The sequence below is a fragment of the Pedobacter sp. 01N310 genome (assembly GCF_056399805.1).
The window spans coordinates 1-115,343 of record NZ_JBFTSB010000002.1; the positions used below are offsets into that span (position 1 = coordinate 1).

The window sequence follows — 115,343 nt, forward strand, 5'->3', positions numbered from 1 at the left end:
ATCGGTGGTGTCCACCTCTTCCCATTCCGAACAGAGAAGTTAAGCCCACCAGAGCCGATGGTACTGCGGTAACACGTGGGAGAGTAGGTCGGTGCCAGATCTTAAAAAGAAACCCTTTAACAGCAATGTTGAAGGGTTTTCTTCGTTTATAGCCTTTCTATTCCATGCCGTTCACTTTTCAAACATTAAGAAGTGAATAAAAGTTAAGGCACTGTTCCAATAAGATCTTCTTGATGCCCTTAAGCCCTTAATGGTGAAAGGAACTGTAACAGCGGTTATTTCTGCCATTAAGGAGTTTAAAAAGGGGTAAGGTTCTGTTCCCGCAGATTACGCTGATTTGCGCAAACCTGATCTCTCCTGAGTTTTACGCCTTCCGTCCCAGGTTAAATAGCCCTGATGGCAGCGGAAATCCCTTTTGGTTAAGGATGGTTTGTTTGACGGAACGGATATCCAAAAGGATTGCAGCGGACAGCAGGACGGAACCCAACCTACATGTTACTGTTACTGCGCTCCTGATCATCAAAAAATTAATCTTTAGATTATGCTTAACAAATAATATTGAATTTTAAATGAGGAGATTAAGCATTAGCTTCCTCTTTAACCGCTAACTGCCCGCAAGCAGCATCAATATCTTTACCACGGCTACGGCGGATGTTAGTGTTGATCCCCTGGCTTTTTAAATAATTGGAAAAAGCATCGATCTTATCGCCTTCCGCATTGGTGAAATCGGCGAAAGAAATAGGGTTATATTCAATGAGGTTTACCTTGCAAGGAATATGTTTGCAGAATTTAGCTAAATCCATAGCATCCGAAATTTCATCGTTAAAATGATTAAAAACAATGTATTCGTAAGTTACCGGATTTTTAGTTTTAGCGAAGTAGTATTTTAGCGCATCGGCTAATGCTTTTAACGAGTTGGCCTCATTGATCGGCATGATCTCATTACGCTTTTTATCATCAGCGGCATGAAGTGAAAGTGCCAGATTAAATTTAGCACCGTCATCGCCCAATTTTTTGATCATTTTAGCAATACCCGCTGTAGAAACTGTAATGCGCTTATAGCTCATGTTTAAGCCATCTGGTGCAGTGATACGCTCAATCGATTTCAATACATTGGCATAATTTAACAGCGGCTCTCCCATTCCCATATACACGATATTGGTAAGGGGATTGTTGTAATTCTGTTTAGCCTGCTTATCGATCAACACTACCTGATCATAAATCTCATCAGCGTTTAAATTACGCTTACGGTCCATGTAACCAGTTGCACAGAACTTACAGGTTAAACTGCAGCCTACCTGAGAGCTTACGCAAGCGGTCATACGGTCTTCTAAAGGAATTAAAACCCCCTCTACAATATTACCATCTGCTAACCTGAAAGTATTTTTAATGGTATGGTCGTTACTGAACTGAGAATTGTTAACCTGAACAGCATTAATGGCAAAAGCTTCGTCCAATGCTTTACGAAGATCTTTAGAAAGATTGCTCATCTGCTCGAAACTTGTAGCCGATTTCTCCCAAAGCCATTGGTAAATCTGCTTAGCCCTAAATGCAGGTTGTTGCATCGCTACAAGATGTTGTTGCAACTGAGGTAGATCTAATGCACGGATATCGGTTTTTTTTGCTGTTACCATTTGTTGCAAAGGTACTTAAAAAAGGTGTAAGGCAGAAAGGCAGAAGGTTGAGGGTGCCTGCAAGATGCTAAATTTTACAATTAATTAGCTTTATCTTCCTCTGCCTCTTGAGTTTGACTTGCTGATAGCCTTACCTTTGGCAGGTTTGGAATTTCTGTTTCCCGCATTGCTTTTACCTGTTGGTTTTGCTCCGGAATGACCTGCGCTCTTTTTTCCTGTTGACTTTGGGCCAGACGGCTTTGGTTTAAATGCCTTTTTTGGCTGTTCTTCTCTAAGTTCGGGGATTTCTTCCCACGTATTTGTTTTTTTCTTAGTGCCTTTGGGTTTTGTTTTGGCTTCGGATGATGAATTTTCAACACTTTTGGTGATGCTTTTCATCTCGTCTTCGGTAAGTTCTCTAAATTCTCCTGTAGGAATACCTTTTAGATTGATATTCATAATGCGGGTACGCTCGAGCTTGGTAACCTCATAACCAAAATGCTCGCACATTCTACGGATCTGCCTGTTTAAGCCTTGAATTAAGATAATATTGAATACAAATGTGCTGATCTGCCTTACCTTGCATTTACGCGTATTCACCCCTAAAATTGGAACACCATTGCTCATCTCGAAAATAAAATCTTCGGTAATCGGTTTGTTTACCGTTACCACATATTCCTTTTCGTGTTTATTCCCCGCCCTTAAAATTTTGTTAACGATATCGCCGTTATTGGTCAGGAAGATTAAACCTGAAGAATCTTTATCCAATCGGCCAATTGGAAATATTCTTTCGCTATGGTTCACGTAATCAACAATATTATCGCGTACGCTGCCTTCCGTTGTACTGGTAATGCCGACAGGTTTGTTAAAAGCCAAAAGGATGAAATTACTTTCTTCTTTAGGTTCGATATTATGACCGTTTACCATCACTTTATCGCCTGCAAAAACCTGATCGCCTACTTTAGCCCTTTTTCCATTGATGAAAACGGTACCCTTTTCAATATAACGGTCTGCTTCACGGCGTGAACATAATCCACTTTCACTGATGAATTTATTTAAACGGGTTGCAGAGTTATTGTTCATACTGCAATTTTACGGAAATAAATCGTGTTATCCATTCTCCACACTGGCAACAAATGAATCGATGGTGCTTTTGAGTGCGGTTAAAGTTTCCTTATCGGTAATCGCTCCTTCATTGTTGATCTTCGCTTTTGCAAATGAGATAAGCTGGGGCGATACCCTCGCTTCAATTACCGTTAAAATATCGATTATGGATTGATAGGCTTTTTCACCCTGGGTTGAAGCAACAAGTGCTAAAACGGATTTCCCCGAAAATGATGCTGTGCTTACGGTCCAATCGAGCAGGTTTTTTAGCGATCCTGGTAAACCCATCGCGTATTCTGGTGTAGAGATGATGATTCCATCTGCCTTTTTGATGATTGAACGAAGCGCCTCGATAACCTGTGGTGGATTTTCCTGATCTAAATCAGGATTGAAGTGTGGGATATCTGCAATAGACGGAAAGTTTGTTACCTCGAACTCTCTGCCTAAAAGCCTGGAGATGGCAGTTATGTAAAGTGCATTAGTTGATATTGTTTTTGTGCTTCCAGAGACTGCCAATATTTTTTTCATTGCTAAAAGTAGCAAAGCGTAAATGGAATATCAAGGTGGTCTGGTAATCGTGTTGTCATTTCAAAACGGGCCATCGAAACGCACCAGGTTTCGACAGCCTATTCTAAACATATTAACAACTAAAAGTTTTGATCATCTGCACTTGGGCCATAGCTGCCTGGGATCGGAATATCAAGTATTCTTAAGTAAACACCTAACTGCGCCCTGTGGTGAGTGGTTTGGCTAAGTGAATGGCGGATGGTTTCGTATTTAGAATAATCCGCCAAAACCTGTTTGCCCATGCTCAATACCCAACGACCATTTAGGTCTTCTTCCGTCGCTTTTTCTAATTCTGCTTTTCCAAGTGCATAATTTTCCTCTAAAATTTTAACCAGGTCATCGGCACTTTCTACAGGTTTTTCTACATAAGGTGCTGTTTCAAAATCCAGTCCATCAGTAGTTAATGCCAGTGAAACCCAACTCGGCAGATCAGCAATATGAACCGCAAGCGATTTCATTTTCATGCTTTTTTCGTGTGGTGCCCAGTCAAACTTATCTACAGGTACAATAGCCAGGAATTTTTTTGTCGTATTAAATTCGGCTTCTAACTCTTTCAATAATAATTTAATAATGTCCATATTTTTCTGTTTTGTTTTTTCTGCGGTGTTTAAATCCATTAGTAGTAAATCGGCTATACTCATGATTTTGGTGTTTAGTTACACAAAGAAAATACAGCCCACTGACAACCCTATGGCAGTGTGAAAAATATTTTTTTAATAATTAACAGGGAGCAGGTGCATGTATTCACTTAGCGGCATGTGCTGCGTTTTTTTGAAAGGAATACCTAGATTTTTAAGGCAGATAATCCGGGTGAGGTTAAAATCACGGTATTCATTCCGGTAATGGCACCAGGCAATTAAATGCCAGCTAAAAGCATAGAAAATCAATCCAATTGGCTCTACTTCTCTTTTGCTCACTTCCTCCTTATTGTTTTTATAATCGAGTTCGATCAGGTGTTTTTCTGCAATAGCGTGTTGAATAAGTGATAGGTATTCGAAGTTAAAATTTAACCTTTCCGGAATCTGCAATTTAATATGCTGGTTTAAGGTTTCGAGCTTTTCCTTTTGTCCCGATTTTAATACCGCCTTTACTTTTGTCAGTGCTGTGGAGTAATGGGCACGGATGGAATTATCCGCAAATCCGTTCACCAAACTTTCAACCAATAGCAGTGCATTGGCTTCGTCCATATTAAAAGAAACTGGTGGCAGGAAATAACCTTGAACCAGATAATAGCCTTTATGCTGCTCAAAACTTACCGGTATTCCTTGTTCGCCCAATGCTTTAATATCGCGATAAACCGTGCGTATGCTCATATCAAACCTTTCCGCAATTTTTTCTGCGGTAATGTATTTTCTGGATTGAAGCAGGGTTAAGATTCCGAAAAGTCGGTCGATACGGTTCATAGTTTGTTTTTTTAGGCATTTAAAATTAAAGTTTTTTAATCAATTTTTCTTGTGGTACGTTATTTGTAAAAGATAAATACATATCAATTCTATTGGTTGAACCGTTATAATTAGGGTTTATCATACATAATCTGAATTAAATGGCTGCTATTATCCAAAAGCGCTTCTTCCGGGCAATAAAAAGTAAAGTAATAATAGGTTTCCTGTTTGCCTGTTTTGCATTGCTATTGGCATGGGGCATCAGCAAATTTGCTTTTACGCGGATGCTGGATACTGTTGAAGAAATTTCGGCCCCGAACGACCGCTTAAGGATCGTAAATGATCTCTCACATAAGATTGCCAGGTTAGATCAGTTACAAAGGGATGAAGCTTTCAATAAACAAGGTACCTATAGTTTTCTTAAAGAGTCGCGTAAGTTAAGGGCTAGTTTAGATACCTTACGCAAATTGTATAAGGGCGATTCCGCCCAGTTGGCCAGAATAAAGTCGATCAAGAATCTGTTAACCGACCGGGATAAACAATTTATCAATTACTTAAAGGTGCGAGAAACATTGGTGAATACCAAATCGTTCTCTAATGAGGTTCAGAAATTAAACGAACTGGTTGCTACACGTACTAGGCAGACAGATAGCGCAGTACTGACCACCGAGACAACTACATCGACCACTACAGTGGCACCTGAAGAAGAACAGAAATCGAGGGGTTTTTTGAGTAAACTGTTTGGCAAGAAGAAATCTGATGTGTATAAAATCATTAATGAGGAATTTAAGGTAAAGCGCGATACGCTGAATGCTAAAGCTGAAGATAGCATTATGAAGAGCATGACGGGGGCCTTGAAAAATATCGAACTAGAGCAACGCCAGAAAAGCCAGAAATTTTTAAAACGCGAAGCAGACCTGTCAAATGCCAGTAATGCCCTGACCGCCCAGATGCTACAGATTTTAAGAGAAGTGGAGGGGGAGGCAGTGGCCCAGATAGATTTAAACGGTATACAGGCCAAAGAGGTGGTTAATGATGGGATTACGCAGATCACAACCATTATCATTATCTTTTTTCTCTTAACGGTTATTCTGCTGTATTTAATTTTAGCTGACATTACAAAAAGCAACAGGTACAGAAGGGCATTGGAGCTTGCCAAAGATGAGGCAGAATACCATGGTAAGGCTAAGCAACGGTTCCTATCGAACATGAGCCATGAGATCAGAACGCCACTGCAATCTATTTTAGGCTATGCCGAGCTGATTACCCAGCAGGATGTGCCGAATAAGAAAGATGTGGATGCCATTTATCAATCTTCCATTCACTTACTTCAAATTGTGAACGAGGTATTAGATTATAACCGGATTATTTCGGGCGAATTTAGTTTCAATAACCAGGTGTTCAACATCAAAAAAGCTTTAGATGAGGTAGTTTCGGTAATGCGGCCTTTGGCAGAACAGAAATCACTTCAGTTAAATACAGCACTTGATCTTGCCGATCTGGAATTTGTAAAGGGCGATGCTTTTAGGCTAAAGCAGATTTTATTTAACTTATTGGGTAACGCCGTAAAATTTACATTGAGAGGTGAAATTAAACTTTCTGTATCGTATAAAAAGCAAGGCGACGATCTGCATTTCCATTTTACGATAAAAGATACCGGAATCGGTTTTGAAGAAAAAGATATTCCCAAAATCTTTAATGAATTTGAGCAGATAGAATCTCCTGAAAAATATATTATCAACCAGGCTGGTACGGGGTTGGGACTGCCTATTGTTAAATCTTTGATCGAAACACAGGGAGGAAGAATTTATGTGAAAAGTAAACCGGGCATTGGTACCACGTTTAATATTTACATGAAATATGAAAATACTACCGAGCGTGTAAACGATACTCTAGATTTAGAACATTATGCGATTGTAAATCCAGGCACGGTTTGGGTAATTGATGATGATAAACTTATTCTAGATTTATGCGGAATGATTTTTCAGAAAAATAAAATCCCGTTTAGAAGCTTTACCCAGGTAGCCGATATCCTGCACGCAGCACCTGAGCCGGATTTAAAATATGTGCTGATTGATATGCGCATGCCCGAAATGACAGGATTCGAACTTTGTCATTTATTAAAGAAGAAACTCCCAGCGCACATTAAATTTTACGCTATTACTGCACAGGTTTTACCCGAAGAACGTGAAATGGTTTTGAGCGAGGGCTTTGATGGACTGATAATGAAACCATTTAGGGCAGTTGATATCCTATCTATATTTGATAGAACCGAAATTTTAACCCAGCAGCCTGAATTCGATTTTTCTTCCATTGAGAAAATGACCTTTGGCGACCAGCAAATGCTGGAGAAAATATTGAACCGTTTTAAACAGGATTCTATAGATGACGCTGCAGCGTTGAAAAAACATTTGATCGATAATGACTTAGATCAGGCCAGGTTACTGGTTCACCGCCTTGCAGGACGAACGGCGCAGATGGGTTCGAAGACTTTGGCAAACGCATTCCGCACCCTGGAATTAGAAATTGCCGAAAAAGGCCTAACCACCAATATTAAATCTGAAGTTTTACTACAGATCAGAAAACTGGATAGCTTAATTGCCTTTATGGAGGAAATCGACTACGCGAATGCCGGATAATTATTCTATGCCGTAACGCTCCATCTTGGCGTAAAGGGTTTTACGATCGATGTTTAAAATCTTGGCGGCTTTTGATTTGTTATGTCTCACTTTGATCAGCGTTTCAGTAATCAATGCTTTTTCATTCTGTTCGTTTACCGCTTTAAGGTCGGATGAATTACCTGGAGCTGACTGGTGATGGACAGAAATCATCATTTCATCAGGTAGTGCGCCAATCTGGGCAACATCGCCTGGGCTTAATAAAACCATACGTTTAATCACATTGCTAAGCTCGCGCAAATTTCCTGGCCAATCGTAACTAAGCAAAAGTGTTTTTGCCTCATTAGAAACACTTTTCACATTCCGTTCTAAATCACGGTTCGATAGCTGTATAAAGTGGTTGATAAACAGTTCTAAATCTCCACCTCTATCTCTCAATGGCGGAAGCTGGATTTTGAACTCATTTAAACGATGATATAAATCTTCTCTAAACTCACCCTGTTGCATGCTATTAGACAGATCATCGTTGGTAGCGGTAATGATGCGAACATTAACAGGGATTTGTTTGGTACTGCCCAAAGGCTGGATTACCCTTTCTTGTAAGGCCCTAAGTAATTTAATCTGCACTTCGTAACTTAGGTTACCCACTTCATCTAAAAATAATGTTCCGCCATTTGCAGCCTCAAACTGGCCTTTTTTGTCATTTAAAGCGCCTGTAAAAGCACCTTTTACATGGCCGAATAATTCGCTGGCAGCTAAATCTTTCGATAATGCACCGCAATCTATTGCTACGAAAGGTTTATCGGCACGCTTGCTCTGCTGGTGCAGGGTTCTGGCGGCAAATTCTTTTCCCGTACCGCTTTCACCCTGTATAATTACCGACATGTCGGTTGGGGCTACCAAACTGATGTGTTCATACAGTTTATCTGCAACGGCACTTTTCCCTTTTATAAAATCACTGTTTGTTTCTTTTGGTTCAACACTTTTTAAATCCTTTTTAGCTAAAGAATTTTTGATCACCATGAGTAACTCATCTGGATTAACCGGCTTGGTAATATAATCAAAAGCACCCAATTGGATAGATCTGACCGCAGTCCGAACATCATTAAAACTCGTCATGATGATTGCAGGTATGGATAGACCCAGATCACGGATGTGGCTAAGCACTTCAAGACCTGTCCCATCCGGAAGACGGTAATCGATTAAAAGTAAGTCGAATTCATTGTTTTCAACTTGCTTAAATGATTGCTTTACTTGGGTTACAAGGGTAATCTCATGACCGTTTTTTGTTAAAAAACCTTCAAGTAATTGAGCAAATGTAGTATCGTCTTCTAAGATCAGGATTCTCGCCATGTAACAAAAATAAGAAAAGCCGGACATAATCCGGCTTTCTTATAATAGGTAGATGTAATTATTTGGGTTTTATTGTACTGGCTTACCGTCTTTATCAATTTTAACCGAACCAGTTTCTGCTTCTTTTTTAACATTGATTAAGTAGTACTCCTTTGTTCCTTCTTTAACAGACCAAGCTTCAGTAGCAGTCCATCCTTTATAAGCATCAGATTTTAACGCTGTTGTAACTGGAGCAGGAAGTTCTTCCAATTTAACTGGAGTTTTAACTGCACTATCTTGAACTGCAACAATTGCAGCATTTTTGATTGTATTTACTTCACTTGCCTGAACTGCTGAGAATCCTGCAAAAGCTAAGAACGCAGCTGATAAAATTAATTTTTTCATCTGTTTAAAATTTTGTTTTATTTGTGATGAAACTGCCATGATTTTTCACTAGTGTTTTATTTCCCTTTTTTTGAGTTCAAGAACTCGCAAGCTCGGTTTAATCAATTACTTTGTGATTCTGAAAATCATGACGGTTTCGTAGTATGTATTTTTAGGTATGCGCAGCCCGAAGGCTACGCTTATGTTGATTATGCCTGTGTGGCGTATTTATTGAGATTATTGTACTGGCTTACCGTCTTTGTCGATTTTAACTGAACCAGTTTCTGCTTCTTTTTTAACATTAATTAAAAAATATTCTTTTGTACCTTCTTTAACAGAGAAAGCTTCAGTAGCAGTCCAGCCTTTGTATGCATCCGATTTTAATGCGGTAGTTACTGGTGCAGGAAGTTCTTCTAATTTAACTGGAGTTTTTACGGCACTATCTTGAACTGCAACAATTGCAGCGTTTTTAATTGTATTAACTTCACTTGCTTGAACTGCTGTGAATCCTGCGAATGCTAAAGTAGCGGCTAAAATGATCTTTTTCATGATATTATGTTTAAAATATGATTTGTAACTCGTGTTACGTTAAATACTCGTTAATTATGGAGCGCTAACCGGCCTTATTTATTGAACTGGTTTACCGTCTTTGTCAATTTTAACAGAATTGGTTTCTGCTTCTTTTTTAACGTTGATTAAGTAATACTCTTTTGCTCCTTCTTTCACCGACCAAGCTTCAGTAGCGGTCCATCCTTTGTAAGCATCAGATTTTAATGCTGTTGTTACTGGCTCAGGAAGTTCTTCCAATTTAACAGGAGTTTTTACTGCGCTATCTTGAACTGCAACAATTGCAGTAGTTTTAAAATCTTTTACCTCACTTGCCTGTACTGCTGAGAATCCTGCTAATGCTAATACTGTAGCTGCTAAAACGAACTTTTTCATAGTATATAATTAAAAATTTAATTTGTGTAACAATACTTGCTAATGTTTCACAATGGTGCCAAACCATTGATTTTGTTTAACTGTCTGTTTTTTAGGTATTTGTGTGTGTGCCAAGATTTTGGCATTGTGGAGCTTCTCCACACTTTGTGGTGAATGACTACAAGTTTTGGCGTTATTTTTTCATAATTGGAAATGCAGATTGCCCGTAGAGCGTTCTTGTACCGTCAGATGTTGCCATCTGACGGGTTTTAAAATTCCTTGGTGGAGTTAATTAGCTGTCAAATGGTAACATCTGACAGCACGCCAGAAAAAAATAATTTTCAATTTTTAAAAAAGAAGATTTTTTTCTATCATTGCAGCCCGATTGAAAGCCTCCTTAGCTCAGCTGGTAGAGCAACTGACTTGTAATCAGTAGGTCATTGGTTCGATTCCGATAGGAGGCTCTTTTTCTTTCCCCGTTTTCTAATTTAATTTCTTTTAGAAGCGTAATTTCAAAAATCATTTCATTATCAGAATAGGTCTGGCGTAGAAAAATATTTTATTTGCTCCGGTTATTCCGCTAATTTGCGGTATGTTAAAATACTTTTCAGCCGATTGGATATTTCCTGTTTCATCGCCTCCGCTTAAAAACGGAGTGGTAGCCGTAAATCCAGATGGTGAAATTAAAGAAGTGTTAACCCAGGAAGAGGCCGCAAGTCTTGGTTTAGCCATTACAAAACATAAAGGATCAATCGTTCCGGGTTTTATCAATACCCATTGCCATTTAGAACTGTCGCATATGCTGGGGCAAATTCCAGAGCAAACGGGTTTGGTAGAATTCGTCCAAAGTATTATCAAAAGCAGGCAGGGCGATATAGAAGAGATTAAAAAGGCTATGTATGTTGCTGATCAAAAAATGTTCAAAAACGGGATTGTAGCTGTTGGCGACATTTCCAACCAAATTTCATCAAAAGAAGTAAAAGAAAATAGCAAAATATATTATCACACCTTTATCGAGGCCATGGGTTTTAATCCTGAGCGAGCAGACGCTATAATGGATTTCGCTAAAGCGATTAAACAAGCCTTTGAACCTTTACCTGCATATATTGTACCACATGCACCGTATTCGGTATCGCCTGAATTATTTGGATTAATAATGGAGGAAGCTGAAAAAGATAATGCCTTTATTAGTGTTCATAACCAGGAAACTAAGGATGAAAATGCTTTCTTCGAAAATAAATCGGGTGGGTTTTTAGCGCTATACAAATTTCTAGGGCTCGATATTTCTTTCTTTATCCCCTCCAAAAAAACATCTTTACAAACTTGGCTTCCCTCTATTAAGGAGCAAAAAACTTTGTTGGTGCATAACACGGTTTCGAGTAAGGCTGATATCGCCTTTGCAAAAGAAAACAACAATAATTTATATTGGTGCCTTTGCCCGCAAGCCAATTTATATATCGAAAATGCTTTACCCGATCTTGATCTGTTAATTGAAGAAAATGTAAAGATTACTTTAGGAACAGATAGTTTAGCAAGTAACCATCAACTTAATATTCTATCAGAAATGATCACCTTACAGAAATACAAGCAGGTTACTTTTGAAAAACTTTTGAGTTGGGCAACTATAAATGGAGCCGAATTTTTGGAGCTTAATCAGCAAATTGGAACAATCGAGGTTGGTAAAAAGCCTGGATTGAATCTAATCCAGCTATCCCTTGATTTTAAGATAGAAAGCGATCAAGTAAAGCGGTTAATTTAATAGTATCTGGATATATACATTGGTTATTTCTTTTATCCGTCTTAAAAAATGCCTTTTTTAAGGCATGATATGATCTCATTGAAAACTTTAATGTCATTTAACTCTTGTACATTAAAAACTTAAATTTTTAATGTACAAGAGTTTCTGTTTCAAATTTTTTGATGTGATTTTTTCTTTTAACATTAAAAAATTAAAATTTTAAGGTTAAAATCCTATATTTGAATATGGCAAATATGATAAATCCGGATCGTACGAAACCCTGGAATTCACTTCCCGAGCTCCCAATTGATCCAAATATCTATCTTGATGTTGATATTCTGTTACAACTCGGTAATAGCAAAGCAGCCCTAGCACGTTTGCAGGGAAGAAGTATAGCGATTCCAAATCAAGGCCTGCTTATTAATTCGATAAGTTTGCAGGAGGCCAAGGCATCAAGTGCAATTGAAAATATTTTCACTACTGATGACGAACTTTATAAGGCATATAGTGAAGAAAATGTTGGACAAGTAAATGGGCCCGCGAAGGAAATTCTCTACTACAGGGAGGCATTATGGGAAGGCCATCAATATCTTCAGGAAGATGGGGCTATTGATATAGAATACTTTGTGAAGATGTACCGTATTGTTAGTCAATTCAACGATGGCATTCGGCCTCCAGTTGCTCAGGTTGTAATTAAAGAAGGTGGAAGTGGACCTAATGCAGGAAAAGTGTTTTATACCCCTCCAAGAGGCGCAGGGATAATTGAAGCCAAAATGAATAATTTGATTACATTTCTTAATGATGAGGTTAATTATCCATTAGATCCATTGCTTAAGATGGCCATTGGCCATTATCAGTTCGAAGCAATACATCCATTTAGGGATGGCAACGGTAGAACAGGAAGGATTTTTAATATAAATTATCTAACAAAAAAAGGGTTGCTTGACTATCCAATACTTTTTCTGAGTAAATATATTATGCAAAATAAAGAAGGGTATTATGCTGGTCTTGCAGGAATTACTCAGCGGGGAAGTTGGAAAAACTGGTTACTTTATATGCTTAAAGCAGTTGAAGTAACAGCAAATATTACCTATGATAAGATCAACGACATTATTGCAGCGAAAGAGGCAATTACAGAGGCAGTTATGGCGGATACAGATATTCAACGACCAGATTCATTAATAAGTTCAATTTTTACTCAACCTTTTACTCGGGTTCAGCATTTAGTTAAAGCTGGTATTTACGCAGAAAATACCGCAAGAAAATATCTAGATCTACTCACAGGGATGGGGGTTCTTGAAAAGAGGACCGTTGGTAAAGGGCATTATTTTCTTAATTTAGAATTGTACAGAATACTCTCAGAATAATAGATGCTTCTAATTTGCCATCCATTTATAAAGTAAATATTTCGATGAATCCAATCTGTAAACTTTTCAATATTAAATATCCAATTATTCAGGCCGGAATGGTTTGGTGCAGTGGGTGGAGATTGGCATCGGCAGTTTCTAATGCAGGAGGTCTTGGCATTATTGGAGCCGGTTCAATGTATCCTGATGTTTTAAGAACACATATTCAGAAGTGCAAATTAGCTACCCATCTGCCGTTTGGTGTTAATATTCCATTGCTGTATCCCAATATTCAGGAAATTATAGATGTGGTAATTGAAGAGAAAGTAAAAATTGTATTTTCTTCTGCTGGTAATCCTGCAACATGGACCAGTTTTTTAAAAGAAAAGGGTATTACTGTCGTTCATGTAATTGCCAATACAAAATTTGCCATAAAAGCCCAGGAAGCTGGCGTTGATGCCATCGTTGCTGAAGGTTTCGAAGCAGGCGGACATAACGGGAGAGAAGAAACCACCACCATGTGTTTAATTCCGATGATAAGGGATGCTGTTAAAATTCCTGTCATTGCAGCTGGCGGCATTGGGAGTGGAAAAGCCATGTTGGCTGCGTTTGCTTTAGGAGCAGATGCGGTTCAGATCGGTTCGGCCTTTGCTGTTGCCGAAGAATCATCTGCTCATCCGGCATTTAAAAATAAAATTATTGCTGCTGCTGAAGGCGACACTAGACTGGCCATGAAAAAACTGGTTCCGGTGCGGTTGCTGAAAAATGAATTTGCCGATGCAATATCGGTAGCAGAAGCTGAAGGCGCAGACCGAGGCCGCTTAATGGAGCTTTTGGGCAGAGCAAGGGCAAAAGCAGGAATGTTTGAGGGCGATATGGAAAACGGAGAACTCGAAATCGGTCAGGTTTCGGCTATGCTGGATGAAATTAAACCTGCAAAAGAAATCCTGAAAGAAATATGGTCAGATTTTAGGTCCGAATTGCAAAGATTTAACAGTTTACAAAGCGAATTGGACTTATAAACATATGGATACACAATTGCTTTACTAACTTTGCAACAATAAATTTTAGCATGAGCGAAAAAAATATAAAATCTCCACAAGGGAATTTAGGGGTGAAACACCTCAATATAACGATAACAGGTAAAGTACAGGGCGTTGGCTTCAGGGAAACCACAAAAATTATTGCCAACCAAATGATGGTAACCGGTTTTGTAAGGAACGAAAAAGACGGATCGGTTTATATCGAAGCGGAAGGCGACAATATTTTTCTGGAAGAATTTGTAAACTGGTGCCACGAAGGGCCAGACCGCTCGCGTGTAGAAAATGTGGCGGTAAGCGATGGTGAAGTAAAAAACTATCGTAATTTTGAAATCTTAAGAAAATAAATTGCTGAATTGTTGGATTGCTATATTGTTCCACTAAGGAGCCTATCTCAATACGCAGTACTCAAATCTCAATCATAAATGTCTGTATATAAAAAGTTTCTTGGGCAAACCATGGTTTATGGTATCAGTACCATCGCCTCGCGGTTACTCAATTTCATATTAACACCAATATTTACCCGGAGTTACGGTGCTAGTGCATTAGGTGTTTTTACCAAAATGTATGCTTATGCATCTATGACGAATGCTATACTGGCCTTTGGGATGGAAACTACTTTTTTTAGGTATCTCAATAAACATGAAGATAAAAAACAGCAGGTTTATAACAATTCTTTCCTGATCGTTGCCTTTATATCCATACTGTTTTTAATTACTGGGCTTGTTCTTACCGAACCGATCACCAAATGGTTGTTAAACAGTAATATGTCACATTATCAGGATCAAAAAAGATATGTACAGTATTTTCTTTGGCTCTTGTTTTCAGATGCCATCTGTGTAATTCCCTTTGCCAGGATCAGGGCTGATGGAAAGCCTTTTAGATATAGCATCATTAAATTTGTGAATATCTTGACTTATGTACTCTTAAGCTTATTTTTCATTTACGGTATCCCGCTAATCATTAAACATGATCTGCCCGGCGCAGCGTTCTTTCAAAGTTGGTTCCGTGATAAGTGGGTTGGGTATGTATTTATTGCCAATCTGGTAGCAAGTGCGCTTACCTTTTTACTTTTAGTGCCAGAATTTTTAAAGGTTCAGTTTAAATTTGACCGTGATCTTTTTAAAAAAATGCTTTCTTACAGCTGGCCTGTCCTGATCGCAAATTTATCTTTCATCGTTAATGAAAATCTGGATAAAATACTTTTGGATAGATACACAACCGAAGCAGAAGTAGGTATTTATGGTGCTGTTTGTAAGCTGGCTATATTCCTGAGTATTTTCAATATGGCTTTTAGACTGGGTGCCGAACCGTTTTTCTTCAGCTATGCCAAAAATGAAAACGCAAAGATTACTTATGCCAAAATTCTGGAATATTTTGTAATAGCACTTTCCATTCTTTTTGTGGCCCTCACTGCGAATATCGAAATCCTGAAATACTTTATCAGCCGGGATGCAAAACACCTGGCCGAATATTGGGTAGGTTTGCCCGCAGTTCCTTATTTACTTGTGGGCTACGTATGTTTAGGTATTTATATGAACCTTTCTATTTGGTATAGATTGTCTGATCAAACCAGATTTGGATTGTATATTTCTTTAATTGGAGCCTTTATTACCATTGTATTCAATATCATATTGATTCCGAAGTTTAGTTATATGGGTTCTGCCTGGGTTTCGATGGCAACCTATGGAACGATGATGATTATTTCGTATATCCTCGGACAGAAATATTACCCAATCCCCTATAATCTTAAAAAGATTTTATCTTACTTAATCATTTCGATCATACTGGTATTCTCTTCGTTTTTCGTATTCCATAGAAACATTTATATTGGCAATGCCATGTTGATTGTTTTTGTTGCGGGTATTGCCTATTTTGAAAAGAATGATTTAATGAAAATACTAAAAAGAGGTTAGTTAGAGACTTTTGTATTAGGTTCATCGTTAATGGTCAATGGCAATCAAACCATGATCTATAAGCCATTAACCTAAAGTACCCAACAATAAAAAAATGGAAATAAAAATTATCAATACATCCGAACATGCACTTCCACAATATGAAACTGCACATGCGGCTGGTATGGATCTGCGGGCATCAATAATAGAAGAAATGATATTGAAACCTTTGCAGCGCTTATTGGTGCCAACAGGTTTGTTTATTGAATTACCGATTGGTTACGAAGCACAGATCAGACCCAGAAGCGGCTTGGCCTATAAACACGGTATTAGCATTGTAAATGCTCCTGGTACAATTGACGCCGATTACCGTGGTGAAATAAAAGTTTTATTGGTAAATTTATCAGATACAGATTTTAAAATCGTTAATGGCGATAGAATTGCACAAATGGTTGTGGCAAAACACGAAACCGTTAGCTGGCAAACCGTAGAACAATTAGGGGAAACTGTACGCGGCGAAGGTGGCTACGGACATACGGGGAAATAGTCCACAGTCCTAAGTCAAAAGTCCTTAGTCTGGAGTAAATTATTTGGATTGATAAATGATATGAAATACAAAGTACATTTTCTTGTTGGAGCCACTTTAGTGAGCATCCAGGCTTTTGGGCAGGGAACGGTTACGCCAAGTGCCAATCGCGATAGCAATATGGTAAAACAATTGTTTTTTGCGGGCTTACGGGAGAAAATGTCTGAAAATTATGTTGTTGCCTCTACCAATTTCAATAAAATTGTTGGTTTAGATCCGAATAACCATGCAGCCTATTTCGAGCTGGCCAATGCAAACCTGCGTTTAGATAAACTTTCGGAAGCTGAACAGCATATAAAACAGGCAATTAAATTAAACGCCGGCAATTTATGGTACTGGCGCTTACTTGGTGAGGTATACAAGCGCACCAATAACATGCCCGAACTAATCGAAGTGTTTAATCAGTTGATCCGTCTCGATGCTGAAAACGATGCCTATTATTTTGATAAAGCCAATGCGCAGTTCTTAGGCAATCAGCTGGATGCTGCAAAAAAGACCTATGATGAAATTCAGGCTAAATTTGGCGAATCAAGAGATTTGGTAAACGCCAGAAAGCGTCTGCAATCTAACGGGAATGCCACTGAAAGTGATATTGTTAAATTATTGGAAGGCAATCAGGCTGATGTAAAGAACTATTTATATGCTGCAGGTTTGCTTTTGCAGAAGGGAAATGATCCGGAAGCATTAAAGGTATTAACCAAAGCCCAGCAGCTCGAACCCAATAATTTTGAGGTAAACCTGGCTTTGGCTGATATTTACCGTAAGCAGAAAAATGACGAAGCTGCATTTTCTTCCTTAAAATTGGCTTTCGAAAGCAATGAAATGCCTCTTACGGAAAAGGTGAAGATTATCGCTGCACTTTTTCCGAAACTTAACCAACCCGTTGTTGCCAAAAATGTAACTGAACTAAGTAAACTGGTTGCAGAAAAAAATCCGGCTGATGCAAAAGCATTGGCACTTTATGGCGATGTACTTTATCAGCAGAACCACTTAAAAGATGCATTGTCCCAATATCAGGCTGCTTTAAAACTTAACGAACAGATTTATGTAGTGTGGGAACAGGTCATTAATATCCAAACACTGCTTGGGCACTATGAGGAAGCGATAAAGGTTGGCGATGAGGCTTTAAGCATTTATCCCAATCAGGCCAGCTTATATTATTATATGGCTTATGCCCTGTTTAAAACAGGTAAATATGAGCCCGCTCAAAGCAATTTAAAAACCTCCTTACAGTTGGATGTAGAGAATAAAAGCCTGCAGGCACAGATTTATGCACTACAGGGCGATATCTACATCAACCAGAATAATTTTGCCTTAGCTAAAACAGCTTTCGAAAAAGCCATTTCAACAGAGCCCGATAATTATCTCATCATGAATAATTATGCCTATTATTTGGCGTTGAGAAATGACGACTTAACCAAGGCCGCGAAATATGCAGAAACAGCGGCCAATGCTATGCCTAATAATCCTTCAATTGTAGATACCTACGCGTTTATTCTGTTTAAACAGCAAAAATACGATCTGGCGAAAATATGGATTGAAAAGGCTTTGCAAAACAATAGCAGTAAAAACGGTGTTTACTTGGAGCGATATGGCGATATACTTTTTATGAAAGGTGAAAAGGATGCTGCATTAATCCAATGGCAAAAAGCAAAAGAGACTGGAAACGGATCAGAAGTATTAATTAAAAAGATAAATGAAAAGAAGTATTTTAAATAGCGCATTCCTGTTAGGAGCTGTAATTTTTGTTTCGGCATGTAAACCTAAAAAAGAAATTGTAGTGGCTCCACCTACCAAAACAGAAACCAAAACTGATAATTCGAAAGCAGAAGCTTTAACACTACTAAATAGCAAACAACTTAAATTTAATACACTTTCTTTAAAAGCAAAAGCAACTTTAGATATTGCCGGCGACGCAAACGATGTAACCATGAATTTCAAGATGAAAGACAAGGAAGCCATTTGGGTAAGCATTACAGCCTTAGGTGGAATGGCAGAGGTGGCAAGGGCTTTGATTACGCCTGATAGTATCAAGATCATGAACCGGATGAAAAGCGAATACCTAAAAAAACCTTTTAGTTATATTTACAATTTCACCAATAAACAGGTTAATTTTAATACCCTACAATCCATTTTAACGGGCAATGCCATGGGCGAGTTTCTAACACAAGAATCGGATGTTAAACAGGAAAATGGTGTTTGGGTGGTTTCTGGAAGCAAATCGGAGTTGGATTACAAACTGCTTTTTAACACGCTGTTTAAAGTATCTGAAACCAATTTAAATGACGCTAAAAACGGTCAGGCGCTAAAAGTTACGTATACCGACTATCAAAAATTAAACGAGTCATTATTCCCTAGTGCATTGCAGATCAAAACACTATCTAAAGCAAAACGGATAAACATCGACTTACAGTTTGTCAAAATTGATGGCAATGTTCCGGTCGATTTTCCGTTTAATGTACCAAAGAGATTTACGGTTGTAAAGTAGGTTTAAAAACTACATTCACATACTCTATCAATGATTTGCCAGGTTAGGTACTGCATTAGTACAGCGGCTCTGGCAATCTTTGTTATGTATGAAGATTGAGTGAAGACAGTTCTGTAATAAGTAATTATGACTTTAGTATCTCGATTTTAATATTTTTTACTACAAAATTTTTATACTTTTGGCTTAATGAAGCTACAAAAACTCCTATTTATCCTTTTTTTAAGCGTGTTAACCCTTTCGGCGGTTGCACAAACTGAAAGCCAGCTCAGAAGGAAAAAAGAAGCTATACAACGCGAAATTGAACAGCTTCAAAAGAATTTGAATAAAACTGCCAGTGGTAAAAAGCTTACTATACAGCAGATTAATACTATAAATGCCCAGATTAGGCTGCGCCAGGATAAGATCGGTACAATCAACTCTGAAATAAAAAATCTGGATAACCAAATCTCTCAGAACACAAATACCGTACATACGTTGCAAGGTCAGTTGGGCGATCTTAAAAAAGAGTATGCGGGAATGATTCGTTTTGCACAGCGCAACAGAAATTCATACGATAAAATGATGTTCATTTTTGCGGCGAAGGATTTTAACCAGGCATATAAAAGAATAAAGTATTTACAGCAGTTTAGTCAATACCGTAAAAAACAGGCTGGATACATTGAAAATACGCAGCAAGATCTGAACGGCAAGATTAAGGTCCTGGATAAAACACTCAGGGAAAAAAGTGATCTGTTGAAGGAACAGGAAAGAGAGCGTGAGCGTTTAAGCAAGGATAAAAGCAAACAATCAGTAGAATTAAACAAACTGAGCAAGGACGAAAAACAGTTTAAACAGGATATTTCCAGTCGTAAAAAACAACAGGCTCAGATAGACAGGGCCATTAGTGCTGCAATTCAGCGGGCAATTGAAGAAGCGAGAAGGAAGGCCGCAGAAGAGGCAAGAAGAAAAGCGGCTGAAGAAGCACGGATTGCGGCGGCAAAAGCCAAGGCTGAAAATAGACCCGTACCTACTGCACCAGCTACACCAACCGCTAAAGCAAAATCGACAGGAGAATTGCTTACTGCAACACCTGAGGCAGCCAGATTATCGGCAGGTTTTGAAAATAACAGAGGAAGGTTACCTTGGCCTGTAGCAACAGGAACAATAACCGAAAGGTTTGGTTTACATAAGATCGACCAGGCAAGTTATACCAACGATGGAGTAGATATCACTACAACTGATGGGGCAACTGTTAGAAGTATATTTGCAGGTAAGGTTGTTATGGTGCAAAATATTATGGGCAGAACTGCCGTAGTAATTAACCACGGCGAGTACTTTACAGTGTACCAAAACTTAAGATCGGTTAGTGTGAGTGTAGGTAATTTAGTTGAAACCAAACAGGCGATTGGGATTGTGGCAAATACAGGTGACGACGCCATTTTAAAATTCCAGATTAGAAGAGGCCAGGGAACTTTAAATCCTGAAGCTTGGATTAGTAAATAAACTTAAGACAAGTTAAAATGTCTATATTTGTATAAATTATATTAGTGATGTATCAAGGCACGTTATTAGAGTTTTTAAACATGGGTGGATCAGAGATCGTACTCATTTTAGTGGTGGTTCTATTGTTGTTCGGAGGTAAAAAATTACCTGAACTTGCAAGAGGACTAGGGAAGGGAATCAGAGAGTTCAAAGATGCCTCTGATGGTGTTAAGCGTGAAATCCATAGGAATATCAACGCAATGGATTTAGATAAAGAAGAAGCAGAAGAAACAGCGGTAAACCATAGTCAACGTCATCATCCAACAGAAGAATCACCGGTTGATGAAAAAATAGAGGCAAGTGAGTCACACATTGATCTGAGCAAGCCTACTGACGAAAAAATTGTAACTGACAAAGAAAAAGTTTAAACAAAAAAATCATGTTAAATACAACAATAGCAGCAATGCTTGGAACACCAGAAATTATCATTATTGCGATAGTGGTATTGTTATTATTTGGTGGTAAAAAAATTCCTGAACTAATGAGAGGTTTAGGTAAAGGTGTTAAAGAATTTAAAGATGGTAAAGATGGCGTTGATGGAGACCAAGTAGACCCATCTAACCGTGATAAAACCGTTTAATTGCAATAATTTTAGTTTTGAAGAAATACAGCTCTCTTAAAGAGATTCAAACACGCATTGCGCAAAAGCAATTAACTTTACCCGATTTATTAGCTTATTATTTTAAGCAAATTGAAAATAATGAACACCTCAATGCATTTAATGAGGTGTTTTTTTTATCGGCCGAAGTTCAGGCGAAAGCGATACAGCAAAAAATAGAAGAAGGTACTGCAGGCAAACTTGCAGGAATGATAATTGGTATTAAAGATAATATCTGTTATAAAGACCATATCGTTACTGCGTCGTCAAAAATGCTCGAGGGCTTTGTATCTCCATATTCTTCTACCATTGTGCAGCGATTGTTACAGGAAGATGCCGTTATTATCGGCCGTTTAAACTGTGATGAGTTTGCGATGGGCGGCTCTAATGAAACTTCATACTATGGGGTTGCTAAAAATGCTGCAAATCCCGACCTTGTTCCTGGTGGGTCTTCAGGTGGCTCAGCTGTAGCCGTTCAGGCCGATATGTGTTTGTCTGCCCTGGGTACCGATACCGGTGGCTCGGTAAGACAGCCAGCTGCATTTTGTGGCCAAATTGGGCTTAAACCTACCTATGGGCGCATTTCAAGGTATGGTGTTATTGCTTATGCTTCTTCTTTTGATCAGGTTGGGCCAATTACATCATCAGTAGAAGATGCTGCCTTGCTTTTACAGGTTTTAGCTGGCGCTGATGATTACGATTCTACTGTTTCTTCAAGTGCAGTGCCCGATTATCCTGCTCATTTGAATGAACATAAAAAACACAAAATAGCGGTATTAAAAGAAACTATTGAGAGCGAAGCCCTCGATCCCGAAATCAAGTCGGCTATTTTAAAATCGATCGAGCAGCTCAAATCAGATGGACATACTGTTGAGTATGTTTCTTTTGATCTGTTGGATTATCTGGTTCCGGCCTATTATATCTTAACAACGGCCGAAGCCTCTTCAAATCTATCGCGTTATGACGGCGTTCATTACGGACATCGTAACCTAGAGGCGAAATCGCTAAATGAGCTTTATAAATTGTCCCGCGCCGAAGGTTTTGGCGAGGAAGTAAAACGCCGCATTCTTTTAGGTACTTTTGTTTTAAGTGCGGGATATTACGATGCTTACTATCAAAAAGCACAGCAGGTTCGCCGGTTGATCAGAGAAAAAATGGATGCCTTGTTTGAGGATTATGATTTAATTCTTTCTCCTGTGGCACCAACAGCAGCTTTTAAAATTGGCGATAATGTTCAGGATGCAATTGTGATGTATATGGCCGATATTTTTACCGTATTGCCTTCTTTAAGCGGAAATCCGGCTATTGCTTTGCCACTAGGCAATAATGCAGCAGGATTGCCGTTAAGTATACAGTTTACAGCCAAACATTTTGAGGAAGATAAGCTTCTGGCTTTTTCTCAGGCATTTTTATCATAGTTTTATCGTCATTGCGAGTTACAAAGCATTATAGTTAAGTATGGCAATGGCATTTTATTAACTGTTTTTCTAGGCATTGCCTAGAAGGTTCGCAGGTTCTTACTCTTTTCCTTATTATGAAAAGAAAAATCTGTATAAAGGTTTGTGAGGACACATGCCACGGTTAATGAAAATTTGAACCAATAGCCCATGATTAAAAAATTACTTTTTGCTTCAATTTGCGCTTGTTTAGGATACATTTCTTCTTCTTCCGCGCAACAAACGCTCAAACTGGATAGTCTTCCGAAGATTCACAACAACATCTTTATCAATACCGATACTGTGGCTGTGCCGGTTGTTTCAGAAAACCCATTAACCATGGGCCAGAATTTTATCTATAAACTCAGGCTCGATTCTATCGCTAAAACGGTACCTCTTCCTTACAACGAGTATGTTCAGCAGTATATCGATATTTATGCCAAGCGTAAAGATATGTTTGGGAAAATGATCGGCTTATCTAGCTATTACTTCCCGATTTTTGACAAAGCCTTAAAAGATTATAATATTCCGCAGGAAATAAAATATTTAACCATAGTCGAATCACAGATGAATCCGCATGCCATTTCGAGAGTGGGGGCAACGGGTATCTGGCAGTTTATGTTTGGCACTGGCAAGGCCTATGGCCTAAAGATGGATAACTTTGTTGATGAACGCAAAGATCCGATCCAGGCCAGTTATGCCGCGGCAGCCTATTTTAGAGACGCTTTTGAAGAGCTTGGCGATTGGCTTTTGGCCATTGCCGCTTATAACTGCGGAAAGGGGAATGTCAACCGGGCTATTGATAAAGCGGGATCGAGGGATTTTTGGGTAATCAGACAGTTTTTACCTAAAGAAACCAGAAATTATGTGCCGGCATTTATTGCTGCGGTTTATGTAATGAATTATTCTGGCAAACATCAGATTACCGCGCAAGCCTCGAGCATGTTCTTGAAAACCGATACGGTTCAAACTACCCGTTTCGTGTCGCTATCTACGCTTGCAAAAGTGTTAAATATTGATGAAGCGGCAATTATGGCCTTAAATCCATCCTACAAGAAAAAGATTGTAAATGGTACAGATGATGAGCCGAAGCGTATTGTAATGCCCAAGTTGAGGGGTGTTGATTACGCAGGTATTTATGATGTGCTAAACAATCAGGAAGTGGATGTGAACATGAAAGTAGTAGCCGCCAGTACCGATGATTCAAGAGATTTAAGAAAGAAAAAAACTAAGAGTATAACTACATCCTCCGTGGTTTATCATAAAGTTACCTCAGGACAGAGCTTAACAGCTGTTGCCGATAAATATGGTGTAGAGGCACAGGATTTAAGGGTTTGGAACGGTTTAAAAAGCAAAACGCTGGTGCCAGGACAAAGACTAAAGATTTATGCCAAAAACCGGATGCCGTTAAAAGCACCATCATCGTTTTTAAGTTACAAGGTTAAAACCGGTGATACCCTGTCTGAAATTGCAGAGAAATTTGACGGTGCAACCGTTCAGAGCATCAGAAGAGACAACCGTTTATCAAAAGCTGGTTTGCAAGTAGGGATGATCCTGAAAATCAGCCGAGGATAACAGGGCAAGCCTGACAATGGCATTCATTTCTTGATCAAATATTTAAAATTCTATCAGCAATGCTTGGTTTAATTCAATTAGTGTAACAGTAGCTTAGTGTAACGTCTTATTTAACTTTTTTGAAGGGCTTTTTATTTTATGCCTCATAAAAAGAATTGTACCTTTGCCCCCGTCACTAATAAGTTACGTAATGAGTAAGACCACTAGAAAGCAAGATGCGCTTGATTACCACTCGCAAGGCCGTCCAGGAAAGATACAAGTAGTACCCACAAAACCTACAACATCGCAAAGAGATTTAACTTTAGCGTATTCTCCTGGCGTTGCAGAGCCGTGTTTAAAGATTGCAGAAAATAAAGAAGATGTTTATAAATATACCGCAAAGGGTAACCTGGTTGCTGTAATCAGTAACGGTACAGCCGTTTTAGGTTTAGGCGATATTGGCCCGGAAGCCGGTAAACCAGTAATGGAAGGAAAAGGTTTACTTTTCAAGATATTTGCTGATATTGATGTATTTGATTTAGAGTTGGATACCAAAAATGTTGATGATTTTGTGAAAATTGTTAAGGCTTTAGAGCCAACATTTGGTGGTGTTAACTTAGAAGATATCAAAGCACCAGAATGTTTCGAGATTGAGCGTCGCTTAAAGGAAGAAATGAACATTCCGGTAATGCATGATGATCAACATGGTACAGCGATTATTTCGGCTGCGGCATTGTTGAACGCTTGCGAAATTTTCAAGAAAAAAATGGATAAGATCAAAATTGTAGTTAATGGTGCTGGTGCCGCTGCAATTTCTTGTACGAAACTTTATGTTTCTTTGGGCGCTAAAAAAGATAACATCGTTATGTGCGACCGTTCTGGCGTGATCCGTAAAGACCGTGAAGTGCTTGATGATATTAAAGCTGAATTTGCTACGGATAGAAAAATCAACACTTTGGCAGAAGCCATGAAAGATTCTGATGTATTTATCGGCCTTTCATCAGCAGATTGTGTTACAGCGGAAATGCTGACTTCGATGGCCAAAAACCCTATCGTTTTTGCGATGGCCAATCCTAATCCGGAGATTGCCTACGAACTGGCGATTAAAACCCGTAAAGACATTATTATGGCTACCGGCCGTTCTGATTATCCGAACCAGGTAAATAACGTTTTAGGTTTCCCTTATATTTTCCGTGGTGCGCTTGATGTTCGTGCAACAGGAATTAACGAGCCGATGAAAATAGCTGCCGTTAAAGCCATTGCAGAATTAGCTAAAAAATCTGTTCCAGAATCGGTAAACTTAGCTTATAATGCCCGTAACCTTAAATTTGGTAAAGAATATATTATCCCAAAACCTGTTGATTTCAGGTTAATTACAGAGGTTTCTATCGCGGTAGCTAAAGCAGCAATTGAAAGTGGAGTAGCCCGTAAAATTATTACCGATTGGGATGCCTATAGCGAAGAACTGAGAAAACGCCTGGGTTTGGATGATGCCATTATGCGTGCCATCACCACCAAAGCTAAAACAGATCCAAAAAGAGTTGTATTTGCTGAAGCTGATAATTACAAGATTTTAAAGGCCGCACAGATTGTTAATGATGAGAATATCGCTATTCCGATCCTTTTAGGAAATAAAGATAAAATACAGGCAATTATTGATGAGCACGGTTTAGAGTTAGAAGGTGTTGAGATCATCGATCAGATGCAAAATCCTGATAAAACCAAACAATATGCCGAGGCGCTTTATCAAAAACGTCAGCGTAAAGGGGTTTCATTAACTGATGCCACTAAATTATTGAGAGACCGTAACTACTATGGCGCATCGATGGTTGAGTTTGGCGAAGCGGATGCGATGATTTCGGGTCTGACCAAAAATTATGGATCTACCATTAAACCTGCTTTACATGTAATCGGTGTTGATCCGAGTGTAAAACGTGTTGCTGGTATGTACATGATGATGACCAAGAAAGGGCCTGTTTTCTTCGGCGATACCACCGTAAACGTAGATCCAACGGCAGAAGAGCTGGTAGATATTACTTTATTGCTTGATAAATCTGTTAAGCAGTTTAACATCAAGCCCCGTATTGCTTTATTATCGTATTCGAACTTTGGTTCAAATGATGGGGTAACACCAAATAAAGTAAGAGAAACGGTTAACCTCCTGCATAAAAATCACCCAGAGGTAATTGTAGATGGAGAGATGCAAGGAAACTTTGCCATCAACAACGAACTGCTGAAAGATAATTTTCCATTTAGCACTTTGGCCGATGCTCCGGCGAACACTTTAGTGTTCCCAAATCTGGAGTCTGGAAACATTGCATACAAATTGTTACAAGAGTTAGGCGGTGCCGAAGCGGTGGGTCCGATCTTGTTAGGACTGAATAAACCTGTTCATATTGTTCAATTAGGTAGTTCTGTACGCGAAATCGTCAATATGGTTACCATTGCTGTTGTAGATGTGCAAGCAAAAGAAGAAATTGCAACATCGAAACGAAAAGGTATATTTGGAAAAACAACTAAAAAGTAGAATTACATGTACGCCTATATTGATGGTAAATTGACATTCAAGAACCCAGCATATGTTGTGGTTGAAGCCGGAGGTATAGGCTATCATATAAACATTTCTTTAAATACATACAGCGCTTTAGCTGATGCAGAAAGGTGTAAACTATACACCTGGCTGCATGTAAAAGAAGATGCACATACATTATACGGCTTCGCCGATGAAGGCGAACGCCGTTTATTTTTACACTTGATATCGGTATCGGGAATTGGACCAAATACTGGTAGAATGATTTTATCATCTATCACACCGGTTGAAATCCAGACCGCAATTGTTAAAGCAGATTTGCCTCTAATTCAAAGAATTAAGGGCTTAGGAGCTAAAACCGCACAACGCCTGGTTTTAGAGTTACAGGATAAACTAAAAAAAGAAGGGGCAGATTCATTAATTTTTATGCCTCAACACAATACTGTTAAAGATGAAGCGTTATCAGCATTAGTAATGCTCGGATTCGCCAAACAAACCGCCGAAAAAACTATAGACCAGATTTTAAAAGTGACAGAGGGAACACTTTCGGTAGAGCAACTAATTAAACAAGCTTTAAAAACTTTATAGATCTACTGCCTTTGAAGAGAATATCTACATTTCTGTTTCTCATCCCTCTTTTCTTAATTGCTTCTCAAAACGCTTTCTCTCAAGTTGTTCCAAGCAAAGCGGATACTATTACCCCAAAAAATAATTTTAGTTTACGCGAGAAAGAACATTTAGGACTTAGTCCGGCCGTTAATCCATTTTATCCGGCACCTAGCAATTTAAAACGCGTTGTAGAATACGATGCCAAGAATAAACGTTATGTGGTAAAGGAATTAATTGGCGAAAAATTTGTTTTAAACACACAATACTTAACCATTGATGAATACCAGCGATTGGTTAACAGTGAGATAAAACGTGGTAACTGGCGTAGCATTTCAAATGCAGAAGTAAGTGATTACAGAAGCACAGGCATTATTCCGCAGATCCAGGTAAACAGCAAAGCTTTCGAAAAATTATTTGGTGGAACAACCATTGATATTCAACCCCGTGGAGAGGCAGAACTCACCTTTTTAGGTCGGGTAAATAAGAATGAAAACCCGCTTTTTAACGAAAGACAAAGGGTACAGACCAATTTCGATTTTAACCAAAGGATACAAATGGATCTGGTTGGTAATATCGGAACCAAACTAAAAATCAAAAGTAATTACAATACCGAGGCCCAATTTGATTTCGAAAATCAGATTAAGCTTGATTATACTGGCGGACCTGATGATATTATCCAAAAAATTGAAGCAGGTAATGTAAGCTTGCCTTTAAATACCTCTTTAATTACTGGAACCCAGGCACTCTTCGGTATTAAAACACAATTAAAATTCGGGCGTTTAAACGTAACAAGTGTTTACACTCAGCAAAAATCTCAATCACGGGAAATTAAAATTACCAATGGGGCGCAACAAAATACCACCACGGTAAATATTGATAGTTACGAGGCCAATAAACACTATTTTTTATCACAATATTTTAGGAATAACTACAATAAAAACCTGGCCAACGCACCTATCATAACCTCTCCGATCCAGATTACCAAAATTGAGGTATGGATTACCAATAAGGCAGGTAATACCACCGACTCCAGAGATGTATTGGGCTTGATGGATTTGGGTGAAAATGTTCCTTTTAACAATAATTTAATTACCGGAGGGACTTCCGGTCTGCCGGCAGGAACTACCGCTACGGGTTTCCCGCAACAGTCAAACAACCTGATCTCGCAGTTAAATGCTTATCAGGGGGGGGCTATAAGACAGACAAATTCCAATGCCATCCTTTCTTTCTTCCAGACAACACCTGCCAATAGCAGCAATACAGATAACTTTGCTAAACTGGTTTATGCCAGAAAATTAACCGAGCGTGAGTTTACCTTTCAGCCGCAGCTGGGTTATTTATCGTTGAACAACCCATTAAATGCCGATGAGGTTTTAGCTGTTGCCTACCGTTATACGTATAACGGTGTAGAATATCAGGTAGGTGAGTTTTCTACCGATGTTTCTTTTGATGCGGCAAATCCAAAAGTACTTTATGCTAAATTGTTAAAGAACGAAACCACCAAGATCCAATTGCCAACATGGGATCTGATGATGAAAAATATTTATTCTATCGGAGGGTACCAGATCAGCAGCCAGAATTTTAAACTTGATATTTACCGTATCGATAATGAAACTGGTGTGGATAATCCGGTAATGACTGAAGGACAAAATACTGCGAATAAGCAGTGGATTGCCTTAACCGAGTTTGATCGTTTGAACCAGCAAAATGAGCGCAGGCCCGATGGAGTTTTCGATTTTGTGGCCACAAATAATGCTTTTGGTTCTTATTCTACCGCAAGCAATGCCAATCAGGCGAGTATGTTCGGCGTGGGGAGCAATGGACAAACTTCGATGGTTACCAATACCAATTCGGGTTATATCACCATCGATCCGGCAAATGGAAGAATTATTTTTCCTGTGATTGAGCCATTTGGTAAAGATTTAGCGGCGAAGTTTTTACCTAGTGAGCAGGCATTGATCAATAAATATACTTTTACTGCGCTTTACGATTCAACCCAAACCATCGCTAAGCAGCTGTTTCAAAACCAGAATAGGTACACCATTAAGGTAAATTACCAATCTGATATTTCTTCTGAGTTTAGTTTAAATGCCATTAACGTTCCGGAAGGATCGGTAAAGGTTTTTGCAGGAACAATGCCATTAACCGAGGGGATAGATTTTACTGTCGATTATCAGGGTGGCCGGGTGAGCATCATCAATCAGGCACTTTTGGTGTCTGGTCAGCCGATTCGAATTACTACCGAAAACAGTGAAACCTTTGGCCTGCAGCAACGATCACTTTTTGGAACCCGCTTAGATTACCGTGTAAACAATAAGCTAAATCTGGGCGGTACAATTATGAACCTGACCGAAAAACCTTTAACTCAAAAGGTAAACATCGGCGAAGAGCCTATTTCAAATACCATTTGGGGAGCAGATATTAACTACAGCTCACCATCAAGATTTTTAACAAAACTGGTTGATAAACTTCCGTTCATTTCAACCAAAGCACCTTCGAGTGTAACGTTTTATGGAGAGTTTGCGCAACTGATCCCTGGGCACCCAAGGGCATTGAATTTTGCCGGCAGTAAAAATGGAGTAAGTTACTTAGATGATTTCGAAGCATCCAGATCGGTAATCGATTTAAAGAGTGCCATTGCCTGGCAGCTGTCGGGTACGCCACAGCTTTTCTCAGAGTTTGATAAATCCAACGATTTATCTTATGGTTACAATCGGGCAAGAATTGCATTTTATAACATCGATCCTACTTTTTATAATTCGGCGGCATCTACCACTCCGTCCAATATCAGAGGCAACCGGGGAGAACTTTCCAATCACTATGTGAGAGAAGTGATTGAGCAGGAGGTTTTTCCGTTTAAAGAAACGGCAACGGGGCAGGCCTTAAACATTACCACTTTTGATGTGGCTTATTATCCAACTGTTAGGGGGCCATATAACTTCCGCCCTACAGATTTTAGACCGGATGGAACATTATTGCAACCTAAAAATAATTGGGGAGGGTTCCAACGAAAAATCGAAACCAACGATTTTGAAGCCTTAAATGTGGGCTTTATTGAGTTTTGGGTAATGGATCCATTCATCTATAAGCCAAATTCTACCGGTGGCGACATGTATTTTAACCTGGGAAATATCTCAGAAGATATTCTTAAGGATGGCAGAAAATCCTTAGAAAATGGTCTGCCAGCCACAAACGACCCAAGCAAATACGAAGAAACCGCTTGGGGCCGTGTACCCAAATTGCAACCCGTTGTACAGGCTTTCGATAACAATGCCAGTTCGCGTAGAGCACAGGATGTAGGTTTGGATGGATTATCAGATGCTGATGAAAAAGTAAAATTTGCAGCGGCAATTACGCAGATTAAATCGCAGTTAAATGCCACCGCTTCTGCCGCACTTGATGCCGATCCATCATCAGATAATTATACTTATTTCAGAGGTCCGGCATTAGATCAGATCAACGCGGGTATTCTTAAACGCTACGAAAAATATAATGGAACGGAAGGAAACTCTAAAACTTCGCAACAGTCGCAAGAAGAATTAGGGCTTGAAAACTCTGCATCTACTTCTTTACCCGACGGGGAAGACATCAACCGCGATAATAACATGACGCAAAGTGATGAATATTTTCAGTATAAAGTTTCGATCCGCCCGGGAGATTTAAATGTTGGCCAGAACTTTATTACCGATAAGGTTACCTCGCAGGTAAAATTGGCTAATGGAAATACCCAAGCCGTTTCATGGTATCAATTTAGAATCCCAATCGGTCAGTACCAGGAAAAAGTAGGTGGGATCCAGGATTTTAAATCAATCCGTTTCTTCAGGATGTTTATGACCAATTTCGCTGATACTGCTGTGATGCGTTTTGCAAAGTTGCAGTTAATCCGTGGGGAGTGGAGAGAATATAATGCTTCCAACCAAGCTGCACAGGTAATCGTCGACCCATCGTTGCCTGCACTTACCCCTGATAATTCTACTATTGAGGTTTCGACAGTAAATATTGAAGAAAATGGAAAACGTTCACCGATTCCATATGTTACCCCTCCAGGTATTCTTCGCGAGCGCGACTACAGCAACTATCGTGGCGATACACGTTTAAATGAGCAATCGCTATCGGTTATTGTAAAATCGTTAAGAGATGGCTATGGTAGAGCTGCATTTAAAACAGCCTATAGCGATTTCAGATCTTACAAACATTTGGAAATGTTTATTCATGCTGAGGCTGTTAATAATCAAATATTAAATGATAATGATGTTGCCGCATTCTTAAGAATCGGAACCGATAACCAGGATAACTATTATGAATATGTAATCCCGTTAAAGGTAACCAATCCAGGTACAAGCGATCCTGATGCCATTTGGCCAGAAGCCAATAGAATGGATATTGATTTAACACTTTTCCAAAATGCCAAGCTCGCCCGTAACGTAGCTAAGCAAGCCAACGGACAACCGTGGCCTACAAATGTTCCATTTACCTATACCGACGGAAATAGAACTATTATAGTTAAAGGGCAACCTGACATGAGCAAGGTTAGGGTGTATATGGTAGGGATTAAAAATCCGCTCCGTGCTGCCAGTGATGAACGGAACGATGATGGCCTTGATAAAAATGCACTGGTTTGGTTTAACGAATTGAGGTTAACTGAATTTGACGAAAAAGGTGGTTGGGCAGCTACCGGAAGATTGAACTTAAAACTGGCCGATTTTGCAGATGTAAATATTTCCGGAAGTAAATCTACCATCGGTTTCGGATCTATCGATTCGAAAGTGAGCGAGCGGAACCGTGCGGATAATGTATTGCTGGATGTTTCTTCTGCCATGGAATTAGGTAAGTTTCTGCCGCAAAAATCGGGTGTGAAAATCCCGATGTTTGTGAGTTACTCTAAACAGGTTTCTACCCCGCAATACAATCCTAGAACGCCAGATATCGAGCTCAAAAATGCGCTGGAGCAGTCGACAAAAGAACAGAAAGATTCGATTTTAAACTTTGCGCAGGATTATACCGTTAGAAGAGGCATAAACTTCACCAACGTTAGAAAAGAACGGACCAATAACAGTAAACCTGTCCGCCTTTGGGATATTGAGAATTTCGCGGCAAGTTATGCTTATACCCAATATAATCATCGCGATTTTATTAATCAGAGCAGTATTCAGAATACCTATAGGGCATCGTTACAGTACAGTTATTCTAAAGAAGCCAAAACAATAGCGCCGTTTGAAAAGATTATTAAATCAAACATGCTGGCTTTATTGAAGGATTTTAACTTCAGTATTTTCCCAAGTGCCATTAATTTCAGGATTGATGTAGACCGTTTATATTCAGAAAATACCTTACGGAATAACGATCCGAATAATACCATCGGGGTTTACCAGAGTGGTTATGGTACCACCTTTAACAAAAACTTCACCATGAGTAGGATTTATGGTGTAGCCTGGAACCTTACCCGTTCGTTACAGTTAGATTTTAATGCCACAAATTATTCGATCATTGATGAACCGGATGGAAGACTTGACGGTTTAAAACGCGATACCGTTTGGCAAAACTTAAAACGTTTAGGGCGTACAACCGATTATAACCATAATTTAAACGTTACCTATAACCTGCCAATTGATAAAATACCGGGACTAAACTGGATTACCGTTAAAACCCGTTATGGTACCAACTTTAACTGGCAAACTGAGCCGCTTTCTACTTTACGTGATCCGAATATTAATTTGGGTAATACGGTACAGAACAGCAGAACGGTACAGGTAAACCCAACCTTAAACCTAACTACTTTATACAATAAGTTTGGTTTTATCAGAAAGGCGGGCAACGACCAGGAAGGAAGTGGTGCTAAGACATTTTTTATTAATCTATTAACGAGTGTAAAAAACGTTAATGCCAGCTTTGTACAAACCAAAGGTATTTTCTTGCCAGGCTATCTGCCAACCACTAAGTATTTTGGTATCGATAATGTAACGGGTGCACCAGGTTTGGGCTTTGCTTTCGGCAGTCAGCGCGATATTCGTGATATGGCCTTAAACAATGGATGGCTCACCACCGATACCTTGCAGAATCAGTTATATGTAAACACACTCAGAGAAGATTTTCAGCTTACCGGGCAGGTAGAGCCATTTAAAGATTTACGGATTACGCTAAAGGCCAATAAGGCGCAAACAAGAAACTTTTCTACCAATTTCAGGTATGTAGCCAGTGTATCATCGTTCGAAAACTTAAGTGCCATTACCACGGGCGATTATAGCGTATCGTATATTGCTTTGGGTACAGCTTTCAAAGAAAATAACTCAACGGTGATTTCGGGTCTGTTTAATCAGTTTATGGCCAATAGGATCATTATCTCTCGAAGATTGGGTGCTCAGAATCCAAATTCAGGGGGTGTAAACGGCGGTTATGCCGATGGTTACAGTAAAGAAAGCCAGGATGTAATTATCTCTGCTTTTATGGCCGCTTATTCAGGCAAAGATGCCGGGAAAACGAAAATGAATGCCTTTCCTAAAATTCCACTTCCAAACTGGAGTTTAACCTATAGCGGATTAACACGTATTCCTTTTATCGCCGACAAGTTTTCATCTGTCGATATCAGACATGGCTATCGCTCTGCCTATAATATTAATGGCTTTAACTCATTATTGCGTTATCAGGAAACCAATGGTGCGGTTAGCAGTAGAGATGTAAATAATAATTTTTTACCGGAATACCAGTTTGCTCAGGTAACCATTTCTGAATATTTTTCTCCGTTGGTTGGTGTTGATACCAGGTTTAAAAATAACCTGACCGCTTCTTTCGAATTAAACCGTTCACGTTTATTGGGATTAAGTTTATCAAACAGTCAATTGGCACAGCTATCAGAAAACAATATGGTTTTAGGATTGGGCTACCGTACCAATAAATTCCGTTTCCCATTTGGATGGTTTAAAAGCCTGAAAATGGATAACAACATGGATTTCAAATTGGATGTAGCTATCCGCGATAATAAAACCGTTATTTACAGGGCTGATGTTACCGAAGCGGAAGTTTCTTCAGGAGCAAAAAACATTACCTTAAGACCAAGTGTAGATTATGTGTTGAATCAGAAATTTAATATCAAATTGTTTTACGATTCGAATATTACAAAGCCTTATACTTCACAAACCTTTAATACTTCATTCAGTAATTTCGGATTTAGTTTAAGGTTTACACTGAATTAATAGCTTAGGATCAAAAGCTATTGATTATTGGAAGCCTCTGGTTCATTACGTTACATTTTATCCAGTGCTTACCATTTAGCTTTATGCCTCTAGCCTACGAATAATCTGCCGGATAGATTGCGTGATAGATGACCTTGCTACGTTTCAAAACGATTTGCGACGCGAAGAACATTAAACACGAAAGTCTTTACACTTAGACGTAAAATGTCGAATGAATAATAGTCATCACAATAAAGGTATACAAAGAAAGTTGATGGATAGGTTCCGTGAGAAAAACATCCATGAAACTTCTATTAAAGATTACATGGAAAGTTTTTCTCGCATGATAAACCATTTCAAATTTGTTTTTTTTAAGCTTCCGTATGGACTTAAATTACATCGCGTCAGGGTCCATAAAAGTCCGGAGGACATCAAAAATCTATCTGATTTATGGTGTCCAGAACCCACCAGGTCTATCGGAAGGTTGAATGACCTTAATGATACGATCCTATATACCTCCCATGGGGCCGATACGTCAATCCGAGAACTAAATCCAGTTGATGGGATGTATTGCACATGTTTAGAGCTGGAAATACTCCATCCGGTAAATTTTGTTCATATCGGCATTCTTGAATTTATATCAAATGAGAATGCTTTCTTTAATAGTAAAAAGCACGCCGACTATAATAATAAGGCTATCAAAATAGCCTACAACAATAATAAAAAACTCATAGAGATAGATCGCGAACTGAAAAGATTTATTACCGAAGAATTCGTTAAGGATGTGGATCCTGGGAATATTGATGAATACAAAATTTCAATAGCTATAGCTAAACAATTTTTTCTTTCAAAGGATATTGGTGCTATCGCTTATCCAAGTATTAAGTCAGATAAATTGAATATCAATGTTGCTATCAAATCAGATATTGCTAAGACTCATTTAATTGCCACTAGGATTGATATGTTTCAAATTAAAGACTCAGTGCACCAAGGGAAACCGAGACAAGCTTTGTATCCAATAAAAGGTTGTTACCAAGGCATCAACTTTATTCGTCCATTAGAATTTTCTGATTCTAAAGACGTTGAAGGGTGGGCGACAAAAGATATTTAACAACCAATGAAAAGGTAAAACTCTATATTATTGAATTTTTAACAATCACAATGTCCTTGATTACAACAAGAGCAAAGACATCGCAGTGAATGTGCCTATGCTACATGAATTAGATATCCAGTTACAGTAAACAGTGGTTTCTTATTTGAATGCTCATTTGATTACGAATATGTGCTTTTTTCCTAGGTACTACTTATCGTGAAATTAACTAAAATTTACCCTTTGCTAATGCTTAAACTAAATTGTATTTTTGGCCGGTAAACGCTGGGAAACGTTTTATCCATACAAGCTTAATAAACAAGAAAATTAATATAACTTATATCAATAAATACAAACCATGAATTTTCCATCAGAATTAAAATACACTAAAGACCACGAGTGGGTTAAAGTTGAAGGTAACGAAGCTATTATCGGTGTTACTGATTTCGCTCAGCGCGAATTAGGTGATATTGTTTATGTTGACATCAATACTGTAGGCAGCGAAGTAGCAAAAGAAGAAGTTTTTGGTACTGTAGAAGCCGTTAAAACAGTGTCTGATTTATATATGCCGGTTACGGGTACGGTATTAGAAGTTAATGCTGAGCTAAACGATAATCCGGAATTGGTAAACGCTGATCCTTACGGAAAAGGTTGGATGGTAAAAGTATCTTTGGCTGATTTAGCTGAAGTAGAAGATTTATTAACTGCAGAAGCTTACCAGGAACTGGTAGGAGCATAATTATTATATTTTGTACAAAGCACTGAAACAGCAAAAATGGGCCGTTCTATGGACCATAGTAGTTTTAGTGCTTTGTAATATTGAAATTTCCGATTCTGTGGGTGGAAGCGGTTTTTTCTTTAAAGGCTTTGATAAAATGACCCATATGGGTTTTTTCTTTGTCTTATCGGTATTACTCTTCTACGGGAAAATAAGATATCAGCATACCTTCGCTTTCAGAACATTGACCATTTTTAAAATATTGCTCATCAATGCGGCAATTGGAGGCGGAATTGAACTGTTACAATGGAAAGTTTTTACCTACCGATCTGCAGAATGGTGGGATTTTGGCTGCGACATGTTAGGGGCATCCATGGCAGTTTTTAGTTATGTATTGCTTCATAAATTAAATTTCAATGAAACCATGACGAATACACCGCTTACCAAAAACAATTAATGTATCCGGAATCGCTTCATTGCAATTGAAAATAAAATAAAAACAATGAAAACGAAAGTTAGTATCATCTGTGTAATTGTGGCCATATGTTTAAGTGGATGCAGTATTTTTAAAAAGAACTGTAACTGCCCAAAAGTGTACTACAAAACTTATCCTTCACCACAAAAATAATCCCACTTCCGATCGATCTTCCTTTTAGATCTGATCGCCTACTAAAAGCTGTATTTAAAATGTTACCAAGCTTTTAACACACCTTAACAAACCTTTGCGCCTTTCCCTAGTCTGATAGCTTAGTTTTGTATTATAATATCTAATTTTTTGATGAAAAAAAACGTTCAGCGGGCAATATTCATTGTGCTCCTATTTTGTGGATATATTGCCCAGGCTCAAAATACTGGTTCAATAAGCGGTAAAGTAATTAACGCGAAAGATAAAAAGCCAGTCGACTTTGCTACAATAGCAGTTAAGAGCTTAAAAGATTCGAGTGTTGTTGCTTCAGGGCAAACCAATCCGGATGGATCTTTTAGTTTTAAGGGCATTGCGCCAGGTAAATATAGAATCTACTCCGCCTTTTTAGGTTTAAAAACAGCTACTAAAGATATAGAAGTGGCTAAAGCAGCAGTAAATGCGGGCGAAATTGCCATGAGCGACGATGGCGTTGATTTAAAAGATGTTAACGTTACCGCAACCATTCCAATTGTAGTAAAGAAAGACACCATTGAATTTGATGCCAAATCTATCAAGGTACGTGAAAATGCAGTTGTAGAAGATTTATTAAAGAAAGTACCAGGCGTAGAGGTGGCAAAAGATGGAAGTATTAAAGCCCAGGGCGAAACCATTACCAAAGTAAAGGTGGATGGAAAAGAATTTTTTGGAAACGACCCCTTATTGGCTACAAAGAATCTTCCTGCCGATATGGTTGATAAAATTCAGGTAATTGACGAGCTTTCCGAGCAGGCCCAGTTTACTGGTATTGATGATGGAACAAGAAATAAAATCCTGAACATTACAACCAAAAGCGGCATGAAACATGGTTATTTTGGAAACAGTACGGTAGGCTACGGTTCCAATGACCGATATGATGCAAGTTTGAACGTCAACAAGTTTGATGAAGACAGGCAGATTAGTTTTATTGGCCAGTTTAACAACGTGAACAAACAAAACTTTGGTCAGGGCGGTGGTGTAGGCAACGGATTTGGAGGCGGTGGTGGTCGTGGAGGCGGCGGTTTTGGCGGCGGTGGAGGCGGAAGTAGCGCTGGTGGAAATGGTGGTATCACCAATACAAATGCAGCGGGTTTAAACTTTGCAGATACCTATAAAGATGGGACCCAGTTTCAGGCCAGTTACTTCTTTAACAAAGCAACATCCGAACTGTTGCAGAATTCGCACACACAAAATCTTTTAGGTACAGGAACAACCGATATTAATCAAAAATTAGATAATACTACAGATCGGATCAACCATCGTTTCAATTTTATGGTTGATACTAAAATAGACCCTTCGTTATCGATCAAGATTCAACCCAATGTAACCTATACCGAAACTGATGGGAACAGCGTTACAGACTATACCCGAAATTTTATAACTTCATTAACAGAAGGTTTACAACGGAACACGACAACTGCAGCTACGCCTGCGTTTAGCAATAATTTATTAGTAAGAAAAAGTTTTAAACGTAGAGGTCGTACCCTTTCGTTAAACGTTAGTACCAGTATTAATGATAATAATGGTACGAATCTTAACTATAGAGATGAAACGATTACCACTGGTACTTCAAAGAGAGATTCATTAACCAACCAGTTGAATAATACAAGCAGTCATTCGATTAATAATACGACACGATTAGTTTATACTGAGCCCTTAAATAAAACCTTAAGTGTAGAATTTAATTACCAGAATGGGTATTCAAATAGCGATTCGCAAAGAGATGTTCTTAATTACAATCCTTTAACTTTGCAATATGACCTTGTAGACAATACTTTCTCGAATATTTATAATAACCGTACCCTTACCAATGCGGCAGGCGTTAGTTTAACAACAACAGAGAAAAAGTACAACTGGAATATTGGAGTAGCTGCACAGCAAACCAACAGGGTGAACACGAATTTAACTACTGGCTTAAAGCGTACGCAGAATTTTATTAATATTACCCCTTCAGCGCAGTTCAGGTATAACTTTAGCAACCGTAAACGCTTGTTTATTAATTATCGTGGTTCTACCACTCAACCAAGCATTGATCAGATTCAGCCAATTCCTGATAATACAAATTCGCAAACTATTTATGTAGGTAACCCAGCTTTAAAACCTTCTTTTAATAACCAGTTAAGGATTAATTTCAATAACTTTAATATTGAAAACGGTAGATTTTTCTTTGCAGGACTAAATTTGACACAAACTTTCAACAGTATCGGTAATAGTGTTGCACAGCTGCCTAGTGGTATTCAACAGGTGAGTTATGTTAATGTTGATGGTGTTTATGCAGGTAATGCTAATGCAACATGGTCTTTACCTTTAATGGCAGAGCGTAAATTAACCTTAAATATATCAGGTAATGGGGCTTATAACAGGAATGTAAATTACATTGTTCCACAGGGCGGTACCACATCAGTTAAAAACATTACCAATACGTATACCATTTCCAACGGTTATAAACTGGTTACCAACGTTGATAAATTTGATTTAACGGGGGGGATCACCGGTAGCTATACCAATTCATCCTTTTCAGCCCAACAATCTGCCAATACACAGTTTTATACCATTAATCCAAGCTTCGATGTAAGTTATGTATTGCCAGCCAATATCAGGTTAGCCATAGATATTGATTATTTCAGAAATTTTGGTGGTGGCGATCTGTATAACCAGGAATATACTATTCTTAATCCATACATCAGCCGTCAGTTCTTTAAAAACAGAGGTACATTTAAATTCTCTGTTAATGATGCACTTAACCAGAATACAGGAGTAAGCAGAACAGCTACAGGCACATCAATTCAGGATGTTAACTTTAATGTGTTAAAACGCTATTATATGTTGTCATTCACTTATTCGTTAACCCGTATTGGTGGCAGAACAATGAGTGGAGATATGCAGATGCCAGGTCAACGCGGTGGCGGTGGCGGTCAGCGCATAAGAATGTAAAGTATAATGCTTTAAATAATGAGAGTCCTGATGAAAATCGGGACTTTTCTTTTTATGCCCATTTCGTTTCCATATTAAATGTGTGATTGACATTTATGTATTTCAAATGTTACCAAAGTAAAATAAACCTTTGTAAAAGTCGCTAGTCTCTATGCTATAAACCAAACTAACCGAATGAAACAAATTTTTACGCTCCTACTTATTTTATCATCTTTTTATGTTTACGCTCAGAAAACGGGTTCAGTTAGCGGACGGGTTATTCAATCAAAAGATAAAAAACCGATCGATTATGCTTCTTTGGCTGTTAGAAACCTAACAGATTCGAGCATGGTTGGTGCTGTAAGTACCACCGAGGATGGGAAATTTGTTTTCAAAAACTTAAATCCGGGTACTTACAGACTTTATGCTGCATTTTTAGGCTTAAAGAATATCACAAAAGATTTTACAATCGCGGCAGATAAAACAGATGTGGCCTTGGGCGATATTGTTTTAGAAGGTGGTGCGATAGACCTTCAAACGGTTGATATTAAAGCAGAAATTCCGCCAATTGTAGTAAAAAAGGATACGCTCGAGTTTAATGCAAGCTCGTTTAAAGTGGTAGAGAATGCTGTAGTTGAGGATCTGTTAAAGAAATTGCCAGGAGTAGAGGTAGATAAGGCCGGAACAGTAAAAGCCCAGGGCGAAACCATTACAAAAGTTAAGGTAGACGGTAAAGAGTTTTTTGGGAACGATCCTTTATTGGCCACTAAAAATCTTCCGGCCGATATGATCGATAAAATTCAGATTATTGATGAACTGTCAGATCAGGCACAGTTTACCGGAATCGATGATGGTTCGAGAACCAAGATCATTAATATCACCACCAGAAAGGATAAGAAAAACGGTTATTTCGGAAACAGTTCTGGAGGTTATGGTTCTAACGACCGTTACGATGTAAATGCGAACATTAACCATTTTAATCAGGACAAACGCTTAAGCGTAATTGCACAGTTCAACAATGTAAACAAACAAAACTTTGGCGGTGGCTTGGGTGGAGGGAATGGCGGCAGTAATGGTGGCCGGGGCGGAATTACCGATACCAAAGCTGGCGGGTTTAATTTTTCGGATGAATATGCCGATCAAACCGAAATTAGCCTGAGTTATTTCGTTAATAAATCTGATAACCTTATTCTGTCGAACAGTGTAAGGCAAAATTTATTGGGTGATGAAACTACGGTTTTTAAGAACAATCAGGTCAATAATTCCGATCGTTTAAACCACCGCTTAAACTTTATGGTCGATACCAAGATTGATTCGCTAACCTCGCTTCGGATACAGCCAAATTTAAGTTATACCGATAACGAGAGCTTAAACAACAGCACCTATACCCGCGATTTTAATAAGTATATGATTACCGGGTCACAATTGTTAAGAAATCATAATACTGCACCATCCATTAGTAACAACATTTTATTGCGTAAAAAATTTATGCGTAGGGGGAGAACACTTTCATTAAACTTCAGTACCAATATCAACAATAACGATGCTGATAATTACAATACAAATCCTGAAACCAGAAAAGAAAACGGAACTACCACTCAAAAAACGACCGACCAGTTTAACGATCAGGAGAGCGAGTCCATCAACCAGAATACAAGATTGGTATATACCGAGCCCCTGGATAAAACCTTGAGCCTGGAGTTTAATTATCAGAACGGTTATAACCACAATACATCCGATCGTTTTACCTATAATTTCAATCCAGCTACCTTACAATACGATTTATTGGATGAAACCTTTAGCAATGCTTACGAAAATACCATTTTAACCAACTCGGCAGGTTTTAGCTTTAATAAAATGGCGAAAAAATACAATTGGAATGTCGGTGTGGCGGTTCAGAATACTGATCGCACAAATAACAATATCAGTAAGGGATTTGTACTCAAGCAGAACGTTTTCAACTATACGCCCTCGGCCATGTTCAGGTATAATTTTAGCAACAGTAAACGCATGGTGTTTAACTATAGGGGCAGCACAAACCAACCAACCATTCAGCAGTTGCAGCCGATCCGGAACAATACCAACACACAAAGTATCCCCGTTGGTAACCCTGATCTGAAGCCCGAATTCAATAATACCCTTCGCGTAGCCTACAATACGTTTACCGTCGGAAAAAACAGGTCCTTATTCGTCAATTTAAACCTAACCCAAACTTCAAACCGGATTGCGAATAGCAGTAGCTTAATTCAAAGCGGCGAAGACCAGGGAAAACTGGCTATTACTCCGGTGAATGTAAACGGTGTTTACTCGGGGTCTATTTCCTCTTCATTAAGTTTGCCGATTATGGCAGAGAATAAGCTGAACTTTCATATCAATGTTAGTGGTAGTTATGATAGGGATGTAAACTTTACCAATGCTTTAAAAAATATTACCAATAGCTGGTCTATTACCAATGGTTATCGCTTGGTTTCCAATTTAGATAAGCTCGATTTAACAGCTGGTTTAAATGGTTCGATTAACCGTGCAACCTATTCGGTTCAGCCTAATTCTAATACGCGTTATTATACCTTTAGTCCAAATGTGAGTGTAAGTTATTTATTCCCAGGAAATATCCGCTGGGCAATAGATGCCGATTATAACCAGAATACCGGAAGAGGAGAGGGTTTCGATACACATTTTACACTCGTAAATTCTTACATCAGCAAACAGTTCTTTAAAAACAGGGGAACCTTTAAAGCGGCGGTAAACGATTTGCTGAACGAAAACCAGGGCGTAAGCCGTACAGCCAATAACAATACCATTCAGGATGTAAGTTATAATGTACTGCAGCGTTATTTTATGTTTTCGTTTACCTATTCACTTAACCGCATGGGGGGTAAAAACCGCATCAGGGGAGGCGAAGAGGGTGGCAGGAAGCGTGGAGGTAATGGCGGTGGCGGCTTTGGCGGGGGCAGACAGCGGAACTAGATCATTTTAGGGTAAAGCTGTGTAATTTATATCCCACACACGACTATCTTATTTGGAATAAATCTAAAGAAAGGTTAACTTGCGCCAAATTTAGCACATGAAACTGTCGCACCTAAAAGTTGGAGAAAAAGGAACAATTGTAGCTTTTACAGATTTAGATATGTCTGTAAAGTTAATGGAGATGGGCTGCTTGCCGGGTGAGGTGGTAGAAGTAGAGCGTTTTGCTCCTCTGGGCGATCCAATGGCGATCCGTGTTGCTGGTTATCAGCTTTGCTTGCGTAAAAGCGAAGCCGATGTTATCATTATTCAATAAAAAAGCTGGGTTTGGATATTAAAGTTGCGTTAGTTGGTAATCCCAATACAGGTAAATCTACTTTATTTAACCGTTTAACAGGGTTAAATCAAAAAATCGGAAATTTTCCAGGCATTACTGTTGATAAGAAAACAGGTTTTACAAAACTTGCCAATAGTAAAGAAGCCGAAATAATAGATTTACCGGGAACGTATAGTTTATATCCGAAAAGTGCTGATGAAAGCATCGTTTTTCAAGTACTTGCCGATAAAAAAAACAATAGCCATCCTGATGTTATTGTCCTCATTGCCGATGCTTCCAATTTAAAGCGCAATATGCTTTTGTATTCGCAAGTGGCAGATTTAGGCATTCCTATGATTTTGGCCCTGAATATGATCGATCTTTCGGATAAACAAGGGATCGAGATCAATCTGGATAAACTTGCAGCGAAACTGGGCGTCCAGGTGGTTCCCATTTCAGCACGGAATAACATTGGGATTGACAAACTAAAAAAGGCTATTGCCAATACCAATAAAATTGCCACACAGCTCCAGGATGTAGATGTGAATTTTCTGGCTCCTGAAGCTATTAATGCCATAAAATCGAAACTTAATTCTGATAACGATTATTATGCGCTGCAGGTTTTGCACCAACATGAGCATTTAACTTTCTTTACCGAAAAAGAACAGGAAGAAATTGAAAATATAGAGCAGTCACACCATTTTGAGTCTTCAAAAATTCAGGCTGCAGAAACCATTGCCAGGTACAAACACCTCAGTACTATTTTATCTGATGTGGTTGTTGACAATGGTACCGAAAAGAAATTTTCTTTCAGCGATAAATTAGATGCTATTTTAACCCATAAAGTATGGGGATTTGCCATTTTCTTGCTGATTCTTTTTGTTATTTTCAATGCCATATTTGCCTGGTCATCTTATCCAATGGACTGGATTGAGACTGGTTTTGGTTTTATAACGAGTACCGGTCACGAATATTTGCCGGCGGGCATGCTTACCGATCTGTTATTGGATGGTGTTGTTGCCGGGCTAGGCGGCATATTCGTGTTTATCCCACAGATTGCAATCCTTTTTGCCTTTATATCCATTTTGGAAGATACCGGCTACATGGCCCGTGTTACCTTTATGATGGATAAAATTATGAGTAAGGTTGGCCTTAACGGTAAATCGGTGGTGCCGATGATAGGTGGTTTAGCCTGTGCAGTTCCGTCTATTATGGCTGCCAGAAATATCGAAAACTGGAAAGACAGGATGATTACCATCATGGTTACCCCATTGGTAAGCTGTTCGGCAAGGCTTCCGGTGTATATTTTAATCATTTCGTTAATTATTCCTTCTCAAACCGTTTTAGGTGTTTTTAACCTGCAGGGGCTGGCGCTAATGGTGATGTACCTGGTAGGGATTATTGCTGCGGTACTGGTGGCCTGGGTAATGAAATTCATCATCAAAACCAAAGAAAGATCTTATTTTATCATGGAGCTGCCGGTTTATCGCATGCCAAGGTGGAAAAATGTGTTCTACACCATGTACGAGAAATCAAAAACTTTTGTTTTCGAAGCGGGTAAGGTAATCATTGCCATTTCCATCATTCTTTGGGTAATGGCCTCTTTTGGGCCAGGAAGCCGTTTCGAAAGTATCGATAAAAAATACGAATCTGCTCTGGCCGATACTACAAAAAATACAGATCACATTAAAACCCTGGTGGCTACCGAGAAATTGGAAAATTCTTATGTGGGCATTCTTGGCCATTGGATTGAGCCTGCCATCCGCCCTCTGGGTTACGATTGGAAAATTGGTATTGGTTTAATTACCTCCTTTGCTGCCCGCGAAGCTTTTGTAGGTACTATGGCTACGATTTATAGCGTCGATGGCGGTGATGAGGATACAAGCACCATTAGAGAACGCATGTCTGCCTCGGTTAACAGTCGCACCGGTTTGCCTGTATATACTTTTGCTACCGGCATTTCATTAATGCTTTTTTATGCTTTTGCCATGCAATGTATGAGCACAGTAGCTATTGTATACCGCGAAACTAAAGGCTGGAAATGGCCGGTTATCCAATTGGCTTATATGACAGCCATGGCTTACGTTGCTGCGCTTGTTGCTTATCAACTGTTGAAATAGTGTTGTCTTTTTTCGTTTGTCATCCTGAGCGTAGTCGAAGGACTTTTTTATAAATATGATTATTAAGGTTAGGAGAGCAAGGCCTGTATAATTATTTGAGTTTCCTCCCGCTTTCCGTTTTACTTATCCCGATGAAATATCGGGATTGCGTGTTCACTCCAATCGGGTCTAGGTGGCTCGTTAGGTGGTGCTATTTTTGGCTGGGTGCTGTATAAACCTCAGTTCCTAAACCCGGTAGTAGCGGCAGCCCGATTCTTCATCGGCTATAGCGAATAACGGGACTACTGTTCCCGATTAATATTGAATGCTCATTTTCAAATAAAAAATTATATAAAAGCTATTAGGAGCGCAGCGCCTGTAAAACTATCTGGGTTTTTTCCCGCTTTCCGTTTTACTTTGCCTGCGGCTTCGTGTTCACTCCAATCGGGTCTAGGTGGCCAATTGAGTGCTGCTATTAATGGTTTGGGGCCTAGCTACACAAACCTTTGTTTCTAAACCCGGTAGTAGCGGCAGCCCCCTCCCGATTTTACATCGGGATTCATCGGGGCTATAGCGAATAACGGGACTACTGTTCCCAAAATCCCACTCAGCGTTCATTTCCTGATTATTAAGAATGACCAATAGCATTTTACCATATAAGGCATATGAGATCATTTAAGCTTCGTGTTCTTAATGAAATCTTTTTGCTTTAGTCTTTTACCTTTAGTCTTTCTGCTCTACCCCAGTTCAATCTGACGCTTAATGCTCTCTTCTAACGAGATTAAAGTCTCCGTACGCTGAATACCGTTCACGGCCTGTATTTCTTCGTTTAAAACGTGGCGTAAATGATTGGTATCCCTGCAGATAATTTTGGCAAACATACTGTAGGCACCGGTAGTATAATGCAATTCTACCACTTCTTTAATTTTGCTCAATTGTGCAACTGCATCTTTGTACTGGATTCCTTTCTCCAGGTAAATACCCAAAAAGGCACAGATATCATATCCAGCCTTCTGCGGATCAATGATTAAGTGCGAGCCCTTAATAATGCCCATTTCCTGCAGTTTCTTCATCCTAACGTGTATCGTTCCGCCCGAAACAATCAGATCTTTGGCGATTTCTGTATAAGGTTTAGTGGCATCCTGCATCAATTGTTTCAATATATCGATGTCGAGGTTGTCAATTTCTAAATTGGAATTGTCTTTTTTAAGCATATTTTTGAATTATGATAAGCGAATTTACGAATATTTATCAATATTATAAAAATAAAATTAAATGTTTAAAATATTTGCAAGGTATTGGTTGTTCCTTTACATTTGTATCAAGCAATTAACAAAAAGGAAACGTTCTTTCAAAATTGCATAACATAATGTAGGGTGGTGAAACAGGCAGACACACCTCCTTGTCTCGGTGGCGGAGAATAATGGGAATATACCGGTTTCGGTACTAACCACTCCTTGAAGGTTCGATTCCTTCCCCTACAGCGGCTTTAGTCCTAAGTCAAAAGTCCATAGTCTTTAGTAGACTTACGACTGCAGACTTTGGACTAATGACTAAAATTGTTGGGTGGTGAAATTGGCAGACACGCCTCCTTGTCTCGGTGGTGGGGAATAATGGGACAAACGCAGTTTATTGGGTTGACCACAAATTAATTTTTTGAACTGTAGCTAACTACCCCTTGAAGGTTCGACTCCTTCCCCAACAGCATTTTTTATGAATAATAAGTTAGTTAATTGAGCAATCCTGGATAGGTTGCTCTTTTTCTTTTTTAGGCTATTTTTTTCATAACTCTCCTATATTTATAGATATATTGTTATATTACCAATCAACTTTTATTCGTTCAATGCCTGTGATGAAGAAACGCGTTTCGATCAAAGATATCGCTAAACAATTAAATATTTCCATTACAACCGTATCGTTTGTAATTAATGGGAAAGCAAGAGAAAAAAATATTAGCGAATCGCTTACCAAAAAAGTTTTAGAACTGGTTGCTGAATTAAATTATCAGCCCAATACCCTTGCAACAAGTTTAAGAACAGGCAAAACAAAAATTATAGGCTTCTTGGTTGATGATATTTCTGAACCTTTTTTCTCGGGTATAGCACGCCGAATTGATGAAATTGCTTCGAGCCTTGGTTATAAGATACTTTTTAGCAGTACCAGAAACGATACCGAAAAGGCAATAGAATTGCTGCAGATTTTTAAAGACAGGCATGTTGATGGCTATATTATGGCCTTGCCTGAAGGTTTGGAAGAAGAAGTTAAAAAATTGATTCAAACAGATGCCCCAGTGGTACTATTCGATCGGTACGTACAGGATGTTAAAACAGATTATGTAATAATCGATAATCTAAGCAGTACCTACGAAGCTACCGAGCACCTCATTAAGAATAATTATAAAAAAATAGGTTTTGTAACCATTGATACTTTACAGCAGCAGATGGTAGACCGCTTGGCGGGTTACGAAAGTGCTGTAAAAAAATATAACTTGCCGGCAATTGTAAAGAAGATTAAATATGTAAACTCTGCCGAATCAATTGAGGAGATGATAAAGTTTTTTAAAGCAGAGAAACAGCTGGATGCGGTAGTTTTTGCTGCCAACTATATTTGTTTAGACGGTTTAAGAACTTTTAGAAAACTAGGTATTCAGATCCACAAGGATATGGCTGTTGTTTCTTTTGATGATTTCGAAATTCTGGAGTTTTGCGAGCCTCCGGTTACGGCTATTGCACAACCTCTTGAGGCGATTGCAGAAAACGTGATGAAAATTTTATTGAACAAGCTTAAGAAAGCAGGAAAGCCTGTCGAAAACATGCAGGTGTCGTTACCCACTATCTTAAACGTTAGGGGCTCAAGCGCAAAGCAATAAAAAAAGGGAATAGATCTTAGTCCATTCCCTTTCTGATTGTATTTTATACAGATTAAACTGTCATTACATCTTTTTCTTTAGCTTCGGCGTGTTTGTCAACCTTGATGATATAAGCATCGGTTAATTTTTGCACTTCGCCTTCACCTGTTTTAATCTCGTCATCAGAAACACCTTCGCCTTTCAGTTTTTGAATTTTGGTATTGGCATCTTTACGGATGTTACGAACGGTAATGCGGCCTCTTTCGGCTTCTTCCTTTACTTTTTTCACCAAGTCTTTTCTACGCTCTTCTGTTAAAGGCGGCACAACCAGGCGGATAACAATGCCATCATTTTGTGGATTGATACCAATATTGGCTACCTGAATAGCTTTTTCAATCGCGGTTAAAAGTGATTTTTCCCAAGGTTGGATTACGATTGTTCTGGCATCAGGCGTATTAATACTGGCTACTTGTGATAATGCTGTAGCTGCGCCATAATAATCCACGAAAATACCATCCAACATTCCAGCTGATGCTTTACCAGCTCTGATTTTAGTTAATTCAGATTCACAATGATCGATGGCTCTATCCATTGCAGATTGAGCATCCATTAATTGTAATTGTATGAGGTCGTTCATAATTGTGTGTATTTCTACAAAAATAATAATTTTTATTCCTTATTTAACCAGGGTTCCAATAGGTTCGCCATTGGCGATTTTCATGAAATTGCCATGTTTGTTCATATCAAACACAATAATCGGCACTTGGTTTTCTTCGCAAAGAGTAAATGCGGTCATATCCATTACATTAAGCCCCTTATCGTAAACTTCCCTAAAAGAAATTTCATCATATTTAGTGGCCAGCGGATCTTTTTCAGGATCGGCCGTATAAATCCCATCAACACGTGTTCCTTTTAGAACAACATCAGCTTTGATTTCGATAGCACGCAAAGCTGCTGCAGAATCGGTTGTGAAGTATGGATTTCCCGTTCCTGCACCAAAAATAACCACACGGCCTTTTTCTAAATGGCGAACAGCTCTTCTGCGGATAAATGGCTCACAGATCTGCTCCATTTTAATTGCAGTAAGTAACCGTGTTTTAATACCCACTTTTTCTAACGCATCTTGCAAGGCCATAGAGTTGATAACTGTTGCCAACATGCCCATATAATCGGCCTGTGCTCTGTCCATCCCACTTTTTTCGGCGCTTAAACCTCTAAAAATATTCCCCCCTCCAATTACGATTGCGATTTCTAAACCTTTATCGTGTACGGCTTTGATATCTTCTGCGTATTGTTTAACGCGTTCATTATCAATTCCATATTGTTTGTCGCCCATTAGCGATTCTCCGCTAAGCTTTAATAGGATGCGTTTGTATTTCATGACCTCAAAAATATTAACATTTTTTTAATACCAAGCTATGCTTTTTAATAATTGATGTAAATATTTAAATAGAAATACTGATTTAAAGAAAAAGGAACAATATCCTGAGATATTGCTCCTCTTATCATATTACTTTTATTACAGATGGCGAGCCATAATAATCTGTTTAACGTTAGTTAAAGATGTAACGGACACCAAACTGTGCCTGCCAGCGCGAAATCTGATCGGTAATATTTTTATACGTTGTAGTGTATGGAGTTAAATTTGCTTTGTCTTGATATGGAAAAGAATAAGTAGGTTTTCCTGATACAGCATCTAAACCTTTATATGCCAATAGCACGGCCGTATTGTATGTAGATAATGGAATATTTGGTGTTTGATACAAACCCCAATCACTATTTAGCATATTGCCCAGGTTAATAATATCTAATGTAAACTGAAGTGTATTTCTTTTTCCTTTAGGGCCAACAAAGAAATCCTGTGCGATGTGAAGATCGGCTCTTTTGAAATAAGACATGATGGCGCCGTTTCTTTTTGCAAATTCACCTCTGTGTTTGCTCAGGTAACTATCTTGGCTAATGTAGGCGTTTAACTGGTTCCAGATCTGTGCCGGTGTGCGGGTATCGCCAACAAAATCGGGAACCAAAGTAATGTCGCCTTGGTTTTGTGGGATGTAAAGCAGATCATTTGCTCCACCATCATTGTTAATGTCGCCAGATGAAACATAACTAAATGCACCATTATTGGCTGATTCGAAAATTAAACCGATTGTGGTTGCTGCATGTTTAAAATATTCTCTTTTGTAGCTTAATGATGCAATGACTCTATTTGGTTGGATGAAATTGGTGTTGGCTAAAACATCCGAGTTTGCATCTCCTGCAATGGCTCTTTGCGACCAAATTGAGCTTGCAGTAGAACCGCCATCATTAACAGATCGCGATTGACTATAAGTATAGGCCGCACTTGCATTAAATCCGTTTAAAAAAGATTTTTGTAGTTGGCCCGTGATGAAATACGAATAACCTTTTTTGGTATTCTGCATGTAAATAAACGGCGATATAGAAGGGTTTGCCGCAGTTGTACCAGTTTGTGTAGATTTTGCGGTATAACGTTGTTGTCCTTCAATACCTGGAAGTGTGATCAAACCTGTAGAATTATTAGGCAATGCTGCATTTGAGAAATTTACAGCATTGATATCTTTGGTATATGAGGCCTCTATGGTTGCAATGATACCCATTGGCAACTTCTGATCAACAGCAACGTTGGTTCTCCAGATTTGAGGGTATTTGAAATCTTTAGAAGTTGCGTCTACTTCATACGAAGTATTGGCATTAACTGTACCTGGAGCAGGGCGGTTTGCATTTACATTCGGATTAAAAATCAATCGGGGATCTCCAACGGTTGAAACAGTACTTGAGCTGAATAGTGTCCCGGTGTTAGAGGCCTGGTTAGAGATCCAAACATAAGGCACCTGACCAGTAAAAATCCCTGTACCGCCTCGCAACTGTGTTGTTTTATCGCCAAAAATATCATAATTGAAACCTACACGTGGAGAGAACAATAATTTTTTGTTTGGGAATTTTGAAATATCTACCTGCAAACCGTTTTGAAAGGTTAGTGCCGCCAAATTTGGATTTGGATCTAACTTGGTAGGGAAATAGGTATAATCTGCCCGTATACCGTAAGTTAATTTGAAATTATCGCTTACCTGATATTTATCCTGTGCGTATAAACTCAGGTTATAAGACGACATTTTTGCGAATGGAAATGCACCATCCGCCAATGCAGAATTACGGTAAGAATAACTTACAGCTGGTGCATTGTTCATAAAATCGTCGGCAGTTTTGAAATAATACAGACCATTATAGTTTGGTGCAAAACCATTTAAAAATTTATTCAACTGGTTACTAGTCCCAATGGTGATTTCGTGTTTACCAGCATAGATCGAGAAATCATCAGAAAACTGATAAATGTCGGAGTTTAATAAGTTGTTTGCTGTAAAAACTTCGTAGCCGAAACTCGTTAAAATGCCTCCGTTTCCGTTACCAATATCAACCATTGGTAGTTCAGCGCCATTTGAAGCCCGAAAATCTCTCAAGGCAGAATAACCAAGCGTTAATTTGTTCGACATGCTGTTCCCAATCCTGGTGTTTAACTCTACGATACCAATGTTAAAGTTATTGTTTATGGTGTAACTCGATCCAAAGTAAGGCATAGAGGTTGAAGAAGGCGAACGGCTACCATTTAAGCCCGCCGGAATACCCGAACCGCTGGCTACCACCTGTCTGTTCGATTTTAAGTAGAAATATTTCGCACTTAAAGTATTGTTAGCATTGATGTTCCAATCTATCTTCGCGGTTATTTTATCACTTTTCGTCTCGTATGGATAATTCTCGTATGGACCTGTGGCATAATTGTACTTGCTCATTAAATAGTTCGATAGCTTATCTAAGGTTGCCGCATCTGCTGCGGAAACATTGGCTCCTGATAAAGCTGGTCTTGAAGCTACAAAGGAGGTAGCAGGCGTGCTGATCCGCTCTTGTTCGCCCGAAACAAAGAAAAATAATTTGTCTTTAATGATCGGCCCACCAATATTTAAACCACGTTGATTATACTTGAAGTCTACAACTGGTATTTTTGTAACCCCCGCTGAGTAGCCTGTTAAATCGGTCCCTCTCGTATAGTAATAGGCCGAACCCTTAAAGTTATTTGTTCCCGATTTTACAATGGTATTGATGCCCGCACCGGTAAAAGATCCCTGACGAACATCGTAGGGTGCAATATCTACCTGAATTTGTTCAATCGCATCTAGTGATATCGGCTGAGAGTTCGCCTGTCCACCTAAACTACCAGATAGTCCGAACGAGTTGTTAAACAGGGCTCCATCCACAGTTAGGTTGTTATAAGAACCGCTTCTGCCACCAAAACTTAAACCGCCAACAGTAGTAGAATTGGCTGATGGGGTTAGTTTGGTAAAATCGGATAATGAACGGCTAATCGTTGGCAAATTATCAATCTGCTGCCGGGTTATGGTTTCCCTTGCCCCCGTTCTGGATGAGTTGATCACTTTATCCTGCGTTCCCTTTACTACAACATCGGCTAAGTTTTGCGATGTTTCGGTTAATGAAGCATCAACCCTTAAATCTTCTCCGATAGTTGTGCTCAGATTTTCTTTAACCAGTTCGTTGTAGCCGATATAGCTTATTTTAATGGTGTATGGCCCACCTACACGTACGTTCGGTAAGTTGTACCGCCCATCGGCCCTGGTAATTGTTGCGTATTTTGTACCTGAAGGAATATGCACAGCGGTAACTGTTGCACCGGGAATTACCCCCTTTTGATCTTTAACTGTACCAATAAATGATGCAGTTGTAACCCCCTGAGCAAAACCACCAATGGTTATTGCAAGCATAAATGTGAATAATAGTAGTAGTTTTTTCATTAGTTTATGTTTTTTTGTTAGTGATAAAGCAATTATAATCTGTTATTGCCCTATGGCTCTTAAAATTATGATGTTTTATTCACTTTTTTACAAAAATACACGCACTTAATACTGCTAATGTTCTATTTAAATTAATTAATTGTTAAGTACTTGCCCTGTTCGGGGAAAATCAGTGTTAAATCTTTCGATTTCTCTGAAATCAGTTGCTTTTTTACTTTTTTGGCAGTTTTCTGTGGCGGTTTAGTGTGTGTTACAATAAAAGATATTTTTTTAAAAGCTTTTGAATCAGTTAAACTTTCGAGTTTTGATAATTCACTATAAAAAAGCTTTGGTGTAAGGTGTCCGAATAATTGTTTATCAGGCTGTTCATTGGGGAAAGAAACCTCCAGGAAAATTGCTTTTAACTGTCCTGCATTAATAATCGGCGCTATGGTTTGCCATAAGCTGGCGAGTTTGTCCGATTTTTCAATTTCATCTGCGCCGGTATCTCCAAGGTACAATACATAACTATCATTGTGACTGATCAAAAAAGCAGTGCTTTTATATGGTTTTCCATGGCTTAGTTCAAAAGCCCTTACTTTCATTTCCGTTCCATCAAGCAGATAAGTTTCACCTTCATTAAGAGGTGAGTAGGTGTACTTTTTTAATTGTGGTTTCTCGCCTTCATTTGCGAAATTGGCCCAGGCATCCCATGTAAAGTATTTATCCCTCAAAATATTCAGCACCGAAGGTATTCCGTAGATGCTTTTGGATGTATCGGCCGGAGAGTTGATAATCAAACCTGCTACATGATCTAAATGGGCATGTGAGATCAAATATCCCTTAATCTGTTTTCGCTGAATCTCTTCGCTTATTCCTCTTAATGATTTATATTCAATGGCCTTTTGAATACCGGCATTTATGGTGCCTGCATCTAAACAAACATAATTTGCGCTACCTTTTGGAGCAATCATATAAGAGGATAAATTGCTCTCATCATCTCCGCCCTTCACTCCGAGGGGTATTATTGTAAAAGCAGTACCTATTTCTTGTCCCCAAGAATTACTGGTATAAACTGACAAGAATATTATCGCTGCGAGGATTTTTTTGAACATGTTAAATTAATTATATCGTTTCGCCTTTAAATATGACCTCTTTTAAATTCAGGTCATCATCAAGTACCAATAAGTTTGCCTGATGCCCGGTTTCTATCGTTGCAGTAAGATTTTCGATGCCGATCAATTGGGCAGGGTAGCGCGTTCCCATTTTAACCGCATCATTTAAGCTGATGTCACAATGTAATACACAATTTTTAACAGCTTCTAACATCGTGAGCGATGAGCCGGAAAGTGTACCATCAGGCATAACATATTTATTGCCTTTTTGAACATGCTGATACGGCCCTGTTGAACAAGCAGTAACCGCATCGGTGATGAGGAACAAACGTTCTTTTAAAAGTTTTTGGGCAAACTTAACTACTTCGAAATCCAGGTGCTGACCATCGGCAATAATGCTGGCCATAGCTTTGTCGTGGCTAAAAACAGCGGTTGGGATACCCGGTTCGCGGTGATGGATAGGACTCATGGCATTAAAAAGGTGTGTAGTGGTCTGGATGCCTTTGTTATAAGCAGTTATTGCCTCATCGAAGGTTGCATTACTATGCCCTAAAGAAACCACGACACCATGGTCTAGTAAGTATTGGATCACTTCATCATCTTGAATTTCCGGCGCTATCGTCATCATTTTAATTACGCCATCACCAAAATCAATTAATTTCTTAATTTCATCTAACGAGGCCTTTCGTACAAAGGCCGGAACATGGGCACCTAAGCGTTTTGGATTTAAAAATGGCCCTTCTAAATGTAGCCCCAAGAAATTTTTTGCAGCTATACGGTGTTCTTTAGCTGCTTTGATACATTCATCAAAAACTTCAGGAGAATTTGTTGCCATACAAGCTAAAAAGCCTGTAGTGCCTTTTTTAAGCAGCTCATTTTCCATGATGCTTAATGATTCGCTGCTTGGCTCGGCTGAAAATAACCTGTCGCCGGCACCATAAATCTGTAAATCTATAAAACCTGGTACAACGAGCGAATGGCTGGTTTCTTTGTTGTCGCTTGCCTTAATATTGGAAATTAGAGCGCCATTAATCATGATGTTCTGACTCTTTTTTAAATCGTTGCCCTTAAAATAGGAGGTATTGGAAATTACTTTAGGCATATCAAACGTTTGAGTAAATTTAATCTTACACGGTCAAAGTTAAATATTGTAGCTATATATTTGGGTAATAAGATAAAATAACCAAATGAATGAAAATCAGTCTAATAGAAGAGGTTTTTTAAAGGCCGGACTAACTTTAGGTGCTGCTACTTTGGCAGCACCAGCAATGGCGATTGCAGATGTATCCGCTGAGGAAGAGGGTTTTAAAATTGCAGTAGGCCCTTATCTCCAAACCAATTTCAATAACTCGATGACCATTCTTTGGTTAACCAATAAAAATGCTGCAGGCTGGGTAGAATTTGGAGAACAGGCAGATCAGCTTGGCCAAAAAGCATATGGAAAGGCCGAATTGGGTTTAATGCAGGCTAATAGCAAGTTAAATGCCGTAACGCTCAAAAATTTAAAACCAGGAACAAAATATTATTATAAAATTGTTTCGAAAGAAATTAAAGATTTCCAGCCTTACAAATTAACCTACGGTGTAACGGTAAGCAGTGCTGTTGAAGAATTTGTGAATGCAGACCGAGCGAAAGACGGGGTTTCGTTCTTAATGATGAATGATACGCACGATCGCCCGGAATCAATCCCTCATTTGTTGGGGCTTGTTCCGGAGAAAAATCAAGATTTTATTTTCTTTAATGGAGATATATTTGATTATCAAACCGATGAGAAACAAATTATCGAACATATGCTGCAACCCTGTGTAGATAATTTTGCAAAGCGTACACCTTTTATCTACGTAAGGGGCAATCACGAAACACGTGGTAAATTTGCACGCGAATTTCCGCAGTATTATATGCATATTGGCCATGCAGCTTTTACCTTGGGGCCTGTTCGCTTTGTAATTTTAGATACTGGTGAAGATAAAGAAGATGCGCATCCAGTATATGCCGGTATTGTAGATTTTGATGATTATAGAGTTCAACAGGCTGAATGGCTGAAAACAGAAATAAATTCAAGGGAATTTAAAAAAGCACCGTTTAGAGTTGTATTGATGCATATTCCACCACGCTTTTCGGGCGATGCACATGGGCCAAAACATTGTACTGAGCTATTTGAGCCGTTGTTGAATCAAGGTAAAGTTGATTTGGTTTTAAGTGGTCATACCCATAAGTACATGGTGCACCAGCCCGATAAAGCATTAAACCATTACCCTTTAATTATTGGTGGCGGGCCAAGGACAGGAACAAGAACAATTACCAAAATAAAAGCAGATAGAAATAAACTCGTGGCGAGCATGCTCGATGATTCTGGTAAGGAAGTGGGCGCTTATACTGCACTTAGAAAGTAGACACCTAAGTAGGTCGTCATTTCGAGCGGAGTGCAATTAGTCGAGAACCACGAAGTGCTCAGCGAAGCTAAATCTATCTTGATAGATCTCTCCATTTCACTGCGTTTCAGTCGAAATGCCGGAAATTATTGGAATATAAGGCATAAAAAAAGTCCTGATTTTCATCAGGACTTTTTTTATATTATTTATAAATGCTTATGCACCTAATTGTACACGTTTGAAAGCAGATACTGTTAAACCTTTAGAAGTGTTATCTAAATATTTACGCACATCGATAGAACTATCTTTAACAAACTCCTGGTTTAATAAAGTACTGTCTTTGTAGAATTTATTCAATTTACCAGCAGCAATTTTCTCAACCATTTCTTCTGGTTTGCCTTCTTGACGGATAACGTCTTTAGCAATCTCGATTTCACGTTCGATAGTAGCAGGGTCAACACCGTCTTTATCAACAGCAACTGGGTTCATTGCAGCAATTTGCATAGCAACATCTTTACCAGCTTCAGTAATATCTGCACCATTAGCGCCTTCAAATACCACTAAAACACCCATTTTACCATTAGAGTGGATATAAGAAACGATTTTCTCGCCAGATATATTTGCGTACTCTTGAATAACGATTTTCTCTCCGATTTTACCGGTTAGTTCAGTTATGGTTTCGGCAACTGTACGTCCATCTTCCAAAGTAATCGCTGATAATTCTTCAGTCGTAGCAGGATTGTTGGCAACTGCAGCAGCTAAAACGGCTTGAGCCAGGTTACGGAAATCCTCAACTTTAGAAACTGGCTCAGTTTCACAAGCTAAAGCAACTAATTTACCATTTGTGCCATCCGCTGAAACATTGATTGATACTAGGCCTTCAGATGTAGCATTGCCAGAACGAGCGGCAGATACTTTTTGACCTTTTTTGCGCAATAAATCAACAGCAGCTTCGAAATCGCCATTAGCTTCTAATAATGCTTTTTTGCAATCCATCATACCAGCACCAGTTTGTTGGCGTAGTTTATTTACATCAGCGGCAGTAATTTGTACTGTAGACATTTTATTTCCTTTTTTAAATTTTACAATCTTGTTATAACAATTACAGGTTACAAGTTACAAGCGCCAAGTTAAACTCATGTTAAGTCAACTTAAAACCTGAAACCAGTAACCTGCAATTAAAAAATATTACTATTCTTCTGTTTTAGTTTCTTCTGATGAAGGAGCTTCAACTTCTGCTTCAGCAGTTACCTTTTTAGTAGTTGGTCTTTTTTCACCAGCTGCTCTAGGCTCTTTTGATTCAGGTGCATCAGCTGCAACTTTCGCTGCTACTGCTTCTTTTTCAGCTTCATCATCTTTTTCGCGTTTACGCTCATCTAAACCTTCTTCAATAGCTTTGATAATTACATCAGTAATTAAAGAGATTGATTTTGTAGCATCATCATTCGCCGGGATAGGGAAATCGATGTTAGAAGGATCAGAGTTAGTATCAACCATCGCAAAAGTAGGGATGTTTAATTTTAACGCTTCAGTAACTGCGATGTGTTCTTTCTTAACATCAATTAAGAATAAAGCTGCAGGTAAACGGTTTAAATCAGCAATACCACCTAAAAGTGATTCTAATTTAATACGCTCACGTTGAATCATTAAACGCTCTTTTTTAGATAAGATCGAATAAGTGCCGTCTTTAGTCATTTTATCGATGTTAGACATCTTTTTGATTGACTTGCGAACAGTAGCAAAGTTAGTTAACATACCACCTAACCAACGCTCGGTTACGAAAGGCATGTTTACTTTTTTAGCTTGTTCAGCTACGATTCCTTTTGCTTGTTTTTTTGTTGAAACAAATAATACTTTACGTCCTGATTTTACGATTTGTTTAATCGCAGCCGCAGCTTCTTCAGTTTTGGTTAAAGTTTTATTTAAATCTATAATGTGAATTCCATTACGCTCCATGAAAATGTAAGGAGCCATTTTTGGATTCCATTTACGGGTAAGGTGACCAAAGTGTACACCTGCATCCAATAAGTCTTGATAAGTTGTTCTTGCCATTGTCTTTGCCTCCTGTGATTAACGTTTACTGAATTGGAATTTCTTACGAGCTTTAGCACGTCCTGGTTTCTTACGCTCAACCATACGCATATCACGCGTCATTAGTCCTTTAGCACGTAATGCAGGTTTTTTCTCCGCATCTAGTTCAACAATCGCTTTAGCAATAGCTAAACGAACAGCTTCTGCTTGTCCTTTTACTCCACCACCCTGTACATTTACAGTGATATCATAACGACCTACAAGTTCAGAAACTTCTAAACTTTGGTTTACGATATATTGCAAAGGTAAAGTTGGGAAATATACTTTGTGATCTTTACCGTTAACGGTAATTGCGCCAGCACCATCTTTTAAGTAGATACGTGCAACAGCTGTTTTTCTTCTTCCTGAAGTGTTAGTAACTGACATTTCTTAAAGTTTAATGGTTTTTGGAGATTGAGCTGCATGAGGGTGAGTTTCACCAGCATACACAAAAAGATTGGTGTATAATTTTTTACCCAATTTAGTTTTCGGTAACATACCACGTACCGCTTTCTCGATTACACGTTGAGGGTGTTTCGCCATTAACTCCTTAGGAGAAATAAAACGTTGACCACCTGGATAACCAGTATAAGAAACATATTGCTTTTCGCTGAATTTGTTTCCTGTCAATTTAACCTTGTCTGCATTGATAACAATTACGTTATCGCCGCAATCTACGTGTGGGGTGTACTCAGGCTTGTTTTTACCACGGATGATCATAGCGATCTTCGATGACAAGCGCCCCAAAATCTCGCCTTGCGCATCAACAACAATCCACTGTTTGTTAACAGTTTTCGCATTGGCCGAGACAGTTTTGTAACTTAACGTATTCACTTGCTTGTATTTAATTTATTAAACAATTTATTATTCCCATTAAATTTGGGACTGCAAAGATAGATAGAATACTTTTATTATCAAATAGTTGATTGAAAAAAGTTTGCGGTTTTTATCTGGCGGACGTCATGCTGAATTTATTTCAGCATCTAATAAGCTGTATCTTTTTGAGGTTGTGGAAAGCAAAGCCAGAAATTCTTTGATTGGTTTCAGCCGGGCTTTACGCTAAATCTTTTTTTGTTTTTTTTAAGCTTTAACAAATTTCTCGCCTCGGTGCTATTAATTTGTCAAAGCAAAAAACAAAAAAGGATATCGCTGCAATCCCGTTTAAAAAATCCGGGCTAGTACAAATTATTAAAGGTTATGGGTAAAGTGCACAAATATTTAATCTATTATAAATCATCAGGCATATAACCAATCCTTTTTCTCGGTCCAATTTTCTTATCGATGAGTCTATCCAAGTAGGTAAAAACTAATTCGATGTTTTTATCATGATTATTCAGCGTCTTTTTAATCTCTTCGATTTCAAGTTTGAGCTCGCCATTATCAACAATAAATTGACGGATACGGGAGAAAATCCTTACAATTTGAATATTCATCTGAATAGCTTGCCTGCTGTTTAATACACTCGAAAGCATTAGTATACCATGTTCGGTAAAAACAAACGGGAGTTTTCTTCTTCCTCCCCAACTTGAAGTCGCAATTTGCGACTTCAAGTTTAACCATTCCTCATCAGTAAGTTGAAACATGAAATCTTCGGGAAATCTATCTGGATTTCTGCCAACTTGCTCATTGAGGCGTTTAGTTTCTACACCATAAAGCTCCGCCAGATCGCTATCGAGCATCACTTTAAGACCTCTTAGCTCGTAAATTTTATTAACTACAATATTGTCAGGGATGATAGGAAGCACTTGTTTAGCTGTCATATCATTTTTGGATTTGAATTGAAGATACAAAAAAAAAGATTCTTTAAACCAAAATTGAATCAATAATCTTTTTGATCTTTTCTTCCCGCTCTCTATAATTACCACTGATCTGAATATAGTTTATTCCACGTTTTTCGAGCTCATCCTTAAACAGATTAAACATTTCCAGCCGCCTATCTCCAAAATCACGGAGATGATCAGCTACCCATTCTACACCAATATCTAATAGGAAATATAAATCATAACAGATTTCGTTTTCCAGGTCATTTAGGATCTGTGGAACTTCGTTCAGGTAATATTGCGAATAAATTTTTGTGGTAATCAGATCGGTATCGCAAAAAACAATCTTATTGGCAACGTTGGTTTTTTCTTTTACCCTTTCAGTTTGTGCTGTCCCGATTTTGATAATATCATGAATTGTGATATCGTTCGAGCTGATTAATTCGCGCGCAACTTCCGGAACGAAGGTAGTTTGATAATGCATAGCCATTTTTTCGACCATGGTCGATTTCCCAGTACTTTCTGGTCCATAGAAGCAAATCTTCTTTACAAAATATGGCCGGACTTCTTTTGGAATAAATTCCCAATGTTGAAACGGATGGTTTCTGATTAGGGTTGCTGAAACGGGGATGGATTTTCTTGGTTCGTCAAATAAGATGTGTTCTGCTTGTAAATTGAAGGCAAATGGTTCTCCATAAAACTCGGAGCTAAAAAGAATATCAATTTTTGGATATACCTCCCGCATCCTGATCGCCCAAATATTTGTCCTTTCATTTACAGACAGGTTTTCATCATCAAAATTATCAGCAATAATGGCTGGTTTGATGTTGGCTTGATCCTTAAAAATCTCTTTGATCCATTCAAAACGTAAAACCGGATCAATCTTGTCCTCAGGAGTAAAACTCATTGATACAATCAGCTCATCACATTGTGAAGCAGCGAAGTTAATCAATGCAATATGCCCATTATGAATCGGCATAAATTTGCCAATCACTAAGCCTCTTTTCATGCCGTTTTAGTATAGCTTCTATATTCTTTTATCCAATGCCACAATGCAAAAGCAGCAATAATGGTGAAGATGAAATATTCTACCCCCATAAACTTGATACCTTTTAAAAAGTATAGGTAAGTGGCTACAATATCGATAATCAGCCAGATAATCCAACATTCTACTCTTTTCTGGATCATTAGAAAAGTGGTGATTACACTCATTACAAAAATAAATGAATCGATAAAAGGATAAGCACTTGGCAGGTTGAAGAGTAGCGGAAGCCAATTGTGGAGCTGACTGGCCAGGGTACCCATCAGCAATGTGCCAACAATACCTATAGTCAGTAGGGTTAAAAATTGCCTTACAGGCATAAAACTAATTTTAAGTTCTTTGTTTTTGTCTTCTTCTTCTGGTTTTGGATTTGTCCATCGCCACCAGCCGATAATGTTGGTTATAAAAAAGAAAGCCATCAAAAACATATCGGGGTAAAGCTGGTTTTGGTAATATAAAAAGGCTGATAAAAATACATTAACAATGCCAGCGGGCCAGCTCCAAACGCTGGCTTTTGCTGAAAGAATAACTGAAATAATCCCCGTAATCACCGCGAAGAATTCCAGATAGCTCATTTTATATTCAAGAACCGTGAAAAATATACTTTTGGCATCGAAAAAATCCATCTTTTCTTTTTTGAAGATCTACAAAATGCTAATGTAAATAATTTATTTGCGGCTCTTAGTTTTCTGTTGGCAAACAATCCAAAAATATAGCTGTTATAAGAATATCCATTGGCTGATCGCCGTATTTATTAACCATAAATTTCGTTTATGCAGTATATCGACCAGATTTTCGGTTATCCAATTCCTTTGTTTTTTAAGAATCTCATTATTGGATTAATAGCGGTATCTCTTGGTATTTTCATCAAGTTTATCATTCACAAAACTTTCATCCTGCTTTCGCGTTGGTGGGATTTTATCATTATAAAATCGACAGTAAAGCATTTGAGGAGACCTGTAGCTATTTTTATCCCCTTATTGTTCCTTAACTTCTCGTTAACGCTGATGGAGATGACGCCAACATATCGTCTCCCAATAACCAAGATATTAGAAATTGCCCTGACGATTACTTTTGCGCTTATTTTGGTGAGGACAATTAACGTTTTGGAAGATTATTTCTACCTGAAATATGATCTAAACAAAGAAAATAACCTAAAAGAACGTAAAATCAGAACGCAGTTGCAGTTTGTTCGAAAGTTTATTGTTTCGCTTATTATTTTAATTACTGCTGCTATTATTTTATTGAGTTTTGAAAGTATGCGCAAAATTGGAGCTGGGCTGCTTACCGGGGTAGGTATCGGCGGAATTATTATAGGCTTTGCAGCACAGAAGTCGCTCGGGAATTTATTGGCAGGTTTTCAGATTGCCTTTACCCAACCGATCAGGATTGATGATGTTTTGATTGTGGAAGGCGAATGGGGTAAGGTAGAGGAGATTACTTTAACCTATGTGGTGGTTAATATCTGGGATCAACGGCGGTTAATCTTACCAATTACTTATTTCATCGAAAAGCCTTTTCAAAACTGGACCCGTGTTTCCGCCGATCTACTTGGAACTGTTTTTTTATACCTGGATTATACGATCCCTATTGAACCGATGCGACAAGAATTATCCAGGCTATTGAATGCTAACCCGCTCTGGGACAAGCGAGTAAACGTGGTGCAGGTTACCGATAGTACAAAAGATGGCACCATCGAAGTCCGATTTCTGATGAGTGCTTCTAATTCTTCAAGGGCTTTCGATTTACGCTGCTATGTAAGGGAAGCTATGATCTCGTTTATTCAAAGAAATTATCCTGAAAGCTTACCGAAGAAAAGGTTGGAGTTTGAGAAACAGTAATTTATACATGTCAGTCTGAGCCTGTCGAAGACTCCTTAAATACTTCGACAGGCTCAGTATGACAATCGATGGAAATTATTTAAACATCCCTTTCAGCTTTGCTAATTTTTCCTGCAGATCGCCATCAGCGTCTTTGGGCTCATTACGTGGCTTGAAATTGGATTTACTATTATTCTGTTTAAAATCTTGTTTCGGTTTATGCTCCTTAGATTCCCGATTACGGACTTCTGACTTCGGACTGGTTTCAGTTTTCATCGATAGTGAAATTCTTTTGCGTGCTGCATCAACTTCCATTACCGTAACTTCTACCTTTTGGTGTACTTTAACCACATCATTTGGGTTAGCCACAAAGCGGTTAGCCAGCTGACTAGTGTGAACCAAACCATCCTGGTGTACGCCGATATCAACAAAGGCGCCGAAATTAGTGATGTTGGTTACAATTCCAGGGAGCTTCATGCCCACTCTTAAATCTGAAACCTCATTCACGCCATCGGTAAAGCTAAAAGCTTCAAACTGTTCACGTGGATCGCGGCCGGGTTTTGCAAGTTCTTTTAAAATATCCGTTAATGTTGGTAAGCCAATTTCTTCGGTTACATATTGCTGAGGTTTAATCTGTTTTTGCAGTTGCGTATCTTTCATTAAAGCGGAAACGGTAGTGCCAAGATCTTTCGCCATTTTATCTACTACGGCATAACGCTCAGGGTGTACACCACTGGTATCCAAAACATTTTCTGCATTGCGGATGCGCAGGAAGCCTGCTGCCTGCTCGTAGGCTTTATCGCCCAAACGAGGTACTTTTTTCAAACTTTCACGGTTTTTAAAAGCACCATGCGTATTTCTATAGTCTACAATATTTTGTGCTAAAGTTGGGCCCAAGCCAGAAACATAGGCTAAGATCTGCTTTGAGGCCGTGTTTAATTCTACACCAACAGCATTTACCGCACTGATTACCGTATCGTCCAAACTTGCCTGTAATTTATTCTGATCAACATCGTGTTGGTATTGACCAACACCGATAGATTTTGGATCTATTTTTACCAATTCGGCCAATGGATCCATTAAACGGCGACCGATTGAAACCGCTCCCCGTACGGTAATATCCTGTGTAGGGAACTCTTCTCTGGCCACTTCCGAAGCCGAATAAATCGAAGCGCCGCTTTCATTAACCATCACAATGGTGATATGCGGTAAATTTAACGCACGAACAAACGCTTCAGTTTCTCTTCCTGCGGTACCGTTACCAATGGCAATAGCTTCAACATTATGTTTTTCACAAAGCTGTTGGATAGTAAATTCGGCATTTTTCACATTACCTTGTCCGGTATGCGGATAAATGGCTGTATTCTCTAACAGTTGACCTTGTTTATCTAAACAAACCACTTTACAACCGGTACGGAAACCTGGATCGATAGCCAGTACATTTTTTTGTCCCATTGGAGCTGCCAATAACAATTGACGCGCATTTTCGGCAAAAACCCGAATGGCTTCTTCATCCGCTTTCTGTTTGGTAAATACACGAAGTTCGGTTTCCATGGCCGGTTCCAGCAAACGTTTATAGCCATCTTCTAAAGCCTGTTGAACCTGCTTTGAAGCTGCATTATTGCCTAAAATAAACTGGTTCTCTAAAATAGCAATGGCATCTTCCGCTGGCGGAAGGGCGTCTAATCTCAAAATCAGTTCCTTCTCACCACGGCGCATAGCCAGAACACGGTGTGATGCAGCTGTTTTAACCGGTTCACTCCATTCGAAGTAATCTTTATATTTAATGCCTTCTTCTTCTTTTCCCTTGATCACCTCTGATTTAAAAACAGCTTTTTCCTGAAAATAAGTACGCATTTTGGTCCGCGCCTCTACATTTTCAGAAATCATTTCGGCAATGATATCCCTTGCACCTGCTAAAGCTTCGTCGAATGAGTTTACACCTTTCTCAGCATCGATAAATTTATCAGCTGATGCCGCTAAATCAAAAGCATTTTGCTCAAATATCTGCAAGGCCAAAGGTTCTAATCCTTTTTCTTTTGCAACTGATGCACGTGTTTTACGCTTAGGTTTAAACGGCAGGTAAATGTCTTCTAAAAGCGAAATGGTTTCAGCTTCGTTGATCTTTTTTTCCAGTTCGGGGGTTAACTTGCCAAGCTCGGTCATCGATTTCAAAATCGCTTCCCGGCGCTTGTCTAAATCGCGTAATTGCAAAACCCGATCACGGATTGCAGCCACTTCAACCTCATCTAAACTGCCTGTGGCCTCTTTACGGTAACGTGAAATAAAAGGTACAGTTGCACCTTCATCTAACAGATTTATGGTTGCCGTTACTTGTTTTTCTGCAACTTTTAATTCGGCTGCAATTATTTTATGGTGGGTTAACATATCCTAAAGGTAAAAATTAAAGGAAGCAAAGCTAATCAGGATTTGCGGGATTTAATGATTTTTAGAATGAAGTTTTCCACCGAAATTTGTGAGTAAGTTTTAAAAAAATGGTAGATATATTTATCAACGATCGACTGATTTGCCATTTATGATCAGCCAGTTGTTGGGAAAAAGTTTTACAAGTCTTTGCTTTTCAGCCTCTGTAATCTCCCCGGTAAGTTCTAATCTTCTAATTTGAATTTTACCCAGTTCGTCAGGAATAGCAATATTTTTAGTGAATTTGATCCTTAGTGTACCTATGCTTTTTAATGCATACAGCTCTTTTGGGATTTCGTTAATATTACTCATTGAAAGATCATCAGCGCTGGTTTTGTTGCCGAAAACAGACGTTTCAGATGGTGCACTGTCTTTATTTACGATAGCCCAGCTCATTTCCGGTTTCATAGTGAAATCTTTATTGTTTTGGGACAAGCCTATAAATCCTGCCCAGATTTCCATATTGTGCTTTGTGTGGAGTACTGCGTCTTCCAGAATAAAAGGAACTTTTACAATTTCCGAAGCCAGATTGTTTACGCTGGTAATTGGTTTTAAACCTGTTTTGTTTCCTTCTTTGGTATAAGGAAAGAACTTTACAATCCAGCCGTCGATTGTATTTACCGTTCCATATTTCTTTTCGGTATGGTATTTTACCATATTCATCCAGAAATCTTTATTTACTTTTCCTTTTTTAGCCGCTATGATTTCTTCGATAATCGGGATGAGCTCATTTGTCCACCAATCTAGTTTGTACCGGGCAAGGTATTTGGTCTTTTCCAGTAATTTTTTCCAATCCTGGGTTGTGCCTTCTATGGTGATTTTCGGAATTCCACAACCAATCATAATCACCTTAAATTCGAAATAAGATTTTACAGCTTCCATAATCGTAACCTGGCTTACAATCTTGGAGGTGGGGGTGGTGGTGGTAAAATCGGAAGTTAAAATGCCGACCAATTTTTTGCCGGTATAATCGTTGATCTGTTCATTAAACTGAGGAAAAATTGAAGCCCAATCGGATTTGGGATCACCAAACCAGATTTTATCTGAAACAACGGTTAAAGTCTTCCTTCCTTCAAAGTTTACCATCTGCGACCTGAGCTCTTCTGCATTTTGAGTGATATGCCGGGCAAAACCCTGGCTGATCAATAACCAGAAAATATCGGGAGAGATCACAAATGGCCTGTGATCTATATATGAATTTAAAATGCCCGTTAGGAAAGGGTGCTCACCATAATAAACCAAACTGTCGGGTAGATTTTCAACATTTCTTTCTACATCTGCCCTCAGCACTTTAAGAATTTCATTAGTAGGAACAACAGGAATAAGTTTTGCTGGTTTCGAAAGTGTTTCAATTTCTACAACTGTTGTTTTCTGGCAAAATGATTTTGTAGAGGTAAAGAGGACTAGGAGTAAAAGTATTTTTTTCATCTGTTTGGCGTCGGTTTAGTAAGGTTTTACTAAACGGATGCTTTTTTGAACTGTTTTCCATAATTATGCCTCTATTTTTCCCAGATAGGAAGCCGGGAATATTATGATTTTTTCTTTTTAACTTTCTCTAAATCTCTTTCTCCTTTAAACTTGGTGATTCTGGTAATCAGATCTAGCGGTAAAGGTTTGTCTAAAGGAAACTGTACTGCTCCTTTACTCCATTTATACTGGGTAAATTCTTCTTTAAATGCTTCAATTCCTGAACCGGTTGGATAAAAGCCAATGTGTTTGGCATAACCCGCAAAATAAACCAGCACCGTGTTTTGTTTAAAGGCGGGCATCCCATAACTGATTACTTCCTTGGCTTCTGGTACGGCTTTGTGTATAGTTTCACGGATTTGCTGTAATAGCTTTTGCGTTTCTATTGGGAAATTAGCAATGTATTGATCAATGTTTTCTGGTTTGGGCTGTTCCATGGTCGGTGGTTTTGTAAGCTGAATTTACAAAATTTCTTAAAAACCTATTCGCTGATCTGAATATCGTATTTCTGTAAAAGGCCTGCGATGCCCGATTTTGAGAATCTTGCTTTTTTAATCCTATTGTTATCCGGATCGATAGAATAGTTGTATGCGGTCCTAAAATCTGCTTTTTCGATAATGGTCCTATCAAAAGTTGCGTTTAATAAATCGCTGTTATCGAGTACTGCGCTGGTTAAGTCGCATTCGGAAAAATCTACCTCGTGCAATTGTGAATTTTTGAAGTTCGTTTTCTTAAGCTTCAGTTTGTAAAAAGAGGAATGGTCTAGTTTACAATTACCGAAAGAGAATGCCAGCCCAAAATCATTGCAGTTTTCGAACCTTAATCCGAGCATTTTACAGTCTTGAAAGTTTACATCAATAAATGAGGTTTTGGTAAGGCTTGCCAGACTTAAGTTACAGGAGATAAATTCGCAGTCTAAAAGCTTAACGCCGCTTAAATCTGAACTGGAGAAATCACAATTGATGAATTTACAGTTTTCGTATTCTGCTTTTGGCAGTGCCCGTAAGGTAAAATCGGCTTTTTCGAAGGTTTGATCGGCTATGTATTCGGACATGGAAGGAGTTTCTTTGTGCAACGAATATAAAAATTATCACGTATTTTTTTTGCTTTGAGCAGGAAACTGAATTGAGTTTCTTATACAGGCCATGGTTCACTAAACCTGACAGAAATGGAAATACTTTTTGGTATGCCCTACAGGAAATATTGCTTCGCCGTTCCCCCTCGCAATGACGATAAATGGAGTAGCTAACCGGCCAAAAAGATTGCAATGAATGGCGGGGCTGATGAAACCGAAGGATTACTGAACATAAATTTTCGAATATTTGCCAGGGAAACGCAGAGGACACGGAAAAGGGGAAATAAAAAAATCCCCCAAATTGCTTTGGAGGATTTATATGTTTTGGTCTTCGACTATGCTCAGACTGACAATTTTATTTTTTAACGTACATTACTTCTTTTACCGCTTTAACCACACGTTCAGCATTTGGTAAGCTTGCTGCGATTAAAGTTGGTGAGTATGGAAGTGGAACGTCGGCACAGGTGATACGTAAAACCGGTGCATCTAAATAATCGAATGCATGTTTTTGTACCATGAAAGCAATCTCTCCAGAAAGAGATGCCAAAGGCCATGCCTCTTCTACAACAACCAAACGGTTTGTTTTCTTAACAGAAGCGATAATGGTATCATAATCGATAGGACGTACAGTACGCAAATCGATCACTTCAACGTTGATTCCTTCTTTAGTTAATTCTTCTACCGCCGGGTTTACAACGCGAGTTAACATTTTACCGAAGGTTACGATGGTTACATCGGTACCTTGTTTGGTTACATTTGCTTTTCCTAATTCGATATAGTACTCTTCTGCAGGAACATCGCCTTTATCGCCGTACATTACTTCAGATTCCATGAAAATAACCGGATCCTGATCTATAATTGATTGCTTTAATAATCCTTTTGCATCGTAAGGAGTAGCTGGAACTACCACTTTTAATCCTGGTGTATTTGCAAACCAGTTTTCGAAGTTTTGAGAGTGTTGTGCACCTAATTGACCTGCGTTACCTGTTGGGCCACGAAAAACCATAGGGCATGAGAACTGACCACCGCTCATTGATAAAATTTTAGCAGCACCGTTGATAATCTGATCGATAGCTACTAATGAGAAGTTAAAAGTCATAAATTCCACAATTGGAATAAGGCCTGCTGTTGCTGCACCAGTTGCAATACCTGCGAAACCTAGTTCGGCAATCGGGGTATCGATAATGCGTTTCGCACCAAATTCGTCAAGCATACCCTGACTTACTTTGTACGCACCGTTATATTCTGCTACTTCTTCACCTAATAAAAAAACGCGGTCATCTTTACGCATTTCTTCGCTCATGGCTTCGCGTAGTGCTTCTCTAAATTGGATTTCTCTCATTGTAAATTTTAATAACGGTGGCAAATATAATTATTAATCGCTTTGAAACCAAAGGCTAAAATGCCTATGTTTTGTAATAATTATAGGCAATCTGCCTAATTATTCAGTCTTTTTGAGGCGGTATTTTTTGTTTATCTGTTAAAAGAAGAAATAATATTGGGCAATTGTGTTTTTGATTAGCTTATTGTATCAAAGCTCATGCTTTTTCCGAAATATCTTCTTCAAAATGAATAATATTATTGCTATCGTATAAAAAGAAGACTGGTGCATAATAGATCTCTCCGCTCCGCCATGCTCCGGTCGAGATGACGCCCCTTTTTATTAAAAGCCTTATTTTTTACCATGATTTAATGATTTGGGTTCAATAAGCCATAAATTTCGCTATCCAGAAATTGGCCCCTGAAATAATAATCTTGTTTAAAATGTGCTTCTTTTACAAATCCGTGTTTAATAAGTATTTGCCTTGAGGCATCGTTTTCGACATTAATGTTGGCGCTGATGCTGTGTAGATTAACCTCTTCAAAGCCAAATGCAATTGATCGCTTTAATGCTTCCGAAATAATTCCTTTTCTCCAATAATCAGGATGGAGCATGTAACCAATTTCAGCCCTGTGGTTAGCAAAATCAGTGCGCCAATAACCTACAGATCCGATCATTTGTTCAGGGTTTTCTTTTAAGGCAATTACCCAAGCCAGGTTATCGCCATTTTCGTAACCATTTCTAAAACGTGAGATAAAATCTTTGATCTCAAAAATATCTTTGGGCCTTTCTCTGTCAATATATTTCATTACCGTTTCATTGGTACGCATGGCAAAAAGCGCTTCGGCATCAGCAAGATCGTGTTCACGGAGAATTAAACGTTCAGTTTCGAGTATGGGGAATTTTGTGAAATTTAAGGTTAGCATTTTTAAAGATCTTCTTTTTCTAAGATAAATCCATACTTGTCTTCAAATTCTTTGACTTCAGATTCAAAAGATTTTTTGGTGTGATGAATTTCTTGATTTTTAATATAATTGGTAACCGCTTGCAAACCAGATTCACTAACGGATACGGCAAAATAGTCATCTTGCCACATAAAAGGTATGTCTGTTAGCATATTTTTATTGATCCAAAATGATGATTCACCTTTTATGAGCTGAGCTACTTTTGCAATTGTTTGTCCTCTTCCTAGAGATATTAGACAGTGTATATGTTCGGTATATCCATTAATTGCCTGTAGAAAAATAGATTTTTCTCTACAATTTTCCATAATGTGCTTTTGAACTTTATAGCGGATGTTTTTTGTTAAATAGGGATGTCGGTTTTTGGTTGAGAACACTAGGTGAACCCAAATTCTTACATACGACATAATTGATGGTTTGATTAGTCTAATATAGGGAATTTTAGCAGTCTGTTAAAACAGACTGCTAAGAAATGTAAATTGCCTACAGCAGGACATATAGGCATTTGTTATTCATTGCGATTGGCTTCAGACAATTGCAACTAAATCTACTTCCCAAATAAAGTTTTATAAATAGAATATTTGTAATTATCCTCAATGGCACTGGCAACGAAATAAGGTGCTTCGAAAAGTTCGGTTAACTTTTTTCTTAACTCAGCTAGAAATTCCGGTTTAATTTCTTCCAAATAAGCTCCAGATAGGTTTTGCCTGCCCGACTTAAACCAAACGCCATCTACGCTCATTGTTTTTACTACATACAGGTTGGGTTCTACAAAAGTTCTGCCCGAAAATTGCTCATAAGCATACGTATACAAAAGCGTTTGGATTAAAGCTTTGTTGATATGTTTGCCATCAGAATTGAATAATTCCGGGATGTCTTTAAAGGTTAACTTATCACTTCCTGTTTTGTAATCAATAATTTTAGTTACCCCATCTTTTACATCAACGCGGTCTATAAAACCAAATATTTTAACGCTGGCTTCTCTTCCTTTAAGCGGGAAACTGATTTCGGCTTCTACTTTTTGCTCTAGGCTAATGATCGTAAATGGCGTTTGTGCTTCATCCTGATTTAAAATGATGTTTACATAGGCATCAACAATCGATAAAATTACCTTTTGCATACCCTTATATTCCATCACTGTATCGGGATTTTTAAACATCACGGCATTAAAACCTTTTTGTATCAAAGTGGGAATCTGTTTCCGTTTCTCTTTAATCCGCTCTGCAGTAATTTCAGCCGACCTTAAATCCTCGTAAAAATACTCCATCACTTTGTGTAAAATCGAACCTATTTCGTTGGCTTCTACTACAGCGCTTACTTCTTTAGGCTCTTTAATGCCTGCAATGTAATTGAAAAAGAAATCTATCGGGTTAGAGATATACTGGGTAAGTGCCGATGGCGAAAGTACCTTCTTTTTATCGAGGTATTTCTGAAGTGTTTCCTGGATAAAGGCATTATTGGTTTTCTCGATCTTTACTTCCTTAAAAGGCTCGGTTTTTACCTCCAGATTAAGCTCATTATATGCAAAATCGAAACCGCTTTCGTATTCAAGCTGCTTTAAGATTCTGCTGGCTTCGCCTGAAGTAGACTCGTCGGTTAAGCTATTATAGACAAAATTGATATTCTTTGCTCTTTGTAATAGACGGTATACCATATAAGAGGAAATGGCATCAAGATTTTCAAGAACCGGAAGGCCGTAAACACGACGTATAGAATCGGGAATAAAACTATTACCAATGGATGATTTTGGAATAATGCCTTCGTTGAAGCCCAAAATTACCACTTTATCGAAATTTAAGTTTCGGGTTTCGAGTAATCCCATTACTTGTATCCCATTCAGCGGATCGCCTGAAAGTGGTACCGCAATGGCCTGCAGCGATTTTTGAACAAGGTAAATTACAAAAGGGATTTCCTCTTTACCGATGTGGTTGCTAAAAGTATCGTGTAGCCTATTTAATTCCTGAATGGTTTTTACAAACAGTTCTGCATCGATTTTTTTTAATGTTTTCGCATTCGATAATCTTGTTAACACATAATCCAATACATCGAGTAAATTGGTTACTACATGCTGCGGATCGTCGATTTTTTTATAAAAAGTTTCAAACAGCCCACTTTGGCGTAATAAGCGTTTATGGTCGATCTCCACTTGGTTTTCTTCCAATAATGCGGTTAAAATTTTATCCCGCATTCTTTGGGTAAGGCCTGTTAACGGATGGGTTAAAAAAGCTTCTACATTTTTGTAGCTTACTTTATCCCGCTGTAAAACCTCCAACTGACTGCCCAACCATAAATCGACCAAACCAAAAATGCTTGAGGTTGACAGCGCAAAACCCATCGTTACATTAAGATCGATTTCTTTTCCGTTAAATGTAGTTGGAATCGTCTGTAAAGTTGGGATCAACAGACTCTCATCTGCCAAAACCACCACTGTTTTGCCAATAATTTCAGTAGCTGTATAATCTTCTTCTAAAATATTATTCAGGATTTTGGCCTGTGCGGATTGCCCCTGAACTTTGAAAACCTTCACATGGTGTTCTGCAGATTTCATTAAACTTTCGTGGTCGGCAAATACATTTTTTAAACCCAGTTGGTTCATGTTTTTGCGTAAAAACAAACCTGCTTCCTGCGATATATCATCTAAATAATAAGTATCAGCATCAAAATAAAACAATGTTTTGTCGGCTTCTTGTAGCTGGGTAAATATTTTAGCTTCGGCGCTACTCAAAGCATTAAAACCTACAAAAATGATCTTGCCCTTATCAAAATTCGAAATAAACTGCTGGTGATCTGTAATGTTATCGGCAAGGTGGCGATAAACAGAGCCATTGGTTAAATATCCCTGTTCTTTAAGCGTTGAGTGGAATTTATGGTAAAGCTTGGGCATCCTGCGCCACATCCTGATGAACAGTTCCTGTTGTTTTTTGTGTTTTCCTTCAGAATAGGATGTCCAGAACTGGGAAAGAAATTCGTACTGCTCTGGACTTAAATAATCGAAATCTTTATTGATGACTGAAATATCTTCCAGATCGCGGTATAGTTTCTCTGCATCAACCAGGTCAGCATCAATCTGGTTAAAATCACTTAAGATGATCTTGGCCAATGGAAAAAACTTATGGCTCGAAATGCTTTCCAGCTGCTCTTCGGCAAGCAGTTGGTTATAAATACGGTGTAAAGTAAAAAACTGGAGGTAAAAATCGGCTATTTTATAACTGGTAGAACTGGCGAAAAATTCTTGTATGGTAAAAAATGAGGGACTGAAAAAAGGCTTGCCAATGATATCGGCGAAGTGTTTCTGTAAATAGGCTGATGGCCGTTTGTTGTTAAAAACAATGGCACAGTTTTCAAGCTGATTTCCAAATCTGGTAACTAAATCTTCGGCAACTTCCTGTAAAAATGGTTTCATGTTAGGTTAAAAGATTAGATTTAATACAGAACTGTACCCAGTCCAAATTCCTGTGCAGTGTGTACAATATTTAATTTTTTTATTGCTGGTTATTTGCAAATTGCCACGCACTGCGTAGCAGATTGATACATTTTGAACAGTGTGATAATGTGAATTGCCATATAAATCATTTACTTTTTCCATATTATACTAATTTCAACTTGCCTTTAACTGCATAGAAAAGATAGGTTCTGATATTTTGATAGCCCATTTCTGAAAGCAGTACCCTGTAATTATTTAACTGCTCGATGTGTTTGTCACTTTCTTCCAAAGTAAATTTATAGTCCAGAATAATTACCTCATCAGCATTGATCAGCACCCTGTCAGGGCGATGAAGCTTACCGTGGGCATCTATAATATTTTTTTCTACTATACTTTCGCTCGCTTTGTCCAAAATGGCCTTAAGTTCGGGATTGTTTAATACTTCAAGTGCCGAATCGATTAATTTCTGCTTTTCCTCTTCCTTGATAATGCCCTGCAAAACCAGATTGCTTGTATAATCATTCACCTCTTTTGAAGTACTGGCACTGGCCAGGATATCATGTAACAACGAACCTTTTCTTCCTGATTTTTCAATATTGACCAAATGCTTTAAATGTTTGTCTTCTGAAGGAATATATAACTCTGATAAGCGGGTTGTGGTTGGATAACTATTTAAATTGATAAAATTCGAATCCGCTGATTTACTTTCGACCGGGACATTATCTACGATTTCGTATACCCCGTTTTCATCAAACTGCTCATCGAAAGTGAAATTAATTACATCGCCCATATTGGACAATTTTAGCTCTTTTTTTGCCATCGTGGCGATGTACAAATAATCTTTTGAACGTGTGGTAGCCACATAAAGCATATTCAATGCATCCATATTATTATAAAGCAACTCTTCATAATATGCCTTTGCAATGGCCGAATCGGCCAGGGCTTCATTGTATTTTAAAGGAATCCCTTTAAGTTCCTTGTAAACCGTTTCTTCAGAAGATACCCAAAACGTACCATTTGGTTTTCCTTTAATTTCCCAGTTGCAAAATGGTACGAAAACAGCCCTAAAGGCCAGTCCTTTAGATTTATGTATGGTGATGATCTGTATGGCATCTGCGCCTTCTGGCGAGGGTAGTGATTTTTTGATACCATCTTCTTCCCACCAGGTTAAAAAGGAAATAATACCTTTTTCACCAAGCTTACCGGCAGAAGCGGTGAGATCCCTAAAAGCCAACAAGTAGGGTAAATTGGCGGTCAGGTTTTTTAGCCCATAACTCTCAATTAAAATCTCAACCAGTTCAGGCAGGGGGAGCTGTAACCAGCTTTGCCAGTTCTCGCACAAAGCTACGGGTAAAACTTCGGAGAGTGTGTTTAAAGGTTTATTGTTAAGGTTTAAATAATAATTGGCATTGATCTCTTTCTCGTGCAAGGAAAAATATAGCGCAATACAATTGGCTTTATATAATGCTGTTTGCGATTCTAAACCAATGAGCACTTTCAAGGTATTGATGATGAGCTGTATAGCCGAGTTGTTCGAAATCAATAAAGCATCGCCCGATAAAACCGGTAAGTTATGCCCCATTAATTTTTTAACCGTCAGTAAGGCTTCACTATTCGAACGAACCAAAATGGCAATATCCTTTAGGGCATACTGCTGCTGGTTTTTGAGATGATTTATTTCTTCAACAATATCGTCTAAAGCAATGTCCCTGAAAACGGTTTCGGTAAAACGGGCTTCATTAGGTGCATGATCTTTGCCGAACTTTTTAATTTTGATGGTTCCACCTTTTAAGGTATTGGTGGCAAAGTTTTGGGTTGAGCCACTATAAATATCGGTAATAATCTGTTGGTAATGCTGTTCCTGCCACCATTTAGAGATGCTTTCAGGTTTGGTTGCCAGATTTTCGTTCAGTTCGTTCTGCAGGGTTAAAGGGATAGCTTTGTAAAGGAAATTGTTAAAAGTGATGATATTCTCGGCACTTCTATAATTTTCTTCCAAACTTTCCTCCAATACATTTTCTGCACCAACATCTAACTTGGCATGTTTATGCAGGATGTTCCAATCGCCATTACGCCAACGGTAAATAGATTGTTTGGTATCGCCAACAATCAGGTGATCGATCAGATCTTCGCTCGGCGTAGCCATCGCATTTGTTAAGAGCGATTTAAAACTTCCCCATTGGCTGGTGGAGGTATCCTGAAATTCGTCGAATAAGAAATTACGGTAGCGGTTACCCACTTTTTCCCAGATAAAAGAAGGGTTATCGCCTGCATCTTCGGTAATTCCGGAGATCAGTTTTTGTGCATCGCTAATGAGCAGATTGTCATTTTCTGCCCGGTACTCTTTCAATAATACGGCAATTTCCTGCATCAACCTTAAATAGTAAAGATTTTTATTAAAAGCGATGGCGAGGCTATAATTTGGTAAATGTGCTAAATAATGCGTTTTTAATTTCTGGAGGATCGGATTTACCGTATCGTAAGCCTCCGGAAAATTTGCATTTTTTTGAAACCACTCATCGGGTTCGTCGATTAAATTGAATAGTGGTTCTATCTTAGAAAAATCGCCTCTTGCAACCAGGATAATTTTAGCCAGCGGGCTACGCGATTTCCCTTTGAGATGTTCGGCTTCTACACCGATTACATTCAGGGCTTCATTCGCTTCGGTTGCCAGAGAAATCAGTTCCTCTTCAAAGGTCTTGATTTCTGTTTTGGTAACATCTATGTATTTTTTAAATAATTCGTCGACGTTTTCTAAACCAAGGGTGCTTACCGCATCTTCAAAGATCTGGAAACGTTCGGAAAATATTTCGCCAATTAAATTATAAAGTTCGAATTTATAGTTCCAGCTTTTATTGTCACTAATGCGTTCGATAGCCAGATCGATGATCCATTGTAAGAGCTGTTTATTATGGTCTAAAGCTTCGTCTAGTTTATTTACGAGATCATCCTTTACCTTGTCATAATTCATTTCTAAATTATAATCGGCATTTAGGCCAAGCTCGAAAGCAAAACCACGGATTACTTTTTGCACAAAACCATCAATCGTACTTACTGAAAAACGGCTGTAATCGTGCAAAATTTTCCGGTAAATCTTATCTGCTTTAAACTGTAATTCTTGCGGACTTAATATTGGATAGGCGAGTAAAATAAGTTTCCGATAGTCTTCGATTTTTTTCGATGGATTGCCCTTTGCCAATCCTAACAATACCTCCAGAATCCTGGTTTTCATTTCTTCGGTCGCCTTATTGGTAAAGGTCACCGCTAAAATTTCGCGGTATTTGTTCTCTCCACTGAAAAGTAGCGTAAGGTAGTGTGCAGTTAAACTGAACGTTTTACCGGAACCTGCAGAGGCCTGAAGAATTTTGAGGGGTTGGGGCATAATATGATTTCTCTCGAATTTTAAACTTACAACAATTTAAAATTTTCCCGAAATCATGATATCAACAATTCTACCGCTATTAGGATTTTTTACTTTTTCTTTTATTCAATGTCTTATGGCTGATCCTTGCAGGGCGTTCGGCCATTTCGATTGGCAGGCCAAGCAGATCGCGGATTACAACCGAGGCGCAGGCACCGCCAAATGCCGCAGGCAGGTAAGAAACTGTGCCATAAGCGGAGCGCTTGAAATTACTCCCATCAGTCATGATCATCGAGTTTTTGTCCATTTCTTCTGTTGAGAAAACAGCCTTTATTTTGCTGGCATTTGCAAGTTTGTTTAACCTTTTACGAACATAACTCGCAAAAACGCATTGATAAGTGTCAGGAAGTAATGTAATCCTTATTCTGGTAGGATCCATTTTGCCACCAGCACCCATTGAGCTAACAATAGGGATATTCTTTTCAAGAGCAGTTCCTAATAAAGTGATTTTTGGCATTACACTGTCGATGCAATCCATAATGTAATCAAAGCCAGATTCTAAAATTTCCCTGCATTTTTCAGGACTAAGAAAAGTATTTACCACATGAAGTTTTAGTTCGGGATTAATGGCCAATAAACGCTCTTGCATTATTTCGGCTTTGCTCACACCATGATTGGTCGCCAAAGCAGGTAGCTGCCTGTTGCGGTTGGTCGGGTCAACTACATCACCATCAACAATGGTCATTTCGCCAATGCCCGAACGGCAGATAAACTCGGCAGCAAAAGAGCCTACACCACCCAAACCGATCACCAAAACATGTTTCGATTGGAGTTTATCTATTCCATCATTCCCAACAAGGAGGGCAGAGCGCGAAAGCCAGCTAACATCAGACATATATTTACTATTTTACCACAGATGAAAAAGATGAACACAGATGTTTATTTATCTGTGCTAATCTGTGGTTATTTCTTTAAAATCAATTTATTCCAGTCTGCAAAAATACGAGCTTTAAGCTCATCAATGCTACATTTTTTTAAAATGGCTGTGGCTTGGTAAATTTCTTCAATTGAGATATCCGAATCATCAGTTTCCAGGAAAAATTGATCGGTACTTTGAATCAGCTTAGCTGCGCCCGAATTTTCTTTTAAAGCAGTTATTCCAAAGGAAAGAAGGAAACCTTTGTCCATTAGCTGTTGGCCAAGCTGCTCATTTTTGTTAAAACCATGGATAATCATCGGTACTTTAACTTTTAATCGTTCTTTAATTGCAATTAACTCTGAAAAGCATTTAACACAATGTAAAATCAATGGTTTATTAATTTTTTCTGCCAATTCGATTTGTTTTTCTAAGATTATGGTCTGATTTTCCAGGTTTTCACCCCTCAACCGATCTAAACCACACTCTCCAATCTGTTTCACATTTGTTTGATTGGCGACAACACTTAGATATTTCATCTGTAGTTCGAGGTGATCAATTTTAGCAAACCAGGGATGCAGCCCAACAGAAATTGCCTTGATTTTAGGCATTGCTAAAAAGATATCGCTGGTTAACGACAAACTTTGAATGCTGGTTACCCCAGGTTGGGTGGCAACTTTGTGGGTATGTATGTCTAAAAAATCCATTGGAAAACAAAGATATGTAAAATGAAGATGGAGAATTGGAGATGGATAATGTAAAATTCATATTTGATTAAACCTCCGTTCTTAATCCTTTCGATTCTACGGACTGTTTCCGCTCTGTAAAGAATTTGCAAATAATCCATTGTAATACTAGACTTTATTACATTTGCTATTATTCATCGAAAATCATGAAAAAATTAATCATTTTATTAACTGCTGCGTTGATTTCGACAGCGGCGTTTAGTCAGGCGAAAAAAGAAGGTGTTCATATCTATAACCCAAAAGCAGACGCTAAAGCTGAAATTGCTGCTGCGGTTGCAAAAGCAGCCAAAGAAAATAAACATGTTTTGTTACAGGTTGGTGGTAATTGGTGCAGCTGGTGTATTGCATTCCATAATTTGGTTGACAGCACAGCAACGCTAAAAAAATACATTAACGATAATTTTGAAACCGTTCTGGTTAATTACAGTCCTGAGAATAAAAACGAAACTGTTTTAGCCAGCTTAGGCTACCCTCAACGTTTTGGTTTTCCGGTATTTTTAATTCTGGATGGGAAAGGCAAAGTATTGCACATCGAAAATTCTTCTTACTTAGAAACCGAAGAAATTGGCGCTAATGGTAAAAAGAAAGTTGGGCATGATGTAAAGAAAATCACTTCATTTTTAAAAGGATGGACAACCACCGCGGTTAATCCCGAAACTTATAAGCCGAAGGCCAAATAGAGGTTTAAGGCAGAGGGTGTAAGGTTTAAGACCCAACGACAATAGCCGGAGCCTAAAAAAGTAAAAAAGCCGTTCTGATATAAAATCGGGGTGGCTTTTTTTGTTAATCGTCTAAATCATCTTCATCTAGTTCATCATCGAGGTTTAACTCATAAGAAGCCCTCGATGCTTCGTCGGCTTGTTCCAACAGATCTTTATCATGTTCAATGCTGGTGTCGTCGCCATTAATTTCGTTGATATTTTCAACATCATCCTCTCTGCGTAAAGCATCATTCGGATCGTTTGAATAATTGTCATCTTCTGGATCTATCATAACATTAAGGTTTTATATTAGATAATCGTTTTGAAAGCGAAATTGTTTTAGGAAAGCTAAAAGACTAAAGCTATAAATAGAGGCCCTGAAATAAATCCGATAGCTATCGGATCAGGGCGACGACATGGCTGAAGCTAATGCGGAATATTAACCCACTTCTCAGTGGCAAAAGATTCTTCGCTGCGCTCAGAATGACAAAATATTTATTCTTTATGTATTTTGTATCTCGGTTGTCAACAATTAAAGGCCATCTCCAAATTTATAAAACGGCGCCACGCCTACAGGCAACTTTCCTGTTGGTGCCAATCTGTTATTAATTACAGCAGCAGCTGAAATTTGCATATAATCTTCTTTTTGATAGGCAACAACCAAACCTTTACTGTTTTCTAAACCCGATAAACCAGCCAGATTATATGGATTTGCAAAGAGCGCAAAAACAGCATTCTTTGCCGATAATTCTTTAATAAAATTCTTTACACCTGCATTTAGCGGAATATTATTGGCTGGTCTTGCACGACTATCGTGAATACCCACAATCACCTGGTCGAATGCGCCGATTTCGCGGGCGATGTTGGAAATCTGAGTAGCACTGGCATCTTTATCCAGCACATAATAAACAGAGTTATAATAACCTTTCGAAACCTCTTTTTGGAAAGTGGTAACCGAAGGTACACCAATACTGATAATGGCCGTTCTTCTGATCGGGATGAGGCGCTTGATATAATCTTTACCTTTTAACAGCGTTACCGATGCATTTGCCAGCTCTTGCACCAAAGCATTGCTCGACTTGCGGTTTACACCTGTAATAACACCTTGGGTTACAATCGTATCGCGTTTGGCCAGGCCTGCCCAGTATTTTGCAGTCAATATTTTACGCACACTCTGGTCTATTTCGTCCATACTTACACGATCCTGCCTTACGGCTTTACGCACCAATTTAATGGCCCTGTCGCTGTTTTCAGATAGCTCAATAATATCGTTTCCGGCAATGATACCCATTAAATCAGCTTCACCATCTTTGAAATATTTTACCACGCCTTTCATATCCATCGCGTCAGAAATAATCAAACCTTTAAAACCTAATTTCTGCTTCAAAATACCCGTAACAATCGGTTTAGATAGGGTAGAAGGTAGGTTTGGTGTAGCATCTAACGATGGGATGTTCATGTGGGCAATCATCACCCCCGATGCGCCTTGTTTAATCAGCTCTTTAAAAGGATACATCTCCAATGTATCTAACCGTGTAGCAGAGAAAGTAAGCTGTGGTAAATCGTAGTGCGAATCTACATCGGTATCGCCATGACCAGGGAAATGTTTCAACGTAGTTAATAAACCGCCATCCTGCATACCTTTCATATAAGCGGCAACCTTAGTGGTTACGTTATATTTATTTTCGCCGAAAGAACGGTAATTGATTACGGGGTTTTTGGGGTTGTTATTGATATCGGCGTCAGGAGCTAAATTCATCTGCATCCCCATGCGCTTGTAATCTTTAGCCACTTCAAGGCCCATTTTATACAATAATTCTTTGTTTTGGATGGCACCCAAAGTCATTTGATAAGGATAAGAAATGGTACTATCCAAACGCATGCCCAGGCCCCATTCACCATCATTTGCCACTATTAATGGCACCCGACTCAGTTTTTGATAAGCGTTTGTGGCTAAAACCTGTCGACCAGGGCCTCCCTGAAAAAAGATAACCCCCCCCAATTGTTCTTTTTTAATTACCTGACCAACTGAATCTGTATATTTTTTACCCAGATTGGTATGCGCTCTAACAAAGAACATCTGTGCAATACGCTCTCTGCGGTTAAGTTTGTTAAAAACCGAATCTACCCATTTAGGTTGATTGGCCAATAATTCTAAGTAGGTTTTCTGTTGTGCGCTTGCCGAAAATGCAGCGCCACAAAAGGCAATGAGTAGAAATAAGTTTTTTTTCACGTGTTTTGTTGTATCTGCTGCCGCTAAATTAGTAATCAAAAGGCGAATTAAACAAAAACCAATCCAAGTAATCGATTTAATACAATATGTTGTAAGCCCGTTGTTTTCTAGGTGCTGTATAGATTACAAATATTGATCTCTCCTATTTATACATTCCTTTGCCTTCAATGAAATCGATCACTTTATCGGGCAGGAAAAACTGAACATTCTTTTTCTCTTTAATGGCTTTGCGGATAAAAGTTGACGAAATTTCCATTAAAGGGGTTTTGGTAAAAGTGATGGAAGGATGATTTTCCCATTCGCTTACATTCGCCTCTGGGCGTGGGTAAACATAAATCTGATAGTTTTTTAAAAGTACCTCGTAGTTTTTCCATTTTTTGAATGATACCAGATTATCGGCGCCCATAATCAACACAAATTCCTTTTCAGGATATTTTTCGTGTAAGTAGGTGAGCGTATCGATAGTGTATGATGGTTGAGGTAGCGAAAATTCAATATCGCTCACACGGATATGCTCTGCATTTTCTGTCGCCAGTTTGGCCATTTCCAAACGGTCGTACATATTGGTTAAGCCACTTTTATCTTTTAGCGGATTATGTGGCGAAACTACCAACCATACTTCATCAAGCTCGGTATGGTTAGCCATGTAATTGGCAATAATTAAGTGCCCGGTATGGATGGGGTTGTATGAACCAAAGAAAAGACCAGTTTTTAGTTTATAGTTTTCAGTTGACATTTTTCAGTTCGCTACATTAATTGATGAACAGTTTAAGCAACACCATACTTCTCTGGATTATTGATCATGTGATTTAACAATTTTCCAACTTCGTCGCTTTGCAATGTTAATTTTTCGTGTTGCTCTTTATCAAGATATTTACACTCAAAAGCAAACTTTAACCAGCCTTTCGTCTCACTATTCTCCATATCACTGTCCGAAAGCTTACTGATGAAATGGGCTTTATATCTTCGTTTCCTATAAGCTTCAACTAAACAAATATTTGTAGATCGCGAAGACCTTCTAATCTGATCTGTTAATGAGTACATTTCGTCTTTTGGAAAAGACTTGCTGAGTTCGAAAATATTCATGGCCAACTCAAATGACTTCTTGTAAACTAATAGATCAGAAAAATCGTCCATAATGTGACTTTAAGATTTAACCAAACAATATTTTAAAGCACCCAAAACTGAGAATTGGAAACTATAAACTGCTAACTTTTTAAAAAATCTCCGACCAACTGCTCTGCTTCTGCACAAGCTGTAGCCAGATCGTAATTTTTTAAAATCACATCAAACTTATCTGCATAAAGCAGTTCTTTTTCAGCTTTGATAAAACGTTCCTGTAATTTTTCCGGACTATCTGTTCCGCGACCGCTTAAACGTTCTTTTAAAACATCTAATGATGGTGGCTGAACAAAAATGGCCAAGGCATCTTCTTCATATTTTCTTTTCAAACGGATACCGCCTTCTACATCAATATCAAAAATAACATGTTTGCCTTCATTCCAGATGCGTTCGATCTCTGAGCGTAAGGTGCCATAAAAAGTTCCGTTATAAACCTCTTCAAATTCCACAAATTCCTGGCGGGCAACTTTGTGCAAAAACTCTTCTTTACTAATAAAATAGTAATCGTTTTCATGTGTTTCAGCGCCTCTCAATTCGCGGGTGGTTGCAGAAATAGAAAAGCTCAGCTCAGGAAATTTCGTTAATAAATGGTGTACTATAGTGGTTTTACCTGCTCCTGATGGTGCCGAAAATATGATTAATTTGCCTTGTTTCATTTTGTAAGCTGAAAGCAAAAAGCTGAAAGACCAAAGCTGCTTTATGCTTTAGTCTTTAGTCTTTCTCCTTATAATACGTTTAATAACTGTTCTTTTATCTTTTCTAATTCTTCTTTCATACCTACAACAAATTGTTGCATCTGGGCGTCATTTGCTTTAGCGCCCATGGTATTAATTTCTCTTCCTATTTCCTGAGAAATGAAGCCCATTTTTTTACCGTTTGCTTCTTTGCTTGCTAAAGTTTGCAAGAAATAATCGCAATGGCTTTTTAAACGTGTTTTCTCCTCGGTAATGTCTATTTTATCAATGTAGTAGATCAATTCCTGCTCGAAACGGTTCTGATCGATATTTACTTTGCCTACAGCATCATCTAAAAACTGGGTAAATTTATCGCGGATTGCGGTAATTCTTTTTGGTTCTAATTCCTCAACAGATTTGAAATAAGAAAGGATATTTTTAATTCTCAGTTCTAAATCGGCCTTTAAAACTGAGCCTTCATCTTCTCTGAATTTATTGAAATTGGCCAAAGCCGAGGTGAAAATCTGAAATAAATGGTTCCACTCATCCTCACTTACACTTTCTTCCTTGTAACTGATTACATCAGGAAAAGTTAATGCTGTTTGCAATAAGTTACTGCTATCAGCACCCAATTCGTTGTTAACGGCAATAAGCTGTTTGTAGTAGTGGCTTAATAAGGCCGTATTGATGGTAGCACCCGTAACTTCACCATTGGTACGTTCTACATTGATGCTTAAACTTACTTTTCCTCTTTCGATGTCTTTACTGCAGATGTTGCGCAGGATCAGCTCTTTATCAGAAAAAGCTTTAGGATATTTTAAATTCAGCTCCAGGAATTTACTGTTGAGCGATTTGATTTCGACACTATACTTTGCATTTGCATAATCGGCTGTTGCTAAGCCGTATCCTGTCATGGATTTTATCATGCGCAAAGATAGGGTTTTAAGCCGAAAGGAGAAATAATAATGGGCAAGGAGTCAGAGTTGTAGCATACCGGCATAAAATACCTTTATATTTAGAAAACTAGCGTTCAGTATTTCTTCGGGGATTGCAGCCCCGCTTTGCGCTTTACTTTGTTACACTACGTGCTCGCTGCAATCGGGTTTATGTACAATGTGGAGTAGTTTTTGGCAGGGGTCTGTTACCTACAAGGTGCAGAACCTTTGTTCCTAAACCTGATGTTCACGGACAGTAGGACTGCTTTAGCCAAAAGTACCGAATCCCTCATTTCAAATAAAGATTAAGTTATTTTATTAACAGTGCTAAAATTGCGTTGAAAGTTTTTTCCTTTAACATTCCCAGATCATCGGCAACCAGTCCCTTCGCCTCAATGGCTTCTCCAAATACTGTTCTAATCATCCCGGGGTTAAGTAAAAGTGGGTTCGTTCGGGGTAAATGTTCTTTACTGTTCAATATCGCAAAAGGTAAAATCGGTGTTTGGGTTTCTATCGCCAGGCGAAACGCGCCATCATAAAATGGATTTAAAGGCTTGTTTGATTTGTTCATTGTCCCTTCGGGAAAAATCAGGATCGATTGTCCATCGGCAAGGTCTTTTCTCAGTTCGGCTACAGAATGGTCTCGGCTTTCTCTGCTACTTCGATCAATCATCACCACCAAACGTTTGTAAATCCATCCAAATACCGGGATTTTAAGCATTTCGATCTTTCCCAGTGGGCTAAAGGCCTGTGGAATGCAGATTACAATGGCGACAGCATCTAAAAATGAACTGTGATTGCCTACGTAGATGTAAGCCCGCGAAGTGTCAATTTTTTCTCCGCCGGCAGAAAACCATAGAAAAGTGAAAAGACTAAAAGCCCATGCCCAGAATTTTAAAAAATAGAATGAAATTTTTCTTCCTGTTTTTTCCTTAAAAATACCTGTACTGATCAGAATAAAGGGGCAAACAATAAGCATGAGTATAAAAAATACAATTGCCGAATAGAGTAAATAAAATCCACTCATTAGTTTTCTCATGTTTATTAACGTTTATTTAACAGTTTTCAAGTTTAACAAATGTTAATTTTACAAAAATATTGGTAGATAAGAAAGTATTTTTTACTCCTTTCGTAAGGAAGATAATGGAGTTTTCTTGTTGGGATGTAACAATTAGGGCAGAAACAAACAACAAAACCGATATGCTGTTAAAATAGATAACTAATTTGCGCTACCAGATAATTTAACTTGCCATTTGATGCGATGAAGCATTTAAAAATTATTCTTCTATTGACCATCTTAACACAGGGCTTAAAAACAAAGGCTCAGGATTTTGTGCTGAAAGGTGTAGTAATTGAAAAAGGCTCAAATGTGCGGATTGCTTTAGCTGTGGTTACCAACATGCGCAGTAAAATGGGCGCCACAAGTAACGATATTGGTATGTTTCAGTTAAGTGCCCGTACTGGCGATACATTGTTGATTCAAAAAAGAAACCTGAATGAGCAAAAAGTAGTCGTTAAAACAGATGATGACCTGGTTGTTTATTTGATCAGAGGAAGTACTATGCTAGAGGAGGTTACAGTTAAAGGGCAGACCAAGAAGCAGGAAATGGAAAGCATAAAAAGCGATCTGAAACGAAATGGTTCATTTTATGCAGGTAAACCGCCTTTAATTTTGTTAAACCCTTTTGGTGGGAATCCGATAACATTTTTTTATGAGCTTTTTGGCAAAACGCCTGCAAGAGCGCGTAATTTTAACCGTTATTATAAAAAGGAGCTAAGTTTAATCGAGGTAGATAAGTTTTTTAATAAAAATTTAGTTTTAAATAATACTACCTTAACTGGAAAAGATCTGGACAAATTTTTGCTGGATTATTACCCGACACGCAGCATGACCATTAATTGGAGCAATTACGATGCTGTTAAATACATCAAAGAATCGGCTAAAAAATATACCGATACTTTGAAACATACAAATAACACACCATGAAAAACTTTAAATTTGGCATTATACTCTTCGTTTTTACCTCAATCAGCTTCTTCGCAAAGGCACAGGATTTTATTGTCAAAGGTGTGGTGATCGAAAAAGGTTCGAATATCAGGATTGCCTTATCCGAAATTACCAACCTACGCACCGGAATCGGTGTAGGCAGTAATGATATTGGTATGTTTCAGTTAAAAGCCAGAATTGGTGATACACTGTTGGTAATTAAACGCGACCTGATCGATCAACGTGTAGTGGTAAATAGCGAAAAAGATCTGGTAATTTATCTAGTTAGAGGAAGTACCACGCTAGCCGATGTTACCATTAGGGGGAATACCAAAAAAGAGGATCTGAACGAAATTAAGCGCGAGTTTAAAAATAAGGGCGTGTACAACGGGGGTAAAACAACGCTTTTGTCTGCTATATTCAGCCCTTTAAATGCGCTATACAATTTAATTGGCACTGACCCTAAAAATGCACGGAGATTTGGCAGATATGCCGATAATGAAATCAAACAATCGCAAATTGATGTATACTTCAATCAGAGTGTCATTAAAAACAATACCGAACTAAGGGGTGATACTTTAGAGAAATACATGTTAAACTGTCGTCCGGAATTTGATAAGGCAGAACATTGGAACAGCTACGATTACATTAAATACATTAAAGAATCTTCGAAGAAATTTACCGATACGTTAGGGAAGGGAAAGTAGTCTTTAGTCCGAAGTCTATAGTCGGTTTAGCGTTTTGAGTTTTAGGTAAAAAGTCGGAAGTCTGACGTCAGAGGTCAGAATTTTTAGTCTATATCAACAGTTAACCGACTAACCAGTTTATACAATTAACCAAATAAACCAATGACTACTGAACCAATGAACTTATATACTCAATGCTTCGCAAGCTTTCTCTGCAGCTAATTTTTCTGCGTTTTTCTTGTTATAATCTCGTCCGGTACCTACTTTTTCGCCCTCTACTACAGCACTAATGGTAAATAATTTAGCGCTTTCGCCTTCGCCATTCTCTGCCAGTTCGAACATTACATCCTTACCATGGCGTTGGCACCATTCGATCAATTTACTTTTGAAATTGGTTTCTGTAAGTTCTAAAGTGTGGATGTCGATGTGTGGTTTTACGATCCTGCGCAATAAAAATTCTTTGGTAAAGTTGTAGCCCTTATCCATATAGATGGCACCCACTATGGCTTCAAAAGCATCACCCAGCATCGAATTGTGCTTGGTTTGTACGCTCACTGAACGCTGATCGAACTGAATAAGCTTATCAAAACCAATTTTCTTTGCCAGCTGATTTAAATTAGCTCGGTTTACAATCTTCGAACGCATTTCGGTTAAAAAACCTTCTTCTTTGTAGGGGTAATGCTTAAAAAGCAGCTCTGCTATCACCGAACCTAAAACAGCGTCGCCTAAAAATTCTAAGCGTTCGTTGCTGCTCCTGCTTCCATTTTTTAAAACTTTTGCTACAGAACGATGCCTGAACGCCATTTTATAGAGCGTAACATTGCCTGGAACAAAGCCCAAAATGTTTTTCAGCTTTTTAACAAACTCCTTTTCGGGAGAGAGATAAAGTTTATATAATTTTAATATCGGCATTAAATAAATAACACAATTAACGGCTAATTAGCATATTTAACTAAGTTATCTATTTTTAATTAGCATACAAAATTATATAGTAGGGCTGTTAAATTAATCTTCGTATTTCTTAAAAATAACAGAAGCGTTATGGCCGCCAAAACCGAATGTATTACTTAAAGCAGCTCTAACGGTACGTTTTTGCGCTTTGTTAAAAGTAAAATTCAATTTAGGGTCAAATGCAGGATCATCTGTAAAGTGATTGATTGTTGGAGGAACAATGTCATTTTTAACAGAAAGAATTGCTGCAATAGCCTCAATAGCTCCAGCTGCACCCAAAAGGTGGCCAGTCATCGATTTGGTTGAGCTGATGTTTAAACGATAAGCATCCTCACCAAATAATGTACCAATGGCTTTGGTTTCACTAATATCACCAAGAGGCGTAGAAGTACCGTGTACATTGATATAATCTATATCCGCAGTTGTTAAACCAGCATCTTTTAGTGCATTGGTCATTACCATTCTAGCGCCTAAACCTTCAGGATGTGGTGCCGTTATGTGATTAGCATCGGCACTCATTCCACCGCCAACAAGCTCTGCATAAATTTTTGCACCTCTTGCTTTTGCATGTTCAAGTTCTTCTAAAATAATCGTTCCGGCACCTTCACCGGCTACGAAACCATCACGATCTTTATCAAAAGGGCGTGATGCTGTTGCCGGATCTTCGTTCCGTGTTGATAATGCATGCATGGCATTAAAACCACCCATACCCGCTTCGTTAATGATCGCTTCAGAACCGCCACTGATAATTACATCAGCCATACCCAAGCGGATATAGTTAAATGCATCAATCATTGCGTTTGTTGAAGAAGCACATGCCGAAACGGTTGCAAAATTTGGCCCACGTAAGCCGTATTTGATCGAGATATGCCCTGGAGCAATATCAATAATCATTTTAGGGATAAAAAATGGATTGTATCTTGGCGTACCATCTCCCTTAGCGAAATTTGAAATTTCATCCAGGAAAGTTTTCAATCCACCTATGCCCGCGCCCCAGATTACTCCGATCCGGTTGGTATCTAATTTTTCAAAATCAAAACCACCATCCTTCACAGCCTCATCTGTTGCTACAAGAGCATATTGTACAAACGGATCTAGCTTGCGGGCTTCTTTTTTCTCCAAAAAGTCTTCCGGATTAAAATTTTTAACCTCGCATGCGAATTTGGTCTTGAACTTTTCAGTATCAAAACCCTTAATAGGAGCAGCGCCACTCACCCCGTTAGTCAATCCTTCCCAAAAATCGGGAACATTATTGCCTATAGGAGTGAGCGCACCCAACCCTGTTACTACTACTCTTTTTAATTCCATTTATACTGAAAAAGCGTAATTCTATTTAACGTTTTTTTCCAAATAAGCAATTGCTTGACCAACTGTACCGATGGTTTCAGCCTGATCATCAGGAATAGCTACATTGAATTCTTTTTCAAATTCCATAATCAATTCTACGGTATCTAAAGAATCTGCACCTAAATCGTTGGTGAATGAAGCCTCTGGCGTAACTTCGCTTTCGTCAACACCTAGTTTTTCTACGATAATAGCCTTAACTCTTGAAGCAATATCAGACATAATTTTATAATTTAATGGTTAAATAATTCTGTGCAAAGAAAAATAAATTCTTACAATTTTCAAATGTTTTTATTTCGATACGTAATTTTGGTATCTCAATAACACAGCGAATATAGAATTAGTTTTTTAATTTCGTTCTGTAAATAATTTATTTCGCTTTGAATAAGACTTACCTAAAACTTACCTTAGACCTTGATTTTATACTAATTGCGATCACAGCACCCTTAAAAGACTATGTGCTCTGCCACAAAATTAATACCCGGTTAAATACTCAATTTGAAAAAATAGAAGACCATGAAATATTTTTTAATATCGACGAACCAGCCTGGTGTTTCTCGAAATATTACTTTTTTGTAGAGCAAGGTGAGGTAGAATACTACTTAATTTGCAATAAAAGCAGCGATGGTTTTCTAATTCCTGAAATGAACAAAGTAGATTTTTTTATTATTATTAAAGAATTTATTGATAAGGAAGATTTGGATTATTTAATCAACGGTTTAAATAAATTGCCTGATATACAGGTAGCTGCAAAGATAGATCCGGCCAAGTTAAAGAGCCGTGAGAATTTGGTAATATAAAAATTATATACTTGGTGTATTAAATACACTATATTTGACGGTTACAAACAAAGAACAAAAGAACAAAATATATAAAATTTGATGCAGTTTGATTATTTTAGATAATAATTAATGCTTTAAACTGCATTGCTAAAATCAATTAATTAAATGAAACCTTTTCATTCGAGAACTAAAATTGTTGCCACGCTTGGGCCTGCATCAGCAAAACCAGATGTATTATATAGTATGTTTAACGCAGGTTTAGATGTTTGCCGCTTAAACTTTTCGCACGGATCACAAGCAGATCACCAAGCGGTTTTGGATACCATCCGCGATTTAAACAAAAAATACGATTATAATGTAGGTATCCTTGCCGATTTACAAGGGCCTAAAATCCGTATCGGTTTAGTAAAAGAGGGTGGTATTAACCTGATCAATGGTAAAACTACCGTAATTACTACTAACGAATGTATTGGTAACGAAGAACGTATTTACATTACTTACCAAAACTTCCCTCAGGATGTTCAGGCGGGCGAAATTATCCTTTTGGATGATGGAAAGCTTCAAATGAAAGTGATTTCTACCAACTTAAAGGATGAAGTAGTTTGTGAGATTGTTCACGGTGGTATTTTAACTTCAAGAAAAGGTGTAAACCTGCCAAATACTAAAGTTTCTATTCCTTCATTAACACCAGAAGACCGCGAAAACTTAGAATTTGTTTTAGAAAATGATGTAGAGTGGATCGGTTTATCTTTCGTACGTAAGGCAGAAGATATTATCGAACTTAAAAAAATTATTGCAGAGCGCGGTAAAACTGCCCGTGTAATTGCGAAAATTGAAAAACCAGAAGCCATTGCAAATATCGATGAGATTATTGCCGTAACAGATGGTATTATGGTTGCCCGTGGCGATTTAGGTGTTGAATGTCCGATGGAAGAAGTTCCATTATTACAAAAAATGATCGTTGCTAAATGTAGAGCAGCTTCTAAACCTGTAATTGTGGCTACACAAATGTTAGAGAGTATGATCACTACACCTCGCCCAACACGTGCAGAGGTGAATGATGTGGCCAACTCTGTTTTAGATGGTGCTGATGCAGTGATGTTAAGCGGCGAAACTTCAGTTGGAGAATTTCCATTGATCGTTATTGAAACCATGCAAAAAATTATCCAGAACATTGAGCAGAACAACTATCCTTTCAACCCTGATAAGTTTTTAAAACCAAAATCGCCTTCTTTCTTAAGCGATGCCATTTGCGATTCAGCTTGTTTCTTAGCGAAACAAACTAACGCGGTAGGTATTGTATCGATGACTTTAAGCGGTTACACTGCTTTCGAAATCTCAAGCCACCGTCCGGAAGCTTTAACCTTTATTTTTACCAGTAACAGGGCTTTATTAAACGCAGTAAGTTTACTTTGGGGTGTAAGAGGCTTCTACTATGATAAGTGGGAAAGTACCGATAACACCATTATTGAGGTTAACGAATTCTTAAAAAGCAAAAAATTGGTTAAACAAGGTGATATCATCATCAATACTGCCGCTATCCCAATGGAAGCAAAAGGTAAAACCAACATGTTAAAAATTACGGTTATAGATTAATTTCTAATATCATATTTATAAAATGCTCCTGATTTTAATCGGGAGCATTTTTTTTATCAATAAAAAATATACTTTTGCAATCCAGCACGGAGAGGTGTCAGAGTGGTCGATCGAGCACGCTTGGAAAGCGTGTGTACTGCAAGGTACCGCGGGTTCGAATCCCGCCCTCTCCGCCAGTTTAAATAACTAGGTTTATTAAAGGCTTTTAAAATAAATGATTGTTGTTTTTTTAGCTTTAACCATTTTAACTTCCAGTTTAAATATTAAAATTGCTTCTACAATAATGCAGCTTTTATATTGTTGAAGATATGCTTTTAAAAAAGTGGACACATTAAAAAACAGATTTGTTGAAAGCAATTTTCATTGAAAGGGGAAACGTGTTTTTGATAAACCCCATATACTTTAATACCGAAATTCCTTCTTTTAATTCATCGATGTTACTATAAAACCTACCTGACATCTTGTATTTCAATTTATGCTCTTTAACTAAATAAAAACACTTATAACTCCCATATTTATCTTTTACCACAGTGTCAGCATAACCATCGAAATAATTAAAAGGATAAGTTTTTGTGATGGGAAGTAAAAACATTTTAAAGGAAATTGTTTTTGAGTCGGGATCTATAACAGTCGTTTTATAGTTCAGTTTCATCTGCGCGATTATGTACAATGGTAAAATAACCGTAAGTAAAGTACTTAATAGACCTAAACCTGAAAATTGAGGTATAGGATGTTTGCCAAAGTGTGCCGCATAAAACAAAAACACACAAAGGATTAATAATCCTGTCATTACAAACTGGCCAATGAACTGATAATTGTCAAATTTTGATTTAATCATTCTTTAAATTATAGCTCACTAATATAAATTATTTATCCCTTTTTCTAATTAAAAGAATGCCTAAACTCCAAGGGCGATAAGCGCATTTTTGTTTTAAAGAATTTACTGAATGACTGTGGATGCTCAAACCCAGCTGGTAGGCAAATTTCACTCACCGACAATTCAGGCGTCGAAAGTTTTTCTTTTGCTTTTTCAACTAACTTTTCGTGAATAAGTTGCTAGGTATTTTGTCTAGTCAAAGCCCTAAGCATATCGCTTAAATAACGTGGCAAAACTTTGGCCTCTGCTGCGGGGTAATGCACCTAATTTTGTGTCCTTTTCTGTATTTCGCATAGTTGCAATAACGTTCTGGCATCTTCAATATTTAAGGCTGAGAAAAATTATTTGGAGGAAATAAGTGGATAATATAGTATTAATTATTGCCGCTTTGTTGTAAGGATAACGCCAATACTTCTACCATTATTGCGCTTGGAAAAATATAGTTAAAAAACGTTGTTTCGATACTTTATAGCTTCTATTTTTGGCTTTTTACTTCCTTTAAAATTGAGTTTAAGATGTTGATAAACAAAGCCGAACTGTTTTCGAATTGCTAAGGAAGAACTAAATATCTACCAGATAAAAAACGAAATAGAATGAGCAAATATGTAATTGGTTTTCAGGAAATCGACAGGTCTAATCTTTTAGAAGTTGGCGGTAAGGGCGCCAACCTCGGCGAATTATCAAAAATTGAAGGGATACAAGTGCCCGATGGCTTTTGCGTAACCACCGAATCGTATAAGAGGATAACCGAAAACAATCAAGAGTTAAATAGCTTGTTGAAAGAATTAGAAAACCTTAAAGTAGAAGAGCATTCAACGATCAGTAAAATTGGCGGAAAAATCCGGACACTAATCGAAAATTTACCTATTCACTATGATATATCCGAAAAAATTGAAAGTTATCTTAACAATTTTGACAAGCATGAAGCCTTTGCTATCCGATCTAGTGCTACCGCCGAAGACCTTCCATCAGCATCTTTTGCAGGTCAGCAGGATACCTACCTGAACATTATCGGAAAAACAGTCATCTTAAAACATATCAGCAAGTGCTGGGCATCATTATTTACCGATAGAGCGGTAATTTATCGCCTCCAGAACGGTTTTGACCATTGGAAAGTGCAATTATCTGTCGTTGTTCAGAAAATGGTTTTTCCGCAGGCAGCAGGAATATTATTTACGGCAGATCCGGTTTCAGGAAATCGGAGAATGTTATCTATTGATGCCAGTTTTGGATTAGGAGAGGCCATGGTTTCGGGCCTGGTAAATGCCGATAATTATCAGGTGTGCAGTGGCAGAATTATCAATAAAAAAATATCAACTAAGAAACTGGCTATTTATGCCTTAAAAGACGGTGGTACAAAATCTCAAGGGCTTTCAGCTGGAGAGCAAAATAGTCAAGTGCTTACAGATGAACAGATTTTACAGCTTGAGCAGCTGGGTAGAAAGATTGAGGAGCACTTCGGCCATCCACAAGACATCGAATGGTGTTTGGCTGATGGTAGGTTTTATATTGTTCAGAGTAGGCCAATCACTACATTATACCCAATCCCCGAAGGGAACGATCAGGGAAACCATGTTTACATATCTGTCGGACATCAGCAAATGATGACTGATGCCATGAAGCCATTAGGGCTATCGTTATGGCAGTTAAGGGCAGCCAGGCCAATGTTTAGTGCTGGCGGAAGGTTGTTTGTAGATGTAACGGATAGTCTGGCCACCGCAGCTGGGAGGACGAATTTATTAGATGCGATGGGGCAACATGATCCGCTCATAAAAGATGCATTGATCACCATCACAGAAAGAGGCGACTTTATAAAACAACTACCAGATGATGGAAAAGGACCAGTGCTGGTCAAGAGTACTAAGGGCCTGTCGGCTGCCGATATTTTAACGCAGATAGGAAACGACCCTGCTATCGTTGCTGGTCTGATCAAAACTAATGAGGCGTCAGTAGAAACACTAAAACAAAACATCCAAACGAAATCAGGACCAGGTCTTTTTGATTTTATCCTGGAAGACATCGAGCGATCAAAGAAGATGATATTTGATTCGCAACATATGGGGGTGATTATAGCCGCGATGAATGCTTCATCCTGGCTCAATGAAAAGATGGAAGAATGGTTGGGTGAAAAAAATCCGGCAGATACATTGTCTCAGTCGGCACCCAACAACATTACTTCAGAAATGGGCTTGGCATTATTGGATGTTGCAGATGTAATCCGTCCTTATCCAGAGATCATTAATTATTTACAAGAGGGAAAGGAGGATAATTTTTTAGATGACCTGATTCAATTTGATGGTGGAAAGGAAACGCGGAATGCAATCTATGCATATCTCGAAAAATACGGAATGCGGTGTGCGGGAGAAATTGATATTACGAACACACGCTGGAGCGAAAAACCATCGATATTAATTCCCTTAATCCTTAGCAATATCAAAAACTTTGAGCCCAATGCTGGTAAACGAAAATTTGAGCAGGGGAAACAGGAAGCTTTAAAAAAGGAAAATGAATTATTGAGTAGATTGGCTCATTTACCAGATGGTGAACAAAAAGCCCTGGAAACAAAGCAAATGATCAGTCTGCTCCGGAATTTTGCGGGTTATCGTGAATATCCCAAATACGGTATTGTTAACCGCTTTTTTGTTTATAAGGAGGCTTTACTAAAAGAAGTCGAAAAACTCGTAGATGCTCATGTTTTTCATGAAAAGGAAGATAGCTATTACCTCACTTTTGAAGAACTTTGTGAAGTGGTACGCACGCATCAAGTTGATTACCAGCTTATTGTTGAACGAAAAGAAGAGTACTGCAAATACGAGAAACTTACGCCGCCACGGGTAATTACCTCTGATGGCGAAGTTATTACGGGTAAATACAATCGCGAGAACCTTCCGGCAGAGGCAATTGTAGGTTTAGCGGTTTCTTCAGGAATGATTGAAGGACGGGCACGCGTAATCCTAAACATGGAAGATGCCGATCTGGAAGATGGAGATATACTGGTTACCTCATTTACCGACCCAAGTTGGACCCCATTGTTCGTCTCAATAAAAGGCCTGGTTACCGAAGTTGGGGGATTAATGACACATGGTGCCGTGATTGCAAGAGAATATGGCCTGCCGGCGGTGGTTGGCGTAGAAAATGCCACCAAACTGATCAAAGACAGGCAGCGTATTCGAGTTAACGGAACAGATGGTTATATAGAGATCTTATAACCTCCTTGCTGCTCTTTCTGGCGACCAACGGCTCACAAGAATAACCTTGTTTACACATTTCTATTATCAAAAATATCTTTCAGGTAAACGTCCAGGGTAACCAAAAGGTAACCAAAGGGTTAACATGGTGCAAAATAAATTGTATGATAAAAAAAATTGTGGAAAGCTATACTCCCAGCGCTGTGCCCTTCACGCCTCTCTCCGTATTCTTTGTGGTTAAAAACGATATACCACCTAAATTTGTATCATGATTAATACTAATCATTTCCTAAAACAGTCTTATTTTTAGCGCAAGATTAACTAACATGATGAATAAATATTGGCTTACCGTAACGGCTTGTACTTTGGCCATTACCGCAAATGCTCAGCAGAAGTCCCTAACCGTTAAAGATTACGAAAGGGCGGAATGTTTTATGAGCTATAATACCGCAAAGTATATCGACCATGCCAGCGTGCAACCTAACTGGCTGGAGCATGATAAATTCTGGTATACTACTAAAACGAATGGCACTGAACAGACTTTTTTGGTAGATCCGGTAAAGAAAACAAAAACTTTAACTACCGATTATAAAGGCAGTGCAACACCATCTCGACGTGGGGCCAGCCGGAATGAAGTTCTATCTCCCGATGGAAAAAAAGCCATTTTAATTAAAGATTATAACCTTTTTGTTAAAGATATAGCCACTGGAAAATTAACGCAATTGACCACTGACGGCATTAAGGATTATGGTTATGCTACCGATAATGCAGGATGGAAACATAGCGATGCGCCAATTTTGCGCTGGTCGCCAGATTCGAAAAAGATAGCCACTTTCCAACAAGACCAAAGAAACTCGAAAGATATGTATCTGGTAACCACAAATGTGGGCGCGCCAGTATTAAAAGCCTGGAAATATCCTTTACCAGGCGATAAACAGATTGCAACCATTAGAAGAGTGGTGATTGATGTAGAAAACGCGAAGATGGTTTCGCTAAACATCCCTGCAGATCAACACCGTGCTACCTTAAGTGATGATATTTCGAGCAGTGGTACTTTTGATGATATCGATTGGAAAGCCGATGGCACTGAAGTAGCATTTCTGTCCACCTCCCGCGATCATAAAAATGAAAAATTCCGTATTGCCAATACCACAACAGGGGCCGTTCGCGAAGTTTTCGAAGAAACGGTAAAAACACAATACGAATCTGGTCAGGGAGCCATCAACTGGCGTTACCTTCCTGCGTCTAAAGAGATTATCTGGTATTCGGAAAGAGATAACTGGGGTCATTTATACTTATATGATGCTACCAATGGAAAATTGAAGAACCAGATTACGAAAGGCGATTTCGTAGTTACCCGTTTAGTTAAAGTAGACGAAAAAACACGTACGCTTTACTTCATGGCCAACGGCCGCGAAAAAGGAAATCCTTATTTCAGCCATTTATACAAAATCGGTTTCGATGGAAAAAATTTAGCATCGTTAACCCCCGAAGAAGGTAATCATCAGGTGGTATTTTCTCCATCGTTCGAATATTTTGTAGACACTTATTCACAACCAGATGTACCAGCCGTTACGGTTCTAAGAAGTATCAGCGGAAAACTGATCAACACCTTAGAGAAAACAGATGTATCCAGGTTAACTGCTACAGGCTGGAAAGCTCCTATCCCCGTTTCTGTTAAAGCCAAGGATGGTAAAACTGATATCTACGGGCTGGTTTTCACACCGACAAAAATGGATGCTGGCCAGAAATATCCAGTTATCGATTATATTTATCCAGGTCCTCAGGGTGGTAGCGTAGGCAGTTGGTCTTTTGCTGCCTCACGTGGCGATAATCAGGCTTTGGCCGAGCTAGGCTTTATTGTAGTGGTAATAGAAGGGACCAGTAACCCAGACCGCTCTAAAAGTTTTCATGATATGAGCTATGGCAATATGGCTGAGAATACTTTACCCGATCAGATAGCGGCTATCAGGCAGCTCTCTGCTAAATATCCTATTGATACGACAAAAGTCGGTATCTGGGGACACTCGGGCGGAGGTTTTGCCACAGCTGCGGCCATGTTCCGTTATCCGGATTTCTTTAAAGTAGGAATTTCCGAATCAGGTAATCATGACAATAGAAACTACGAGGACGATTGGGGCGAACGTTACAATGGTTTGGTAGAAAACGCCGATTATGAAGCACAAGCCAACCAGAACTATGCTAAAAACCTAAAAGGGAAACTGATGTTGGTTCATGGTATGATGGATGATAACGTGCCGCCTTACAACACATTATTGGTTGTAGAGGCATTAGAAAAAGCAAATAAATCTTTCGATCTGGTTATTTTTCCAAATAGTGCACATGGTTATGGTGAATACTCACCTTATATGATGCGTCGTCGTTGGGATTATTTTGTACAACATCTTTTAGGAACAGAACCACCTAAAGATTATCAAATGAAAGCCAGTGTAAAATAACTTTAAGAGCAACCTAATCAGTTGCTCTTTTTGTTTATATTACCTTAGCAATGAAACAAAGTACCTCTTTTTTAGCTTTTGTTTATTAAGCAAATCATATTATGGGAAAAACCAGAGATCAGAATAATGTAATCATAACCGGTGCTACTGGGATGGTTGGCGAAGGGGTATTAATGCAGTGCCTAAACAGCCCTGAAATTGATACTGTTTTAGTGATTAACCGCAAGCCATGTGGTTATAGCCATCCAAAGCTTAAAGAGATCATCCATCCCGATTTTTTCGATTTTTCGCAGATTGAAAATCAGCTTTCGGGTTACAATGCATGTTTTTTTTGTTTAGGGATTACTTCGGTAGGTGTTAATAACGATATCTATTACAAAATGACTTATACGCTAACCATGCATGTTGCAGAAACGTTAAGTAAGCTAAATGAGGGGATGACTTTTTGTTATGTTTCCGGTGGAGGAACCAATGAAAATGGACGGTTGAAATGGGCACAGGTAAAGGGTAAAACAGAGCATGATTTAATGAAATTGCCTTTCGGGCAGGTGTTTAATTTTCGCCCGGGTTTTATTAAGCCGCTGCCAGGACAAAAATATGCCCATAAATTTTATAAATATATCAATTGGTTATTTCCTATTGGAAGGGCCGTTTATCCAGATGGGTTTTGCACTATGGCCGAACTGGGCAATGCCATGATTAATACTTTAAACCATAATGGCGAGCGGAGGATTTTAGAAGGAAAAAACATTATTGCCTTGTCAAAAGAATAAGCCCGGGTGCTGCAATGAGCTCCCGGGCTTATAATTATCAGCTCCTTATAGACCAGTTTAGGTTTGTTTAGTTGTTTTTTAGCAAATTTTAATATAATACAGCAGTAGCATCTTTATCTTTTTGCGATAATACTGTGGCACCCGATCCACATTGGCCACCATTCATAAGAGATAAGGCATCCGTTCCGGTAACACCAGGAACATTTGTAGCGGTCGATTCGCCCTGAGCTGCCCAGTTGGTATGTCTGAAAGAAATACAGTGACCGAATTCATGGCATATTGTTCTGGCACGTTGGGCAAACGAATTACCAGCAATGTAATTTTTATTGATTTTAACCAAAGCACCTGCACTTCCTCCCGAAGGGAACTGTCCTTGCCCACAAACACCATTTCCTAAATTTTCATCTTTGATCAGGATATCATAAGGTGCTGTAGTTACCACGCTAAAACGTAAGGTCGAATTTGGAACACCATTCCATTGCGCAATAGCACTATTGATCTCGCTGCCCATAGAAGTCATAGACGGATCTACAAAAATTCTAATGTTTAGCTTTTTAGTGCTGTTTACAATGCTTCCGGTATAATACTGCTCAGTTTTAGCGCCAGCGCCATTAGCAGGGATTTCCATGTTTTTGGGGAATGTAATATCTTCTTCTACGATAAATTCATTTCCATTATCAACAATACTTGTTGCAGGGAAGCCCAGGTCTTTAATGTACTGCAAAACTTTGTCCGAATTTTTTACCGTTTCTTGAGGCTCAGTGATCGATTCCTGATTTTTTTTACAGGCTGCAATTACCACTGCCACCATGGCAACGATGGCAATCTTTTTTAGATTATTTTTCATGAAGTTTAAGTTAGTTAAGTCCTTTCGGAGCTGATAAACAAATGTAACAGAACTTGTTACATTAATTTTGGCTGTAGGATAATTTTACACGAAAACATAATCAATATGCTTTGTAATGTTTTAAATTTATGTTTGTATTTAAAAATTTACATAAACAATCTGTTTTATCGATAATATTTTAGTTAAATAAGAGTCGTCAAAGAAAAACAAGATTAATTCCATGTCGCTTACCAACCAAAAAAAACATACTACCGGTTAATTCTTCTTACCTTGCCAAATTATGGCCAAAAAAGCCCAAATTTTATAATATGCAAAATGAGAGTATAGCCTTACAGGCGAAAGTGTTTTTATATCATTTAAACAATGCCAACAACGAAAATGGTTTTCGGACCAAAGAATCGTGGAAGTTTAGCCAGGTAAGTGAGCAGGGAAAGGCAGAAATAGAGCACGATTTCTTCCCTACGGTTTCTGTTCAGGTAGACCCAAAAAAGATACATGATTTTGCAGCAAGCGTATTATCACAGCTTAAGGAACAACCTAAAATTAATGTGCCAGATCTTAATGTTAGTATCCAAACCGGATCAGAATATTTTATTGCTTTTTCTCCTGACAGGATGATCAGGTAAGAGGGGGAAATGCATGATGGGAAATGTAAACTGAAATGAAGAAAACACTTTATTTTAAAAATATTTTTATGTTGATTTTTACACTGCCATAGGGTTGTCAGTCGCCTGTATTTTCTTTGTGTAACTAAAACAAAAAAGACATGGTACAGGAACAATTATTCGCAGAAACAATGGAAGAAACTTCCCTTGTGTATTTAATGAAAAATTATGCAAACTATAATTTCTGGGCAAATTTAACCTTGGTAAATTGGTTAAAAAATCATCCTGAAGAGTTATTGGAGCAGGAAGTATTATCGAGTTTTAAAAGTGTGAAGTTAACGCTTGCCCATATTTTACAGGCACAGGAGTATTGGTATTCAATTCTCACTAAAACCGAATTCGAATTTCGCGAATATGGAAGTTTGAATGATATTTTTAATGCGCTGTTGAAACAGTCAGAAAACTTAGCCGTTTATATTACTGCAATCAGTGAAGATAGATTTAATGAGAAAACAGAAATTCAAAGTCCTTGGTTTACTTCCGACTTTCAGAATTTTGAATATGTGTTACATGTGTTCAACCACAGTACCTACCATCGTGGCCAGATCATTACCATTTGCCATAATTTAGGAATAACGGGTGCCCCTATGACGGATTATAATTTCTATAATGTAATGGCGAAATAAAATACCATTCGTTAAATAATGACTTGTCGGAAAATCTCATTCAATAAGGATCTTCCGACAAGCTTTTTGGTATATTAAGTTGCCTATAGTTACTTTTTGTTATCGTATTTTCTTTGATTGTCCTTGTTGGAAGTTTGATCTGACCGTTGACCGCCTCCATTGGTTATTCCCTGGATTTTTTTATCTGTTTTAACATCGTGGTTAGCTCTGTCAGCTATTGAACTGCCCTGAACTGTTGGATTGTTTTTTGGTGTGCTCGTATTTTTCATAACTCAAAGATTTAGTGAATAATTGCAAAGCGCTATGATAACAACCAATGTGGGATTGGATATGTTTTGATTTTTTGAAATTCTAATATTTCTCATGGCGTAGTCCGTCATCCCCAACTTGATCGGGAATCGTAATGCAATAAGCTTTAAGATTCTCTCCTTCGAGGGAATGACGCTCGACTAAGGAAACCTAGTACAACAAAAATATGGTAGGCTGTTTATGAAGATCTATCTCCTCTTTGCGCCAATTATAAACACTTTGAGTTTTAATAAATTCATCTTCTGCAGTAAGATTGCTAGCTACACAAACCTGTGTATTGGGTTTGCAGCTTTTCAGCACTTCTTCAAAAAGCTGGTTGTTGCGGAAAGGCGTTTCGATGAATATCTGTGTTTGTTTATAACGGCTTGCCGATAAATCTAAATCTTTAATCCGTTTGGTACGTTGCTCTTTGTCGATCGGTAAATAACCCCAAAAGGCGAAACTCTGTCCGTTAAAACCTGAGGCCATTAAAGCCAGCAAAATCGAACTTGGCCCCACCAATGGAACTACTTTAATGCCGCGTTTATGTGCTTCGGCAACAATATCAGCTCCAGGATCGGCAATGCCGGGACAACCAGCTTCGCTCATTAAGCCTACATCTTTTCCGGCAGCAAGCTCAACAAAAAACTGACCTAAATCTGTCCGGTTATGTTTGCCATAATCGTGTACGATCAAATCTTTTTGCGGTGTTTTTAAACCAGCCTCTTTCAAAAACCGACGGGCTGTTTTACTATTTTCTACAATGTAGGTATCAATCTGGTTAATGGTATCAACCAAATAAGGGGTAAAAGTTTTGTGTGCTACCTCTTCAGCCAATGGTACGGGAATAAGGTATAAAGTGCCTTTTTGCATGCTACAAAAATACTCACAATAAATAGAATTTAAGTTCTAAAGTTTACAGTACTGGCAATATAATCTCTTTTGTAACCAAAGGTGTAGCAAATTTTATTTCTAACTGACTTATTTTCTGCACAATTAAAATGTGCTTAAAACGTTAAATATTAGTTAAATATGCCTCATAGGGCAATATTTGAAGGAAAACACAGAAACTATGCATGCATATTAAACCTTCTGCATTTTTGGTTCTCTAATTGATACACACACATTAGGTTATTAAAATAAAACACACAAATGAAAACACTGAAATCTACGGCACTTGTGCTGGGGCTATTTGCGCTCCTTGCCGGAACCACAACCCTTGTCAGGGCACAAGACTATCAAAACGATTACCAGGACGATGGTTATAGCACTGGCAATGTTTCTTTACAGACTTTTTACGATGAACTTTCGCCTTATGGTACCTGGATACAAGATCCTCAATATGGATATGTTTGGCGCCCTGATGTAGATCAAAGCGAATTTAGGCCATATTATACAAACGGACGTTGGGCGATGACCGAATACGGTAATACCTGGGTTTCCAATTACGATTGGGGCTGGGCACCTTTCCACTATGGTCGTTGGGTAATTAACAGTTACAGACAATGGATCTGGTTGCCTGATACCAATTGGGGACCAGCCTGGGTAGATTGGAGAAGTGGTGATGGTTATTACGGATGGGCTCCAATGGCGCCAAGCATTAGTATTAACCTAAGTTTTGGCCGTCGATATTCGGTGCCAGAATTTTGCTGGAACTTTATTCCACAACGCAATATTTATATCAATACTTTCCCAAGATATGATTACGGCCGCAATAATGTATATATCCGCAATACCACCATTATCAATAACACTTATGTTTATAACAGAAGAACCTATTATGGTGGCCCGAGGGTAGAAGATATAAGACGTGCAACTAATAGAGATGTAACCGTTTACAGATATGCGCAAGGTTCTAGACCAGGTGCAAGCAGGATTAATAGTAGGGAAGTATCTATTTACAGACCTAGACCAGAGCGTAATGCTGATAATCGTAGTGCAGCACCAAGAAAATTTGAGCAAGGTAATGCTGGCATTAACAGGGGTGGAAGGAATGAAGGTTATACCAATCGCGATCAAAGAGGCGGTAATAGCAATAATAACGATAACCGTTTTGGATCGAGAGGAGATAACCGTACCGGACAACCTGATAGAAACAACGGCACTATAGGCAGAGATAATAATAATCAGCCTAATAACAGAGGCGAAGTTTATAATAGAGATGCTAATGGACGTGTTAACCGCGGCAATACCAATGGTGTAGACGGAAGAAACGGACAGGAAAATGTAAACCGTGGTCAAGATCAGCAACGTTTGGAGCAGATGAGACAACAACGTACGCAGCAAGACCGTATGAGCCAAGATCAGCAACGTACACAGCGCGATGTTCAAACGCAGCAACGTGGTCAGGTAGACCAACAACAACGTGCCGCTCAAATGGAGCAACAAAGGGCACAGCGTAACGAGCAATTTCAGCAACAGCGTACGCAACGTGATGCTCAGGGACAGCAACAACGTAATGAGCAGCTGCAACAGCAACGTGCACAACAGTCTCAAGCCCAACAACAGGAAAGGACTCAGCGAGATGCGCAGATGCAACAGCAAAGAAATGAGCAAATGCAACAACAACGTGCGCAGCAGGCTCAAGCTCAGCAACAAGAAAGAGCACAACGCGATGCCCAGGCACAGCAACAACGTGCTCAACAAGCGCAACAACAACAACAAGAACGCTCACAGCGTGATGCTCAGGCTCAACAACAAAGGGCACAACAGCAGCAACAAAGACAAGAACAAAGAAGAACAGAAGCGCCACAGCAACAGCAACAGCAACAGCAAAGAGGTGGTGAAAGAAGCGGCTCTGAAGGAGGAAGACCATCAAGAGGTGGTAGAGGATAGATTGATAAGTCCCGATGAAAATCGGGACTTTTTTATTTAAGAAGCTTATAATCTTACTAACAAGAAGGCAGTTAATGCTTTAGGATTGGAAATGAACATTCAGTATTGCTTCGGGAACAGCAGTCCCATTATCCGCTATAGCTCCGATAAATCCCGATGTGAAATCGGGAGGAGGCTGCCGTTACTACCGGGTTTAGAAACAAAGGTTTGTGCAGCTAAGCACCCAGCCAAAAATAGCACCACTTAACAAGCCACTTAGACCCGATTGGAGTGAACATCCCGATCCTTCATCGGGATAAAACGGAAAGCGGGAATAAACCTAAATAGTTGCAGAAAAACGCTCTCCTAATAGATAGGTTGCCACCCGATAGCAATCTGATGCGAGGCATGAAGCAATGTTAAAACTATTGCTACTAGCGAACGCATTAAGATTCCCAATCAAGTTGGGAATGACGATACTTTCCAGGGTCTCCTTAATTTCATTTATATTGATTTTTATGAAATAATTATCCCTTAGGGAGACAGCACGAGAAAAAATGTGGTTATATTACTGCCCAGCCGCTGCATGAAGCTTGCTTAAATCGGTTCCCCTAAAAGTGCTTTCGGCATTTGGGTGCAGGTTTTCGGGATCGAGTAAAAAAGTAGCTATCCCCAGTTGCAGACCAAATTTAATTTCCGATTCTGCATCGTCTCCTATAATTAAAATATCATCCGTGTTTAAGGCATATTTATCAATCAACAATTTAAAAGCTTCCTTTTTGTTGGTGGTCGAAACATCTACAACATGTACGGCTTCAAAATCATCAGCAATGCCCAACATCTTTACTTTTGAGGTTTGCTGTTTTGGGAAACCTGCCGTTACAATAAATTTCCGGCCTTTAAGACTTTTAATGTAATGATAATCATCACTTGGGTTTAATGGTTTCGTTACCTGGCGGTTTTGCAAATAAGCAAGTATATCGGGCATTAATTCTTCGCTAAAGCCATATTTTTTGGCCACTTTTTGAAAAGGCGTTCTAAGCATGTCTTGTTTTGCAAGCTGAAAATCTTCTTTACTGATCCCTAAATCCAAACTTTCCAGGAAATTGTATAACTCACCCATTAACTGTTCTTCATTTGGTTTGGTAAAATAAATGGTATTGTCTAGATCGATAAAAAAAATATGCTTCATTTAAATGGAATGATTTATGTTGTAATAAAAGCAAAACAACAAGTGCCAATTAATGTTTAATTATTTAAAGAATAAAGTTATGACAAAGGAAACAAAAATTATAGTAGGCGTATTAGCTGGAGCAGCACTTGGTGCAACAATCGCATTGGCATTATCTTCAGATTCGACAAGCGATTTAAAAGGTAAAGTATCAGATTTTTTTGCTGATCTATTAGACGCTTCAAAAGAAAAATTAGCGGGTTTAACAGATAAAGCTACAGGTGTAGCCGATAAGGTGAAAGATAAAATAGCAGAAATAAATGCATAAAGAATTGGAAGTGCCGGAAATATCCGGCATTTTTATTCTATATATTTTCTAACCACCATCTTGATGAACATTGCTTTTCATGGTGCCGCCCGTACTGTTACGGGGAGTAAGCACCTTATTACCTTAAAAAACGGTACCCAGATATTATTAGATTGTGGCTTATTCCAGGGAATGGGCCGTGTTACGGATAAATTAAACGATTTTTTTGGTTTCGATGCCAAAAAGGTTACTTACCTGGTTTTATCACATGCGCATATAGATCATTGTGGCTTATTGCCTAAATTGGTTGCAGAAGGATTTGAAGGTAAAATTTTCTGTACTTCGGCAACTATGGATCTGGCCCGCATTTTAATGATGGATTCTGCCAAAATCCAGATGCAGGATGCAGAATTTTCTAACCGCCATCTGCGCGAAGGCGAAGAAATGGAAGAACCGCTTTACACCGATGAAGACGTTACCAAAACGCTTAGTCTGATGAAAATTGTGGAGTATGAAGAAGATTTCGAGATTGAGGCGGGAATTCGGTTAAAGTTTACTGATGCAGGGCATATTTTAGGCAGTGCTGCGGTACATCTTACCATTACAGAAGAAGGAAAACCTACGCGGATTACCTTTTCTGGAGATGTTGGCCGTTATGGCGACCTGCTTTTAAAAAGTCCGCAGCAGTTTGATCAGGCCGATTATATCTTAATGGAATCAACCTATGGCGATTCGCTACATAAAGATCTCGATCCAATTGAAAACATGCTTTTAGAGATTATTAATCATACCTGTAAAGTAAAAAAGGGAAAAGTAATTATTCCAGCTTTTGCTGTGGGCCGTACACAGGAGCTGCTTTATGCCTTAAATGGTTTAGAATTAAAAGGTAAATTACCTGATGTACCTTATTATGTAGATAGCCCTTTATCTTCAAAGGCAACAGAAATTCTTAAAAACCACCCAGAAGTTTACAATAATGGCGTTAAAGAAACTTTAAAGGTAGATCATGATATATTTGGTTTTAAAGGCCTGCGTTTTATCGAAAGCGTAGAAGAGTCTAAAGCTTTAAATGCCGATCCCAGGCCATGTGTAATTATTTCCGCATCAGGCATGGCAGAGGCGGGCAGGGTAAAGCACCACATCAGGAACAATATTGACAGCCAGAAAAATACCATTTTAATGGTGGGCTATTGCGAACCAAAATCGCTTGGTGGCAGGTTAATTGCCGGACAAAAAGTTGTAGAGATTTTCCGCGATGAATATGAGGTTAAAGCCGAAGTGCAATCGATAAAATCGATGAGCGCACATGGCGATTATGAAGATTTACTGCATTTTTTATCAGGTCAGGACCCGGCTAAAGTAAAACAGCTGTTTTTGGTACATGGAGAATACGAAGTACAGCAACATTTCGCCAGCAAATTGAAAGATGCAGGTTTTAAACATGTGGCTATTCCCGAATATCATCAGGTATTTGAGATTGAGTAACGATAAGCGTTGGTCTGGATTTGTAATCCAGACTTTTATTCTCTCGACTAACTTATAATTTATTTGTTGTAATGATGGTTTTTTTATTCCTCATTTTCTTTAAGCTTTAGTCTTTCAGCTTTCCTCCCTATCTTTGCCCACATGGATGTTTTTGGTAAAGCGTTAACAGATATTTATAGAACCGGGGAGGCTGATACGCTTTGGTTGCACAATTCGTATGGCGAACCAGAAGAAATGCCTTTAGAATTCTTCTTTCGTGATGATGAAGATATGCCCGTTTTAGAGCTTCAGGCTTTGCACATGTGCAGTGGAAAGGTATTGGATATTGGTGCCGGTGTTGGCAGTCATGCTTTACTTTTACAGGCTTTTAATATCGATGTAACGGCTATTGATATTTCCGAAGCAGCTGTTGATATTATGAAAGCGCGTGGTGTGAAAAAAGCATTCATACAAGATGTTTTTACCTATCAGGAGAAATTCGATACCATTATCATGCTTATGAACGGCATCGGTTTAACCGGAACTTTGCCCGGTTTTAAGGATTTCCTGATCAGGCTAAAAGACCTCATCAATCCCGATGGACAGGTGATTTTCGATTCTTCTGATATTTCTTATTTATATGAGGACATGCCTAAACCGCAAAACCAGTATTATGGTGAGGTATCTTATCAGTACGAATATAAAGGCGAAAAAGGCAATTGGTTTAACTGGATTTATATAGATGAAGAAACCATTAAACAGATTGCAAAAGAAACGGGATGGGATGCTGAATTGATTTTTGATGATGGCGAAGATCAGTATTTGGTCAAATTGACTTTGGCGCAATAATCTAAAAGTCATAAAGCTTTTCGCACGCCTATTTTAAATTAACAGGCTCATAAATTTGTTAGATACGAATATGAGCAATACGAAAATTAAACTTAGTGTGTTAGATCAATCGCCGGTTCGCAAGGGTGTTACAGCCCGCCGTGCCATTGAAGAAACCACTATACTTGCACAGGAAACCGAAAGATTGGGATATCACCGTTTCTGGGTTTCAGAACATCACAATACCACCAGTTTGGCGGGTTCAACGCCCGAGATCTTAATTGCCCATCTGGCCAATCATACCAAAACTTTAAGAATAGGTTCGGGCGGTATTATGCTGCCCAACCATAGTGCGCTAAAGGTTGCAGAAAGTTTTCGTTTGCTGGAAGTGATGCACCCTAACCGGATCGATCTGGGAATGGGCCGTGCACCGGGTACCGACCGCATTACGGCTTCGATGCTTAACCCATCAAACAATTGGAGCGAGCAGGATTTTGTAGAACAACTGCGTGAGCTACAACATTACTTGCATGATACCTCTGATGGTGGTATCCAGGCCAAAATAAAAGCCATTCCCATTGCTGAAACTGTTCCGCAGCAATGGCTTTTGAGCAGCAGCGGACAAAGTGCCTTATTCTCGGCCCACTTTGGAATGGGTTTTTCTTTTGCGCATTTTATTAATCCGCATGGAGGACCACAGGCTGTTCAATACTACCGGGAACATTTTAAACCTTCGGTTGATTTGGCAAAACCAGTTGAAAACGTGGCACTTTTTGTTTTCTGCTCAGAAGATGAAGAAAAGGTAAAACAACAGGAGGCTTTAATGGCTTACCGTTTTCTCCAGCTAGAGAAGGGCGGAGGCTTAACTGCTGTAGGTTGGAACGATATTAAAGACATTAGTTATAACGCTGCAGAGCAGGAACGGATTAATGCCAATAAACCGCGGATGATTTATGGCACGCCAACTGTAATTAAAGAGCGGCTTACCAAACTGGCTGCCGACTATGATGTTGATGAACTGATGGCAGTTACCATTACCGAGCATTTTGAAGACCGGATAAGATCGTACGAGTTGCTTGCGGAAATGTTTTTGTAATGATAAATTGTTTCAATGGTCTGTGTCTCCACAGACCATTATGAAAAGTTTGAAAAGAAGAATTTTCGCTGAGGTTTGTGAAGACACAGACCTCGGGATTGGATTTCTCCACTGCGGTCGAAATGACGCTAAATCAACCTAAAAATTAAAAAACGTTTGTCTGCCGCCAACTTTTTGTCCAAAGTTTTGGATATTATAAGTAAGGGTAAGCATGCCATATCTACCCAGGTTATTGCTCTGCGTATCGATAACACTGTTGCCCGTAATCTGGATGTTCCTACGCACATTGCTCTGCAAAATATCATTCACCGAGAATTTTAACTGCGCCCTGTCGTTTTTCATAAATAGGTAAGTAAGAGCGGCATTCCAGAATTTGATGTTATTGTTATATCCTGCAATTTTTTGGTCATTGATCATTAAAGAATAACTGGTTTCAAAAACCAGTTTTTTGGGGTAACGGATAATCAGTTCGGATGTGCTTTGGTGGGTATTGTAGCTAATGTTAGTATAATAGCTATCCTCGTACTTACTGCGATTCAGGTTTACCGAATACGACTGGTTAATCTCAACCTTATCGTTCAGGTTTAACCTCACACTTCCATTTGGCCCTACGTAAAATACATTCGCATCACTTTGGATGTTATTTACGATAACGGGTGTATGATCGAAATTGGCCCAGAAACCTAAACCTACTTTTAAACTTGTTTTATCTTTTTTGAAATCTTTTGAAATATTGGCTCCGCCACTAAAATTGTAAATACCGCTTTTGTTAATCGGATTGATTGTTTGAACGCCGTTATTTATGGTAATGGTATTCACCACGCCATTTTTTGTGAAACTACCATAACCGTATAAATTGTAATTAATCATGCTTTTAGGATCGTATTTGTACATATTCATGCTTAAATTCTGCGTGCGGGCAGGCAAAAGATTCGGATTGCCGTTTCTGATGTAAAATGCATTGGTATTATCTGCAACGGGTTGAAGGTAACTTACGTTCGGCTCTGCAAAGCGAGCAGAATAGTTAAGACGGAATATTTTGTACTTCAACTGAAATGTTGGCCACATAAAATTATAGCGCTGGTCAATATCTGCTGTATTGGTAAAGCGGTTGTTTAACGAAATGTAGTTGTGTACCAATCCCGGTTGAAGGTAAAGATCTTTGGTTACTTTGTATCCCAGGCTGATGTTTGTATTGGTTTTAAAACCGGCCTGTTTAACAGTTTGCGATAAATCTGGCACAACAATATCGTACAGCTGGTTAGCCGGATTGCGGTAAAAAGTGCTTAACGCATTTTCGTTATTGATGATGTTTCCGCTTACATCTGCTTTAAAATTCAGTTTTTTGCTAATTGGTTCGGTATAATTGCCATAGAAGTAAGACCTGAAATTATCAATGGTATTATTCCTTAATTGATCAACTTCTGAAGTAGATGGCCTAAGGTAAAAAATACTACTGCTCCTGTTGTAATTGATAATTGGGTTGGGGGTTGCAGAAATATCGGCTCCGATATTGAAAGATCTTCCAGCCTTTTTAAAATCCTTACTAAAATCGGCCCTTAACTGATATTTGTTGCTGGAAGTATTCAAGTCATTCAAATTTTCGAGGGTATTAATGAGCTGATTATTCGCATTATTGTTGCCTGAAGAAACCTTACTCACCGAATTGTTGGAGCTGAGCACAATTGCCGGCTCAATGGTCAGTTGTGTTAAAGAGTCGATTTGCCAATCTAATTTTCCACCAATATTGTGTTTTAGAACAAGAGAATTGGTATTTTCGCTGGCGTTGGTAATTAACCTGTCAGTACCTAATGTTTGGTTGGTATTGGTGAGTTTCTCCAGAAGATTATCTGATCGGCCGAAGAAATATTGGGTATTAATTTTGATCCCTTTTTTGGTTAAAGTGTTAAAATTAAAACCACCACCAGATGAAGCCTGAACACCATTATAACTTCCGCCAAAATTAATACCGTTGAACTCGAAATAACCTCCTGAGGTCATCATCATGGAGTTTACACCGCTTCTGTTAAATCCGCCTATCCGTTGCACATCATTGGGGTTAAAGCCTGGCTGATTGATATTGTTGCCATAAGCCAATATACTTACCTGTGTAGTATCTCTAAAGAAATTCATTAATCCACCGGCCTGGTAAAGGTCTTTTAGGCCTCCACCAGCATACAATTTGCCGAAAGCTCCTTTTTTAATCGCTTTTTTTAACTTTAAATTGATAATCTGCGGGATTTCTGCTGCAGTTAAATCCGGATCACGTCTTTTGGCCTGTTTATCATCAACCACTTGTACCTTATCTATGATATTAGCGGGTAAATTTTTGGTCGCAATCTGCTGGTCGCCACCAAAAAACTCTTTTCCGTCTACTAAAATTTTACTAACTGTTTTACCGTTAACCTGTATAGATCCATCGGCTGCAATAGCAACGCCTGGAAGCTTTTTTAACAGATCTTCTACCACCGCTGATGGCAGGGTTTTAAAGGATTCTGCATTAAATTCAATAGTGTCTTTACGTACAATTACTGGTGGCCTTTCTCCCGAAATTACAACCTCGTTTAGGTCATTTGCCTTAACGGAAAGATAGAGGATACCCAAATTTAATGCGGGATTGGCTGCAGTTAGTTCAACCTCTTTCCGGTATGTTCCATACTGCCATGCGGTTACCACTAAACGGTATTTTACGCCTATGGTTAAACCATTGATTTTAAAAACGCCTTTGTCGTCCGATAATTTATAAGTGCTCAATATACTATCGCCAACTTTATATACTGAAACCGTTGAGTAATTTAAGGTGGTTTTGTGATTGGCGCTATCGGCTAAAATTCCGGTAATGCTTCCGTTTTTTTGTGCAAATAAATTAAAAATAGCTAAGGTAAAGGCGATTGAAAGTAAGAGTTTCTTCATGTATATTTTAAATAAGCAAGCTAAAATTAGGTGCTACGTTTTTATGGTACAGATAAATGTGATGAACGATATAAAAAATGTGACAGACTAAAAATCTGGCTTGGTTGGTTATAAGGCGTACAGGCTGACGAAACGTTGCATCAAATTAAAACAACTAATCTTTTAGGTAAAAATAGCTGACTAAAGGTGTTTTTGCAAATACCAAACGAAAAAATTACATAGCGTTAAAAAGAAGAAGCCCCAAGCTAATGCAATGGGGCTGAGAAAGCGCATATCCCAATGGCGGATAATATTATCCCAATCGGAGAAATCGAGAATTAACGGTTTGTATCTTGATTTAAGGGTTTCGTCATAAAATAAAGTTATTCCATCAGTTTCTGGTTAAATCCAACGATCAGTTTAAACAGATCTTTATACTCGGTAAGCGGTAATGTTTCAGGTTTATCGAACACATCGTGATAAGCGGAGGGACCACCCTGGGTATAGATAAAGAATGCTGGAACACCTTTTTCGGTAAAGAAATAGTGATCGCTGTTGGCTGCTTTACCTCTGGAGTTTATTTTCGAGATGTAATGATTTTGGTTATTGATTGCGTTTAGCAGCGCAAATGCTTTAGGATACACGGATGCATTAACTACCGTCATGCCGGTTTCACCGGTTCCAACCAAATCTAAGTTGATTAGGAATTTAATCCTGCTTAAAGGAATTAAAGGGTTTTCCACAAAATATCTAGATCCCAATAATCCAGCTTCTTCGCCTGCGAAACAGATAAAACCAATGGAGTAGGGCTGGGGATTGGCGGCATAATATTTGGCTAAACTTAATAAAGTAGCTACGCCAGCGGCATTGTCATTTGCGCCGGGGAAATAAGTGTCAGCACCCATTCCACCCAAATGATCATAATGTGCTGTAATGATTAAAATGGAATCAGGGAATTTAGTACCCTTAACTAAACCGCAAATGTTAGCTGCCTCAAAGTTCGGAATAAATTTGTTTTCAATATCAACATTAATTTCTTTTGGTGTTGCGGTAAAGTTCTTTTTGTTAAGCTGGATGGTTGTCATATCACCAACTTCCGTAGCTACAGACCAGGTTAATTTGTCTTTTAATAAAATCTTTAACGATGGAGAAACCTGATAATTAAGACTATCAACCTCGGTTAAATTTGCTTTTTGCTTAACGCTGGGGCTCTCATTGTTTACAATGAAATCTTTACCAGGGATTAGCTTTTGACCATTTATTGCCACCATCATTTTTCCTGGAAATGTATTTACTGGGAAATTAAAATTCTGTTTATAATCAGAGCCCATTGGAAGTAGTCCAATTCCTTGGTAAGCATCAGCAATATAATCGGCAGATTTTTTCATCCCGTCTTTGGTATAACCTCTGCCCCAAAATTGTTTTGAAGTAAGGGTATTTACTACATTTCTGGTATAGGTAGAGTCTTGCGCGAAAGTGTTGATTGCTAAAAACAGGAAGATGATGAAGCCAAATTTTTTCATCTCGAAATTTAGTAATAAAATTAACGACAAAATTGATCGTCACCCTGAATTTATTTTACGGTCTTAATGGATGCTGACCCCGAGCCTCCGGGACAGCATGACGGCAAATAAAAATGGTTGGCAGTTAACGGGCATTGCCATTAGCCATCAACCATTCTCTATAAAAACAATTGTTTTACTTTACCAAATAAGGCTGTAAAGCTGTTTTAATTTTTTCTTTGTTCTGGCTTGCTGTCCATTTTTCTTTAATAGATTGATCGCCCAGGTTAAAAAGTGTTTCGTAAAGCAATTTGCCATTTGCCATAGTTTGTACTTTGAATGTGTTTTGCGAACCAATAATGTCAGCCCAAACACCACGAACATCTGCCCAGTAGGTGTGTTGGCTGGCCCACCATTTTTGCGCATATGCGAAAGTTTTAGGGTCTATTTTCGTAAACTCCTCATAACCTTTTTCAACAGCTAAAAGTTTATCGCCATCAGCAGAACGCACTATTTTTTTATTGTCCTGCTCAAACATCCAACCATTTTTAGTAATGGTAATTCTGCTGCCACGGTTTAACACGTTGTAATCTTTACGCACAGTAGATTCTCTTCTTGGTAGTGGAGAATCTGTTTCGCTCGACCAAGAGTCGTGACCACCAACATGGCTCCATGTTCCGTAACCCTGGTAACGTGGACTATCGTCAACCTGATAAACTTTTTGTGTCCATTTTCCTTTTACATTGGCTGGCGTTAAATTGCCTTTTTTCCATGCATTACCTTCGGTATAAAGCATAATATTGGTGTCTTCATACGTCCAATCCTGGCGCCAGTGTTTAATAACCGTGGTATCATTAATGGCCAACATGTGTTGAATTACAATTCTTTTAGGTTCATCAACAATAATCTCTGCCCATTCGTTACCATGGCTTTCGTAAGGCTTACTGAATTTGTAGTTTGGATCTGGAGCGGTAACTTCACCGTAGTTGAAATTCACTTCATAAAAACCAGCCAATGATTTTATTGCTTTTCTATCCTTTTCTAGTTTTTCTTCCGGAGAGTCAACTTTTGTTTGTGCATTAGTATTAAGGGTAATCAAACCGGTTAATACTAAAATTAGGTTTAAAAATTTCATTTTTATTATTAATTAGGGTGTGCTTAGCTTTCCGCCACTGCGGTATTTTTTTTCTTTTTTCCTTTCCCCCACCAGATAATGAATCCGGTTATGGGTAAGCTTGCTGCAATTAAACTGGCAAAAAAGGCTATTATTTTTCCGGTTAACCCTAAAATGGCCCCTACGTGGATATCGTAATTCATACCGATTACCGTTTCTCCCGCATTTTTTTCTGATTGGTTTGTTCTATGCAATAACTTGCCCGAGTACTGATCGAACTGAAGTACGTCGTAATTCCAAAACGTTTCTCTGCCCCGGTATCCTGTGGCGTAGATGGTTGCCGAACCGCCATTGGCAGGCGACATGGCAATACGATCTTCATTTTTAAATATTTTTCTGGCTTGCTCAAAAGCAATATCAAAAGGAATTGAAGTAATGGTTTTGGTCGAATCTGATTTAACTTCTACCATTTTTGGGGGTGTGGTACTTCCTGAGGCTACTACGTAAACCGTGGTTTGGAACCATTGAAATGCCCAAACCAGGCCGGTTAAGCCCAGCATTAGGCATATCAGCATTACATAAAAACCCAGCACATTGTGCATGTCGTAATTAATGCGTTTAAACTTGGCTTTCCACTTTACTTTAAAGCTCTTATCGAAGTTTGATTTTTTTAGGTTTTTAGGCCACCACATCACCATTCCAGA

The 115,343-nt window shown here is 38.6% G+C and carries 96 protein-coding genes, 3 tRNA genes and 1 rRNA gene (1 of these 100 running past the window's edge); 47 read left to right on the plus strand and 53 right to left on the minus strand.

Annotated features, from left to right (window positions below):
- Window positions 1–100, plus strand: a 5S ribosomal RNA gene (gene rrf / locus AC1DNH_RS05585); the annotation flags it as partial.
- Window positions 101–578: 478 nt separating this feature from the next.
- Here rrf and rlmN read toward each other — a convergent pair.
- The 5 genes from rlmN to AC1DNH_RS05610 all read right to left on the minus strand — a co-directional run bounded on the left by rlmN (window position 579) and on the right by AC1DNH_RS05610 (window position 4,687).
- Window positions 579–1,634, minus strand: a complete 1,056-nt coding sequence (gene rlmN, locus AC1DNH_RS05590; RefSeq protein ID WP_477583363.1) for a dual-specificity RNA methyltransferase RlmN — start codon at window positions 1,632–1,634, stop codon at window positions 579–581.
- A 90-nt stretch (window positions 1,635–1,724) separates the two neighbouring features.
- Window positions 1,725–2,696: a 23S rRNA pseudouridine(2604) synthase RluF gene (gene rluF, locus AC1DNH_RS05595; protein ID WP_477583362.1), complete on the minus strand. Its 972-nt coding sequence runs from the start codon at window positions 2,694–2,696 to the stop codon at window positions 1,725–1,727.
- A 27-nt stretch (window positions 2,697–2,723) separates the two neighbouring features.
- Entirely contained in the window at window positions 2,724–3,245 is a 522-nt protein-coding gene (locus AC1DNH_RS05600) for an NADPH-dependent FMN reductase (protein ID WP_477583360.1), read from the minus strand.
- A gap of 119 nt (window positions 3,246–3,364) precedes the next feature.
- A complete protein-coding gene (locus tag AC1DNH_RS05605) occupies window positions 3,365–3,925 on the minus strand; it encodes a DinB family protein (protein WP_477625252.1) in 561 nt (186 codons plus the stop codon).
- Between the two features lie 72 nt (window positions 3,926–3,997).
- Window positions 3,998–4,687: a helix-turn-helix transcriptional regulator gene (locus tag AC1DNH_RS05610; protein WP_477583357.1), complete on the minus strand. Its 690-nt coding sequence runs from the start codon at window positions 4,685–4,687 to the stop codon at window positions 3,998–4,000.
- Between the two features lie 140 nt (window positions 4,688–4,827).
- Between AC1DNH_RS05610 and AC1DNH_RS05615 the strand changes: the two genes are divergently transcribed.
- Window positions 4,828–7,305 (plus strand): ATP-binding protein, encoded by a 2,478-nt coding sequence (locus AC1DNH_RS05615; RefSeq protein WP_477625253.1) that lies wholly within the window; start codon window positions 4,828–4,830, stop codon window positions 7,303–7,305.
- Here AC1DNH_RS05615 and AC1DNH_RS05620 read toward each other — a convergent pair whose 3' ends face one another.
- The 4 genes from AC1DNH_RS05620 to AC1DNH_RS05635 all read right to left on the minus strand — a co-directional run bounded on the left by AC1DNH_RS05620 (window position 7,306) and on the right by AC1DNH_RS05635 (window position 9,942).
- Window positions 7,306–8,637 (minus strand): sigma-54-dependent transcriptional regulator, encoded by a 1,332-nt coding sequence (locus tag AC1DNH_RS05620; protein ID WP_215124868.1) that lies wholly within the window; start codon window positions 8,635–8,637, stop codon window positions 7,306–7,308.
- 69 nt (window positions 8,638–8,706) lie between these two features.
- Window positions 8,707–9,060 (minus strand): hypothetical protein, encoded by a 354-nt coding sequence (locus AC1DNH_RS05625; RefSeq protein ID WP_477582089.1) that lies wholly within the window; start codon window positions 9,058–9,060, stop codon window positions 8,707–8,709.
- A gap of 177 nt (window positions 9,061–9,237) precedes the next feature.
- Entirely contained in the window at window positions 9,238–9,549 is a 312-nt protein-coding gene (locus AC1DNH_RS05630) for a hypothetical protein (RefSeq protein WP_029280049.1), read from the minus strand.
- Window positions 9,550–9,627: 78 nt separating this feature from the next.
- Window positions 9,628–9,942: a hypothetical protein gene (locus AC1DNH_RS05635; RefSeq protein ID WP_215124870.1), complete on the minus strand. Its 315-nt coding sequence runs from the start codon at window positions 9,940–9,942 to the stop codon at window positions 9,628–9,630.
- 370 nt (window positions 9,943–10,312) lie between these two features.
- On the opposite strand from AC1DNH_RS05635, the gene AC1DNH_RS05640 reads away from it, so the two are divergent.
- The 25 genes from AC1DNH_RS05640 to feoB all read left to right on the plus strand — a co-directional run bounded on the left by AC1DNH_RS05640 (window position 10,313) and on the right by feoB (window position 45,213).
- Window positions 10,313–10,385: transfer RNA gene (locus AC1DNH_RS05640), tRNA-Thr, on the plus strand.
- A gap of 128 nt (window positions 10,386–10,513) precedes the next feature.
- The gene (locus AC1DNH_RS05645) at window positions 10,514–11,680 is read left to right on the plus strand and encodes an amidohydrolase family protein (protein ID WP_477582087.1); all 1,167 of its coding nucleotides are present in this window, start codon (window positions 10,514–10,516) and stop codon (window positions 11,678–11,680) included.
- 224 nt (window positions 11,681–11,904) lie between these two features.
- On the plus strand, window positions 11,905–13,026 hold the full coding sequence (locus tag AC1DNH_RS05650; RefSeq protein WP_477582094.1) for a Fic family protein: 1,122 nt from the start codon (window positions 11,905–11,907) through the stop codon (window positions 13,024–13,026).
- Between the two features lie 44 nt (window positions 13,027–13,070).
- Complete coding sequence (locus AC1DNH_RS05655) at window positions 13,071–14,027, plus strand: NAD(P)H-dependent flavin oxidoreductase (protein ID WP_477582085.1); 957 nt, start codon at window positions 13,071–13,073, stop codon at window positions 14,025–14,027.
- A gap of 50 nt (window positions 14,028–14,077) precedes the next feature.
- Window positions 14,078–14,392: an acylphosphatase gene (locus tag AC1DNH_RS05660; protein ID WP_477582083.1), complete on the plus strand. Its 315-nt coding sequence runs from the start codon at window positions 14,078–14,080 to the stop codon at window positions 14,390–14,392.
- Between the two features lie 78 nt (window positions 14,393–14,470).
- A complete protein-coding gene (locus AC1DNH_RS05665; RefSeq protein ID WP_477625254.1) occupies window positions 14,471–15,961 on the plus strand; it encodes an oligosaccharide flippase family protein in 1,491 nt (496 codons plus the stop codon).
- Window positions 15,962–16,055: 94 nt separating this feature from the next.
- The gene (gene dut, locus AC1DNH_RS05670; protein WP_477585109.1) at window positions 16,056–16,487 is read left to right on the plus strand and encodes a dUTP diphosphatase; all 432 of its coding nucleotides are present in this window, start codon (window positions 16,056–16,058) and stop codon (window positions 16,485–16,487) included.
- Window positions 16,488–16,547: 60 nt separating this feature from the next.
- Entirely contained in the window at window positions 16,548–18,245 is a 1,698-nt protein-coding gene (locus AC1DNH_RS05675) for a tetratricopeptide repeat protein (protein ID WP_477585108.1), read from the plus strand.
- Window positions 18,223–19,014 carry a lipoprotein insertase outer membrane protein LolB1 gene (gene lolB1 / locus AC1DNH_RS05680; RefSeq protein ID WP_477608732.1) on the plus strand — a complete coding sequence of 264 codons (792 nt, stop codon included), beginning with the start codon at window positions 18,223–18,225 and terminating at the stop codon, window positions 19,012–19,014. The genes AC1DNH_RS05675 and lolB1 overlap by 23 nt, the downstream gene beginning before the upstream one ends.
- Window positions 19,015–19,200: 186 nt before the next feature.
- On the plus strand, window positions 19,201–20,496 hold the full coding sequence (locus AC1DNH_RS05685; RefSeq protein ID WP_477585475.1) for a murein hydrolase activator EnvC family protein: 1,296 nt from the start codon (window positions 19,201–19,203) through the stop codon (window positions 20,494–20,496).
- Window positions 20,497–20,543: 47 nt separating this feature from the next.
- A complete protein-coding gene (locus AC1DNH_RS05690) occupies window positions 20,544–20,903 on the plus strand; it encodes a Sec-independent protein translocase subunit TatA/TatB (protein WP_036669953.1) in 360 nt (119 codons plus the stop codon).
- Window positions 20,904–20,914: 11 nt separating this feature from the next.
- Window positions 20,915–21,115: a twin-arginine translocase TatA/TatE family subunit gene (gene tatA, locus AC1DNH_RS05695; protein WP_199562669.1), complete on the plus strand. Its 201-nt coding sequence runs from the start codon at window positions 20,915–20,917 to the stop codon at window positions 21,113–21,115.
- Window positions 21,116–21,132: 17 nt separating this feature from the next.
- Complete coding sequence (gatA, locus tag AC1DNH_RS05700) at window positions 21,133–22,551, plus strand: Asp-tRNA(Asn)/Glu-tRNA(Gln) amidotransferase subunit GatA (protein WP_477580585.1); 1,419 nt, start codon at window positions 21,133–21,135, stop codon at window positions 22,549–22,551.
- Window positions 22,552–22,740: 189 nt separating this feature from the next.
- Window positions 22,741–24,144 carry a lytic transglycosylase domain-containing protein gene (locus AC1DNH_RS05705; RefSeq protein WP_477580583.1) on the plus strand — a complete coding sequence of 468 codons (1,404 nt, stop codon included), beginning with the start codon at window positions 22,741–22,743 and terminating at the stop codon, window positions 24,142–24,144.
- Between the two features lie 190 nt (window positions 24,145–24,334).
- A complete protein-coding gene (locus AC1DNH_RS05710) occupies window positions 24,335–26,650 on the plus strand; it encodes an NADP-dependent malic enzyme (protein ID WP_477580581.1) in 2,316 nt (771 codons plus the stop codon).
- A 6-nt stretch (window positions 26,651–26,656) separates the two neighbouring features.
- On the plus strand, window positions 26,657–27,241 hold the full coding sequence (ruvA, locus tag AC1DNH_RS05715; RefSeq protein ID WP_426326494.1) for a Holliday junction branch migration protein RuvA: 585 nt from the start codon (window positions 26,657–26,659) through the stop codon (window positions 27,239–27,241).
- Window positions 27,242–27,252: 11 nt separating this feature from the next.
- Window positions 27,253–34,452 (plus strand): T9SS outer membrane translocon Sov/SprA, encoded by a 7,200-nt coding sequence (sov, locus tag AC1DNH_RS05720; RefSeq protein WP_477625255.1) that lies wholly within the window; start codon window positions 27,253–27,255, stop codon window positions 34,450–34,452.
- 211 nt (window positions 34,453–34,663) lie between these two features.
- Complete coding sequence (locus AC1DNH_RS05725; protein WP_477582296.1) at window positions 34,664–35,542, plus strand: hypothetical protein; 879 nt, start codon at window positions 34,664–34,666, stop codon at window positions 35,540–35,542.
- Between the two features lie 337 nt (window positions 35,543–35,879).
- Window positions 35,880–36,260 carry a glycine cleavage system protein GcvH gene (gcvH, locus tag AC1DNH_RS05730; protein ID WP_477582294.1) on the plus strand — a complete coding sequence of 127 codons (381 nt, stop codon included), beginning with the start codon at window positions 35,880–35,882 and terminating at the stop codon, window positions 36,258–36,260.
- Window positions 36,261–36,270: 10 nt separating this feature from the next.
- Window positions 36,271–36,696: a VanZ family protein gene (locus AC1DNH_RS05735; protein ID WP_477582292.1), complete on the plus strand. Its 426-nt coding sequence runs from the start codon at window positions 36,271–36,273 to the stop codon at window positions 36,694–36,696.
- Between the two features lie 45 nt (window positions 36,697–36,741).
- Window positions 36,742–36,867, plus strand: coding sequence for a hypothetical protein (locus AC1DNH_RS05740; RefSeq protein WP_256449931.1), 126 nt, complete (start codon window positions 36,742–36,744; stop codon window positions 36,865–36,867).
- Window positions 36,868–37,017: 150 nt separating this feature from the next.
- A complete protein-coding gene (locus tag AC1DNH_RS05745) occupies window positions 37,018–39,834 on the plus strand; it encodes an outer membrane beta-barrel protein (RefSeq protein ID WP_477582290.1) in 2,817 nt (938 codons plus the stop codon).
- A gap of 174 nt (window positions 39,835–40,008) precedes the next feature.
- Window positions 40,009–42,780 carry an outer membrane beta-barrel protein gene (locus AC1DNH_RS05750; protein WP_477607650.1) on the plus strand — a complete coding sequence of 924 codons (2,772 nt, stop codon included), beginning with the start codon at window positions 40,009–40,011 and terminating at the stop codon, window positions 42,778–42,780.
- Window positions 42,781–42,877: 97 nt separating this feature from the next.
- Window positions 42,878–43,093 carry a FeoA family protein gene (locus AC1DNH_RS05755; RefSeq protein ID WP_055913318.1) on the plus strand — a complete coding sequence of 72 codons (216 nt, stop codon included), beginning with the start codon at window positions 42,878–42,880 and terminating at the stop codon, window positions 43,091–43,093.
- An 11-nt stretch (window positions 43,094–43,104) separates the two neighbouring features.
- Window positions 43,105–45,213 (plus strand): ferrous iron transport protein B, encoded by a 2,109-nt coding sequence (feoB, locus tag AC1DNH_RS05760; RefSeq protein ID WP_477625256.1) that lies wholly within the window; start codon window positions 43,105–43,107, stop codon window positions 45,211–45,213.
- A 716-nt stretch (window positions 45,214–45,929) separates the two neighbouring features.
- Here the strand turns inward: feoB and AC1DNH_RS05765 are convergent.
- Complete coding sequence (locus AC1DNH_RS05765; protein ID WP_025145395.1) at window positions 45,930–46,406, minus strand: Lrp/AsnC ligand binding domain-containing protein; 477 nt, start codon at window positions 46,404–46,406, stop codon at window positions 45,930–45,932.
- Window positions 46,407–46,752: 346 nt separating this feature from the next.
- Between AC1DNH_RS05765 and AC1DNH_RS05770 the strand changes: the two genes are divergently transcribed.
- Together AC1DNH_RS05770 and AC1DNH_RS05775 are read left to right on the plus strand one after the other, a co-directional pair.
- A tRNA-Asp gene (locus tag AC1DNH_RS05770) sits at window positions 46,753–46,897 on the plus strand.
- A gap of 147 nt (window positions 46,898–47,044) precedes the next feature.
- A complete protein-coding gene (locus AC1DNH_RS05775) occupies window positions 47,045–48,061 on the plus strand; it encodes a LacI family DNA-binding transcriptional regulator (RefSeq protein ID WP_477581580.1) in 1,017 nt (338 codons plus the stop codon).
- A gap of 52 nt (window positions 48,062–48,113) precedes the next feature.
- On the opposite strand, the gene frr is transcribed toward AC1DNH_RS05775, so the two are convergent.
- From frr to nagA, 5 genes are all read right to left on the minus strand, one after another.
- Entirely contained in the window at window positions 48,114–48,677 is a 564-nt protein-coding gene (frr, locus tag AC1DNH_RS05780; protein ID WP_029279059.1) for a ribosome recycling factor, read from the minus strand.
- Between the two features lie 39 nt (window positions 48,678–48,716).
- Window positions 48,717–49,421: a UMP kinase gene (gene pyrH / locus AC1DNH_RS05785; RefSeq protein WP_029279061.1), complete on the minus strand. Its 705-nt coding sequence runs from the start codon at window positions 49,419–49,421 to the stop codon at window positions 48,717–48,719.
- Window positions 49,422–49,593: 172 nt separating this feature from the next.
- Window positions 49,594–52,863, minus strand: coding sequence for a TonB-dependent receptor (locus tag AC1DNH_RS05790; RefSeq protein ID WP_477581579.1), 3,270 nt, complete (start codon window positions 52,861–52,863; stop codon window positions 49,594–49,596).
- A 131-nt stretch (window positions 52,864–52,994) separates the two neighbouring features.
- Window positions 52,995–53,957: an MBL fold metallo-hydrolase gene (locus AC1DNH_RS05795; protein ID WP_477581577.1), complete on the minus strand. Its 963-nt coding sequence runs from the start codon at window positions 53,955–53,957 to the stop codon at window positions 52,995–52,997.
- 10 nt (window positions 53,958–53,967) lie between these two features.
- Window positions 53,968–55,059 carry an N-acetylglucosamine-6-phosphate deacetylase gene (nagA, locus tag AC1DNH_RS05800; RefSeq protein WP_477607644.1) on the minus strand — a complete coding sequence of 364 codons (1,092 nt, stop codon included), beginning with the start codon at window positions 55,057–55,059 and terminating at the stop codon, window positions 53,968–53,970.
- 85 nt (window positions 55,060–55,144) lie between these two features.
- Here nagA and AC1DNH_RS05805 point away from each other — a divergent pair, with 85 nt between their 5' ends.
- A complete protein-coding gene (locus AC1DNH_RS05805; RefSeq protein WP_477625257.1) occupies window positions 55,145–56,350 on the plus strand; it encodes a purple acid phosphatase family protein in 1,206 nt (401 codons plus the stop codon).
- Window positions 56,351–56,545: 195 nt separating this feature from the next.
- Here AC1DNH_RS05805 and tsf read toward each other — a convergent pair whose 3' ends face one another.
- The 7 genes from tsf to pnuC form a co-directional block, all read right to left on the minus strand.
- Window positions 56,546–57,391: a translation elongation factor Ts gene (gene tsf / locus AC1DNH_RS05810; RefSeq protein WP_477581572.1), complete on the minus strand. Its 846-nt coding sequence runs from the start codon at window positions 57,389–57,391 to the stop codon at window positions 56,546–56,548.
- A 129-nt stretch (window positions 57,392–57,520) separates the two neighbouring features.
- The gene (gene rpsB / locus AC1DNH_RS05815) at window positions 57,521–58,381 is read right to left on the minus strand and encodes a 30S ribosomal protein S2 (protein ID WP_029279074.1); all 861 of its coding nucleotides are present in this window, start codon (window positions 58,379–58,381) and stop codon (window positions 57,521–57,523) included.
- Window positions 58,382–58,399: 18 nt separating this feature from the next.
- Window positions 58,400–58,786, minus strand: a complete 387-nt coding sequence (rpsI, locus tag AC1DNH_RS05820) for a 30S ribosomal protein S9 (RefSeq protein ID WP_029279076.1) — start codon at window positions 58,784–58,786, stop codon at window positions 58,400–58,402.
- Window positions 58,787–58,789: 3 nt separating this feature from the next.
- On the minus strand, window positions 58,790–59,233 hold the full coding sequence (gene rplM, locus AC1DNH_RS05825; protein WP_010602007.1) for a 50S ribosomal protein L13: 444 nt from the start codon (window positions 59,231–59,233) through the stop codon (window positions 58,790–58,792).
- Window positions 59,234–59,625: 392 nt separating this feature from the next.
- Window positions 59,626–60,159, minus strand: coding sequence for an ORF6N domain-containing protein (locus AC1DNH_RS05830; RefSeq protein WP_477581569.1), 534 nt, complete (start codon window positions 60,157–60,159; stop codon window positions 59,626–59,628).
- A 43-nt stretch (window positions 60,160–60,202) separates the two neighbouring features.
- On the minus strand, window positions 60,203–61,168 hold the full coding sequence (locus tag AC1DNH_RS05835) for an AAA family ATPase (protein ID WP_477608930.1): 966 nt from the start codon (window positions 61,166–61,168) through the stop codon (window positions 60,203–60,205).
- Window positions 61,165–61,827 (minus strand): nicotinamide riboside transporter PnuC, encoded by a 663-nt coding sequence (pnuC, locus tag AC1DNH_RS05840; protein WP_477582342.1) that lies wholly within the window; start codon window positions 61,825–61,827, stop codon window positions 61,165–61,167. The genes AC1DNH_RS05835 and pnuC overlap by 4 nt, the downstream gene beginning before the upstream one ends.
- A gap of 147 nt (window positions 61,828–61,974) precedes the next feature.
- On the opposite strand from pnuC, the gene AC1DNH_RS05845 reads away from it, so the two are divergent.
- A complete protein-coding gene (locus AC1DNH_RS05845; protein ID WP_477582341.1) occupies window positions 61,975–63,042 on the plus strand; it encodes a mechanosensitive ion channel family protein in 1,068 nt (355 codons plus the stop codon).
- Between the two features lie 75 nt (window positions 63,043–63,117).
- Here the strand turns inward: AC1DNH_RS05845 and AC1DNH_RS05850 are convergent, their stop codons facing one another.
- The 11 genes from AC1DNH_RS05850 to AC1DNH_RS05900 form a co-directional block, all read right to left on the minus strand.
- Window positions 63,118–65,409, minus strand: a complete 2,292-nt coding sequence (locus AC1DNH_RS05850) for a Tex family protein (protein WP_477582339.1) — start codon at window positions 65,407–65,409, stop codon at window positions 63,118–63,120.
- Between the two features lie 123 nt (window positions 65,410–65,532).
- Window positions 65,533–66,873: a DUF4419 domain-containing protein gene (locus AC1DNH_RS05855; RefSeq protein ID WP_477582337.1), complete on the minus strand. Its 1,341-nt coding sequence runs from the start codon at window positions 66,871–66,873 to the stop codon at window positions 65,533–65,535.
- Window positions 66,874–66,974: 101 nt separating this feature from the next.
- Window positions 66,975–67,349 (minus strand): iron chaperone, encoded by a 375-nt coding sequence (locus AC1DNH_RS05860; RefSeq protein ID WP_477582336.1) that lies wholly within the window; start codon window positions 67,347–67,349, stop codon window positions 66,975–66,977.
- A gap of 44 nt (window positions 67,350–67,393) precedes the next feature.
- Window positions 67,394–67,966, minus strand: coding sequence for a pentapeptide repeat-containing protein (locus AC1DNH_RS05865; protein WP_477610340.1), 573 nt, complete (start codon window positions 67,964–67,966; stop codon window positions 67,394–67,396).
- A gap of 376 nt (window positions 67,967–68,342) precedes the next feature.
- Complete coding sequence (locus tag AC1DNH_RS05870) at window positions 68,343–69,329, minus strand: pyruvate dehydrogenase complex E1 component subunit beta (protein WP_029275017.1); 987 nt, start codon at window positions 69,327–69,329, stop codon at window positions 68,343–68,345.
- A 347-nt stretch (window positions 69,330–69,676) separates the two neighbouring features.
- Window positions 69,677–70,234 carry a GNAT family N-acetyltransferase gene (locus AC1DNH_RS05875; RefSeq protein ID WP_477585783.1) on the minus strand — a complete coding sequence of 186 codons (558 nt, stop codon included), beginning with the start codon at window positions 70,232–70,234 and terminating at the stop codon, window positions 69,677–69,679.
- Window positions 70,235–70,236: 2 nt separating this feature from the next.
- A complete protein-coding gene (tnpA, locus tag AC1DNH_RS05880) occupies window positions 70,237–70,677 on the minus strand; it encodes an IS200/IS605 family transposase (RefSeq protein WP_477625258.1) in 441 nt (146 codons plus the stop codon).
- Between the two features lie 140 nt (window positions 70,678–70,817).
- On the minus strand, window positions 70,818–73,673 hold the full coding sequence (locus tag AC1DNH_RS05885) for a PD-(D/E)XK nuclease family protein (RefSeq protein ID WP_477625259.1): 2,856 nt from the start codon (window positions 73,671–73,673) through the stop codon (window positions 70,818–70,820).
- A gap of 184 nt (window positions 73,674–73,857) precedes the next feature.
- Window positions 73,858–77,076, minus strand: a complete 3,219-nt coding sequence (locus AC1DNH_RS05890; protein ID WP_477625260.1) for a UvrD-helicase domain-containing protein — start codon at window positions 77,074–77,076, stop codon at window positions 73,858–73,860.
- 79 nt (window positions 77,077–77,155) lie between these two features.
- A complete protein-coding gene (locus AC1DNH_RS05895; protein WP_477578942.1) occupies window positions 77,156–77,950 on the minus strand; it encodes a tRNA threonylcarbamoyladenosine dehydratase in 795 nt (264 codons plus the stop codon).
- 68 nt (window positions 77,951–78,018) lie between these two features.
- The gene (locus AC1DNH_RS05900) at window positions 78,019–78,678 is read right to left on the minus strand and encodes a TatD family hydrolase (protein ID WP_477578940.1); all 660 of its coding nucleotides are present in this window, start codon (window positions 78,676–78,678) and stop codon (window positions 78,019–78,021) included.
- Between the two features lie 185 nt (window positions 78,679–78,863).
- Between AC1DNH_RS05900 and AC1DNH_RS05905 the strand changes: the two genes are divergently transcribed.
- Window positions 78,864–79,397 (plus strand): thioredoxin family protein, encoded by a 534-nt coding sequence (locus tag AC1DNH_RS05905; RefSeq protein WP_477578938.1) that lies wholly within the window; start codon window positions 78,864–78,866, stop codon window positions 79,395–79,397.
- Between the two features lie 103 nt (window positions 79,398–79,500).
- Here the strand turns inward: AC1DNH_RS05905 and AC1DNH_RS05910 are convergent, their stop codons facing one another.
- From AC1DNH_RS05910 to AC1DNH_RS05940, 7 genes are all read right to left on the minus strand, one after another.
- The gene (locus AC1DNH_RS05910; protein WP_057931859.1) at window positions 79,501–79,710 is read right to left on the minus strand and encodes a hypothetical protein; all 210 of its coding nucleotides are present in this window, start codon (window positions 79,708–79,710) and stop codon (window positions 79,501–79,503) included.
- Window positions 79,711–79,950: 240 nt separating this feature from the next.
- Window positions 79,951–81,651, minus strand: a complete 1,701-nt coding sequence (locus AC1DNH_RS05915) for a glycoside hydrolase family 3 protein (protein WP_477578936.1) — start codon at window positions 81,649–81,651, stop codon at window positions 79,951–79,953.
- 142 nt (window positions 81,652–81,793) lie between these two features.
- Window positions 81,794–82,387, minus strand: coding sequence for a nicotinate (nicotinamide) nucleotide adenylyltransferase (gene nadD, locus AC1DNH_RS05920; RefSeq protein ID WP_477578934.1), 594 nt, complete (start codon window positions 82,385–82,387; stop codon window positions 81,794–81,796).
- Window positions 82,388–82,419: 32 nt separating this feature from the next.
- A complete protein-coding gene (locus tag AC1DNH_RS05925; protein WP_477578932.1) occupies window positions 82,420–82,788 on the minus strand; it encodes a four helix bundle protein in 369 nt (122 codons plus the stop codon).
- Between the two features lie 71 nt (window positions 82,789–82,859).
- Window positions 82,860–83,429 (minus strand): guanylate kinase, encoded by a 570-nt coding sequence (gene gmk, locus AC1DNH_RS05930; RefSeq protein WP_477578930.1) that lies wholly within the window; start codon window positions 83,427–83,429, stop codon window positions 82,860–82,862.
- Window positions 83,430–83,497: 68 nt separating this feature from the next.
- Window positions 83,498–84,361: a YicC/YloC family endoribonuclease gene (locus AC1DNH_RS05935; protein ID WP_057931857.1), complete on the minus strand. Its 864-nt coding sequence runs from the start codon at window positions 84,359–84,361 to the stop codon at window positions 83,498–83,500.
- 331 nt (window positions 84,362–84,692) lie between these two features.
- The gene (locus AC1DNH_RS05940) at window positions 84,693–85,421 is read right to left on the minus strand and encodes a lysophospholipid acyltransferase family protein (protein ID WP_477578928.1); all 729 of its coding nucleotides are present in this window, start codon (window positions 85,419–85,421) and stop codon (window positions 84,693–84,695) included.
- A gap of 222 nt (window positions 85,422–85,643) precedes the next feature.
- Between AC1DNH_RS05940 and AC1DNH_RS05945 the strand changes: the two genes are divergently transcribed.
- Both AC1DNH_RS05945 and AC1DNH_RS05950 read left to right on the plus strand, forming a co-directional pair.
- Entirely contained in the window at window positions 85,644–86,369 is a 726-nt protein-coding gene (locus AC1DNH_RS05945) for a hypothetical protein (protein ID WP_477578926.1), read from the plus strand.
- Window positions 86,366–87,076, plus strand: a complete 711-nt coding sequence (locus AC1DNH_RS05950; RefSeq protein ID WP_477578924.1) for a hypothetical protein — start codon at window positions 86,366–86,368, stop codon at window positions 87,074–87,076. Before AC1DNH_RS05945 ends, AC1DNH_RS05950 begins: the two co-directional genes overlap by 4 nt.
- Before the next feature lie 162 nt (window positions 87,077–87,238).
- On the opposite strand, the gene rnc is transcribed toward AC1DNH_RS05950, so the two are convergent.
- From rnc to AC1DNH_RS05965, 3 genes are all read right to left on the minus strand, one after another.
- A complete protein-coding gene (rnc, locus tag AC1DNH_RS05955; RefSeq protein WP_215124919.1) occupies window positions 87,239–87,967 on the minus strand; it encodes a ribonuclease III in 729 nt (242 codons plus the stop codon).
- A 93-nt stretch (window positions 87,968–88,060) separates the two neighbouring features.
- Window positions 88,061–89,314 carry a beta-ketoacyl-ACP synthase II gene (gene fabF, locus AC1DNH_RS05960; RefSeq protein WP_029274997.1) on the minus strand — a complete coding sequence of 418 codons (1,254 nt, stop codon included), beginning with the start codon at window positions 89,312–89,314 and terminating at the stop codon, window positions 88,061–88,063.
- 21 nt (window positions 89,315–89,335) lie between these two features.
- The gene (locus AC1DNH_RS05965) at window positions 89,336–89,572 is read right to left on the minus strand and encodes an acyl carrier protein (protein WP_008508386.1); all 237 of its coding nucleotides are present in this window, start codon (window positions 89,570–89,572) and stop codon (window positions 89,336–89,338) included.
- 158 nt (window positions 89,573–89,730) lie between these two features.
- Between AC1DNH_RS05965 and AC1DNH_RS05970 the strand changes: the two genes are divergently transcribed.
- The 3 genes from AC1DNH_RS05970 (at window position 89,731) to AC1DNH_RS05980 (ending at window position 91,904) form a co-directional block, all read left to right on the plus strand.
- The gene (locus AC1DNH_RS05970; RefSeq protein ID WP_230144333.1) at window positions 89,731–90,150 is read left to right on the plus strand and encodes an IPExxxVDY family protein; all 420 of its coding nucleotides are present in this window, start codon (window positions 89,731–89,733) and stop codon (window positions 90,148–90,150) included.
- 147 nt (window positions 90,151–90,297) lie between these two features.
- Window positions 90,298–91,728, plus strand: a complete 1,431-nt coding sequence (gene pyk, locus AC1DNH_RS05975; protein WP_057931851.1) for a pyruvate kinase — start codon at window positions 90,298–90,300, stop codon at window positions 91,726–91,728.
- Window positions 91,729–91,816: 88 nt separating this feature from the next.
- Window positions 91,817–91,904, plus strand: a tRNA-Ser gene (locus tag AC1DNH_RS05980).
- A gap of 155 nt (window positions 91,905–92,059) precedes the next feature.
- On the opposite strand, the gene AC1DNH_RS05985 is transcribed toward AC1DNH_RS05980, so the two are convergent.
- Window positions 92,060–92,566 (minus strand): hypothetical protein, encoded by a 507-nt coding sequence (locus AC1DNH_RS05985; protein WP_477584343.1) that lies wholly within the window; start codon window positions 92,564–92,566, stop codon window positions 92,060–92,062.
- Between the two features lie 44 nt (window positions 92,567–92,610).
- A complete protein-coding gene (locus tag AC1DNH_RS05990; protein WP_477584349.1) occupies window positions 92,611–92,778 on the minus strand; it encodes a helix-turn-helix domain-containing protein in 168 nt (55 codons plus the stop codon).
- 420 nt (window positions 92,779–93,198) lie between these two features.
- Between AC1DNH_RS05990 and ppsA the strand changes: the two genes are divergently transcribed.
- The 3 genes from ppsA to AC1DNH_RS06005 all read left to right on the plus strand — a co-directional run bounded on the left by ppsA (window position 93,199) and on the right by AC1DNH_RS06005 (window position 99,025).
- Window positions 93,199–95,814 (plus strand): phosphoenolpyruvate synthase, encoded by a 2,616-nt coding sequence (gene ppsA, locus AC1DNH_RS05995; protein WP_477625261.1) that lies wholly within the window; start codon window positions 93,199–93,201, stop codon window positions 95,812–95,814.
- A gap of 305 nt (window positions 95,815–96,119) precedes the next feature.
- Entirely contained in the window at window positions 96,120–98,252 is a 2,133-nt protein-coding gene (locus AC1DNH_RS06000; RefSeq protein ID WP_477608084.1) for a S9 family peptidase, read from the plus strand.
- Between the two features lie 101 nt (window positions 98,253–98,353).
- Window positions 98,354–99,025, plus strand: coding sequence for an NAD-dependent epimerase/dehydratase family protein (locus AC1DNH_RS06005; RefSeq protein ID WP_477584337.1), 672 nt, complete (start codon window positions 98,354–98,356; stop codon window positions 99,023–99,025).
- Between the two features lie 88 nt (window positions 99,026–99,113).
- Here AC1DNH_RS06005 and AC1DNH_RS06010 read toward each other — a convergent pair whose 3' ends face one another.
- Window positions 99,114–99,872 (minus strand): M57 family metalloprotease, encoded by a 759-nt coding sequence (locus AC1DNH_RS06010; RefSeq protein ID WP_477584335.1) that lies wholly within the window; start codon window positions 99,870–99,872, stop codon window positions 99,114–99,116.
- A 308-nt stretch (window positions 99,873–100,180) separates the two neighbouring features.
- On the opposite strand from AC1DNH_RS06010, the gene AC1DNH_RS06015 reads away from it, so the two are divergent.
- Window positions 100,181–100,498: a hypothetical protein gene (locus AC1DNH_RS06015; protein ID WP_029274987.1), complete on the plus strand. Its 318-nt coding sequence runs from the start codon at window positions 100,181–100,183 to the stop codon at window positions 100,496–100,498.
- Between the two features lie 140 nt (window positions 100,499–100,638).
- Window positions 100,639–101,163, plus strand: a complete 525-nt coding sequence (locus AC1DNH_RS06020; protein WP_051691638.1) for a DinB family protein — start codon at window positions 100,639–100,641, stop codon at window positions 101,161–101,163.
- Window positions 101,164–101,252: 89 nt separating this feature from the next.
- Here AC1DNH_RS06020 and AC1DNH_RS06025 read toward each other — a convergent pair whose 3' ends face one another.
- Together AC1DNH_RS06025 and AC1DNH_RS06030 are read right to left on the minus strand one after the other, a co-directional pair.
- Window positions 101,253–101,432, minus strand: a complete 180-nt coding sequence (locus AC1DNH_RS06025; RefSeq protein WP_057931837.1) for a hypothetical protein — start codon at window positions 101,430–101,432, stop codon at window positions 101,253–101,255.
- A 190-nt stretch (window positions 101,433–101,622) separates the two neighbouring features.
- Entirely contained in the window at window positions 101,623–102,324 is a 702-nt protein-coding gene (locus AC1DNH_RS06030) for an SAM-dependent methyltransferase (protein WP_029274984.1), read from the minus strand.
- 279 nt (window positions 102,325–102,603) lie between these two features.
- Here AC1DNH_RS06030 and AC1DNH_RS06035 point away from each other — a divergent pair, with 279 nt between their 5' ends.
- Window positions 102,604–104,286 (plus strand): DUF6600 domain-containing protein, encoded by a 1,683-nt coding sequence (locus AC1DNH_RS06035; RefSeq protein ID WP_477608082.1) that lies wholly within the window; start codon window positions 102,604–102,606, stop codon window positions 104,284–104,286.
- A gap of 547 nt (window positions 104,287–104,833) precedes the next feature.
- Here AC1DNH_RS06035 and AC1DNH_RS06040 read toward each other — a convergent pair.
- Window positions 104,834–105,457: an HAD family hydrolase gene (locus tag AC1DNH_RS06040; RefSeq protein WP_477608080.1), complete on the minus strand. Its 624-nt coding sequence runs from the start codon at window positions 105,455–105,457 to the stop codon at window positions 104,834–104,836.
- Between the two features lie 52 nt (window positions 105,458–105,509).
- Between AC1DNH_RS06040 and AC1DNH_RS06045 the strand changes: the two genes are divergently transcribed.
- The 4 genes from AC1DNH_RS06045 to AC1DNH_RS06060 all read left to right on the plus strand — a co-directional run bounded on the left by AC1DNH_RS06045 (window position 105,510) and on the right by AC1DNH_RS06060 (window position 109,131).
- A complete protein-coding gene (locus tag AC1DNH_RS06045) occupies window positions 105,510–105,764 on the plus strand; it encodes a YtxH domain-containing protein (RefSeq protein ID WP_230146651.1) in 255 nt (84 codons plus the stop codon).
- A 63-nt stretch (window positions 105,765–105,827) separates the two neighbouring features.
- The gene (locus AC1DNH_RS06050) at window positions 105,828–107,228 is read left to right on the plus strand and encodes an MBL fold metallo-hydrolase RNA specificity domain-containing protein (RefSeq protein WP_477581503.1); all 1,401 of its coding nucleotides are present in this window, start codon (window positions 105,828–105,830) and stop codon (window positions 107,226–107,228) included.
- A 141-nt stretch (window positions 107,229–107,369) separates the two neighbouring features.
- The gene (locus tag AC1DNH_RS06055) at window positions 107,370–108,056 is read left to right on the plus strand and encodes a class I SAM-dependent methyltransferase (protein WP_477581501.1); all 687 of its coding nucleotides are present in this window, start codon (window positions 107,370–107,372) and stop codon (window positions 108,054–108,056) included.
- Window positions 108,057–108,126: 70 nt separating this feature from the next.
- Window positions 108,127–109,131, plus strand: a complete 1,005-nt coding sequence (locus tag AC1DNH_RS06060) for an LLM class flavin-dependent oxidoreductase (RefSeq protein ID WP_477581499.1) — start codon at window positions 108,127–108,129, stop codon at window positions 109,129–109,131.
- A gap of 138 nt (window positions 109,132–109,269) precedes the next feature.
- Here the strand turns inward: AC1DNH_RS06060 and AC1DNH_RS06065 are convergent, their stop codons facing one another.
- The 4 genes from AC1DNH_RS06065 to AC1DNH_RS06080 form a co-directional block, all read right to left on the minus strand.
- Entirely contained in the window at window positions 109,270–112,044 is a 2,775-nt protein-coding gene (locus tag AC1DNH_RS06065; RefSeq protein ID WP_477581497.1) for an outer membrane beta-barrel protein, read from the minus strand.
- 362 nt (window positions 112,045–112,406) lie between these two features.
- On the minus strand, window positions 112,407–113,546 hold the full coding sequence (locus AC1DNH_RS06070) for a M28 family metallopeptidase (protein ID WP_477581495.1): 1,140 nt from the start codon (window positions 113,544–113,546) through the stop codon (window positions 112,407–112,409).
- 175 nt (window positions 113,547–113,721) lie between these two features.
- Window positions 113,722–114,660, minus strand: a complete 939-nt coding sequence (locus AC1DNH_RS06075; RefSeq protein WP_477610719.1) for a DUF6607 family protein — start codon at window positions 114,658–114,660, stop codon at window positions 113,722–113,724.
- A gap of 23 nt (window positions 114,661–114,683) precedes the next feature.
- On the minus strand, window positions 114,684–115,343 hold the 3' portion of the coding sequence (locus AC1DNH_RS06080) for a PepSY-associated TM helix domain-containing protein (protein ID WP_477625262.1). It continues 546 nt past the right edge of the window; 660 of the gene's 1,206 nt are visible here — the last part of the coding sequence; its start codon lies off the right edge, out of view — the gene reads right to left on this strand; it ends in the stop codon at window positions 114,684–114,686.

Excerpts from the sequence above, each read along its gene's own strand:
- AC1DNH_RS05650 (WP_477582094.1), top strand. The coding sequence starts at position 11,905 with ATGGCAAATATGATAAATCCGGATCGTACGAAACCCTGGAATTCACTT.
- AC1DNH_RS05885 (WP_477625259.1), bottom strand. The coding sequence starts at position 73,673 with ATGAAACCATTTTTACAGGAAGTTGCCGAAGATTTAGTTACCAGATTT.
- AC1DNH_RS05790 (WP_477581579.1), bottom strand. The coding sequence starts at position 52,863 with ATGAAAAAACTACTACTATTATTCACATTTATGCTTGCAATAACCATT.
- AC1DNH_RS06060 (WP_477581499.1), top strand. The coding sequence starts at position 108,127 with ATGAGCAATACGAAAATTAAACTTAGTGTGTTAGATCAATCGCCGGTT.
- AC1DNH_RS05795 (WP_477581577.1), bottom strand. The coding sequence starts at position 53,957 with ATGTTCAAAAAAATCCTCGCAGCGATAATATTCTTGTCAGTTTATACC.
- AC1DNH_RS06020 (WP_051691638.1), top strand. The coding sequence starts at position 100,639 with ATGGTACAGGAACAATTATTCGCAGAAACAATGGAAGAAACTTCCCTT.
- AC1DNH_RS05965 (WP_008508386.1), bottom strand. The coding sequence starts at position 89,572 with ATGTCTGATATTGCTTCAAGAGTTAAGGCTATTATCGTAGAAAAACTA.
- rpsB (WP_029279074.1), bottom strand. The coding sequence starts at position 58,381 with ATGGCAAGAACAACTTATCAAGACTTATTGGATGCAGGTGTACACTTT.
- rlmN (WP_477583363.1), bottom strand. The coding sequence starts at position 1,634 with ATGGTAACAGCAAAAAAAACCGATATCCGTGCATTAGATCTACCTCAG.
- AC1DNH_RS05635 (WP_215124870.1), bottom strand. The coding sequence starts at position 9,942 with ATGAAAAAGTTCGTTTTAGCAGCTACAGTATTAGCATTAGCAGGATTC.
- AC1DNH_RS05655 (WP_477582085.1), top strand. The coding sequence starts at position 13,071 with ATGAATCCAATCTGTAAACTTTTCAATATTAAATATCCAATTATTCAG.
- AC1DNH_RS05850 (WP_477582339.1), bottom strand. The coding sequence starts at position 65,409 with ATGTTAACCCACCATAAAATAATTGCAGCCGAATTAAAAGTTGCAGAA.
- AC1DNH_RS05925 (WP_477578932.1), bottom strand. The coding sequence starts at position 82,788 with ATGGACGATTTTTCTGATCTATTAGTTTACAAGAAGTCATTTGAGTTG.
- pyk (WP_057931851.1), top strand. The coding sequence starts at position 90,298 with ATGAAACCTTTTCATTCGAGAACTAAAATTGTTGCCACGCTTGGGCCT.
- nadD (WP_477578934.1), bottom strand. The coding sequence starts at position 82,387 with ATGTCAACTGAAAACTATAAACTAAAAACTGGTCTTTTCTTTGGTTCA.
- AC1DNH_RS05875 (WP_477585783.1), bottom strand. The coding sequence starts at position 70,234 with ATGCTAACCTTAAATTTCACAAAATTCCCCATACTCGAAACTGAACGT.
- AC1DNH_RS05690 (WP_036669953.1), top strand. The coding sequence starts at position 20,544 with ATGTATCAAGGCACGTTATTAGAGTTTTTAAACATGGGTGGATCAGAG.
- AC1DNH_RS05950 (WP_477578924.1), top strand. The coding sequence starts at position 86,366 with ATGAAAAACTTTAAATTTGGCATTATACTCTTCGTTTTTACCTCAATC.
- pnuC (WP_477582342.1), bottom strand. The coding sequence starts at position 61,827 with ATGGATTTTTTCGATGCCAAAAGTATATTTTTCACGGTTCTTGAATAT.
- AC1DNH_RS06040 (WP_477608080.1), bottom strand. The coding sequence starts at position 105,457 with ATGAAGCATATTTTTTTTATCGATCTAGACAATACCATTTATTTTACC.
- rluF (WP_477583362.1), bottom strand. The coding sequence starts at position 2,696 with ATGAACAATAACTCTGCAACCCGTTTAAATAAATTCATCAGTGAAAGT.
- AC1DNH_RS05940 (WP_477578928.1), bottom strand. The coding sequence starts at position 85,421 with ATGAGAAAACTAATGAGTGGATTTTATTTACTCTATTCGGCAATTGTA.
- nagA (WP_477607644.1), bottom strand. The coding sequence starts at position 55,059 with ATGCCTAAAGTAATTTCCAATACCTCCTATTTTAAGGGCAACGATTTA.
- ruvA (WP_426326494.1), top strand. The coding sequence starts at position 26,657 with ATGTACGCCTATATTGATGGTAAATTGACATTCAAGAACCCAGCATAT.
- AC1DNH_RS05890 (WP_477625260.1), bottom strand. The coding sequence starts at position 77,076 with ATGCCCCAACCCCTCAAAATTCTTCAGGCCTCTGCAGGTTCCGGTAAA.
- pyrH (WP_029279061.1), bottom strand. The coding sequence starts at position 49,421 with ATGAAATACAAACGCATCCTATTAAAGCTTAGCGGAGAATCGCTAATG.
- AC1DNH_RS05630 (WP_029280049.1), bottom strand. The coding sequence starts at position 9,549 with ATGAAAAAGATCATTTTAGCCGCTACTTTAGCATTCGCAGGATTCACA.
- AC1DNH_RS05645 (WP_477582087.1), top strand. The coding sequence starts at position 10,514 with ATGTTAAAATACTTTTCAGCCGATTGGATATTTCCTGTTTCATCGCCT.
- AC1DNH_RS05710 (WP_477580581.1), top strand. The coding sequence starts at position 24,335 with ATGAGTAAGACCACTAGAAAGCAAGATGCGCTTGATTACCACTCGCAA.
- AC1DNH_RS06035 (WP_477608082.1), top strand. The coding sequence starts at position 102,604 with ATGAAAACACTGAAATCTACGGCACTTGTGCTGGGGCTATTTGCGCTC.
- ppsA (WP_477625261.1), top strand. The coding sequence starts at position 93,199 with ATGAGCAAATATGTAATTGGTTTTCAGGAAATCGACAGGTCTAATCTT.
- AC1DNH_RS05600 (WP_477583360.1), bottom strand. The coding sequence starts at position 3,245 with ATGAAAAAAATATTGGCAGTCTCTGGAAGCACAAAAACAATATCAACT.
- AC1DNH_RS05605 (WP_477625252.1), bottom strand. The coding sequence starts at position 3,925 with ATGAGTATAGCCGATTTACTACTAATGGATTTAAACACCGCAGAAAAA.
- AC1DNH_RS05750 (WP_477607650.1), top strand. The coding sequence starts at position 40,009 with ATGAAACAAATTTTTACGCTCCTACTTATTTTATCATCTTTTTATGTT.
- AC1DNH_RS05775 (WP_477581580.1), top strand. The coding sequence starts at position 47,045 with ATGAAGAAACGCGTTTCGATCAAAGATATCGCTAAACAATTAAATATT.
- AC1DNH_RS05985 (WP_477584343.1), bottom strand. The coding sequence starts at position 92,566 with ATGATTAAATCAAAATTTGACAATTATCAGTTCATTGGCCAGTTTGTA.
- AC1DNH_RS05945 (WP_477578926.1), top strand. The coding sequence starts at position 85,644 with ATGAAGCATTTAAAAATTATTCTTCTATTGACCATCTTAACACAGGGC.
- AC1DNH_RS06025 (WP_057931837.1), bottom strand. The coding sequence starts at position 101,432 with ATGAAAAATACGAGCACACCAAAAAACAATCCAACAGTTCAGGGCAGT.
- AC1DNH_RS05755 (WP_055913318.1), top strand. The coding sequence starts at position 42,878 with ATGAAACTGTCGCACCTAAAAGTTGGAGAAAAAGGAACAATTGTAGCT.
- AC1DNH_RS05870 (WP_029275017.1), bottom strand. The coding sequence starts at position 69,329 with ATGAGAGAAATCCAATTTAGAGAAGCACTACGCGAAGCCATGAGCGAA.
- AC1DNH_RS06000 (WP_477608084.1), top strand. The coding sequence starts at position 96,120 with ATGATGAATAAATATTGGCTTACCGTAACGGCTTGTACTTTGGCCATT.
- tatA (WP_199562669.1), top strand. The coding sequence starts at position 20,915 with ATGTTAAATACAACAATAGCAGCAATGCTTGGAACACCAGAAATTATC.
- AC1DNH_RS05685 (WP_477585475.1), top strand. The coding sequence starts at position 19,201 with ATGAAGCTACAAAAACTCCTATTTATCCTTTTTTTAAGCGTGTTAACC.
- AC1DNH_RS05835 (WP_477608930.1), bottom strand. The coding sequence starts at position 61,168 with ATGAAAAGAGGCTTAGTGATTGGCAAATTTATGCCGATTCATAATGGG.
- AC1DNH_RS06015 (WP_029274987.1), top strand. The coding sequence starts at position 100,181 with ATGCAAAATGAGAGTATAGCCTTACAGGCGAAAGTGTTTTTATATCAT.
- AC1DNH_RS06045 (WP_230146651.1), top strand. The coding sequence starts at position 105,510 with ATGTTTAATTATTTAAAGAATAAAGTTATGACAAAGGAAACAAAAATT.
- AC1DNH_RS05900 (WP_477578940.1), bottom strand. The coding sequence starts at position 78,678 with ATGGATTTTTTAGACATACATACCCACAAAGTTGCCACCCAACCTGGG.
- AC1DNH_RS05665 (WP_477625254.1), top strand. The coding sequence starts at position 14,471 with ATGTCTGTATATAAAAAGTTTCTTGGGCAAACCATGGTTTATGGTATC.
- frr (WP_029279059.1), bottom strand. The coding sequence starts at position 48,677 with ATGAACGACCTCATACAATTACAATTAATGGATGCTCAATCTGCAATG.
- AC1DNH_RS05910 (WP_057931859.1), bottom strand. The coding sequence starts at position 79,710 with ATGATAGATCCAGAAGATGACAATTATTCAAACGATCCGAATGATGCT.
- AC1DNH_RS05865 (WP_477610340.1), bottom strand. The coding sequence starts at position 67,966 with ATGTCCGAATACATAGCCGATCAAACCTTCGAAAAAGCCGATTTTACC.
- tnpA (WP_477625258.1), bottom strand. The coding sequence starts at position 70,677 with ATGTCGTATGTAAGAATTTGGGTTCACCTAGTGTTCTCAACCAAAAAC.
- AC1DNH_RS05705 (WP_477580583.1), top strand. The coding sequence starts at position 22,741 with ATGATTAAAAAATTACTTTTTGCTTCAATTTGCGCTTGTTTAGGATAC.
- tsf (WP_477581572.1), bottom strand. The coding sequence starts at position 57,391 with ATGTCTACAGTACAAATTACTGCCGCTGATGTAAATAAACTACGCCAA.
- AC1DNH_RS05895 (WP_477578942.1), bottom strand. The coding sequence starts at position 77,950 with ATGTCTGATGTTAGCTGGCTTTCGCGCTCTGCCCTCCTTGTTGGGAAT.
- AC1DNH_RS05745 (WP_477582290.1), top strand. The coding sequence starts at position 37,018 with ATGAAAAAAAACGTTCAGCGGGCAATATTCATTGTGCTCCTATTTTGT.
- AC1DNH_RS06050 (WP_477581503.1), top strand. The coding sequence starts at position 105,828 with ATGAACATTGCTTTTCATGGTGCCGCCCGTACTGTTACGGGGAGTAAG.
- AC1DNH_RS05610 (WP_477583357.1), bottom strand. The coding sequence starts at position 4,687 with ATGAACCGTATCGACCGACTTTTCGGAATCTTAACCCTGCTTCAATCC.
- AC1DNH_RS05805 (WP_477625257.1), top strand. The coding sequence starts at position 55,145 with ATGAATGAAAATCAGTCTAATAGAAGAGGTTTTTTAAAGGCCGGACTA.
- rpsI (WP_029279076.1), bottom strand. The coding sequence starts at position 58,786 with ATGTCAGTTACTAACACTTCAGGAAGAAGAAAAACAGCTGTTGCACGT.
- gcvH (WP_477582294.1), top strand. The coding sequence starts at position 35,880 with ATGAATTTTCCATCAGAATTAAAATACACTAAAGACCACGAGTGGGTT.
- AC1DNH_RS06055 (WP_477581501.1), top strand. The coding sequence starts at position 107,370 with ATGGATGTTTTTGGTAAAGCGTTAACAGATATTTATAGAACCGGGGAG.
- AC1DNH_RS05660 (WP_477582083.1), top strand. The coding sequence starts at position 14,078 with ATGAGCGAAAAAAATATAAAATCTCCACAAGGGAATTTAGGGGTGAAA.
- AC1DNH_RS05740 (WP_256449931.1), top strand. The coding sequence starts at position 36,742 with ATGAAAACGAAAGTTAGTATCATCTGTGTAATTGTGGCCATATGTTTA.
- AC1DNH_RS06010 (WP_477584335.1), bottom strand. The coding sequence starts at position 99,872 with ATGAAAAATAATCTAAAAAAGATTGCCATCGTTGCCATGGTGGCAGTG.
- AC1DNH_RS05675 (WP_477585108.1), top strand. The coding sequence starts at position 16,548 with ATGAAATACAAAGTACATTTTCTTGTTGGAGCCACTTTAGTGAGCATC.
- AC1DNH_RS05725 (WP_477582296.1), top strand. The coding sequence starts at position 34,664 with ATGAATAATAGTCATCACAATAAAGGTATACAAAGAAAGTTGATGGAT.
- AC1DNH_RS06065 (WP_477581497.1), bottom strand. The coding sequence starts at position 112,044 with ATGAAGAAACTCTTACTTTCAATCGCCTTTACCTTAGCTATTTTTAAT.
- AC1DNH_RS06005 (WP_477584337.1), top strand. The coding sequence starts at position 98,354 with ATGGGAAAAACCAGAGATCAGAATAATGTAATCATAACCGGTGCTACT.
- AC1DNH_RS05855 (WP_477582337.1), bottom strand. The coding sequence starts at position 66,873 with ATGAAAAAAATACTTTTACTCCTAGTCCTCTTTACCTCTACAAAATCA.
- AC1DNH_RS05765 (WP_025145395.1), bottom strand. The coding sequence starts at position 46,406 with ATGCTTAAAAAAGACAATTCCAATTTAGAAATTGACAACCTCGACATC.
- lolB1 (WP_477608732.1), top strand. The coding sequence starts at position 18,223 with ATGAAAAGAAGTATTTTAAATAGCGCATTCCTGTTAGGAGCTGTAATT.
- AC1DNH_RS05845 (WP_477582341.1), top strand. The coding sequence starts at position 61,975 with ATGCAGTATATCGACCAGATTTTCGGTTATCCAATTCCTTTGTTTTTT.
- rnc (WP_215124919.1), bottom strand. The coding sequence starts at position 87,967 with ATGCCGATATTAAAATTATATAAACTTTATCTCTCTCCCGAAAAGGAG.
- dut (WP_477585109.1), top strand. The coding sequence starts at position 16,056 with ATGGAAATAAAAATTATCAATACATCCGAACATGCACTTCCACAATAT.
- AC1DNH_RS06030 (WP_029274984.1), bottom strand. The coding sequence starts at position 102,324 with ATGCAAAAAGGCACTTTATACCTTATTCCCGTACCATTGGCTGAAGAG.
- AC1DNH_RS06075 (WP_477610719.1), bottom strand. The coding sequence starts at position 114,660 with ATGAAATTTTTAAACCTAATTTTAGTATTAACCGGTTTGATTACCCTT.
- AC1DNH_RS05905 (WP_477578938.1), top strand. The coding sequence starts at position 78,864 with ATGAAAAAATTAATCATTTTATTAACTGCTGCGTTGATTTCGACAGCG.
- AC1DNH_RS05620 (WP_215124868.1), bottom strand. The coding sequence starts at position 8,637 with ATGGCGAGAATCCTGATCTTAGAAGACGATACTACATTTGCTCAATTA.
- AC1DNH_RS05625 (WP_477582089.1), bottom strand. The coding sequence starts at position 9,060 with ATGGCAGTTTCATCACAAATAAAACAAAATTTTAAACAGATGAAAAAA.
- AC1DNH_RS05935 (WP_057931857.1), bottom strand. The coding sequence starts at position 84,361 with ATGACAGGATACGGCTTAGCAACAGCCGATTATGCAAATGCAAAGTAT.
- AC1DNH_RS05830 (WP_477581569.1), bottom strand. The coding sequence starts at position 60,159 with ATGACAGCTAAACAAGTGCTTCCTATCATCCCTGACAATATTGTAGTT.
- AC1DNH_RS06070 (WP_477581495.1), bottom strand. The coding sequence starts at position 113,546 with ATGAAAAAATTTGGCTTCATCATCTTCCTGTTTTTAGCAATCAACACT.
- fabF (WP_029274997.1), bottom strand. The coding sequence starts at position 89,314 with ATGGAATTAAAAAGAGTAGTAGTAACAGGGTTGGGTGCGCTCACTCCT.
- gmk (WP_477578930.1), bottom strand. The coding sequence starts at position 83,429 with ATGAAACAAGGCAAATTAATCATATTTTCGGCACCATCAGGAGCAGGT.
- AC1DNH_RS05615 (WP_477625253.1), top strand. The coding sequence starts at position 4,828 with ATGGCTGCTATTATCCAAAAGCGCTTCTTCCGGGCAATAAAAAGTAAA.
- AC1DNH_RS05860 (WP_477582336.1), bottom strand. The coding sequence starts at position 67,349 with ATGGAACAGCCCAAACCAGAAAACATTGATCAATACATTGCTAATTTC.